The organism is Proteiniclasticum sp., from assembly GCF_032054185.1.
GTDB lineage: Bacteria > Bacillota > Clostridia > Clostridiales > Clostridiaceae > Proteiniclasticum.
In genome coordinates this window covers 1-115,343 of sequence record NZ_DAMBTF010000001.1, presented here as the reverse complement: position 1 = coordinate 115,343, position 115,343 = coordinate 1, and the positions used below count along the sequence as shown (strand labels likewise).

The 115,343-nt window shown below is 43.5% G+C and carries 98 protein-coding genes and 3 tRNA genes (1 of these 101 running past the window's edge); 79 read left to right on the top strand and 22 right to left on the bottom strand.

What is annotated here, in order from left to right; all coding sequences use genetic code 11:
• Window positions 1-523, top strand: partial view of a methyl-accepting chemotaxis protein gene (locus RTX25_RS00505; protein ID WP_312649333.1) — the 3' end only. 1,481 nt of this gene lie to the left of the window's left edge; only the last 523 of its 2,004 coding nucleotides appear in the window; its start codon lies off the left edge, out of view; it ends in the stop codon at window positions 521-523.
• A gap of 305 nt (window positions 524-828) precedes the next feature.
• On the opposite strand, the gene RTX25_RS00500 is transcribed toward RTX25_RS00505, so the two are convergent.
• Both RTX25_RS00500 and RTX25_RS00495 read right to left on the bottom strand, forming a co-directional pair.
• Window positions 829-2,085 (bottom strand): lactate/malate family dehydrogenase, encoded by a 1,257-nt coding sequence (locus RTX25_RS00500; RefSeq protein WP_312649331.1) that lies wholly within the window; start codon window positions 2,083-2,085, stop codon window positions 829-831.
• 11 nt (window positions 2,086-2,096) lie between these two features.
• Complete coding sequence (locus tag RTX25_RS00495) at window positions 2,097-6,935, bottom strand: cytidyltransferase (protein ID WP_312649329.1); 4,839 nt, start codon at window positions 6,933-6,935, stop codon at window positions 2,097-2,099.
• 526 nt (window positions 6,936-7,461) lie between these two features.
• On the opposite strand from RTX25_RS00495, the gene RTX25_RS00490 reads away from it, so the two are divergent.
• From RTX25_RS00490 to RTX25_RS00470, 5 genes are all read left to right on the top strand, one after another.
• Window positions 7,462-7,755: a hypothetical protein gene (locus RTX25_RS00490; protein ID WP_312649328.1), complete on the top strand. Its 294-nt coding sequence runs from the start codon at window positions 7,462-7,464 to the stop codon at window positions 7,753-7,755.
• Window positions 7,756-7,925: 170 nt separating this feature from the next.
• On the top strand, window positions 7,926-8,276 hold the full coding sequence (locus tag RTX25_RS00485; RefSeq protein ID WP_312649326.1) for a hypothetical protein: 351 nt from the start codon (window positions 7,926-7,928) through the stop codon (window positions 8,274-8,276).
• Between the two features lie 25 nt (window positions 8,277-8,301).
• Entirely contained in the window at window positions 8,302-9,249 is a 948-nt protein-coding gene (locus RTX25_RS00480) for a DUF4097 family beta strand repeat-containing protein (protein ID WP_312649325.1), read from the top strand.
• Window positions 9,250-9,339: 90 nt separating this feature from the next.
• Entirely contained in the window at window positions 9,340-9,528 is a 189-nt protein-coding gene (locus RTX25_RS00475) for a ferredoxin (RefSeq protein WP_312649324.1), read from the top strand.
• 90 nt (window positions 9,529-9,618) lie between these two features.
• Window positions 9,619-10,830 (top strand): O-antigen ligase family protein, encoded by a 1,212-nt coding sequence (locus RTX25_RS00470; protein WP_312649323.1) that lies wholly within the window; start codon window positions 9,619-9,621, stop codon window positions 10,828-10,830.
• Window positions 10,831-10,962: 132 nt separating this feature from the next.
• Here the strand turns inward: RTX25_RS00470 and RTX25_RS00465 are convergent, their stop codons facing one another.
• Window positions 10,963-11,289, bottom strand: coding sequence for a PTS sugar transporter subunit IIB (locus tag RTX25_RS00465; protein WP_312649322.1), 327 nt, complete (start codon window positions 11,287-11,289; stop codon window positions 10,963-10,965).
• A 225-nt stretch (window positions 11,290-11,514) separates the two neighbouring features.
• Between RTX25_RS00465 and RTX25_RS00460 the strand changes: the two genes are divergently transcribed.
• Both RTX25_RS00460 and RTX25_RS00455 read left to right on the top strand, forming a co-directional pair.
• Window positions 11,515-12,174 carry a DsbA family oxidoreductase gene (locus tag RTX25_RS00460; protein ID WP_312649321.1) on the top strand — a complete coding sequence of 220 codons (660 nt, stop codon included), beginning with the start codon at window positions 11,515-11,517 and terminating at the stop codon, window positions 12,172-12,174.
• Window positions 12,175-12,191: 17 nt separating this feature from the next.
• Window positions 12,192-12,794, top strand: a complete 603-nt coding sequence (locus RTX25_RS00455) for a nitroreductase family protein (protein WP_312649319.1) — start codon at window positions 12,192-12,194, stop codon at window positions 12,792-12,794.
• 79 nt (window positions 12,795-12,873) lie between these two features.
• On the opposite strand, the gene ybaK is transcribed toward RTX25_RS00455, so the two are convergent.
• Window positions 12,874-13,371: a Cys-tRNA(Pro) deacylase gene (gene ybaK, locus RTX25_RS00450; RefSeq protein ID WP_312649317.1), complete on the bottom strand. Its 498-nt coding sequence runs from the start codon at window positions 13,369-13,371 to the stop codon at window positions 12,874-12,876.
• Window positions 13,372-13,725: 354 nt separating this feature from the next.
• On the opposite strand from ybaK, the gene RTX25_RS00445 reads away from it, so the two are divergent.
• The 8 genes from RTX25_RS00445 to RTX25_RS00410 all read left to right on the top strand — a co-directional run bounded on the left by RTX25_RS00445 (window position 13,726) and on the right by RTX25_RS00410 (window position 21,765).
• Window positions 13,726-14,265: a cupin domain-containing protein gene (locus RTX25_RS00445; RefSeq protein ID WP_312649316.1), complete on the top strand. Its 540-nt coding sequence runs from the start codon at window positions 13,726-13,728 to the stop codon at window positions 14,263-14,265.
• A gap of 17 nt (window positions 14,266-14,282) precedes the next feature.
• Entirely contained in the window at window positions 14,283-15,332 is a 1,050-nt protein-coding gene (potA, locus tag RTX25_RS00440; protein WP_312649314.1) for a spermidine/putrescine ABC transporter ATP-binding protein, read from the top strand.
• 2 nt (window positions 15,333-15,334) lie between these two features.
• Window positions 15,335-16,171, top strand: a complete 837-nt coding sequence (locus RTX25_RS00435) for an ABC transporter permease (RefSeq protein ID WP_312649496.1) — start codon at window positions 15,335-15,337, stop codon at window positions 16,169-16,171.
• The gene (locus RTX25_RS00430; RefSeq protein WP_312649312.1) at window positions 16,165-16,953 is read left to right on the top strand and encodes an ABC transporter permease; all 789 of its coding nucleotides are present in this window, start codon (window positions 16,165-16,167) and stop codon (window positions 16,951-16,953) included. The genes RTX25_RS00435 and RTX25_RS00430 overlap by 7 nt, the downstream gene beginning before the upstream one ends.
• Window positions 16,954-17,015: 62 nt before the next feature.
• Window positions 17,016-18,059: an ABC transporter substrate-binding protein gene (locus RTX25_RS00425; protein WP_312649310.1), complete on the top strand. Its 1,044-nt coding sequence runs from the start codon at window positions 17,016-17,018 to the stop codon at window positions 18,057-18,059.
• Window positions 18,060-18,274: 215 nt separating this feature from the next.
• On the top strand, window positions 18,275-20,719 hold the full coding sequence (locus RTX25_RS00420; protein WP_312649308.1) for an ABC transporter permease subunit: 2,445 nt from the start codon (window positions 18,275-18,277) through the stop codon (window positions 20,717-20,719).
• Between the two features lie 152 nt (window positions 20,720-20,871).
• Complete coding sequence (locus RTX25_RS00415) at window positions 20,872-21,243, top strand: hypothetical protein (RefSeq protein WP_312649306.1); 372 nt, start codon at window positions 20,872-20,874, stop codon at window positions 21,241-21,243.
• A gap of 87 nt (window positions 21,244-21,330) precedes the next feature.
• Window positions 21,331-21,765, top strand: a complete 435-nt coding sequence (locus RTX25_RS00410; RefSeq protein ID WP_312649304.1) for a hypothetical protein — start codon at window positions 21,331-21,333, stop codon at window positions 21,763-21,765.
• Between the two features lie 149 nt (window positions 21,766-21,914).
• Here RTX25_RS00410 and RTX25_RS00405 read toward each other — a convergent pair whose 3' ends face one another.
• Window positions 21,915-22,751, bottom strand: coding sequence for a hypothetical protein (locus RTX25_RS00405; RefSeq protein WP_312649303.1), 837 nt, complete (start codon window positions 22,749-22,751; stop codon window positions 21,915-21,917).
• 227 nt (window positions 22,752-22,978) lie between these two features.
• On the opposite strand from RTX25_RS00405, the gene RTX25_RS00400 reads away from it, so the two are divergent.
• The 18 genes from RTX25_RS00400 (at window position 22,979) to RTX25_RS00315 (ending at window position 47,116) form a co-directional block, all read left to right on the top strand.
• Window positions 22,979-25,123, top strand: coding sequence for a TIM-barrel domain-containing protein (locus RTX25_RS00400; RefSeq protein ID WP_312649301.1), 2,145 nt, complete (start codon window positions 22,979-22,981; stop codon window positions 25,121-25,123).
• Window positions 25,124-25,154: 31 nt separating this feature from the next.
• On the top strand, window positions 25,155-26,633 hold the full coding sequence (gene malQ, locus RTX25_RS00395) for a 4-alpha-glucanotransferase (protein ID WP_312649299.1): 1,479 nt from the start codon (window positions 25,155-25,157) through the stop codon (window positions 26,631-26,633).
• A gap of 9 nt (window positions 26,634-26,642) precedes the next feature.
• A complete protein-coding gene (locus RTX25_RS00390; protein ID WP_312649494.1) occupies window positions 26,643-29,033 on the top strand; it encodes a glycogen/starch/alpha-glucan phosphorylase in 2,391 nt (796 codons plus the stop codon).
• Between the two features lie 347 nt (window positions 29,034-29,380).
• A complete protein-coding gene (locus tag RTX25_RS00385) occupies window positions 29,381-30,730 on the top strand; it encodes an ABC transporter substrate-binding protein (protein WP_312649297.1) in 1,350 nt (449 codons plus the stop codon).
• Between the two features lie 161 nt (window positions 30,731-30,891).
• Window positions 30,892-31,350 (top strand): hypothetical protein, encoded by a 459-nt coding sequence (locus RTX25_RS00380; protein WP_312649295.1) that lies wholly within the window; start codon window positions 30,892-30,894, stop codon window positions 31,348-31,350.
• Between the two features lie 14 nt (window positions 31,351-31,364).
• Window positions 31,365-33,449, top strand: a complete 2,085-nt coding sequence (locus RTX25_RS00375) for an ABC transporter permease subunit (RefSeq protein ID WP_312649294.1) — start codon at window positions 31,365-31,367, stop codon at window positions 33,447-33,449.
• On the top strand, window positions 33,449-34,354 hold the full coding sequence (locus RTX25_RS00370) for a sugar ABC transporter permease (RefSeq protein WP_312649292.1): 906 nt from the start codon (window positions 33,449-33,451) through the stop codon (window positions 34,352-34,354). Before RTX25_RS00375 ends, RTX25_RS00370 begins: the two co-directional genes overlap by 1 nt.
• A 28-nt stretch (window positions 34,355-34,382) precedes the next feature.
• Complete coding sequence (locus RTX25_RS00365; RefSeq protein ID WP_312649290.1) at window positions 34,383-35,468, top strand: sn-glycerol-3-phosphate ABC transporter ATP-binding protein UgpC; 1,086 nt, start codon at window positions 34,383-34,385, stop codon at window positions 35,466-35,468.
• A 32-nt stretch (window positions 35,469-35,500) separates the two neighbouring features.
• Complete coding sequence (locus RTX25_RS00360; protein ID WP_312649288.1) at window positions 35,501-36,532, top strand: LacI family DNA-binding transcriptional regulator; 1,032 nt, start codon at window positions 35,501-35,503, stop codon at window positions 36,530-36,532.
• A 97-nt stretch (window positions 36,533-36,629) separates the two neighbouring features.
• Window positions 36,630-38,384 (top strand): alpha amylase N-terminal ig-like domain-containing protein, encoded by a 1,755-nt coding sequence (locus RTX25_RS00355; RefSeq protein WP_312649286.1) that lies wholly within the window; start codon window positions 36,630-36,632, stop codon window positions 38,382-38,384.
• A 10-nt stretch (window positions 38,385-38,394) separates the two neighbouring features.
• A complete protein-coding gene (locus RTX25_RS00350) occupies window positions 38,395-40,170 on the top strand; it encodes an alpha-amylase family glycosyl hydrolase (RefSeq protein WP_312649284.1) in 1,776 nt (591 codons plus the stop codon).
• Between the two features lie 198 nt (window positions 40,171-40,368).
• The gene (locus tag RTX25_RS00345; RefSeq protein WP_312649283.1) at window positions 40,369-40,707 is read left to right on the top strand and encodes a hypothetical protein; all 339 of its coding nucleotides are present in this window, start codon (window positions 40,369-40,371) and stop codon (window positions 40,705-40,707) included.
• A 329-nt stretch (window positions 40,708-41,036) separates the two neighbouring features.
• Window positions 41,037-43,136, top strand: a complete 2,100-nt coding sequence (locus tag RTX25_RS00340; protein ID WP_312649281.1) for a BglG family transcription antiterminator — start codon at window positions 41,037-41,039, stop codon at window positions 43,134-43,136.
• Between the two features lie 24 nt (window positions 43,137-43,160).
• The gene (locus tag RTX25_RS00335) at window positions 43,161-44,006 is read left to right on the top strand and encodes a transketolase (protein ID WP_312649279.1); all 846 of its coding nucleotides are present in this window, start codon (window positions 43,161-43,163) and stop codon (window positions 44,004-44,006) included.
• Complete coding sequence (locus tag RTX25_RS00330) at window positions 43,997-44,929, top strand: transketolase C-terminal domain-containing protein (protein ID WP_312649277.1); 933 nt, start codon at window positions 43,997-43,999, stop codon at window positions 44,927-44,929. The genes RTX25_RS00335 and RTX25_RS00330 overlap by 10 nt, the downstream gene beginning before the upstream one ends.
• A 143-nt stretch (window positions 44,930-45,072) precedes the next feature.
• Window positions 45,073-45,537, top strand: coding sequence for a PTS sugar transporter subunit IIA (locus RTX25_RS00325; protein WP_312649276.1), 465 nt, complete (start codon window positions 45,073-45,075; stop codon window positions 45,535-45,537).
• Entirely contained in the window at window positions 45,537-45,824 is a 288-nt protein-coding gene (locus tag RTX25_RS00320) for a PTS sugar transporter subunit IIB (protein ID WP_312649274.1), read from the top strand. The genes RTX25_RS00325 and RTX25_RS00320 overlap by 1 nt, the downstream gene beginning before the upstream one ends.
• Window positions 45,825-45,856: 32 nt before the next feature.
• Entirely contained in the window at window positions 45,857-47,116 is a 1,260-nt protein-coding gene (locus RTX25_RS00315; RefSeq protein ID WP_312649272.1) for a PTS ascorbate transporter subunit IIC, read from the top strand.
• A 63-nt stretch (window positions 47,117-47,179) separates the two neighbouring features.
• Here RTX25_RS00315 and abc-f read toward each other — a convergent pair whose 3' ends face one another.
• Window positions 47,180-48,826, bottom strand: a complete 1,647-nt coding sequence (abc-f, locus tag RTX25_RS00310; RefSeq protein WP_312649270.1) for a ribosomal protection-like ABC-F family protein — start codon at window positions 48,824-48,826, stop codon at window positions 47,180-47,182.
• Window positions 48,827-49,105: 279 nt separating this feature from the next.
• On the opposite strand from abc-f, the gene RTX25_RS00305 reads away from it, so the two are divergent.
• Both RTX25_RS00305 and RTX25_RS00300 read left to right on the top strand, forming a co-directional pair.
• Complete coding sequence (locus RTX25_RS00305; protein ID WP_312649269.1) at window positions 49,106-50,485, top strand: SH3 domain-containing protein; 1,380 nt, start codon at window positions 49,106-49,108, stop codon at window positions 50,483-50,485.
• Window positions 50,486-50,719: 234 nt separating this feature from the next.
• Entirely contained in the window at window positions 50,720-51,346 is a 627-nt protein-coding gene (locus RTX25_RS00300; protein WP_312649267.1) for a DUF4352 domain-containing protein, read from the top strand.
• A gap of 47 nt (window positions 51,347-51,393) precedes the next feature.
• Here the strand turns inward: RTX25_RS00300 and RTX25_RS00295 are convergent, their stop codons facing one another.
• Window positions 51,394-52,221, bottom strand: coding sequence for a phosphatase PAP2 family protein (locus tag RTX25_RS00295; protein ID WP_312649265.1), 828 nt, complete (start codon window positions 52,219-52,221; stop codon window positions 51,394-51,396).
• 125 nt (window positions 52,222-52,346) lie between these two features.
• Window positions 52,347-52,433 (bottom strand) — tRNA-Leu (locus RTX25_RS00290).
• Between the two features lie 196 nt (window positions 52,434-52,629).
• On the opposite strand from RTX25_RS00290, the gene glsA reads away from it, so the two are divergent.
• From glsA to RTX25_RS00265, 5 genes are all read left to right on the top strand, one after another.
• A complete protein-coding gene (gene glsA / locus RTX25_RS00285) occupies window positions 52,630-53,547 on the top strand; it encodes a glutaminase A (RefSeq protein WP_312649263.1) in 918 nt (305 codons plus the stop codon).
• 104 nt (window positions 53,548-53,651) lie between these two features.
• Window positions 53,652-54,797 carry a chorismate synthase gene (gene aroC, locus RTX25_RS00280; protein WP_312649261.1) on the top strand — a complete coding sequence of 382 codons (1,146 nt, stop codon included), beginning with the start codon at window positions 53,652-53,654 and terminating at the stop codon, window positions 54,795-54,797.
• Window positions 54,775-57,402 carry a DNA polymerase I gene (gene polA, locus RTX25_RS00275; RefSeq protein WP_312649259.1) on the top strand — a complete coding sequence of 876 codons (2,628 nt, stop codon included), beginning with the start codon at window positions 54,775-54,777 and terminating at the stop codon, window positions 57,400-57,402. The genes aroC and polA overlap by 23 nt, the downstream gene beginning before the upstream one ends.
• Before the next feature lie 8 nt (window positions 57,403-57,410).
• Entirely contained in the window at window positions 57,411-58,037 is a 627-nt protein-coding gene (coaE, locus tag RTX25_RS00270; RefSeq protein WP_312649258.1) for a dephospho-CoA kinase, read from the top strand.
• Window positions 58,012-58,569 (top strand): lytic transglycosylase domain-containing protein, encoded by a 558-nt coding sequence (locus tag RTX25_RS00265; protein WP_312649256.1) that lies wholly within the window; start codon window positions 58,012-58,014, stop codon window positions 58,567-58,569. The genes coaE and RTX25_RS00265 overlap by 26 nt, the downstream gene beginning before the upstream one ends.
• Window positions 58,570-58,677: 108 nt before the next feature.
• On the opposite strand, the gene RTX25_RS00260 is transcribed toward RTX25_RS00265, so the two are convergent.
• The 3 genes from RTX25_RS00260 to pulA all read right to left on the bottom strand — a co-directional run bounded on the left by RTX25_RS00260 (window position 58,678) and on the right by pulA (window position 63,189).
• The gene (locus RTX25_RS00260; RefSeq protein ID WP_312649254.1) at window positions 58,678-59,922 is read right to left on the bottom strand and encodes an ABC transporter permease; all 1,245 of its coding nucleotides are present in this window, start codon (window positions 59,920-59,922) and stop codon (window positions 58,678-58,680) included.
• Window positions 59,919-60,827 carry an ATP-binding cassette domain-containing protein gene (locus RTX25_RS00255; RefSeq protein ID WP_312649252.1) on the bottom strand — a complete coding sequence of 303 codons (909 nt, stop codon included), beginning with the start codon at window positions 60,825-60,827 and terminating at the stop codon, window positions 59,919-59,921. Before RTX25_RS00255 ends, RTX25_RS00260 begins: the two co-directional genes overlap by 4 nt.
• A 319-nt stretch (window positions 60,828-61,146) precedes the next feature.
• A complete protein-coding gene (gene pulA, locus RTX25_RS00250; RefSeq protein WP_312649250.1) occupies window positions 61,147-63,189 on the bottom strand; it encodes a type I pullulanase in 2,043 nt (680 codons plus the stop codon).
• Window positions 63,190-64,187: 998 nt separating this feature from the next.
• Between pulA and RTX25_RS00245 the strand changes: the two genes are divergently transcribed.
• The 4 genes from RTX25_RS00245 (at window position 64,188) to RTX25_RS00230 (ending at window position 66,324) form a co-directional block, all read left to right on the top strand.
• A tRNA-Leu gene (locus RTX25_RS00245) sits at window positions 64,188-64,273 on the top strand.
• Window positions 64,274-64,299: 26 nt separating this feature from the next.
• Window positions 64,300-64,384: transfer RNA gene (locus RTX25_RS00240), tRNA-Leu, on the top strand.
• 245 nt (window positions 64,385-64,629) lie between these two features.
• Window positions 64,630-64,902 carry an MCP four helix bundle domain-containing protein gene (locus tag RTX25_RS00235; RefSeq protein ID WP_312649249.1) on the top strand — a complete coding sequence of 91 codons (273 nt, stop codon included), beginning with the start codon at window positions 64,630-64,632 and terminating at the stop codon, window positions 64,900-64,902.
• Window positions 64,903-64,908: 6 nt separating this feature from the next.
• Window positions 64,909-66,324 (top strand): methyl-accepting chemotaxis protein, encoded by a 1,416-nt coding sequence (locus RTX25_RS00230; RefSeq protein WP_312649247.1) that lies wholly within the window; start codon window positions 64,909-64,911, stop codon window positions 66,322-66,324.
• A gap of 123 nt (window positions 66,325-66,447) precedes the next feature.
• On the opposite strand, the gene RTX25_RS00225 is transcribed toward RTX25_RS00230, so the two are convergent.
• Together RTX25_RS00225 and RTX25_RS00220 are read right to left on the bottom strand one after the other, a co-directional pair.
• On the bottom strand, window positions 66,448-67,362 hold the full coding sequence (locus RTX25_RS00225; RefSeq protein ID WP_312649245.1) for a cation diffusion facilitator family transporter: 915 nt from the start codon (window positions 67,360-67,362) through the stop codon (window positions 66,448-66,450).
• Window positions 67,363-67,468: 106 nt separating this feature from the next.
• On the bottom strand, window positions 67,469-68,044 hold the full coding sequence (locus RTX25_RS00220) for a TetR family transcriptional regulator (protein ID WP_312649243.1): 576 nt from the start codon (window positions 68,042-68,044) through the stop codon (window positions 67,469-67,471).
• A gap of 200 nt (window positions 68,045-68,244) precedes the next feature.
• Here RTX25_RS00220 and RTX25_RS00215 point away from each other — a divergent pair, with 200 nt between their 5' ends.
• The 6 genes from RTX25_RS00215 (at window position 68,245) to RTX25_RS00190 (ending at window position 75,514) form a co-directional block, all read left to right on the top strand.
• Window positions 68,245-68,814 carry a DUF937 domain-containing protein gene (locus tag RTX25_RS00215; protein WP_312649241.1) on the top strand — a complete coding sequence of 190 codons (570 nt, stop codon included), beginning with the start codon at window positions 68,245-68,247 and terminating at the stop codon, window positions 68,812-68,814.
• A gap of 137 nt (window positions 68,815-68,951) precedes the next feature.
• Window positions 68,952-69,653: a DUF2161 family putative PD-(D/E)XK-type phosphodiesterase gene (locus RTX25_RS00210; protein ID WP_312649240.1), complete on the top strand. Its 702-nt coding sequence runs from the start codon at window positions 68,952-68,954 to the stop codon at window positions 69,651-69,653.
• 541 nt (window positions 69,654-70,194) lie between these two features.
• Window positions 70,195-71,937, top strand: coding sequence for an ABC transporter ATP-binding protein (locus tag RTX25_RS00205; protein WP_312649238.1), 1,743 nt, complete (start codon window positions 70,195-70,197; stop codon window positions 71,935-71,937).
• A 30-nt stretch (window positions 71,938-71,967) separates the two neighbouring features.
• The gene (locus RTX25_RS00200; protein WP_312649236.1) at window positions 71,968-73,776 is read left to right on the top strand and encodes an ABC transporter ATP-binding protein; all 1,809 of its coding nucleotides are present in this window, start codon (window positions 71,968-71,970) and stop codon (window positions 73,774-73,776) included.
• A 228-nt stretch (window positions 73,777-74,004) separates the two neighbouring features.
• On the top strand, window positions 74,005-74,826 hold the full coding sequence (locus tag RTX25_RS00195; RefSeq protein WP_312649234.1) for an MBL fold metallo-hydrolase: 822 nt from the start codon (window positions 74,005-74,007) through the stop codon (window positions 74,824-74,826).
• Window positions 74,827-74,953: 127 nt separating this feature from the next.
• Window positions 74,954-75,514, top strand: a complete 561-nt coding sequence (locus tag RTX25_RS00190; RefSeq protein ID WP_312649232.1) for a hypothetical protein — start codon at window positions 74,954-74,956, stop codon at window positions 75,512-75,514.
• A 99-nt stretch (window positions 75,515-75,613) separates the two neighbouring features.
• Here RTX25_RS00190 and RTX25_RS00185 read toward each other — a convergent pair whose 3' ends face one another.
• Window positions 75,614-76,273, bottom strand: a complete 660-nt coding sequence (locus RTX25_RS00185) for a DNA-3-methyladenine glycosylase 2 family protein (RefSeq protein WP_312649230.1) — start codon at window positions 76,271-76,273, stop codon at window positions 75,614-75,616.
• Window positions 76,274-76,343: 70 nt separating this feature from the next.
• Window positions 76,344-76,844, bottom strand: coding sequence for a GNAT family N-acetyltransferase (locus tag RTX25_RS00180; protein ID WP_312649228.1), 501 nt, complete (start codon window positions 76,842-76,844; stop codon window positions 76,344-76,346).
• Between the two features lie 291 nt (window positions 76,845-77,135).
• Between RTX25_RS00180 and RTX25_RS00175 the strand changes: the two genes are divergently transcribed.
• The 6 genes from RTX25_RS00175 to RTX25_RS00150 all read left to right on the top strand — a co-directional run bounded on the left by RTX25_RS00175 (window position 77,136) and on the right by RTX25_RS00150 (window position 81,470).
• Window positions 77,136-77,858, top strand: a complete 723-nt coding sequence (locus RTX25_RS00175; RefSeq protein WP_312649227.1) for a CPBP family intramembrane glutamic endopeptidase — start codon at window positions 77,136-77,138, stop codon at window positions 77,856-77,858.
• A 15-nt stretch (window positions 77,859-77,873) separates the two neighbouring features.
• Window positions 77,874-78,518: a DNA alkylation repair protein gene (locus tag RTX25_RS00170; protein ID WP_312649225.1), complete on the top strand. Its 645-nt coding sequence runs from the start codon at window positions 77,874-77,876 to the stop codon at window positions 78,516-78,518.
• Window positions 78,519-78,599: 81 nt separating this feature from the next.
• A complete protein-coding gene (locus RTX25_RS00165) occupies window positions 78,600-78,965 on the top strand; it encodes a hypothetical protein (RefSeq protein ID WP_312649223.1) in 366 nt (121 codons plus the stop codon).
• Window positions 78,928-79,389: a peptide-methionine (R)-S-oxide reductase MsrB gene (gene msrB / locus RTX25_RS00160; protein WP_312649221.1), complete on the top strand. Its 462-nt coding sequence runs from the start codon at window positions 78,928-78,930 to the stop codon at window positions 79,387-79,389. Before RTX25_RS00165 ends, msrB begins: the two co-directional genes overlap by 38 nt.
• 44 nt (window positions 79,390-79,433) lie before the next feature.
• Window positions 79,434-80,105 (top strand): response regulator transcription factor, encoded by a 672-nt coding sequence (locus RTX25_RS00155; RefSeq protein ID WP_312649219.1) that lies wholly within the window; start codon window positions 79,434-79,436, stop codon window positions 80,103-80,105.
• Between the two features lie 9 nt (window positions 80,106-80,114).
• On the top strand, window positions 80,115-81,470 hold the full coding sequence (locus RTX25_RS00150) for an ATP-binding protein (RefSeq protein WP_312649217.1): 1,356 nt from the start codon (window positions 80,115-80,117) through the stop codon (window positions 81,468-81,470).
• A 112-nt stretch (window positions 81,471-81,582) separates the two neighbouring features.
• Here RTX25_RS00150 and RTX25_RS00145 read toward each other — a convergent pair whose 3' ends face one another.
• Together RTX25_RS00145 and RTX25_RS00140 are read right to left on the bottom strand one after the other, a co-directional pair.
• Window positions 81,583-82,077 (bottom strand): hypothetical protein, encoded by a 495-nt coding sequence (locus RTX25_RS00145; RefSeq protein WP_312649216.1) that lies wholly within the window; start codon window positions 82,075-82,077, stop codon window positions 81,583-81,585.
• A gap of 295 nt (window positions 82,078-82,372) precedes the next feature.
• Window positions 82,373-82,576 (bottom strand): DUF6954 family protein, encoded by a 204-nt coding sequence (locus RTX25_RS00140; protein ID WP_312649214.1) that lies wholly within the window; start codon window positions 82,574-82,576, stop codon window positions 82,373-82,375.
• A 198-nt stretch (window positions 82,577-82,774) separates the two neighbouring features.
• On the opposite strand from RTX25_RS00140, the gene RTX25_RS00135 reads away from it, so the two are divergent.
• The 4 genes from RTX25_RS00135 to RTX25_RS00120 all read left to right on the top strand — a co-directional run bounded on the left by RTX25_RS00135 (window position 82,775) and on the right by RTX25_RS00120 (window position 91,689).
• The gene (locus RTX25_RS00135; protein ID WP_312649212.1) at window positions 82,775-83,590 is read left to right on the top strand and encodes a hypothetical protein; all 816 of its coding nucleotides are present in this window, start codon (window positions 82,775-82,777) and stop codon (window positions 83,588-83,590) included.
• A 492-nt stretch (window positions 83,591-84,082) separates the two neighbouring features.
• Window positions 84,083-86,470 carry a VIT and VWA domain-containing protein gene (locus RTX25_RS00130; RefSeq protein ID WP_312649210.1) on the top strand — a complete coding sequence of 796 codons (2,388 nt, stop codon included), beginning with the start codon at window positions 84,083-84,085 and terminating at the stop codon, window positions 86,468-86,470.
• Window positions 86,471-87,139: 669 nt separating this feature from the next.
• Window positions 87,140-91,210: a Cna B-type domain-containing protein gene (locus tag RTX25_RS00125; protein ID WP_312649208.1), complete on the top strand. Its 4,071-nt coding sequence runs from the start codon at window positions 87,140-87,142 to the stop codon at window positions 91,208-91,210.
• Window positions 91,211-91,404: 194 nt separating this feature from the next.
• A complete protein-coding gene (locus RTX25_RS00120) occupies window positions 91,405-91,689 on the top strand; it encodes an ATP cone domain-containing protein (protein ID WP_312649206.1) in 285 nt (94 codons plus the stop codon).
• A gap of 81 nt (window positions 91,690-91,770) precedes the next feature.
• Here RTX25_RS00120 and RTX25_RS00115 read toward each other — a convergent pair whose 3' ends face one another.
• Window positions 91,771-92,346 carry a biotin transporter BioY gene (locus tag RTX25_RS00115; RefSeq protein WP_312649204.1) on the bottom strand — a complete coding sequence of 192 codons (576 nt, stop codon included), beginning with the start codon at window positions 92,344-92,346 and terminating at the stop codon, window positions 91,771-91,773.
• Complete coding sequence (locus RTX25_RS00110) at window positions 92,346-93,320, bottom strand: biotin--[acetyl-CoA-carboxylase] ligase (protein ID WP_312649202.1); 975 nt, start codon at window positions 93,318-93,320, stop codon at window positions 92,346-92,348. Before RTX25_RS00110 ends, RTX25_RS00115 begins: the two co-directional genes overlap by 1 nt.
• A gap of 184 nt (window positions 93,321-93,504) precedes the next feature.
• Between RTX25_RS00110 and RTX25_RS00105 the strand changes: the two genes are divergently transcribed.
• The 7 genes from RTX25_RS00105 (at window position 93,505) to RTX25_RS00075 (ending at window position 99,989) form a co-directional block, all read left to right on the top strand.
• Window positions 93,505-93,738, top strand: coding sequence for a glutaredoxin domain-containing protein (locus tag RTX25_RS00105; protein ID WP_312649200.1), 234 nt, complete (start codon window positions 93,505-93,507; stop codon window positions 93,736-93,738).
• Between the two features lie 955 nt (window positions 93,739-94,693).
• Window positions 94,694-95,512 carry an ABC transporter substrate-binding protein gene (locus tag RTX25_RS00100; RefSeq protein ID WP_312649198.1) on the top strand — a complete coding sequence of 273 codons (819 nt, stop codon included), beginning with the start codon at window positions 94,694-94,696 and terminating at the stop codon, window positions 95,510-95,512.
• A gap of 25 nt (window positions 95,513-95,537) precedes the next feature.
• A complete protein-coding gene (locus RTX25_RS00095; protein ID WP_312649196.1) occupies window positions 95,538-96,197 on the top strand; it encodes an amino acid ABC transporter permease in 660 nt (219 codons plus the stop codon).
• Window positions 96,198-96,209: 12 nt separating this feature from the next.
• Window positions 96,210-96,965 carry an amino acid ABC transporter ATP-binding protein gene (locus RTX25_RS00090; RefSeq protein ID WP_312649195.1) on the top strand — a complete coding sequence of 252 codons (756 nt, stop codon included), beginning with the start codon at window positions 96,210-96,212 and terminating at the stop codon, window positions 96,963-96,965.
• A 371-nt stretch (window positions 96,966-97,336) separates the two neighbouring features.
• Entirely contained in the window at window positions 97,337-98,134 is a 798-nt protein-coding gene (locus RTX25_RS00085) for an ABC transporter substrate-binding protein (RefSeq protein WP_312649193.1), read from the top strand.
• Between the two features lie 240 nt (window positions 98,135-98,374).
• The gene (locus RTX25_RS00080; RefSeq protein ID WP_312649191.1) at window positions 98,375-99,103 is read left to right on the top strand and encodes an MBL fold metallo-hydrolase; all 729 of its coding nucleotides are present in this window, start codon (window positions 98,375-98,377) and stop codon (window positions 99,101-99,103) included.
• 76 nt (window positions 99,104-99,179) lie between these two features.
• Window positions 99,180-99,989, top strand: coding sequence for a MerR family transcriptional regulator (locus RTX25_RS00075; protein ID WP_312649189.1), 810 nt, complete (start codon window positions 99,180-99,182; stop codon window positions 99,987-99,989).
• Window positions 99,990-100,100: 111 nt separating this feature from the next.
• Here the strand turns inward: RTX25_RS00075 and RTX25_RS00070 are convergent, their stop codons facing one another.
• On the bottom strand, window positions 100,101-101,054 hold the full coding sequence (locus tag RTX25_RS00070) for a tetratricopeptide repeat protein (protein WP_312649187.1): 954 nt from the start codon (window positions 101,052-101,054) through the stop codon (window positions 100,101-100,103).
• Window positions 101,055-101,230: 176 nt separating this feature from the next.
• Here RTX25_RS00070 and ppaX point away from each other — a divergent pair, with 176 nt between their 5' ends.
• On the top strand, window positions 101,231-101,878 hold the full coding sequence (ppaX, locus tag RTX25_RS00065) for a pyrophosphatase PpaX (protein ID WP_312649185.1): 648 nt from the start codon (window positions 101,231-101,233) through the stop codon (window positions 101,876-101,878).
• Between the two features lie 75 nt (window positions 101,879-101,953).
• Here ppaX and RTX25_RS00060 read toward each other — a convergent pair whose 3' ends face one another.
• The gene (locus RTX25_RS00060) at window positions 101,954-103,756 is read right to left on the bottom strand and encodes a family 10 glycosylhydrolase (protein WP_312649183.1); all 1,803 of its coding nucleotides are present in this window, start codon (window positions 103,754-103,756) and stop codon (window positions 101,954-101,956) included.
• Window positions 103,757-103,931: 175 nt separating this feature from the next.
• Window positions 103,932-105,248, bottom strand: a complete 1,317-nt coding sequence (locus RTX25_RS00055; protein WP_312649182.1) for a D-alanyl-D-alanine carboxypeptidase — start codon at window positions 105,246-105,248, stop codon at window positions 103,932-103,934.
• Between the two features lie 184 nt (window positions 105,249-105,432).
• Here RTX25_RS00055 and RTX25_RS00050 point away from each other — a divergent pair, with 184 nt between their 5' ends.
• From RTX25_RS00050 to RTX25_RS00005, 10 genes are all read left to right on the top strand, one after another.
• Window positions 105,433-106,050 carry a CoA pyrophosphatase gene (locus tag RTX25_RS00050; RefSeq protein WP_312649180.1) on the top strand — a complete coding sequence of 206 codons (618 nt, stop codon included), beginning with the start codon at window positions 105,433-105,435 and terminating at the stop codon, window positions 106,048-106,050.
• Complete coding sequence (locus RTX25_RS00045) at window positions 106,037-107,197, top strand: iron-containing alcohol dehydrogenase (RefSeq protein WP_312649178.1); 1,161 nt, start codon at window positions 106,037-106,039, stop codon at window positions 107,195-107,197. Before RTX25_RS00050 ends, RTX25_RS00045 begins: the two co-directional genes overlap by 14 nt.
• Before the next feature lie 319 nt (window positions 107,198-107,516).
• Window positions 107,517-108,167 carry a deoxynucleoside kinase gene (locus RTX25_RS00040; RefSeq protein WP_312649177.1) on the top strand — a complete coding sequence of 217 codons (651 nt, stop codon included), beginning with the start codon at window positions 107,517-107,519 and terminating at the stop codon, window positions 108,165-108,167.
• Between the two features lie 460 nt (window positions 108,168-108,627).
• On the top strand, window positions 108,628-110,181 hold the full coding sequence (gene pckA, locus RTX25_RS00035; RefSeq protein WP_312649175.1) for a phosphoenolpyruvate carboxykinase (ATP): 1,554 nt from the start codon (window positions 108,628-108,630) through the stop codon (window positions 110,179-110,181).
• Between the two features lie 229 nt (window positions 110,182-110,410).
• Window positions 110,411-111,244 carry an undecaprenyl-diphosphate phosphatase gene (locus tag RTX25_RS00030; RefSeq protein ID WP_312649492.1) on the top strand — a complete coding sequence of 278 codons (834 nt, stop codon included), beginning with the start codon at window positions 110,411-110,413 and terminating at the stop codon, window positions 111,242-111,244.
• A gap of 61 nt (window positions 111,245-111,305) precedes the next feature.
• Window positions 111,306-112,064, top strand: coding sequence for a serine hydrolase (locus RTX25_RS00025; protein ID WP_312649173.1), 759 nt, complete (start codon window positions 111,306-111,308; stop codon window positions 112,062-112,064).
• A 159-nt stretch (window positions 112,065-112,223) separates the two neighbouring features.
• Window positions 112,224-112,838 (top strand): PASTA domain-containing protein, encoded by a 615-nt coding sequence (locus RTX25_RS00020; RefSeq protein WP_312649171.1) that lies wholly within the window; start codon window positions 112,224-112,226, stop codon window positions 112,836-112,838.
• 120 nt (window positions 112,839-112,958) lie between these two features.
• The gene (locus RTX25_RS00015) at window positions 112,959-113,906 is read left to right on the top strand and encodes a PASTA domain-containing protein (protein ID WP_312649169.1); all 948 of its coding nucleotides are present in this window, start codon (window positions 112,959-112,961) and stop codon (window positions 113,904-113,906) included.
• A gap of 203 nt (window positions 113,907-114,109) precedes the next feature.
• Window positions 114,110-114,637, top strand: coding sequence for a hypothetical protein (locus RTX25_RS00010; protein WP_312649167.1), 528 nt, complete (start codon window positions 114,110-114,112; stop codon window positions 114,635-114,637).
• A 253-nt stretch (window positions 114,638-114,890) separates the two neighbouring features.
• Window positions 114,891-115,268, top strand: coding sequence for a RidA family protein (locus RTX25_RS00005; protein WP_312649165.1), 378 nt, complete (start codon window positions 114,891-114,893; stop codon window positions 115,266-115,268).
• Window positions 115,269-115,343: the final 75 nt, after the last annotated feature.

Here is a 115,343-nt window from a genome sequence, read left to right as displayed (position 1 = left end):
CGACCAGACCAATCTGCTGGCATTAAATGCGTCCATTGAAGCGGCAAGAGCCGGTGAAGCCGGACGAGGATTTTCAGTGGTCGCTGATGAAATCAGAAAACTTGCAGAGCAGTCTGCGTTGTCGGCAGAAGAAATCAGCATCATCATCAAGAACATCGTCTCGGTAGTTTCTGTGACAACAAAGACGGTATCAGAAACGCAGCAGTCCGTAGATTCTGCAGATGGAAGCCTTCAGGAGACCGTAAAGGTCTTTGATGAGGTGGATCAGAAGGTCCATGCGCTGGAATCCATCCTGACAACCTTTATCGATGAGACAAGGACCATTGATACTTTGAAAAATGAACTCATCATTTCCCTGGAATCCATGGCGGCAGTCAGCGAGGAAGCTGCAGCCTCCACAGAGGAGATCAGTGCGTCATCTGAGGAGCAGTATGCCAGCATCAATGAGATCGGTCAGGAAATGGATGAACTGAACCGCGAAATCGCGAAGATTCAGGAAGAGCTCGCTAGACTCAAGGCGTAGAGAAAATGATATGGGATGGGCGATCATACCCCATCCTCAAAAGGCTTAGAATTACCGGAATCCTAATATCTTCAGGGATTTAGCTGGTTTCGGGAAATGAAGGGCAATAAAAGAAGCCTCCATAAGGAGAATAAGAATCGGTACAAAGAGAATGCGGTATCATGCCAGATTGATCAGACACAGAGTTAAAGCTGAAAACTTACAATGATTCACTCGGCCTGAAATCAATTCCTTAAAAGAGACCTGAAGTCACTTCTAATCATTGTGACTTCAGGTCTCTTATCTTTGAACTGGTTATCAGTCAGCTATTTCTTCTCTCTTCCTTCATAGAGTCTCATTAAAAGGTCCTCAGTGCCCGTAAGAAGAGTTCTCAGCTGAGGAAGGTCTACTTTATCAGGTAGAGTGAAACTCTCTATGAGCGTGTTCCTTGCGCCCATAAAGACCCTTCCGTTATAGAAGGTGCTTAAGTGCTCTTCTTCGTTGAGCGCTTTAAGAATCGAGATGGAACCGGAAGAAAGGGCTGGTGCGATATAGGGCTTGAATCCGGTCTCTCTTACTCTGAAGTTTTCCCGTTCAGTAAGTGCTGTCAGGTCTTCTGAAATTTCTACATCATAGTTTTTCAGTGAGTTTATGACAATAAGGCCTTTCCCGTGCGGGCCGAAGGTCCTCAGGTCTTCATGGAAGATGCCCCTCTCTTTTGCGATGAACCTCGCTCTGGCTTCCATGACGCCAAGCCCGAATCCTCGAATTCTATGGCTTGCAATCCCGCCTTCGTCCATGAGATTCATGCAAAGAAGATCCACCGGGTCCGACACGATGAAATAGTAGCCTTTAAATCCGCTTTCTTCCGCTTTCTTTGCATAATCCAGCAGTACTCTTCTGTTTTTCTCAAACTGTACAAGCCTGACATCCGTAAGAGATGTGCCTACCGGAGGAATGAAGATGGATACCGTGAAGACCAGTACATCCGTGTCGAAGATCTCGTCTATTCCAGCTTCAACAACGGGAGGAAGATCGCTTCCATCACTGATTTCATTGATTTCGAGGTAGTAGCGTCTTCTCTTTTTCTCATCAAGATCGAAGATCCTGATTTCCTTCAGGATATCTCGTCCTAGAAGCCTCAGTCCCATGAGAAGGGTCCCGCCCACATCGCCGAGGCCAAGGATGGATAGAGTGTAGGGTTTCTTTTTCTTCATGAGCTCACTGATCCATGAGCAGTCGCTTTCGTGGATAAGATGGACGTCGAAGCCAAGAGGATTTTTGCTTGTTAATAGGAGATCGGCTCCGCTCTCTTCAAGCACTTCCTCCAGTGTACTTGCGATAAATCTGGAGGGGAAAGTCTCGTCTTCAAGAACCATAAAAACGGGACTCTTAGAATAGACGAGGCTGTCCATCTGTGAGAGGAGATCTTCCCGCTCATCGGTCGATAGAATAAGAGCATTGATCCGCTCTTTAAGTTCATCTGGAAGATCATTCAGAAAATCAGTGATCTGAAGAGTGCCTTCCGTTCTTTTTATTTCGATATAGGCGAGGATTTCATGCTTTCTTAGTATGCTTGTCATGTGCTGTCTCCTTAAAGTATCAGTTTTTCCAGTCGTTTCAGTTCTTCGAGATCTGAGCTCAGATAATAGGTCGGTGCCTTATACAGGTCATATTTCAGATCTCTTCCTTTGTCGGGCACTCTTGGCATGGTGAAGACCTGTCCCAGAGAAGACAAGGTGAGCTTTCTCTCATACACCCTGTGGAATTCCTCTTCAATCACCGTCAGAATCATCATGGCATTTTCAATGGAGATCCTGGAGAGGTCATAGACCTTTTTGGCGCCTGCATCCATGATGAAAGTGGGGGTCGTGTAGGGGAGAATAAGATTGATGGACTCGATCAGATTACGCTTGGGGAATTCTCCACGCCACAGCGCATCTCCGCCCATGAAGGGATAAAGATCCTTTTCGTTGAACCAGGCTTTCAGCCGTGGGATGTAGTATACACCATCTACCTGATATTCCTTGCCGGACATCATGTCCATTCCCTTGGCGGAAAGGATTCCTGTTATGATCTTCCTGACTTCGATGTTCTGTGTTTTAAATAGAGGACTCAGCGCATTCATGCGATAGCCCTTATGAAGTATTGTGTCTACAAGGATGACCGGTCTCTTGAAGGAGGAGAGGGTCTTCACCTGATTTTCAAGGCTCAGATAGAACGGCACTTCCTTGATGGCAAAGCCTTTCATATCGGAACTGAAATACTTCTCTGTGTGAAGGGACTTTGTTACGGTGTTCGGAACCACCGAGCGGTCCAGAACGTCTCCGTAAGGCACGCACATATATTTACCGAGAACTCTTGGCCTCTGCTCTTCCATGGATACCTCGTTCTCCAGACAGACAAGGCTTATGATGCCCTGCTGCAGCATGAGCGGTTCAAAGGGAAGAATGAGATTGCCGGGATAAAGCTCCCCGATGGCTTTCATCAGGTTTTCTCTTGTGCTCTGGATGACACTTCTCACCCTCTGGTGATTTCTGAACGGATCCTTGAGAATATTCTCCATATCAAGGTTCAGAGCAATCGGTGTGCTCATATCCGTATAGTATATGGATTCATGATAGTCCAGGGTTTTGAAGTTATACAGACCAAGGAGCGAGATGAATTTCTCGTCTTTCAGGGTCTTGTTTCTGGGGATGAAGAGGGCACATTCGTAGTCCCTTGAAACCCCGAAGGACAGCGTTTCCGTCAGTAGTATCTGATGATAGTTTCTCAGACGATCCGGTGACGATACATAGAGTCCATCAAGAACCATGATTCTTCCAAGGTTGAGCTCACGCACCTTATCCGCAAAGAGCGAGGATTTCACTTCATGCAGAAGGTTTTCGCTTCTTGCCCAGTGGAAGATGCTCATGCCTATGGGCTTTCCGCTTGTCCTGTCTACCAGTGCCAGTACTCTTCCAGATGGCTTCTGGAAGGTATCTCTCACAAATCGTGTGATGACGCTTCTGTTTGTAGGGAAGAGCGTATCAATCACCTGAATGAGCATAGGGTCAAGTTCTCTATAGATATGCTTCTCTAAAAATGTCAGGCTGACCTGGGATTTGTCTACTGGAACCTTCTGATAGAATCCGTTGAGATAGATGTAATTCTGAGCCATGGGATCGATGAGGGTGGAGATGTCTCTGTTTTCATCGATATTGGTTCTGATCTTCGTTGAACTGACTTCTTTGAGGTCTTTAGGCAGATCCATGAAGACCACATGGCTCAAGGTGCTCTCGATGGTCTTTCTGGCACTCTTTATTCGCGTACGGTCAAAAACCAGATGATTGATCTGATGGATGGAATGCTCTGTAGGGCTCTGCTTATAGCTTGAAGCGTTCAGGATCACATCGCTTCCGCAGACCATGAAGACAAGTTCATTGAAGATGTTCTTCAGTTTCAGAAGATCGTTCTCGTTTGAGATGTTTACAGGGATATCTTCAGGGAATAGGTAGAGTCCAAGCTCCCCGGCAGTGCTCATCTCAAGGATTCTTCTCCTGACGTTGTTCGGCAGTGTTTTCTTTGACCAGGAGAACTCGTCTATGGACAGGTAGACTTCGTAGCCTTTGTCCCGGATGAGCTTTGCTATGGCCAGGTGTGACAGGGTAAACGGATCGAAGGTGCCGGGGAAGAATGCGTACTTCTCGGCACTTCTATGGGTAAACACTTCATTTTCATGAAGGTAGTCGCTCATAAAACGGTAGATGTTGTTTAAGCCGACGCTCTGACAGAGGAAAAGAAGATTTCCGGTTTCGTTGGTCAGAAGCGTGATGAGCTTTTTGTTGATATAGAGGAAGATGTTGTTCTTGCGCTCGAGGGTCAGAACATCCGAGGCGAAAATCACTTTTCCGATGGTTGTGAATGCTGCTCTGACCGTCAGATTTTCATAGTCGGCCAGCCCGAACAGAAGGACACTGAGCATGCTCTTGATCCTCTCTGTCTTCTCCTCTTCCTTAAGTTCTGTGCCCCTCATACCGAACTGGATAAAGGACTCAAGGGTTGTGCCCAGAGTCTTGATGACCAGAGTCTTTACTGAGGGATTGGCTGTTTTCACCTTGATGAGCAGATCGTCGATGATTTCGTCGAACTCTTTGAGTTCAAGATGAAGGAGAACCTTACCTAAAGGCTTCGGAATATACTCCGTAAATCGGTGACCTTCAATTTCCAGTGCGCGCAGGAGCTCGACGGCAACCTCATTCTTTTCATAGGAAGAAAGCATCCTCATCAGTGTAAGAAGGGCGTTGCCTGCTGTTCTTCTTACGGATTCGATGGCAGACACCTTAAGCAGATTACACAGGTGAAGGGCGGTATTAATAGGAGAAATGAGTTCACCATCTAGAGTGTAGAACACCAGAAGCCTGATGCTGTTTCTCTTCACGATCCAGTGAGTGGCTGTCTTCAGGTTGTTCAGAAACACTTCTTCCATTTCTTCTTTTCTGGTTTTCAGATTTTCTTCAAGGGCTTCTCTCCTCTGGTCCATACCGAACTGTCCGCACATCTTCATATAGAGGAAGACTTCTGTGATGTCGGTCTTTTTGGATACCTTTTTGATACGCTCTTTGAGGTAAAGGACAAAATCGTCTGTAAAATGGCTTTCGCTGTAGCTTGTGGTGATGAGTTCAAGCACCGCAATTCTCTGTACAAGGCTGCCTTCAAAGATGGTCCTGTAGAATTTCTCTTTAAGGGTTCTTTCGAAGGGAATATATTTTATGGCTTCAGTGAGAAAGATATTCGTCTCCTGTCTCTTGGGGCTGATGTCCACATAGTATTTTTCAAGAATATCTGTGTACTCTCCCTTTCTTGCTTCGGGAAGCTTCTCAAAGAGCGACTTCACCATAGTGGCGAAGGAATACCCGAGATGGGTCTTATGGCTGTCGATGACCTTATGACCTGGATAGAGAATCTTCTTTACGGTTTCCTCGAGAAGCCTCATCCCGGAAATATTGGATGACGGTGCCACTTCCTCAAGGGGAAGCTCCTTTCTGTAATCCTCATCGAAGATTCCTATGATTGCGCCGAGCATTTCTGCGCTATGATACCTTATATCATCTTCTGGATGGATCAGGCATTCCATAAGAAAGCCGATTACCTGAAGTTTCTGCCCCTGGGTGAGATAGGTGGAGTATTCTTCGAAAATACGGATATATTCTCTGAGGTCTCTCCAGTCCCTTAAGGATCGAGCTTCTTCAAGCAATGTGTCCATGCTGTATTCGTTTCTCAGAAGGTTCATGACCTTGATGTTGTGATCGATGGCATGATACTTAAGACGACTGATGATTTCATCGCCGAAGCAGATGGCAGGTTTTTTGAGGCTTCGGATGTTTTTACGGGTATCAATGATTTTCCTGTTCTCTTCTTTAGTGGAGACGCGAACTTCTACACCGAGGCTTGAAAGATAGTCTTCAAAGTCTCTCAGTTTCGCATAGACCCTCTCATATCGTCTTTTCTTTGATTCATCCACATTATCGAGCTTTTCCAGGATGACATCGAAGGACTCATCTAAAGGATAGATGAACATCTCATCCTTACCGTCCACAAGCCTGTTTTTTACCCTGAAATCGGAGTAGATGAGAACAAGCGCTTCAAGAGAAAGATTTTCAAGTTCAAGATCCCAGGTGCTGTGATTGACCGCGATGTTACGGATATAGTCGATTCCATGTTTTTTGAACCAGATATCCGAGTAATAGTAATGAAGATAAGGGACTCTTCTCATTTCTGAGAGCTTTACGCCATATTTTCCGATATCATGACCGGCAAGCGCTCCTGAGACTCGTCCAAGGTCAATGGGCAGTCCAAGATTTTTGAGCTGTCTTGCGATGAACATGCCCACATGATGCACACCCGCTACATGGTCAAGAGTATTGAAGCCCTTAAGATCTCGGGACATCTTGAAAAGGGCATAGATATGATCCTCTCTGAAGGCTTTCATGAAACGCCTGTATTCATCATCCTCCAGTTCTTCCAGTTCCTTTTTCGTGAGAAACTGAAAGCTGTGGGTGACGTAGAACTCGTCGCTTCCCGACACTTCCTCATTCCTCAGCATCACTTCATAGATATTGATGAAGATGTCCATGAAATCCAGCTCATCCTTGGTGAACTTCCGATCTCTTGCATCCTCATCCACCTTCATGATGAGATAGTCATAAATCATGTCAAGATCCACACGAGCAAAATCACCAAGGGGTGAGAATGAATCTTTTACAAGAGAAAACAGACTCTGTGCGCTGTAATCTCTTTTTTCCAGCAGCTTTCCTATAGAAAGAGAAAAGTGTTTTTCTCCTGCAATGCCCAGAATATCTTTTTTCGAGAATCTGATTTTCTTCAGAAAACCAGAAAGGGCAAGCGATTTTCTGATGCTTGTCATTACACTTAGTCCTAAAACCTGTGACAAAATAATCCCCCCAATCTTAATCTAACTAAATTATATTATGTTTATGGGGAATACTCTACTAAAGATTGGTACCGTTTATATTCGAGATCAGCAGGTTGATGTCCGAACTGTTTCAGAATGAATAGAAAGGGTGCCTGTAAAGCTGTCACCATAACACAGTAGGGTAAGTTCAATTTAAAATAAAAATCTTTCGGTGTTCACAGATTGTTTTAAAACAATTTGTTTGAATGCGTGATATAATGACTTATGTAATAATCATTATCCATTGAAAATGACAGATAATGAGATTTAAATGTAATTATGAGGTGTTGACTTCAACCTCAAACAGATACTTTACATTGCAAAATATTAACAATACTCGATAATAATAGGGGCTATTCGGAGTTCATGGAATGATGAGTGAAGAGAAGCTGATGCCTAAGGAGGAATTTATCTGAAAAAAAGTAGGATACTCGCAGGATTTTGTGGAATCATGGGTGCTTTTTTCTCGCTGTACTTTCTTTTTACTGCTCCAGCTGGGGTAAATTTGTGGTATCATTCGTTAACTACTCAGCTGCTCGTCAGTGGCGGAACAGTGCTCCTCATCTCAGAAAAAATGAGACCGACCTATTATGCCGCTGGAGCGTTTCTCATTTCCCTTATTCTCATCGTACTGCAGACCAACAGTCGTCTGAAGTATAATGTCGGTTCTTATGATCGAAGCAGTAACTTTATTTTTCTTATGTTCATCGGTGTGGGCTTTATCGCTTTTATTTTCAGCTTCATCAGTATTATGGAGGAAAAATACAAGAATGAAAACCTGTATAAGCGGATTGATTGAATTCATATCCGGGATGATCTGACATTTCATAAAGTGACCTTCCGCCTTTTTAAAAGGCGGTTTTTATTTTGCTTCAAAACAGAGTTTTCAAATTATTGACTTTAGCTCTGATTTTAATACCGTTTTAATTCTGGACGGTTATAGTTTAGAAAAAAGGAAGGAGGGACACCATGGGACCATATAGAAATGGAAAAGGTTCGAATCAGACAGCAAAAATCATAGCGCTTATACTTTTTACTGTGTTTTTAGGACCAGTCGTCATAAGTATACTGGGTTCTCTGGTCGTCGGGCTGTTCGCGGCTGCACTGCTGCTTCTCGTAATAGCCCTTGTTCTTCTTTCATCTCCAATCCTGATTATGGCATTCCCGGCATCTGCGGGATTCAATATCCCCATGCTTGCACTGTTCTTTTTCGGGATTGCGGTTCTTGCCATATTTGTACTGGTTACTGCTGTAGTCGTGCGAATCGTGAAAAGAATCATCATCGGACTCTGGAAGGGACTTAGAAGAATACTCGAATAATTAAATCATCCGGGAGGAAAATAAAATGAGCGGTTTTAGAAAAGTGGTCATCACGACTCTTGTGATTGCATCCGTTGCAGTGGGCATCGGGGCATACATCATTTATGAGTCAGGATTAGGTGCCGGAGAAATTGCAGACAATTTCAGAAGGCTGTTTAATGAAAACAACATAAACATCAATCTCGGTACGGGGGTGGATGTATCAGAAGAAAGTACCTATCAGCTCGAGGGTAAAAAGAACATCAGTCTAGAGACTCCAGTCGGGGATCTTACTGTAACAGGCTATGACGGGGACGAAATCATGTTTACTCTTGAAGGAAAAGTGCCTGAAAAGTATCTTGACAGATATCTCACAATCGAGGAGTCAGGCGATGAACTGGCCATATACCTTTATAAGGACATCAATGGACTGAAATTCTCCATGGGTGGAGATTACGATCTTGATATGGAACTCATGATCCCTACGGAATATCTTGGGGATGTGGAGTTCGAGAATGTATCAGGAGAAATCACGATCGATGGCATCAATGCCAAAGAAGTGGATGTGGACAATATATCAGGCGACATCATTCTGGAAAACGGGAAGCATGAGAAGATCGAGTTTGCGACCATCTCCGGACAGTTCCTCAGCTACAGTGAAGTGAATCATCTTGAAGGAGACAGCATCTCCGGAAAGATCACGGCAACAGGAGTAAAAGACAGCTTTGCACTTGAGTCTGTTTCCGGCAGCATAGACATCACCGCACTTGCACTGAAAGCTGATTCGGAAATCGAGACCATCTCTGGTGCGGTTTCTGTAGAGTTTGAAGAGACACAGGAACCTCAGTATAATCTCTCCAGTGTCAGCGGAAGCATTTCTGTTGAGGATGAAGACGGAGTCAATCAATCTTCACAATCCATGAAGAAAAGCGGAGGCAATGGCCCAAACCTAGAAGTATCAACGGTTTCAGGACGAATCAGCATCAAATATTAGCAAGTTGTACAAAAAGTTTACAATTTGTTCATAGACTTTGTGATAATCTTAATTATAATAAGGGTATAAAGTATAAAAGGGGTGTTGTATATGAAGCCAGTAGTTGATCAGGATCTTTGCATCGGATGCGGAGTTTGTCCAAGCGTTGCACCATCAATATTCGATATGAATGATGATGGAAAGGCATATCCAATGGTGGACGAAGTTCCAGCAGGAGACGAAGACGTTGCTGAGGAAGCTGTAGAAAGCTGCCCAGTAGCTGCAATCACATTAGAATAAAAATGTGTATTTAAAGAGACCTTAGGGTCTCTTTTATTCTGCCTCGAAATAGTGTATATTTGTTATATATTTCGCTTCATGGAGGAAATCATGGAATTATTCGGCAGAAATCAGCTGTTCAAGCTTATGCTTATATCCATTGTACTGTACCCTCTGGTTCCAGGAAAATATACCCCTTATGTGGGGATATTCATGGGCCTTTATTTTGTTGTGCATCTATATGTAGACAAGGATGCCTATCAGAAGCTAAGAAGAGGCAGAAGGCATAATAAGCTGGCGTATGGCCTGTCCACTTTTCTGTTCCTTATTCTTCAGGTCGTAACCATCACCTATTCCATAAACCCCCTGTCCACACTCAAGGGTATCATGATCTACGGGTCGGCGTTTATTCTGTTTTTTATACTGAAATATGAACTGAACAGACCGAACTTCATCATTCCGCTAGTCAGGGCTTATTTTCTTTCAGGTCTTCTTGTAGGCCTGTATCATGTGGGACAGGTGGTATATGATGAAATCATAAGGGGCATTCCTTTTGATCCGCTGACCAATGTATCCTTCATGGAAAACGCACCGCTCCTTGCCTACTTCATGCTGATTCCGCTGTTTCCGGCTCTCGGGCTTTATATCTATAAGGATGAAAATCATGAGTCCAGGTTTTACCTTTTTGTGCTGAGCGTTGCACTCATTTCAGTATTCATGACAGGATCAAGGATTGCAGTCATCTGCGTGTTCCTGGGCCTTGGTATGCTGTCTTTCCTGTATTCTTTGAAGTTCCTCATCGCACTGATACCAACTGGCCTTTTCATAGTGCTCATTCCGGTCTTCTCGAAAAGACATGGCCAGTTTTTTGCGCTGAGCGGTGAAATGAGCAGACTGTCCTTCTACATTCAGGTGGTGAAGGAGAATCTAAGCACAATCTTTTTCGGCAAGGGCTTCAACACCTTCGATGAAACCTTTGGACGGTTTATGATCGGAAGATCGGAGCTTCTCAATCTGGAACTGGTGAATAAGCCCTACAATGCAGTGATTCAGGTGGTCATGGAAATGGGCATCATCGGTCTTGTACTCGGAGCACTCATCATCATCTTCAAGATGAGAGGGATTCTTCAGTATTCGAAATCGGTGAAAGTTCAGCCGGTACTGAAGGTCATGTATGTAGGTGTACTCGTATCCATGACTGTTCTGATTCTTGTGGGGATCATGGACAGCTATCTTGTGGATGCCAAAATTGTCTATTCCATAACCATCCTCATGGGTATTCTCCATGGTGATGCCAAGTGGAAGGGTATAACGAAAATATAGCATTCGCCTAAGCCGAGCATGTAATTTTATCAGTTAAAAAAGAACACAAATCAAAAAGAGCGTTTCTTCAATATGCTGAAGGAACGCTCTCATCTATTTCGGCTGGCTTTTCAGCCGATGCTTAAACCTTAACTATTCTTTGGATTCTTTGTGCAGACTGAAAAGTCTTAAGGCCTGGCTCAGTACTTTCTCACCGTCCATATACCCGTAATCTCTGGTGGAGATGACCTCCAGCGGCACATTGTGGCGATCACATTCTTCCTTGATTTCATTAAGGGCGTGTTTCACCTGAGGGCCGATAAGGACTACATCTGCGTCTTTGATGTATTTCTTCATGAGCGATTCAGGATAGGACTGGACATTGATTTCGATGTCTTTTCCTTCTGCCGCATTTTCCATTTTTCTGATGAGCAGGTTGGTGGATAAACCTGTGGAACAGAAAAGAACAATTTTAATCATTATGAATGACCTCCTCACTGATTGTACGATATCTTGACCTGATTCCATTTTACCATAGACATGAGGGACAAACATGGAACAAGGCAGGAAATGCAGATAAAATTATCAGTTTCTTCACGGTTATTGGATTTCATCAAATAAAATTGTATAAAATATAATTTAATGATATAATGAATCTAAGTGGATGTTCTCCACGTAAATGCATAAAGAAAGTGAGTGAATATATTGAAGGTAGAAATATGGTCCGACATTGTCTGTCCTTTCTGCTATATCGGAAAGCACACTTTTTCAGAGTTTCTGAAAGAACTTCCTGAAGGAGAAGACATAGAAGTCATCAATAGAAGTTATGAACTTAATCCTATGGCAAGCAGAACAGAATCCGAGAACTCCGTCAGATCACTGGCAGACAAATACGGGTTCAGTCTTGAAGAGGCAAAACAGAGAATGGAAGGCGTTCAGATGATGGCGGAGAGAAATGGTCTGGAAATGAACATTTTCGAAACCAGAGGTGCGAACACCCATGACCTGCACAGACTGATCCATCTGGCCAGAGAAAAAGGCAGAGAAGAAGAAATGATCGAAGCTTTGTTTAAAGCTCATTTTGTGAAGGGACTCAGTCTGAATGACAGAGATTCAATCACATCGGCAGCCGTGGAAGCCGGGATTGATGAAAAGGAGACTGCAGAACTTCTTGATTCGGAACAGCACCATGACAGCGTGGTTTCAGACCGTAAAAAAGCGGAAGCTTTAGGAATCCGTGGTGTACCGCACTTCCTTTTTGACGGGAAATATGCGGTCAGCGGTGCACAGCCCAAGGAAGCGTTCCAGAATATCTACAGCAAGGCAAGACAGAAACAGCAAAGAACAGAAAGAAAGACAGAATAGGAGAATAGATAGAAAACATGAGTGCAAATATATTTTTAGAAGCAGTAGCAAAGAGAAGGTCCTACTATGGACTGGATAAGACGGAAATCGTAAGCCGTGAACGCATAGAAGAAATCGTAGGCACATCAACTCTTCATGCACCATCAGCCATGAATGCGCAGAGTGCAAGAGTTGTGGTTCTTTTTGGAGAGCAGCATGACAAACTTTGGGATATCGTACGCGATACTTTGAAGAAGGTTGTTCCGACAGAGGATTTTGCAAGAACAGAGGAAAAGCTTTCCTCCTTCAAGGCAGGTTATGGAACTGTGCTTTTCTATGAAGATACAAAAGTGATCAGAAAGCTTGAAGAGGATTTTGCTCTATACAAGGAGAACTTCGTTCCCTGGGCATATCAGGGAAACGGCATCCTTCAGTTTATTGTATGGACTGCCCTCGAAAATGAAGGTCTTGGTGCATCACTTCAGCATTACAATCCGCTCATTGATGATGAGGTGGCTGAAACATTCGGAATCAGCAAGGATTATAAGCTCATCGGACAGCTGGTATTCGGTAATCCGATAGGTGAAGCGAGCGAAAAGAAGAATATTCCACTATCCAAAAGACTGAAAGTGATCGGATAGGCATCCAGTCATATTCATAGAAGAAGGAAAGAACCCTTAAGACGATTGTGTCCTACGGGTTCTTTCCTTTCTTTCGGGATTATTTGAAGATGCTTCTGGTTTCCATAAGAAGATCAGCGGTTTCTCCCTTTGTAACGGAGAGAAGATCCTTTGATGGAACCTCCACCTGATAACCTCTTTTGCCGGCTGAAACGATGATCTTTTCAAAGCTCAGGGCTTTCTGGTCAAAGAAGGTACGGTAGAGTTTCTTCATGCCTACTGGGCTGCATCCGCCTTTTTCATATCCTGCGATTTTCATAAGGTCATTCTGATCAATGAGGGAAATGCTCTTTTCATCTGCCGCTTTCGCCGCCTTCTTCAAATCCAGTTCTTCAATGATCTGCAGACAGAAAATATAGTGATTTCCGCTGTTGCCTACGGTCACGATGGTTTTGAAGATTCTTTCCACTTCCTTACCGGTCTCCTTGGCAATGAATTCCGGTGTGATCGGATTCTGTTTCAGATTGAAGGAAAGAAGTTCATAGCTTATGGCCGCTTCATCCAGAAGCCTCATGGCGTTGGTTTTGACTTTTTTCATATCTACCTCCATAAACGGTGTTTAGATGCATTTTATCACTCTGTGGATTAATTGACAATTTATAATTTTATTCAGTCAGATCAGTTTAGTGGAAGTAAACTTCATGTTTGCATTTTATTTGTATTTCAAAATAAACGGGTAGTCAGAATCAGAATAGATGGATCGGCTCTAGCGATGTAAACGTGTGATATCAACGATCACCGCATCTCGTTTTCTGTGATTTCAATTTCTTGGGAATTTCGTGCAAATTGGATTGATTTTGAAATTTCTTTTCTATATAATGATTGAAGTAGTTTAATTAAGGTAAACAAAAAGTTTAGCGTTTATAAAAAATAGAAAAAACGGGAGGTCGTTATGCAGATCGGTGAGAAAATCAAAAACCTGAGAATAAAGAATGCACTGACGCAGGAAGAACTGGCTAATCGCTGTGAACTGACTAAAGGGTTCATTTCGCAGCTTGAGAGAGATCTGACTTCGCCGTCCATTGCCACCCTTGTGGATATTCTTGAGGGCCTTGGTACCAACTTGAAGGACTTCTTTAATGAGACCACTGATGAAAAGATTGTATTCAGTAAGGAGGATGCTTTCGAAAAAGAGAATGATGAGCACAAGAACATCATAAACTGGATAATACCCAATGCGCAGAAAAACGCAATGGAACCTATTCATGTGGAGATCGCTCCCGGTGGAAGAACCAAAGAGATGCCTCCCCATGAAGGTGAGGAATTCGGATATGTGTTGAGCGGAAGCATCATACTTCATCTGGGCATAGAAAAGCATAAAGTCAGAAAGGGTGAAAGCTTTTACCTGAAGCCGGGTATGGGTCACTACCTTTCCAATGAAGGAAAAATTTCAGCAAGCGTGATCTGGGTGAGCACGCCACCCATATTCTAGAAAGGGGACAAAACAGCATGACAAGCAACATCATGATCGACCTTAAAAACATATCAAAAAGCTTCGGTAAGACATCCGTTCTGGAGAATATGAATCTCTATATCAGAGAGAATGAATTTCTTACCCTTCTTGGACCTTCAGGATGCGGAAAAACCACAACCCTCAGAATCATCGCAGGATTTGAGACACCTACGGAAGGGAATGTCATTTTTGCAGGAAAGGACATCACAGATGTCCCTCCTTATGAAAGGCAGGTCAATACCGTTTTTCAGAAATATGCGCTTTTTCCCCATCTGGATGTGTATGAAAATATCGCTTTCGGACTGAAGATCAAGAAGATGGACAAAGCAGAGATCAAAGCAAAAGTGACTGATGTACTGAAGCTGGTCAATCTTTCGGGTTTTGAAAAAAGAGGAGTGGAATCACTTTCAGGCGGCCAGCAGCAGAGAATCGCGATAGCCAGAGCTCTGGTCAATGAACCGAAGGTGCTGCTTCTGGATGAACCCCTTGGAGCTCTTGATCTTAAACTGAGAAAGGAAATGCAGATCGAGCTGAAAAATATCCAGAAAAGAGTAGGCATTACATTCATCTATGTTACCCATGATCAGGAAGAAGCGCTCACCATGAGTGATACCATCGTGGTCATGAATGAAGGCCTTATTCAGCAGATCGGAACACCTGTTGATATCTATAATGAACCCAAGAATGCCTTTGTGGCAAAGTTCATCGGAGAATCGAATATTCTTCCGGGAATCATGCATGAGGATTACCTTGTGGAGTTCCAGGGGGTTCAGTTTCCCTGCGTCGACAAGGGGTTCACTCATGATGAACCTGTAGAAGTGGTCATCAGACCCGAAGACATCATCATGACCGATGCGAAAGAGGCTCAGCTCAGAGGGCTCGTTGAGGAAGTGACCTTCAAAGGTGTGCATTATGAGATGGTCGTGGATGTAAAGGGCTTCAAGTATCTCATTCAGAGTACAGCAATGGCTCCCCAGGGAGAAACAATCGGGATGAAGATTCTTCCTGATTCGATTCACATCATGAAAAGAGGTGAGGCGTCTTGAAAATGAAGAAGGTCGCCTATCCATATGTTCTGTGGATGGTCATCTTTATCCTTGTACCGCTCTTCCTTGTGGTCTATTTTGCATTTACCACAGGGGACAGCAGGAACTATGATACCTTCAGATTCAGCCTGGACAATTTCAGACGGTTTCTCTCACCCATCTATCTTGAGGTGATGACAAGATCGCTTCTTTTGTCCGTGATTTCAACACTCATCTGCTTTCTGCTTGGCTATCCCATTGCCTATATCATTGCAAGCAAGAGAAGCGCGAAGACAAGGAACAATATGATTCTTCTTTTCGTTATTCCCATGTGGATGAATTTTCTCCTGAGGACGTATGCCTGGCTTACGATCCTTGGTAAAAACGGAATCATCAATTCATTTTTGAACTTTCTTGGATTTGAATCCCTGGAACTTCTCTACAACAACGGTTCGGTTATTCTTGGCATGGTCTATAATTTTCTGCCTTTTATGGTCCTGCCCATCTATTCTGTTCTGGTCAAAATGGACGGTAAGCTCATTGAAGCGGCAGAGGACCTGGGTGCCAGCAAAGGGACGATTTTCAGAAGAGTGATCTTTCCCTTAAGTCTTCCTGGCGTGATGACCGGATTCACCATGGTGTTTACACCTGCGGTTTCCACATTCATCATCTCAAACCTTCTTGGTGGAAATAAAACAACGCTCATCGGTAATGTCATCGAGCAGCAGTTCATCTACACGGGGGACTGGCATTTCGGTTCAACCATGTCCATCATTCTCATGGGCATCATTCTGCTTGTCATGGCGATCTCCAATAAGAGCGGTGGAGATCTGGAAGGAGGAAGAGGCGCATTATGGTAAAAAAGAGCTTTAAAAACATCTATACCGTACTGATTTTTCTTTTCCTTTATGCACCGATCATTATCCTCATTATCTATTCTTTTAATGAGTCCAAATCAAGAGGTGCATTTACCGGATTTACCCTGAAGTGGTATCAGGATCTGTTCTCCAATCGTGAAGTCCTGAAAGCGCTTTCCAATACCATGATCATTGCAGCGGTCACGACTGTTGTGGCGACGACTCTTGGCACACTTGCAGCAATCGGTATCCATTTTTCTAGAAAGGGTCCGTTCAAGCAGTTGGCACTAAATCTCAACTATCTGCCGATTCTTAATCCGGATGTCGTCATCGCTGTATCGCTTATTGCGCTTTACCGGTTCATGGGACTGGATTTCGGTCTTGCCACAGTCCTTCTTTCACACATCACTTTCTGCACACCTTATGTGGTACTTGCGGTTCTTCCAAAACTTAAGCAGATGAATGTACATCTTGCTGAAGCAGCCATGGATCTTGGTGCAAAGCCTCTGTATGCCTTATGGAAAGTGATCATCCCGGAAATCATGCCGGGTATCGTGACAGGTGCGCTTCTGGCATTCACCTTGTCTGTGGATGATTTTGCCATCAGCTTCTTCACCACAGGGCATGGCGTACAGAACCTTTCCATCCTCATCTTTTCTATGGCAAGACGAGGCATCAATCCGGTGATCAACGCGCTGTCCACATTCATGCTTATCGGTTTCTTCATCCTGCTTCTTGTGATCAATAAAATCGGAAGAAAGGACGAGGAAGAATTCAGCGGATAGAAATCAGTTCAATAAAACAGTATAGACCCGGTAAAAAAACGGGTCAGACAGGGAGGAATACCATGAAGAATATGAAGAAAATCATCTCGGCATCACTGATCGGTGCATCACTATTTGCACTTAGCGCCTGCGGAGAAAAGAAAGAGACAATCAATGTCTATAATTTCGGAGACTACATCAATTTCGATGTCCTGGAACAGTTTACGGAAGAGACAGGAATTGAAGTCAACTATGACACCTATGCAAACAACGAAGATATCTACACCAAACTGAAGCAGGGTGGAAGCTCCTACGATGTGGCCTTCTTATCCGACTACACCATCGAAAGAGCAATCAATGAAGACCTCATCGTTCCGCTTGACTGGAACAACATCCCTAACAAGGAAAAGATCGACCCAAGCTTCCAGGATCTGGTCTTCGATCCTGAAAATGCCTACTCAGCACCATACATGTGGGGTACCTTCGGTATTCTCTACAACAAGACTATGGTAAATGAGCCTGTGACTTCATGGGACATTCTCTGGGATGAAAAGTACAAGGACGAAATCCTTATGCTGAACAGCCAGAGAGACACTATCGGTGTATCCCTCCTAAGACTCGGCTACTCCATGAACACAAGGGACATCGGTGAACTGGAAGAAGCGAGAGATGAGCTGATCAAGCAGAAACCTATCGTCTATGCGTATCTTGGTGATGACATCAAGGATGCCCTGATTGCCGAAGAAGCGGCACTGGGCCTTGTCTGGTCAGGAGATGCCATGTATATGATCGAAGAGAATCCGAATCTTGACTATGCCATCCCTGAAGAAGGCACAAACATCTGGTTCGACTCCATGGTCATTCCAAAGAGCGTTTCCAACAAGACGGGTGCAGAAAAGTTCATCAACTTCATGTTAAGACCTGACATCGCCATTCAGAACGTCGACTATATCGGTTATTCTACGCCGATTACTGAAGCGGTGGAAATGCTTCCGGAGGAAATCAGAAACAGTCCGATCGCTTATCCTTCTGATGAAGTGCTGGAGAACACAGAGATCTTCAGAGATCCTTCTGATGTCCTGAGTGTCTACGACAGAATCTGGACCGAAATCACATCATCCAACTAAAAAGAATCAAAGGACCGGAGGGAAACCTCCGGTTTTATTTTGTCCGTAATAATATTATTCTATGTGATCATATGAATCAGGAAAAAGAAAATGCTTCAGAATCGGAACAAAATTCAGATAATCTTTGAGTACGTGCAGGAATTGGGTTATACTATTAAAAAGGAATCTTAAGATATTCAGACAATATTATTTTTCTCGATCTGTTTGGAGGATTTATGAAGAAAATCAATTATCCGCTTCTTATCGGCGGAATCATATTCGTATTTTTCATGACAATGGCTATGTTCCCTGAACTTTTCACCAGTAAGGATCCCATGTTCGAAGATACTCACCGTAATATGGAGGTCATGGTGGATGGTGAAATGAAAGAAGTCTTTACGATGCATCCCATCTGGCCAAGTAAATATAACCTCATGGGATCAGATGTAGCAGGACGTGATATCCATGCAAGGCTTGTGTATGGAACGAGAACCACCTTGAAACTCGGATTCTATATTGCACTTTTCAGGCTTATCCTTGCGCTGCCCGTGGGTATCCTTGCAGGGATCGGGAAGAAATTCTTCAGAATGATGATCCTTTTTTTCAATACCTGGTTCAGTGCAGTGCCGATACTCATCATCTCTTTCATGATCTTTCGAATCAATTTTTTCAGAAGCCTGCAGGTTGAACGATCCATTCTCGTCTATGCACTGATTCTGGCTGTTTTGGGGTGGTCAAGAGCGGCAGGGGTCATCGAGGATACAGTCAGAATGATCATGGATGAAGATTTCATCGAAGGCCAGGTCGCCATCGGAAAAAGCTGGCCGCAGATTGTCAGGCAGAACATCATTCCCCATGTCATTCCCGCAGCACTCTCGACCTTCTTCAAAGAGGCAGGCCAGGGGCTTTTTCTTGTTGCTCAGCTTGCGGTTCTTGGCATATTTGTAGGCTCAACCAGAGAAGTGAGAACCCTTGCGTTTCGTGCAAGCTATGAAATGAGCATCGAACCCGAGTGGGGGTCAATGCTCATGAAGCTTACGACGCAGATGGAGCGCTTTACCGACAACTGGTGGCTGGTGGTCTTCCCGGTTATGACTTTTGCTCTTGCGGTACTGGGCCTTAATCTTCTTGGAGAAGGTCTTCGTATCGAGTTTGCCAAAAGAAACTCACGGTTTGTCAGCAATGTGAGAAAAGCATATTATATTCTGTCCCCAAAAGTCATCTACCTTGAGATCCGGCATTTCAGAAAATACTGGAAGAATATCCTCCTAAGAGCAGGGGCTTTGGCCGTTCTCATTCTCATCGTGTTTGTGCCCCGATATCAGCCGGTCGGAAATTTCAGCCTGGAGAACGCGAAAAATCACCTCATTACCCTCAGCGGTGAAGAATATGATGGACGAGTTTCCGGTTCTGCCGGCGGATATCTGGCAGGTCAGTACATCATCGATACCATGGAAAGCCTGGGATTCATCACCCAGGAGTTTCCCATACAGTATGCCTTTGAAAATCAGATTGAAGGCGATGAAAGAGAGTTCGTCCTGCAGTACGGTACCCCCCTCATCATGAAAGAAGGGAAGATCACCCTGAAGGATGAAAAAGGCAACGTGTTCACGTATCAGCTGCATGAGGACTTTTCCATACTTGAGGTGCCTATGGAAAAGGATTCTCCTGGGACAGAAATCATCAGAACAGGAAAATCGGTGAAACCGGAAGAAGGGGAAGGGGCAAGCGAGAGTAAAGGCCAGATTCCAGTTTTTTACAGCGGAATCAATGAAATTGTTTCAGGCAGCTTTTCCTATCCCGATTTTCCAGGTGATACGGATCATGCAGAATTTCTGATTATTGACGGTCATGAGTCAAGAAGCAATCCCCATTCTTCTTACAGACTGAGCATCCTGCCCTTTGATGAGCTTCGGGATAAACTGGAGGAAGAGTCCTTTGAGGTGACCATAGAATATACTGTACCGGATTATCCCGTAGAGGAAGGAAGATTAATCGAAGCGTGGCTTCTTCCGGAGGGAAAGACAATGAAAGAGCCCGGACAGACGCTCATCATTTCTGTTCCCTATGATGGAACATGGCTGCCTGGGGGCAGAAGCTCCGTGGAGGGGACGACGCCTCTGGCCACGGCACTGGAAACGGCAAGAGCAATTACCGAAGATGGAATGAAATATGAGAAATCGATTCTTTTCCTTTTCCATGACCGTGAATCCGATCTTCTTTCTGGCGGCTTCAGCGACTACTATATGCGACATGCTGAGATTTCAGCGGACGGCGGATATATGTATCTTGAACTGATGGGTTCGGGATTGAAGGGGGATAAGGATGTAGACCTTGTCACGTATTTCGGACAGATGGATAAAGAGCAGTCTTTCAGGAGTCTTCTGAAGATGGAAGGAATTCTCAAGGAGATGAAGGTGCCCTACACAAGATATCAGGGACTCCTGCCAACTGAGGAGACCCTTAAGAGCACACCCGTCTTTAAGATCGCATCCAGACAGCTTCTGAATTTCAGAGCCAATGCCCATCTTGCTGTGGGAATCGGAAAAATCTACCATAATCGCAAAGGAACGAAAGCCGATACCCTGGAAAATCTGAATGAAAAGAAGATGGAAAGTATCGGTCAGATGCTGGTGGATATCATCATAACAAAAGAAAACTTCGGACTGGGAGAGAAATAATTTAGTGACTCTCCTGCAGGAGATTTCATGATTATTATCTTCGAAAGAAATACATGAATCCTATATCCTAAGGTAGGATAAGGAGTATAATATATACCATAAGTTCAATTAGCTTTAAATTTCTCCATTTTTCCTGATAGGAGGATTTTTAGATGAAAAAGACAGCGATAACTCTGGTACTTATGATGACTCTGTCCATGCTCCTCATGGGATGCAAAGCAGGTGATGTTCAGACGGGTACTTATGAGCTGAAAACAGCTGAAGATAGGGTCAGGCCTTTTGTCAGGCTAAGAGATAACGGGGAATTTCTCTTTGTTCACAGCTTTCTCAGCAGCTATCTGAACATAGGTGAATATGAAGTGAAAGGCGGGAAACTCATCCTTGAGACCTCGGATGGGAACTATACCTACAGCTTCAGAATCAGAAAGAATACACTGATCTTCCTGGCAGATGAATCTTCAGAACTTAAGCTCACAGAGGGTGTCGGTGACGGATCTGTTTTTGTGCTGAAACCTGAAATGTGATCGGAGATATTTATCCGCTGACCATGGTGAACTTGTGAGGTGTGGAAATGCTGCAATGTTTATGAACGAATGACAGATGGAGGATATATGGAAGAGATGGAGACAAAAAAGGGATTCAAAATCTACAGCTGGGAGCTTCTGCTTCTTGCTCTGATGCAGTCCGGAGGAATCATATATGGACTCTTTCATTATGACGGATTTCATCAGGTCATTATCCTTATTGCGATTATATACAATACCATAAACTGCTACAAGAATGCCCTGACCAGAGAAGGCTTTGAAGAACAACAGAGGCTATCAGAGATTCAGAAGGCAAGTGCACATGCAAGACTTGGAAAGTTCGCCTTCATGGATGGCAGGTCGCCAATTGTTCTTATCGGTCTCGGCTATCTGACTGCCCTCATTCTTCCGGAGAAACTGAAGTGGATGGCTGTAGCCTTTCTTGTTGCAGCGATTGCTGTGATGATCAGAAGTATCGGAGACAACATCCAGAAGATGGACGAGGAAACGAGACTCGAGTAAGAGAAGAAGGCAGGAAAGAAAACAGAAGAGACTATGCTTGACTGATGCATTGCACTGAACAGAGTAGAATAGTAAGTACATTAAAACACGCTGATGAGAAACTGATCTCTTCAGCGTGTTTTGATTTTTTTATGAGTAACATTTTCGTCTTAGGATTTCTTGACCTCGGTCAGGGCTTCAATTCTTCTCTCCACATTTTCAAGCCACAGATCGATTCCTGAGCGTGTCCAGTCCGTAGGGAAGATCAGCTCTTCGTCTACAAGAGGATGAAGATCAACAATATCCTTATGCTCTGCGCCCTTAACCAGGCAGTTTCCGCAGAGATATTCATTATCCGCGACTTCATAGGAATACTTGATGTGTGGAGTATTGAACCGGTGAAGGACACATCGTTTACCGAACGTGAGCTTCACTTTGCTTCCGTCCTTTATGATGATTTCCATACCTTCCACCCAGCTGTTTTCCAGGGCTTTCTTTTCCGCATCGAAGCTGCACTCCCCAAGGAGTTCCAGTTCACGAAGCTCTTCCAGGAGCTCGGAAATCTTAGGCAGCTCGGTAGTGTTTCCCGAGTCGGCGATGATCTTGGCGAATTTCCAGGGGTAGGTGTTATGGGTAAAGAACTCCGCATCAGAGAGCGGCCATTCCTGTGGGAACATGATGTTTTCTCTGATCTCGTCATATTTCCTGCAGGTTCTGTGACAGGTCAGGCACTGATATCTGTTTTCTCCCACTCTATAGGCATAGGACGTCTGCTTCTCCAGATAGGAATGTCCTGCGCAGATGATGTCCTTTACGAGCTGCACTTCAGTGCCGTCTTCAATTTTCACGGTCACACCTTCGACGAAAGCCTTCTCTATGGCCAGAAGTTCTTCACTGTCATATTCACCTTCGGTGACTTTCTTGTTCACTTTTTTATGGATCGACTTCAGTGATGGCAGTGAGTCGATACTTCTTGATCTTTGTATGATTTCCAGAAACTTATACATGGCTTGGCTCCTTTACGGTTCATAGAACTATTCAGATGAATTTGAACCTCTTATTTTTTCCATTATAACATTTTTATGGGGGAACCCTTCAGGTTATTTTTACAGAAAACAAGTCTGTCAATGCGAGACTCATAAAAATGAATATTCAGCTTTACAATCGTTAATTTTGTAATATAATGGACTTAAGAATTAGTGCAAGCGATTGCACAAATCCTCCGGAGGTAAAAATGAAAGCATTTAAGCTTACTGAAAACGTTAAGGGTTATCAGTTCGGAAATCCAGTGGATACAGGGATTATTCAGCTGGAAAAGGAATTTGGAGAGTATGTCCTTCCTTTTGAAGTGAAGAAAAAGGATGGTCACAGCTTTATAGCGTTTCCCCTTACAGATGCGGACCGGGTTTTCGGACTGGGTCCGAATTTAGGCGGAATCAACAAAAGAGGAAGGCAGTATGAATCATACTGCACAGATGATCCGATTCATCATGAAGATAAGACAACACTTTATGGCGCCCATAACTTCTTCATTCTCGAAGATGATGATGTAGCCACAGGATTTTTCATCGATTTCCCCTCAAGAATCAGATATGATGTGGGATTTACGGATCTCGATTCTTTTTCCATCGACATCTTCGGAGAAGATTTCGGACTTTATATCATCGAAGGGGAATCCATGAAGGAAATCGTGGTGAATTTTCATGAGATCATAGGGAAACCCTATATGCCGCCGAAATGGGGCCTCGGATTCTTCCAGTCCAGATGGGGATATGAAACGGAAAATGACATCATGAAAGTCTACAGGACATTCAGAGAAAAGGACATTCCACTCGATGGAATCTATCTGGATCTGGATTACATGGAAAACTTCAAGGATTTCAGCGTATCCGATGACAGATTTCCCAATTTCAGGGAGTTTGCCGAGACACTCAAAGAGGATGGCGTAAGACTCATTCCGATCATCGATGCCGGTGTCAAGATTGAGGAAGGCTATGATGTCTACGATGAAGGAATTGAAGGTGGACATTTTGTTCTGGATGAAACTGGAAAACCTTATGTAGCAGCAGTCTGGCCAGGAAAAGTTCATTTTCCGGATTTTCTTCAGGAAAAGACGAGAAAATGGTTCGGAGACAAATACAAGTTCCTTACGGATCTTGGCATAGAAGGGGTATGGAACGATATGAACGAGCCTGCCATCTTCTATGATAAAATTTCCCTTCAGGAAGGCATCGATGCGGCCATTGCGGCCAAAGGAGAAAACCTGGGCGTACTTCCATTCTTTGCCCTAAGAGACAAGTTCCAGAATATCGGTAACAAAAATGAGTACTATCAGAGGTTCTATCATGAGATAGAGGGAAGAAAATTCACCAATGAAGAAGTGCACAATCTCTATGGCTACAACATGACCGTATCCGCATCGGAAGGTCTGAAAAAACATCTGGGGAAGAGACATGTGCTCATCTCAAGAGCTTCTTCCATCGGTATGCACAGGTACAGCGGGATATGGACCGGAGACAACAGTTCATGGTGGAGCCATCTGGAGCTTAATGTGAAAATGCTGCCGTCTCTCAATATGTCGGGCTTCTACTATGTAGGCGCGGATACAGGGGGCTTCGGAGGAAATGCCAGCGGAGAGCTTCTTACAAGATGGATGCAGCTGTCCATATTTACACCTCTTCTTCGAAATCACTCAGCCATAGGATGTGCATTCCAGGAGCCGTATTCCTTCGGGGACAAGGTCACAGGATATAACCGTGAGCTCATCAAAGCGAGATATATGATTCTTCCTTATCTGTATTCAGAAATGCTGAAGACCCATGAGGACGGAGGCATGATGTTCATACCGCTGAGCTTCGAGTTCTTCGGAAATGAAGCGCTGATTGCAGAAGATCAGATTCTTTTCGGTGAGGAGCTCATGCTTGCCCCTGTTGTCAGATCGAACGCTAAAGGTAGACATGTCTATCTGCCTGAGGAAATGGCTCTCATAGACTTCAGCCGGGAAAAGGTCATGATGAAGATCATGAAAGACGGAGTACAGTATCTCCCATACGAGCTGGACGATCTTAAATTCTTCCTGAGAAGAAACAGAATCATGCCTTATGTCATGCCTTCTGCCAGTGTAAAGGATCTGGATATGACCGAGATCCATATCATAGGTTTTGTGGATACGGAAGCCAGCTACACACTTTATGATGACGATGGTGAAAGCTACGATTACGAGGAAGGCGGAATCAACAGAACAAAATTCAGCGTAAGAGTCCTTGAAGACGGAGATCTGGATGTCAGGGTCGAAAGCGGCCATCCTGTGATCCGCAGAGTATTCTTTACCATTATAAGCGGTAATGAGGAAATATTAATGAAGGAGGTGGAGGTGTAGAATCAGAGTGCTGATTCTATCCCGATAACACATGAAGAAAAGATCAAGTGGAATACTCATGCACATCTCAAGTCTTCCCGGGCCTTACGGCATCGGCGACTTCGGTAGAGGTGCATACGACTTTGTGGATTTTCTGGATCGTGCAAAACAGAAAGAATGGCAGATCCTGCCTCTTGGCATCACCGGATACGGTGATTCTCCCTATCAGAACTTTTCCGCTTTTGCCGGGAACCCCTACTTCATCGACCTTAACGAGTTTCTTGAACAGGGATATCTTGAAAAAGAAGAGCTTGTCATCCTTCCTCTTGGAGACGACCCGCTAAAAGTCGATTACGGCATTTTATACAAGAATAAAATGGAGCTTTTAAGAAGAGCGCATAAAAGAGCCATGAGAACCATCGGACCGGAGCTTAGAACCTTCTATGAAAAAGAGAAGAACTGGCTGAGAGACTACGCGCTTTTTATGGCGCTGAAAGCAGAGCACAAGGGAATATCCTGGCTGAAATGGCCGGATGAGTACAAGGACATCAATTCAGACAAAGTCCGCGAGTTTGAAAAAAATCATGAAAAGGAAATGTTCTTCCATGTTTTCATCCAGTACTACTTCTTCAAGCAGTGGAGAAAACTGAAGAACTATGCCAATGACAAGAACATCAGAATCATCGGAGATATTCCGATCTATGTCGCAGAGGACAGTTCGGACATATGGGGCAACCGTGAGATCTTCAAAGTGGACAGAAACTTCGTGCCGATAACCGTTGCAGGATGTCCGCCTGATGCGTTCTCGCTTACCGGTCAGCTGTGGGGAAACCCCATCTATAACTGGGAAGCCATGGAAAAAGACGGATACAAGTGGTGGATCAAGAGAATCAGAGCCAGCTTTGAAATCTATGACGTGGTGAGAATCGATCATTTCAGAGGCTTTGAAGCTTTCTGGGAGATCAAGAACGGATCTGAGAACGCTGTAATCGGCAAATGGACTAAAGGGCCCAACATGAAGCTTTTTGATAAAGTGAAAGAGGAGCTTGGAGAACTTGACATCATCGCCGAGGATCTTGGCTTCCTCACTGAAGAAGTTCATGAGCTGATCGAGAATACCGGATATCCGGGAATGAAAGTCCTTCAGTTCGCATTCGACCCAAGAGAAGAATCGGACTATCTGCCACACACCTATCACAGAAACTGTGTGGTGTACACAGGAACCCATGATAATGAAACCATTATGGGCTGGGTGAAGAATGTCAATGCAGAGGATCTCATCTTTGCAGGAAAATACCTGAAGCTCAGCTTTGAAGAAGGTCTGAACTGGGGATTCATCCGTGGCGCTTTCAGCTCGGTGGCCGATCTTTGCATCATTCCGATGCAGGACTTTCTTGGACTTGGCGAAGAGGCGAGAATGAATACACCCTCCACCCTTGGAAACAACTGGATCTGGAGAATGAGAGAAGATGCACTGACCGACGTATTGGCAGCGAAAATCGCTAAACTGACGAAAATGTACGGGAGATAATTTTACATGATGAACAAAGAAATGATGACATTAAGAATGAACGGCTATGCTATGACAACTTACGGAAGGAATTTCACCAGTCTTAACGAAAAGGAAAAATATACCGTTTTCGCGAAAGCGCTTATGGAAGATATCCTGCCTAAGTGGCAGACTTCTGAAGAAAAGTTTGAAGGAAAGAAGAAAGCGTATTACCTTTCAGCTGAGTTTCTTATGGGACGCGCACTTTCCAACAATCTGATCAACCTTGGCAATTTGAAGGAAATGAAGGAAATGTTGTCCTCCATGGGTATCGACTACAATGCCATCGAAGAGGCGGAGAGCGATGCAGGTCTTGGAAACGGCGGTCTTGGAAGACTTGCTGCATGCTTCCTTGATTCAGCAGCTACGCTGAACTATTCACTGACCGGATACGGAATCCGGTACAACTACGGAATCTTCGAGCAGAAGTTCGCCAACGGCTATCAGGTGGAGGTAGGCGACAACTGGCTTGAACATGGCGATTCATGGTCCATCAGAAGACAGGACGAGAAGGTCAAGGTGGACTTCAAAGATCAGAGTGTCTACGCTGTGCCTTACGACACACCGATCATCGGATTTGGCGGAGAGACCATAAATACATTAAGACTCTGGCAGTCAGAAGCGATCAACGACTTCAACTTCTCCGCCTTCAACGATCAGAAGTATGACAGGTCCGTGAAGGAGAAGAACGACGCAAGCAATATTTCAAAGGTTCTTTATCCCAACGATTCTCTTGAGAAGGGAAAGATTTTAAGACTCAAGCAGCAGTATTTCTTCGTATCCGCATCACTTCAGGATATGGTGAGAGAATACAAGAAGACCCATAAGGACTTCAAGATGTTTTCGAAGCTTCATGCAGTGCAGCTTAACGATACCCATCCAGCAGTAGCCATACCTGAGCTCATCAGACTTCTGGACAAGGAAGGCGTTTCCTTCAAGAAGGCACTGCAGATCGCAATCGACACATTTGCCTATACAAACCACACCATTCTCAAGGAAGCTCTTGAGCAGTGGTCGGTAAAGCTTTATAAGAAGATTCTTCCAGATGTCTACAAGATCATCGTGAAGATCGATAATCTGCTCCGCAAGGAACTTGTGGCCAAGGGGCTGCCAACAGACGAAATCAGCGAATTCGAGATCATCCATGAAGGAAACATCAAGATGGCATGGCTTTCCATATATGGAACACATTCCACAAACGGTGTCGCAAGGCTTCATACAGACATCCTGAAGGATACGGAGCTTTCTGACTGGTATCAGCTCTTCCCGGAAAGATTCAACAACAAGACAAACGGAATCACTCAGAGAAGATGGCTTCTAGAGTCCAATCCGAAGCTTTCAGCATTCATTACAGAGCTTCTGGGCAGCGACAGCTGGATTACAAACCTTAATGATCTTTCCAAGCTCAAAAAATATGCTCAGGATGATGAGATCATCAGAAGATTCATGGACATCAAGATGGAGAAGAAGCTTGAACTTAAGGCATACATCAAGAACAAGGAAGGCATCGAGATCGATGAGCATTCCATTTTTGATATCCAGATAAAGAGGCTTCATGAGTACAAGAGACAGCTTCTCAATGCTTTCCATATTCTTTACCTCTACAACAGACTGAAAGAGGATAAGGATTTCCAGATGGAGCCAAGGACTTTCATCTTCGGTGCAAAGGCTGCGCCAGGATATGTCAGAGCCAAGGGTATCATCAAGTTCATCAACGAAATCGGAAACATGGTCAACAATGACGAATCCATAAACGGAAAGATCAAGGTCGTCTTTGTTGAAAACTACGGCGTATCCTATGCGCAGAAACTCTTCCCTGCTGCAGATATCTCAGAGCAGATTTCCACTGCAGGTAAGGAAGCTTCAGGCACAGGAAACATGAAGTTCATGCTGAACGGTGCACCGACCATCGGTACCTTTGATGGTGCAAATGTTGAGATCGTGGAAGAGGCGGGACTTGAAAACAACTATATCTTCGGTCTGACCGTAGAAGAAATCGAAGAACTTAAGGCTGACTACAATCCGAAAAAGGAACTGGAGAGTAACCCAAGGCTTAAGAAGGTGGTCGACTCCCTTATCGACGGAACCTTTGACATCGATACAAGAGAGATGTTCACAGAGCTTCATGATTCAATCTTGAAGGGTGCCTCATGGCATGCTCCGGACAACTACTTCATCATCAGAGATTTCGATGGATATCGAGAAGCACAGGAAAGAGTCAGCGATGATTTCAGTAATCAGCTTGAGTTCTACAGAAAAGGATTCATCAACATGGCCTCATCAGGTAAGTTCTCATCGGATCGTACCATTGTTGAGTATGCAACCGAAATCTGGGATATCCCAAGCATCACAGAAGGTAATGAAAAGGAGATGGCCGTTTAGGATCATTTCAGGCTAAAGAGGTGGGCTGTCATTTCAGGCAGACCCTTTGGTAATCAAGGGATATGGCGAAAATGCATTTATGCAATGCAAACGCTAGCATTAAATTTTCGCCATATTTACACCTTTTTAACTTTTTTAACTAGCTTTTTAGCTAAATAAGCTGTATAATTAAATAGTAAAGCGTTTTCATTTGAGTTTTTGTGCAAGCGTATGCACCGTATCTGAACTGCTCTGTCCATTCTGGCAGGCCGGGTTACGGGAACTACATATCACTTAAGCCTGAAAGTAAACGGTTACGATTTAATTCAATACATAGAAAACAATAAAATGTATTAGGAGGATAAAAAATGAAGAAAATCACTAGTCTTGTACTTGCTCTGATGATGACACTTACAGTTGCTGCTTGTGGGTCCAAGGACGAAACACCAGAAACACCAGGAGAAACTCCTGTAGAAACACCAGGTGAAACACCTGCAGAACCAGAAGGTGGACTTACAGGCGAAATCACAGTTCAGGTTGAAGAAGGATGGAAGCCATACTATGATGCCGCTGTTGAAAGATTTGTTGAAGCGAACCCAGACGCAGCTGTTGAGCTGATTGTTACAGGATCATTCGATATGCTGGATATTCTTGACAGCACAGACCCATCAAATGAAGATATTGCAGACGTATTCTCAATCCCAGCGGATAGAATATACGGACTTAATGATAATGAAGCCCTAGCTCCAATCGATGCTATGGCTATCGCAGATAAGGTTGGAGGGTTTGACAACTATGACGCAGGTCTAGGTGGAAACTTCAACATCGACGGAGATTACCTTGCGTTCCCTATGAACATCGAAACACTGATCGCCTATGCAAACACAGCTAACGCTGAAGCTGCAGGAATCGATCTGACAAAGACAGTTGAACTGAATGACGCTGGTCTTGATGTTCTTATCCCTATGTTTGACGCTTGGTTCGGTGTAGCAGTACTTAACTCTGCAGACATCGATCTACTTGCAAAAGCTGATGACGGAACACTTTCATCAGACTTCACAGCTGAATGGGCAGACCTTCCAGCTGAAAAGAAGGCTGCTGTAGAAGCTGTATTCAACTACTGGAAGACAACACAGGATGCAGGCGTACCAATGTGGGATGCTGAAGCAGCCTTTGGTCATATGGACACAGAATTCACAACTGGCGGATCCGCTGCACTTAGAATTTCCGGACCATGGGATGCAGGCGCATTCTCAAAGCAGGCTGGAGAAGGTGCTGACCTTGAAATCATGCCACTGGGAACAATCACAGTTGCAGGACAGCCACTTAAGCACTGGAAGGGTGGATGGGGAATTGCCATCAACTCAAGAAACGAAGGCGACGATGAAAAGATGGCTCTTGCAGAAGCATTTATCGCAGAGCTTATGAACACAGAACACGCTGTAGAATTCTTCAAGAATACTGGAAAGATCATGGAAAACGTACCAGCTGATGTATACATGAGCTCAGATCTTACAGATGAAGAGAAAGCGATCATCGAAAACGTACTTGCTTCTTATGCAGATGCTCCAGCTAGACCACTGTTCACAGAATGGGGTTCAGTATGGGATACATGGAAGAACTCAGTACTATCTTGGTCATCAGTAAAGCCAGCTGATGCTGAGGCAGCTTACAAGGAAATCAAAGCAGCATTCGATGCGATGATGCTTAATTACTAGAATAAACAATAGTTATACTTATAGAGAGGCTACGGCCTCTCTTTTGTATCACTATAGATGTTTTTCCGTTATAATAATATATAAAGACAAAGAATTGATCTTAAAACAAAAGATAAAAGTCAGAATAACGAAATCAGAATGAAACACTGAAAGGATAATCCATGAACAGCTATACAAAATTTCCTAAAAGGCAGCTCTACATCATACTCATAGCCGTAGCATTTATCATTTTCATCAGCTCCATAGATGTCCTTATGCGCGTCAAAGACAGCCAGCTGTTTGAAATCTGGAAGGCAGAGATCATGAAATCGGGAAACTTTTCTCAGGATTTCAATCCGACTTTTGATGACTATGCCGGTGCGGAAATGTTCCGTTATCTGTTTAAGATTGCCATACCCATGGGATTTGGCTTATTGACATATTTTACCTATGTCAAGCTCAGGCTGAACCGTATATTTGTTTTCATCTGGAGCGTGCTGCTTGTGGGCGGAATGGCTTATACATTCTTTGAACTGAATTTTGGATCGATATTCTACTATCTTGTGATGGCAGGATATCTGGTCTTGATTATTACTGTCCTTTCTCTTAATGGAGAAATAGGCAGTAATAAAAATGTGTAAAGGTGGGAGAGATCGTGGCGAAATACAGCAAAGTCCTTTATGACTATATCGGACGACAATATGAAAGAAAGAATCTGTATCTCAAGGAAGTTGCCTTATTGCAAGATAAGATTGGACATGCTTCTCCAAAAGAGAAGGAGACCTTGAAAAATCAGCTGAAAGAATTGATAAGCAGTAAAGACAAACATCCCTATCTTCTTGAACTCAAGGAGTATGAGGTGAACGAAAAGAGATTCCTGGATGATCTGAAGACGAAATCGAGAACTTTTGAAGAGTCGCTGGATAAATCACTTTCAGGTGATGTGAAGAAACTGGAGAAGAGGCTTTTTGAAAGCAAGCTAAAGGAAGATTTCTACAAGGATTACGTGGAACTTACCTATGATGCCGAGTACCATTTCAAGGAAGCCGTAATCGACATGAAGCTTCTGCCCAGCATCGTCTACAACATCGGACGTCTGGAACAGGAACTACAAAGTGCCCTAAACCTGAGACCTGAAGGGGACAAGGCACTGATCAGTCAGGAAATCTCAAGGTTCAAAGCGGAGAAGAAAGCCGTTCTTGACAAGAGATCGGATGAACTGAAGGCGAAGAGAAAAGACGGTCTCATTTCGGAAAAGGCCATGAAAAACGGTCTGAAGGAAATCAGAAAGAACTATCAGTATGCCGTCAGGGTCAAGGAATATGATGATCCGGACAAGATGAAGAAAGAACTGATCAAGAGCAAAAGATACGAACTGAAAGATTATATCAGAGTCAATAAAAGAGTTGCAAATGCCGATATCGCAGATGCAAGACGAAACACTCCGATTGAAGTCATGAAGACAAAGCCCGTGAATACGATGATCGGACTTCTGTTCCCGGGTGTTGGCCAGCTTCTGAACAAGCAGCCTGTGAAGGCGGCGCTCTTCTTTATCGGGCTGATCTTCATCTATGCTATAGCAGTGCCTTATGCGCTCGGATACGGAAACTATCAGGGTGAAGGAATCGCGGGACTCATCAGTCTGGCAGAAGATGGAAGAAGAATCGACAAATCCCTCATCTTCATGATTGAAGGTGTTGTGGCGATGATTCTCCTCATCTTTTCAGCGGGCATCTACATTGCGAACTACAAGGACGTCAGGAATGTCGAAATGGGCGAGATCAGAGGAACACGAGGCAAGAACTGGTTTGAAACCGCTCAGACCATCGAAGAGGATGGATTCCCGTATCTCGTTTCCATACCGGCACTCATTGTCATCTCCTTCATCGTACTTGTACCGATCTTTACAGCAATACTTCTGTCCTTTACCGGGATGGATCCGAGAAATCAGTCGAAATTCCCTTGGGTGGGTATACAGAACTATAAACTTATTGCATTGGGACAGGGACTTGCAGGGTCCGTATTCTGGCAGATTCTTGCGTGGACAGTCATCTGGACACTCACTGCAACAACCCTTGCAATCGTCATCGGATTCGGGCTGGCACTTCTGGCAAACAATCCGAGAATCAAGGGTAAGGGGTTCTTCAGAATGGTCTACCTTCTCCCTTGGGCAGTACCGGCATTCATCACCATCATGTTCTTCAGTATCATGTTCAGTAATACTGGAGCACTGACGCAGATCATCGATAATGTATTCGGCGTCGTCATCGACTTCAAGAACGATACATTCTGGAGCAGATTCATCCTTGTCATGATGCAGGGATGGCTCGGAAGTTCCTATGTATTCCTTCTTTCAACAGGTGTACTTCAGGCGATTCCTGATGATCTGTATGAGGCAGCGGATATCGATGGAGCCAACAGCTGGCAGAAGATCAGAAAGATCACCCTGCCTATGGTACTATTCCAGACAGCTCCGCTTCTGGTCAATCAGTACACCTTCAACTTCAACAACTTCTCCATCATCTATCTGTTCAACGGTGGTGGACCCTTTAATCCGACAAAATACGGAAACCTCGCAGGTTCCACGGATATCCTGATTTCCTATATCTATAAGCTCACCATGGACAATCAGTATCAGGCGATCGGAGCCGCAATCTCCATCGTGATCTCAATGGGACTCATGATTTTCGCATTCATCGGCTACAAGAATTCAAAGGCATTCAAGGAGGAGAGATTATAATGAAATTCTTCAGAAAAAAACAGGAACTGTATCTTTCCGACAGACAGCCTCTGACCCTTGTGGGTACAATCATGCTGGGTATAAGTTATCTGATCCTAGCCGCATGGGCATTCATCATCATATGGCCGCTGACCCAGATGGTCATTTCCGCCTTCAACGGCACTCAGGATAAATACATCAGAATGAACAGAATCAGCGATCCGAGTTACACTTTCTCCTTTAAGCATTTCCAGTTCCTTTTTGAGGACACGCTGTATCTGACCTGGGTAAAGAATACCATCGTCATCGCTCTGGCAACAGCGGCTCTTACGATAGTCATTGTATCCTTTACGGGATATGCCTACTCCAGATTCAGATTCAAAGGCAGAAAGGCAAGCCTTATGACCATCATGCTGATTCAGACGATACCGACTTTTGCGGGAATCACAGCATTCTATACTCTGCATTCCATCGTCTCGTCTGTAGCACCTTTCTTCACCAGACAGATGATGCTCATCCTCATCTATGCAGGCGGAGGCATCGCGGCCAATACCTTTATCCTTAAAGGATATATGGATTCCATCTCCACGGAGCTGGATGATGCGGCAAAGATCGACGGATGCTCTAACATGCAGGTCTACAGGCTCATCATCATGCCGATTGTGAGACCGATGCTGTCAATCATCGCCCTCTGGTCCTTCATCGGACCTTTCATGGACTATCTGCTTCCTAGGGTTCTACTGACAAACCCTAGCCAGTACACGCTGGCACAGGGTCTGTATACACTCATGAATAACAGGGAAACACTGAACCAGCCAGCTTTCGCAGCTGGGGGTCTGCTGACTGCAGTACCGATCGTCATCCTGTTTGCGGCACTGCAGAAACAGCTGATTTCAGGACTCGCCCAGGGCTCAGTCAAGGGTTAAAGAAAAACTAAAGTGGAGGTAGAATGAAATGAAAGTTACATTAAAGAATATCGGGAAAAAATATGAAGGTCGAGAAGAGTTCACCATAAGAAACATCGACCTGGAAATAGAAGAGAAAGACTTCTGCGTCATCCTCGGGCCATCAGGCTGCGGGAAGACTACACTTCTTAGAATGATCGCAGGACTAAATTCCATCACAGAGGGCGATCTTCTCTTCAACGACAAGAGAATGAACAAAGTGCCATCCAAGGACAGAGACATCGCCATGGTGTTCCAGAGCTATGCTCTTTATCCTCATATGACCGTCTACGACAATATGGCCTTCTCTCTTGCCATGAGAAAAGAAAGAAAGAGCGTCATCGATCAGAATGTGAGAGAAGCGGCTGAGCTTCTTCAGATCACAAACTATCTGCACTCGAAGCCTTCGGATATTTCAGGCGGACAGAGACAGAGAGTTGCGCTTGGACGAGCCATGGTGAGAAAGCCAAGGGTATTCCTTATGGATGAGCCTTTATCAAATCTTGATGCAAAGCTGAGAGAACATATGAGAGTGGAGCTTGTGAGGCTTCATAAGTCACTTGGTACCACTTCCATCTATGTCACCCATGATCAGACGGAAGCCATGACCATGGCTACAAAGATCGTTCTCATGAATGAAGGGAAAATTCAGCAGGCGGGTATGCCTGAGGAATTCTACAATAAACCTGCCAATCTTTTTGTGGCAAGATTCATCGGATCACCTACCATGAATGTCTTCGAAGGAAGCATCAAGGACGGATCATTTGTATCCCATGACGGACTCATCAAAGCCTCTCCTGCTGAAGCGGATCGTAAGGCTGTGGAAGAATTTGAAGGAAAAGATGTATCTGTTGGTATCCGTTCAGAAAGATTCCTCACAGAAGCTTCAGATGAGAATGTGGAAGTGGACATCGATGTCATCGAAATGCTGGGTAAGGAAAAGATTCTTTATACCAAGCTTTCCTCAGGAAAAGAGGTGATCATCTCCGTACCGGGACATTTAAGCTTTGAAGAGAACACAAGACAGAAATTCGGACTCGATCAGGGATCACTGCATTTCTTCGATACAGAAACAGGTATGAGAATCAACAGCTAAAGGACAGACATAAATGGAAGGAGGAAGAATCCTTGATAAAATCAGGACAGACAACAGTAAAAGATGTAGCCTTAAAGGCAAATGTATCGCCCTCGACGGTATCAAGAGTGATTTCCAATCACCCGAAGATCAGCGAAGAGACAAGAGTCAGAGTATTGAAGGTGATGGAAGAGATGGGGTACTACCCCAATGCCATTGCCAGGTCTCTAGCTTCAAGAAAAACAGGTACTGTAGGTGTGATTCTGCCGAACAGGTCGCAGGACTTGCTGCTTAATCCTTTCTTCCCGGAAGCCTTAAGAGGAATTCTGAAAGGAGCAGCTGCTGCTTCATATGATGTGCTTCTCTCGAGCAGTACCGAAAATAAAAGTGAACTGGAAATTGTCAAAACCTTTATCCGGAGTTCAAAAGTGGATGGTATCATCCTCATGAGTTCCAAAGTGGATGACGAAACCCAGGAATATCTGTCCGGTATCGATTTTCCTTTCTCCCTTATAGGATCTCCCTATAACAACAAGGAGAAGGTCAATCATGTGGACAATGACAACTACATGGCAGCCTATGAACTGACCACTTATCTCAGCATGATCGGTAGGAAAAGAATTGCCCTCATCGCCGGTGAAGTGGGACAGATGGTGACCATGAAAAGAATAGAAGGGTACAAGAAAGCCCTTATGGAGAGCAATCTGCCTTATGACGAGAAGCTTCTCTTCACCGGCAAGTTTGATGAGGAAACAGGCTATACCTATGGTGTGGCGATTCTCAATCTTGACCCGATGCCCGATGCCATCATCATCACAGATGATCTTATCGCATTCGGCGCAACTAAGGTGTTCAAGGGAGCAGGGATTGCCATTCCGAAGGACATGGCCATTGCAAGCTTCAACAACAGTATTCTTTCCCGTTATTCGGATATTCCTCTGACCAGTGTTGAGATCAATTCCTTCGATCTCGGCTACTGCTCGGTGGATCTCCTGGTCAAGGCGATCAATGAAGGCGTCAAGGGAAGAAAACTGATTATTCCCTATGACATCATCAAGAGGCAGTCAACCGACGGAGAGCTTTAAGACATGAAACCATAAGGTGCTGTAGTTTATCTATGGCGCCTTTTTACTTCAGAAGACAGACGCATATATACGGTTCCTTAAGAAGGAGGAAAATATTATGATCAATATCCATGCACTTCATCATCAGACAACCATACCCTATGCCTACGCAAAGGACATCAATACCCTCTATGTAAGAGTTCGTACGGCAAGGCATGACGTCAGTGAAATCAGAGTATTTTATAGAGACCGGTATCTTCGAAAGAAAATCTACAAAATCAGGACACTCAAGAATTCCTACCGCGACAATCTCTATGATTACTATGATGGACTGCTGGATCTTAAGAGAAACAGATATGAATACTTTTTTGTGCTGAGAGACCATGACGGTAAAATCTGGTATATGGATGAAAGAGGAGCCTGGAGAAACAGGCACAAAGGTCTCCATCCCTATGTCTATCCTTATATCGCGGCGGATGATGTCTACGAGGGAGAAAACTGGCTCAAGGAGTCCATCTGCTATCAGGTCTTTCCAGACCGTTTCCATCGGGCGGAGAATGCTGAAGTCGTCATCGATGACCGATGTGAGCTTTCGCCTTGGGGGCAGACACCGAAACATAAAAGCTTTTTCGGCGGGAACATCAAGGGCATAACTGAGAAAATTCCATATCTTAAAGAGCTAGGCATCAATCTTCTCTATTTCACGCCGCTTTTTGAATCTTCTTCCAATCACAAATACAATACGAAGGACTACTATAAGATCGATCCTAGTTTCGGAAGCCTTGAAGAGACGAAAGAGCTTGTCAGGCTCTGTCATGAATCAGGTATCAGAGTTGTTTTCGATGCGGTATTCAATCATACCGGAAATGACTTCTTTGCCTTTGAGGACATCTATATCCATCAGGAAGATTCCAGATTCAGGGACTGGTACCATATCGATTCTTTTCCTGTTTCAAAGGAAAGAATCAACTACTACACCTTCTCAAACTCACTGGCTTATATGCCGAAGCTGAACCTCAAAAACAGGGAAGCCAGAATGTATTTTCTGGAGGTTGCAAGGTACTGGATCAGGGAAGTGGACATAGACGGCTATCGTCTTGATGTATGCGACGAGCTGAGTCATGACTTTCTCAGGGAGCTGAGAAGGGTGGTCAAGGAGACAAAGGATGAGGCGGTCGTCATCGGGGAAATCATGCATGAGGCTGAAGATTTTCTGGAAGGTAAGGAACTGGATTCCATCATGAACTATCCGTTCAGGCATGCCATGATCGATACCTTCGCAAAAGATGAACTGGACATTGATGACTTTTTCCAGGTGCTCGTGCATAACCAGACCATCTACAGAGAAGAAATCACGCACCAGATGCTGAATCTTCTGGGCAGCCATGACACGCCAAGATTCATTACCGCTTCAGGGGGATCTAAGGAAAAACTGAAACTCGCTACTGCATTTCAGTTTCTCTACAAAGGTGTGCCCTACATCTATTACGGTGATGAGGTGGGTATAACCGGTGGAGATGATCCGCTCTGCAGAAAGACCATGATCTGGAATGAGGAAAAGAGAGATAATGATCTGCTTGAATTCTTTAAGAAGTTGATCAGGATCAGGAAAGAATATCCTGAACTTGTCTATGGAGACTTTAAAATCGAGCTCATCAGAGGACGTGTCTTCGGCTTCAGCAGAAGCTTTGAAGGCAAAAAGCTCATTGCATTTTTCAATCTCCATGAACGACTGAGAGAAGTTACTGTGAGAAGAGCCATCACAGGCAGGGACATCTATACAGGTGAGAAAGTGGTTATCGACAGAAAGCTGACCATGGAACCGCAGTCTTTCAGAATCATAGAGGTGGAAATTGAAGGAGAAAAAAAATAGGAGGCACTTCATGAAGAATAAATTAAGGCTCATCATTTCGAGCCTTCTCATCCTCTCCCTCGCCGCTTCATGCGGCACTAAGGAGAAAGAATATATGACCAGTACCGAAGGAGTATTCTCCTATGAAAATGCCACAGTCTATTTTGCCATGACAGACCGATTTCTTGACGGAGACGAGAAGAACAATACTTCCTATGGAAGAAAGTCTGCAGATGATCTGGGCAATAAGATCGGGACTTTCAACGGCGGAGACATCAAAGGGATGACCGACAAGCTTGAAGAAGGATATTTTACAGATCTTGGGATAAATGCCATCTGGATCACTGCTCCCTACGAGCAGATCCATGGATATATCGGTGGAGGAAGAGAGGGCGATTTTGCCCACTATGGCTTCCACGGCTACTACGCACTGGACTGGACCATGATGGACAGAAACATCGGTACTGTTGAAGAATTCAGGAAGTTTGTGGACACCGCCCATGAAAAAGGCATCCGAATCATCATGGATGTCGTCATGAACCATGTGGGGTATCCGAACCTTCAGGACATGCTGGACTACGGCTATGGAGGCAGCGAGCTTCCTTCTGAATTAACTGTGGAAGAAGGGGAGGATTTCTTCTCCTATACAGATTATGTAGACTATGAAGATCCTGCTGCATGGGAGAACTACTGGGGGGATTGGGTAAGAACAGATCTTCCTGGGTATGAGAAGCCTGGAGATACGGAAATCGACTTTTCCCTTTCAGGACTCCCTGATGTCCGAACGGACGTCACAGAAGATATCGGCCTGCCGCCTATTCTTGAGCGGAAGTGGTCATCGGAAGATGAAAGCTCTGATCCGTGGATACTTCCCGCTGCGAAGGAGCTGAGGAAGGACCTTGGCCTTGCACCCTACGCGTACATCGTAAAATGGCTCAGCGCATGGGTGGAAGAATTCGGCATCGACGGATTCCGGATCGATACCGCAAAGCATGTGGAAATCGAAAGATGGGCGGAGCTTGAAAAATCGGCGACAGAAGCTCTAGAGAAATATAGAGCGAAAAATCCCGACAAGGCTTCTGCACAGTTTCAAGATGATTTCTTCATGATGGGTGAGGTATGGGGGCATGGTGTTCTGAAAAACCACTACTTCGATAACGGATTTGATGCGCTCATCAATTTCACCTTTCAGGGACTCAAGAAGGACGGACCGGCTTTTCGAACCGGAAAAAAGGACAGTGTCTTCAGTAATTACGCAGAGGCGCTCAATAACGATGAATCCTTCAATGTGCTCAGCTATATCTCTCAGCATGACACTGTGCTCTATCCTAGGCAGAAACTGGAAGAGGGTGGTACATATCTTCTTCTCCTTCCTGGAGCTGTAAAGATCTTCTATGGAGATGAAACGGCAAGGGCAATAGGAGATGGCGGATCTGATGCCACACAGGGAACAAGATCAGCTATGAACTGGGAAGAGGTGGATGAGGAGCTTCTGCTGCACTTCAGAAAACTTGGCCGCTTCAGAAACCGGAATCTTGCAGTTGGTGCTGGTGAGCATATAATGCTCAGTGAAGATCCGTACATTTATATGAGAAACTATGACCGGGACGGACTAAAGAATACGGTCATAATCTATGAAGGCGAACCTGGTGAGGTGGAAATAGCCGTCAGCGAAGCATATACTGACGGAAGCCTTGTCAGAGATGCCTACACGGATGAAATCTATACCGTAAAGGAAGGAAAAATCCTTCTGAAGGTGCATGAAAAGGGGCTTGCGCTCCTGGAAGAGGTCACAGAAAAAGAATAAGGTAAAATGAGATCAGGTATTCATAACAAGGGTTATGTCATCCTGATCTTATTTTTTATGCGAAACTGTAGACACATCCCAAGACCAGTTTAAATTTTCTGATAATTCTCACTGCGTACATGGTGCGATGTGCTTCTAAGGTTTATAATAGAGATAAGAGATAACCCTGCCGATATTGATTTTTGGGGAGGTGGAAAAATGAAACTCACGCTGTATCCCAGGACAAAATCAGTTGTATTTTCCATCAGTTTCATGATTATGGCCGTAATTCTGGTTGTCATTGTCGCTTATCTGGGACGGGATATCGAAGTCAGTGAGGAAACAGGTTTTTTTGATCACATGAATCTGGCAGTTATGACCATAGCAGCATTTGCCTTTTCCATTGTTTCACTGATCACCGGCGCTCTTGCAGTTCTTAGAGATGATGAAAAATCAATACTCTGTTATGGTGCTCTCGTGCTTTCGGCAGTTGCAGTGTATTTTGGGGTATCTGAGTTCATCGGTGAAATGAATCTGCTCAATACACAGACAAAATAGAAGAAATCGGATCTTAGTGGCTCCTATCGAAGGGTGATTTAAAATTTGGACTTAAAGAAGATGGATATCCTAAAGGGCATGATGCCATTTAGGATATCCGTTTTTATCTGCTCTTATTTTTCAGTTCGTTAAGATTCCAGCCAGTGAGAAATATTCAGGTTGTTATTTGAATACGCTATGATCGGAATATACAGATCATCCTTGTGTTTCTCATATTAATGACACTTCAAATGGTTCAGTTTTTCCAATTCAAAAAGAAGAAAAAAGGGCTATAATGAAAACAAAGAAAATATATTAAGGATTATAATGAATCTAGATGGGGTGATACTATGGAACTTAATAACGACTGCATTCTGATTCTCAGTTATATCTCTGAATACGATGATGAATATGTTAAATTATCAGAATTAAGTGATCATTTCAACGTAACGGAGAAGACAATCAGAAACCGGTTGAACCAGATGGAAGATTTTCTGCGTACAAAGGGCTTTGACTCTATTGACCGTAAGTATGGTCAAGGAATCAGACTGAAGAATTCACATGAGCTGAAAGCTTATCTTAAGAAGTTCACAACGACCTTCACACCCTATCAGTATGTTTTTTCTCCCGAAGAAAGAAAACGATTTATTCAGTCTGAACTGCTTCAGAGTCAGGAGCCAATCAATATATCCTATTTCATGTCAATCATGGATATTTCAAAGAATACAGTGATAAAAGTTCTGAACGAGATTGAAGACTTCTTTGGGGAATATGCACTTAAGCTCGTCAGAAAGCCAAGAGTAGGAGTATTTGTTGTCGGAGAGGAAAATAACAAGAGAATTGCTCTCTCCAGGGTGAATTCAGAAATCATGAGTGTTTCCGATATATTGAATTATATTTCCACGGGTAAAGGGAATTCAAAGAGCAACATTCTACAGTTTGAAACACTTTTTTCTGAGATCGATATTGATTTTCTTGACAGACTTGTCCGGGAAGTTGAAGAAGCTGGAAGCCTTGAGTTCAGTGACGCAGCATACGGAAGCATGATTACCCATCTGGTGATCATGATCAAACGGATACAGATGGACAAGCATATTCTTGTCATAGATGCGGCCATAGATGAGAAGAGTTATGCGCATGAAATCAGGATCGCTCAAATGATGGTGGACAAAATTGAGGCTCATTACGGAATTAATATCCCTGAATCGGAGGTCAACTACATTGTACTTCATCTCATCGGAGCAAAACTCAATAAGGGTCCTGGCTATGGTGATTATGAAAAAGATGGACTGAGACAGACCGTTCTTAAAATGATCAGAGCATTTGAAAGCCTCTATAATATTACATTCAGACAGCCTGATGCTCTTCTGGATGGACTGCTCCTCCATCTCAGACCGGCAGTCAATCGAATACGATTCAACCTGAGCATTGAGAATCCTTTGTATGATGACATCCTGATCCAGTACCGTGAACTCTTTGAAAATACCCGGAAAATCTGTGTTGTACTGGAAGAGTATCTGGGGAAAAATATCAGCCTGCATGAAATATCATATATTATGCTGCATTTTGGTGCTGCAATTCAGAATTCCATCGAGGAAGATCAGCCGCATAGAGTGGTTCTTGTCTGTGGAACAGGCATTGGTACAGCCAATATGCTGAAATCGCAGCTTAACGAAGTCTATCATATTGATGTTGTGGATACCATCAGTGCAAGAATTGCACCTGAATATCCAGCCAGCAAGTATGATTTTGTGATATCGACCATTTCAATTCCAGGAATGGAACAGAGCGAATACATTCGAATCAATCCGCTGCTCATGAAGAGCGATTTTGAAAAACTGGACAGAAAGCTTTCGAAGAAGAAAAATATCCTGCATCGTAATCAGCCTGTATCAATAGACGGCATCATGAATATCATCGAGAAGTACGCGGATATCAAAAACTATGATCAGCTGCAGCTGGAAATCATGATGATTCTGGCAGATAAGATCACAGAAGGCAGAACTGAAGGCGGAAATCTGCGGGACTATCTGAAAGAGAGCAATATCAGAGTTTCTGTACCTGTAAAAAACTGGGAGGACACGGTTGAAGAAGGATGCAGAATTCTCGAACAAAGAGGTTCCGTACTTCCGAGGTATGCTGATTCGATCAGAGAAAAGCTGAATTCGTTAGGACCATATATGGTCATTGCACCAGGTATCGTTCTTCTACATACAGACATCAAAGAAGGGGTACAGCATACAGATTTTTCCCTTATGACACTTCGGCAGGGTATCCGCTTCGGAAAACAGGATTTTGATCCCGTGAGACTTGTGATCACCTTCTCCACATCAGATGGTGTAAATCATATACAGGCCTTAAGAGACCTGGCTATCCTTTTATCTGATCAGGAAAAGATTCTACGAATCATGAATGCCGAAAGCAAGAAAGAAATCCAGAAATTATTATAGAATACAAAAATCAGGAGGTACAAAATGGAAAACAATCACTTTGATATTCTCACGCAGAAAGCAAAAGAGGTTCGCATGATGATACTGGAAGAAATCGCGGTTCCAGGACAAGGTCATGTGGGTGGTAGCTTCTCCGCTGTTGAGTCCCTGGTCGCACTCTATAACGGTCTGATGAACATCGATCCTGATAATCCTCAAATGAAGAAAAGGGACCGTTTCATTCTTTCAAAAGGACATGCCGGTCCTGGACTTTATGCTGTTCTTGCGGAAAGAGGATATTTCGACAGGAAGATGCTGCTTACATTGAACCAGCCCAATACCAATCTTCCCAGTCATTCCGATATGAACCGAACACCAGGAATAGATATGACTACGGGTTCTCTAGGTCAGGGAATCTCCTGTGCAGTCGGAATGGCCTATGCTTCCAGGCTTATGAAGGATGATAATTTTGTCTACTGTATGGTCGGAGATGGTGAAGCTCAGGAGGGACAGGTATGGGAGGCAGCTCTGGCTGGAGCCAACTTCAATCTTGACAACCTGATTCTTTTTATGGACTACAATAAACTTCAGCTCGATGGAAAACTTTCGGATATCGTGGACATGGGTGATATGGAGATGAAGTGGAAGGCTTTCGGATATGAAACCTACAGCATCGACGGGCATAGCTTTAAGGAGATTTTTGATACCGTTGCTGCTGCCAAAGAGGTTAAAGGGAAACCCAAGATGATTATTCTGAATACCATAAAGGGGAAGGGTGTGAATTCGATTGAAAAACTCGGATTCAAGAATCATAGTATGCCTGTAACGCAGGCGCTGATTGATGAAGCGAATATGGAACTTTTCGGAAGGAGTGAAATGAAATGGCTTTAACAGGAATGAGAGAGGTACTTGCACAATCCCTGCAGGAACTCATGGAACAAGATGAAAGAATCATTGTGATGGATGCGGATCTTGCTACGGCTAACGGTACCTTCGGTCTAAGAAAAATCTTTCCGGATCGTGCGATCGACGTTGGGATAAGTGAAGCCAATATGGCGAGTATGGCTGCTGGAATGTCTGCATACGGAATGAAGCCCTTTATCGTCACCTTCACAGCTTTCGCATCGAGAAGAATATGCGATCAGCTGGCCATCTCCTGCTCGTATGCTAAGCAGAATGTCAAAATTATTGCAACGGATGCTGGCGTAACCGCTCAGACCAATGGAGGAACACATATGTCCCTGGAAGACATCGGCATAGTAAGAAGTATACCCGGTACTGTCGTTCTGGATATGGTCGATGGCATTCAGCTTAAGAAAGCCCTACCTGTAATCCATGAGTACAAGGGCGTTGTATATGTCAGGATGGTCCGTAAGGAAACACCGGATGTATTCGATGAATCTTATGAATTCAACCTTTTTAAAGGCACCAAGGTTAAATCCGGAAAAGATCTGACCATAATTGCTTCAGGCATAATGGTTCATGAGGCAATTATGGCTGAGGCGGAACTGAAGGAAGCAGGAATTGATGCTGAAATCATTGCGATTCACTGTATCAAACCGATAGACCAGGATATTATTCTTGAAAGTGCCAGAAAAACCGGTAAGGTGATCACGCTCGACAATCACAATATCCATGGAGGGCTTTACAGCGCAGTGACAGAAGTTCTTTCTGAAAAGTATCCGGTACACGTAAAAGGAATTGGAATAAAAAATCATTTCGGCGAAGTGGGCAGTACAAGATTTCTGATGGAAAAATATGGTATTGCTAAGGAAGATATTGTAAGAGAAGCGAAGATTCTCTGTGGGAACTAGAGAATAGTGGTTGATTGGTTCAATTGTTCCAATTTAAACGGAAACGATATGAGCCAATCGAATATATTTTTTCTTAAAATCTTCGTATATGATTAAGTCAGATGTAAACCTTTAAATATTAGGGAAATGGTAGGTAATATAAAATGATTAAGAACATATTGACAAAAGACTTTGTCTTGACCAAAGTGAAATGCAGTGATTGGAAGTCGGCGATTCATGCGGGGTCTGCGCCATTGTTAGAACAGGGGTACATCGAAGAGCAGTATGTGGAAGCAATTCTGAAAAATTTTGAAGACATGGGTACTTACATGGTCATTGCACCTGGGGTGGTACTTTCCCATGCCAGACCTGAAAACGGTGTAAAAAAAATGGGCATGAGCATCATCAATCTGGATGAAGGAATCAACTTCGGACACCAGACTAATGATCCTGTATATTTAGTGATCACACTTGCAGCAAGTGACAATACCTCACATCTTGATCTGCTCAAAGAACTTATGGGCATTCTGATGGATGAAACAAAGCTTGAGACGCTGAAGTTTGAAAAAGAGCAGGATAAACTTCTAGCGTTATTTAATAGCAATAAAACAGGAAAGGAGGAAATGTAATGAAAATACTCGTATGTTGCGGAAGCGGACTTGGATCCAGTTTTATGATAGAGATGAACGTGGAAGCTGCACTAAAAGCTATTGGTGCTCCTTCTCATATTTCGGTTGATCACTCTGATCTTGGATCTGCCAAGGGCTATTTCGCCGATCTTTATATCGGAACAAGAGATATCGCACCAGAACTGGAAACAATCGGAAAACCGGTCATCTCCCTTGATAATATGCTTGACAAAAAAGAACTGGAAACAAAGCTTGAAGCCAAGCTGAAAGAAATGAATGTAATTTAACATTAAATATATTTTAAGGAGGATTCAATCTCATGCTTCAATTTATTCTTGACATTCTAAGTACCCCTGCAATTCTTGTTGGTCTTGTAGCCATGGTCGGACTTCTGGCATTGAAAAAACCGACGTCAGAAGTCATCAAAGGAACCATAAAAACCATTATGGGATTCCTGGTTCTTGGAGGGGGAGCGGACATTGTAGTCGGAGCCCTGAACCAGTTCGGTATTATGTTCCAGGAGGGCTTCGGTATTGTAGGTATCGTTCCGAACAATGAAGCAATCGTTGCTCAGGCGCTGCAGGAATATGGAACTCAGACAGCACTCATCATGGCTTTCGGTATGGTAGCGAATATCATTATCGCAAGATTTACACCGCTTAAGTACATTTTCCTCACAGGTCACCACACACTTTATATGGCATGTATGATCGCAGCTATCCTTGCTGCAGGTGGTGTTGAAGGCACAGCTCTTGTCGTTATCGGATCAATAATTCTGGGATTCATCATGGTTCTTTCGCCAGCTCTGGTTCAGCCGACGATGAGAAAGATCACCGGAACAGACGAGATCGCATTCGGGCATTTCAGTGCTGCAGGTTACTGGTTATCTGCACAGGTCGGTAAATTAGTCGGTAAGGGATCCAAATCCACTGAAGAGATGAACTTCCCTAAATGGCTTCTCTTCATGAGAGATACGTCTGTTGCGATTTCTCTTACAATGGGAATTCTGTATCTGATCGTTGCTGTTGCAGCAGGTCCTGAATTTGTTCAGAGCGAGCTTAGCGGTGGACAGAACTTCATCATTTTCGCACTCATTAAGGCAATAACCTTTGCAGGTGGAGTATATGTCATTCTTTCAGGTGTAAGACTGATCTTAGGCGAAATCGTTCCTGCTTTCAAGGGAATCGCAACGAAGATCGTTCCAAACGCCAAGCCGGCTCTTGACTGTCCAGTAGTATTCCCTTATGCACCTAATGCGGTAATTATCGGATTCCTGTCCAGTTTCGTCGGTGGTATCATCGGTATGGGTATTCTCATAGCCATCGGTGCTCCAGTAATTCTGCCAGGTGTTGTTCCTCACTTCTTCACAGGTGCAACAGCAGGTGTATTCGGTAATGCAACGGGTGGTAGAAGAGGTGCCGTATTGGGTTCTATCGCAAACGGTCTCCTCATCACATTCCTTCCGGTATTGCTTATGCCGGTACTTGGAAACCTCGGATTTGCCAATACCACATTCAGTGATGCTGACTTCGGTATCGTAGGAATTTTACTCGGTAATATTCTAAGACTGTTCAACTAATCAGGATGATGAGATGAAGAAGGATATCCGAAAGGGCATGATGCCATTTCGGATATCCGTTTTTTATCTGCTCTTATTTTTCAGTTCGTTAAGCTTTCCTGCCAGTGCGAAATATTCACGTTCAAGCTCAGGCAGGTTCACTTTTGCTGCAAGGGTCATTTTATGGGCAAGCTCTGCAAGATTCATCTCGAGAATCAGAATATCCTCATGGGAATCGACCTTAGGTTTCTGCTTGTCCAGAAAGTATTCATAGTCTCCTTCGAAGGTCTTCAGTCTTTTCTCCTCCAGAAGCCAGATTTCTTCGGCTACAGCTTTAATGAAGTAGCGGTCATGGGAAATGAGAAGAATCGCCCCTTCATATCCCGATAGAGCTTCCTCTATGATCTCTTTCGTTTCGATATCGAGAAAGTTTGTGGGCTCATCGAGTATGAGCAGGTTGCATTCTTTAAGAATGAGTTTGCACAGCTCAACCCTCAGTTTCTCCCCATAACTCAGTGAACCGATTTTCTGGAAGACCATATCCTTAGTGATCCGCATGGAACCTAAAAGGTTCCTGATTTCTGATGGATCATCAGAGTATCTGCCAAGGTCCTCGAGAGGAGTCTTGTCTTTTTCCAGATGGTAAAGCTCTTGGGAAAGATAGCCAATCTTTGCTGATGGCGGAATGTGGATTCTTCCATCATAGCTTATCTGTCCAAGGATGATTTTCATAAGCGTCGTCTTTCCGGCTCCGTTTTCTCCAAGAAGAGCGATCTTGCTTTTGTTTCGGATATGGAAGTTCACATGCTCAAAAAGACTGAAATCAAAAGATTTTGCGATATTTTCTCCACGAACGAGAACAGGCGATGCCTTTTCTTCGGATATGTTGAAGGCGAGATTGACCTCTTTTTCATAGTGGGGTCTTTCCATGACCTCCATTTTCTCGATACGCTTTCGCATGGATTTCGCTTTCTTCTGGAGCTGTTTATTTCTTGATCTCAGATAGTCGTTTTTGGATAAGCCTTCCAGCTTGTTTGCTTTATCCGATATTCCTTTGGCTGCAGCTTCAAGTTCTTTTCTTTTTTTTGTGTATTTAATATACTCTATATTCTGTCTTCTGATTTCTTCTTCTCTTTTCTTTCGGAAGAAGGTATAGTTTCCGGAATACTTCTTAAGAGTACCCTGATCCAGATGGTGGATCTCGTTCACCGTGTGGTCGAGGAAGTCACGGTCATGGGAGATGAGAAGGACTGCTCCTCTGTATGATGCCAGATATTCCTCAATGACTTCTATACTTCTCGTATCCAGAAAGTTTGTGGGCTCATCCAGAATAAGCAGTGGTGGATGGTCTTTCACAGCATTCAGAAACAGCAGCTTCGTTTTTTCTCCTCCGCTCAGTCTGCTGATTTCTCTATTCATCATTTTCCTGATGGAGAGATCTTCCATGAGCTTAAAGAGATCTTTATCATAATTCCCTTTGAGAATGTCTTTCAGGGTTTCATCTGTTACTGAGCTGCTTTGGGGAAGGTATCCATATGGACACCCAAGGTGAACTGTTCCTCCGGTCGGGTCGATGCTGCCTAGAATGATGCTGATGAGTGTCGTTTTTCCTGACCCGTTACGGCCGAGGATCCCAATACGGTCATTGTCATGAATCTCGAGAGATACATGTTCAAAGAGATCCTTACTTGGGAATTTCATGTACAGGTCTTTAATGATTAATTTCTGCAAGTCTACCACCTCGTAGTTCTTGCCAGTACTTCTTCATTTCTGAATCTTAGAGGCAAGATATTTATTTCTCATGATGCATTTTTTTAATCTTCACGTTTCTTTACCTCCTGTTTTTTCTGCTTACAGTATAGTGGATGAACAGGTAGAAATCAAACAAATACTGCAAATATAGAACAAGTGAAATTTAATGGTGTATCTACCGAGGGTGTAAATATAAAGGTATAATAAGGATATCGTTATAATAATGAGACATAAGTACGGTAGATGAAAGGGGAAATTATGATCAGCAGAAAACTGAAAATACTCGTAGCCAAGATTACACTTCTATCCATGATTGCAGCGGGGACATCTGCAATTCTTCCACTCCATTCTGATTTAAAGTGGGCTGACAATGCAATGACCGTCATGGCGGCAGAAACCGGAAAAGTGACTGTCACATGCAGCTCGCTCTGGACTTATTCAAGAGCGGCATGGGCAGCCAAAATCGCTGTGGTTTCAAAAGGAACCTCCTTCAACGTTGTCGATAAGTTGGTTGTTGACGGAAGAGAAATGTATAGACTGGATAACGGCAGATACATCACTGCAAATCCTGCGTATGTTTCGTTCCAGGGATCAGCAGCAGTAGCTGCTCCTGCACCTGCACCGACACCTGCTCCGGCTCCTCAAGCAGGTAGCGAGATGGCGACAACAGCAAATCTCTATATGAGAACTGGCCCGGACTCAGGGTACAAGAGCATCAGAATCATTCCAAACGGAAGCAGAGTTACGGCCCTTGAAAGCCAGAATGGCTGGTATAAGGTCAGCTTCTCGGGTTCAACTGGATGGTCTTCAGGGAAGTATCTTAAAGCGGCAGCGGTTTCAGTACCGGCACCACCGGTAAGTGCGGCAGCGACCTATGTCAGAACAAATGCAAATCTCAACCTCAGAAAAGGAATCGGAACTTCCTTTGGCATACTTTCTACAATTCCATCGGGAACACCTTTTAAGGTCCTCGCAGCATCCGGCGGCTGGTATCAGGTCAGCTATAATGGACAGATAGGATGGGCCTCAGGAAGCTATATGACAAAGATCAGCAGTTATTCTGAAAAGGTGATCAGCATCCCCTATGTCAATCAGTATGCACCGGTATATGCACCAATGGGCTGTGAGGGAGCAAGTCTTCTGATGGCACTTCAGTTCAAGGGAAGCACCAGTGAAGGTCTTAAGTCGTTCCTCGAAAAGATGCCTATGACGGAAAGAAATCCGTATACAGGATTTGCAAGCACTCCATTTGCAGTTGTCCAGGGCACACCTGAGATCTTTCAGTCCATCTTCCCGGAAGCGCTTACAGCTTACGGAAGAAACTACAGTGCGAATGTGACGGATATATCCGGTTCTACGACAGAACAGCTGAAGGCTGAAATCGACAAAGGAAATCCTGTGGTTGTCTATGTGACGACAAGAAACTACGAAACACCAAAATGGAAAGTCTATGATATGGGCGAAGCCGGTATGGTGAATATCGTCGACAACATGCATGTGATGGTGCTGACAGGATATAACTCAGACGGCAGTTATCATGTGACTGACCCTGCAAGCAGCAGGAAAACCTACTGGGTAACCAGGGAGAAATTTGAAGCTTCCTACAATGCTTTGAAATGGGCAGTTGTTGTAAAGTGATTAATCATATAGATATTTAATAATGAAAGCTCTTGGATTGCGGAAGTCTATGCAATCCAAGAGCTTTTCAGATTTTATTACATAGTAATACATATTAAATATAGATATAATTATGATGATGATTATAATAAATAGTAAATATCTGAAGTAAACATAAATTGCGTAAAATTGACTATTGTTATAATTAATTATATCTGATAATATGTCCTTATAAAACCAAAGGGGGGTAAATTAATGAGAAATGGTAAGTTCAAAAAACCTTTTTACAAAAAGTGGTGGGTGTGGGTGTTAGCTGTTATTGTAATTGGTGCTGCTTTAAGTGGTGGCGGGGATGGAGATCCTAATGATGGGGTAGTAGATAACGAAAAGCCTGTGGCAGAAGAAGCTAGTGAACAACCAGAAGAGAGTGCCACCCCTATCGTAGAGGAAGAAATTGTTGAAGTTGGTATTGGAACACCAGCAACAATTGCAGGTGTTTCATTTACGGTCAATACAGTTGAAGAAACAAAAAAAATATCCTCCGGTAATGAATTTATTGAGGATGTGGAAACTGAGGGTAAATTCTTAATTCTAGATATAACAATTAAAAATGATAAGAAAGAACCAATAACAATTGACTCAAGCTTCTTTAAATTAATCACATCGAATAAAGTTGAATATGACCCCAATACAGATGGTGCAGTAATAATGGCTATGATGAATGAAGCAGACTTTTTCTTGCAACAAGTTAATCCAGGACTAAGCAAAACGGGAAAAGTAATATTTGAAGTTGGAGCTGATATAGATTTGAACAGTTTAATTTTAAGAGGTCAAACTGGTTTTTGGGGAACTGAGACGGTTGAAATAAGCTTAAAACAATAGAAAAAGAAGAGGAAGGATTCCAAATGGATTTCCTTCCTCTTCTTTTTCTATAATCTGATTTTCTTGAATATCCAAGGATAGAGACCGATCGCCACAAAAGTGATCATGAAGTAGCGGATGAAATCAAAGATGAGTGTATCAAGAAATATCTTTTCCAGTCCGACTTTGATGAACAGTATGAGGATGACGCCAAGAAGCACTCTCAGAACTTTTCTTAAAAGGGTACCTTCAGTGCTGAAGTTTACGAGCTTTTTCTCCATGTATATACCCAGCACGAAGCCTATATAGGAAGCCAGGGCTTTAATGAAGTCTCCTGAATCTGCAAAAAATAGTGCAGGAATAAACAGGACAAGTACTATAAGGTACAGCTTCATCGGCTCAAACTTTCGGATGAGTTTTGAAACTGCATACGCTACAAGAAGACCAAGAAGAATCCCGACGATCGCATCTTTTGGATAGTGTACACCAAGATACAGCCTTGAAAGTCCGATGAGGACCATAAGGGTCATGGCGATGATGGTCACCGCTCTGTTTTTCATGTTGATGGCAAAAGCACCTGCTGTTGCCCCGGCGTTCTGGCTGTGACCGCTGGGGAATGATTTCCCGGTTGCTGTTTCCGGCCTTATTGTCCGGATACCTTCCTGTCCGATGGGTCTTTCCAGAAAGAAGAGATCCTTAAGCGAGTTGTTGAAAAGAAGACTTGTGAAGAGTGTGAATGCCAGCACTTCACCGAATTTCTTATCAAGAGTCCAGAAGATGACTGCAAGAAGCGGCACGATGAAGATTTCTTCGCCCAGCATGGTGATGCCTTCAAAGAAAGCGTCGAGAAAGGGTGTATGTATGCTTTGAATTGCTCTTAATATCTCCAGTTCCATAATTACCTCCGTTGATTATATTTTTGTAGTATATCATATTATCTTTTGTCAGAAACTGAAGAAGATGTGAATTTTTTCTAAAACAAAGCGCCCAGTTCCTACATCGAGGAGCTGGACGCATATGATGGTGCCGGTGGCCGGTCTCGAACCGGCACGGTATCACTACCACGGGATTTTGAGTCCCGCACGTCTGCCAATTCCATCACACCGGCATACTTTTAACTTACTTTACGATGATACCACATCTTAAGAACAGAAATCAATAGCCAGAATGGAGTTAGGCCTCAGTAAATACAGGCTTTCTGAGCTGCACTTGACCCGGCACTTTTCATAAAACAGGTTGAAGCGGAAGCAAACTGTGGTATCATATCAGTGATAGAAGATTTTATTGGGGAGGACAGAAGATCCATGGACAATATTTTAAATGAGGCTTTAGTTGAAGGTATAAAGGTATCCAATGGGGGGAGCGTGGCAACCTATATTCCGGAGCTTGCCAAGGGCGATCCAAAGGATGTTGGGTTTGCAATGATGGACCTTGAGGGGAACCTCTTTACCAGAGGAGAATATCTTAAGCGGTTTACCCTCCAGAGCATAACGAAGGTGATTTCGCTGCTTCTTGCGCTTGAAGACAACGGGATGGAGGAAGTGTTCAGATATGTGCATATGGAGCCTACAGGTGACCCGTTCAACTCCATCATGTCCTTTGAAGTGAAGAATCCCGAGAAGCCTTTCAACCCCATGATCAATGCTGGCGCAATGGTTGTCACATCACTCATCAAAGGGGAAGGGAAGAAGGAGAAGATTTCCCGGATTCTTGAATTTACAAGTCTTCTCACAGGAAACGAGAAGACCGTATATGATGAAAAGGTCTATCTTTCGGAAAAAGAGACAGGAGACAGAAACCGCTCCCTTGCCTATTTCATGAAGAGCACGGGCATCATGAAGGGCAATCCTGAGGAGACACTCGATCTTTACTTCATGCAGTGCTCCATTCTCGGAAACTGTCTGGATATTGCGACAATCGGAGCAGTTCTTGCCGGTAACGGTATTCATCCGGTTACCGGAGAGAGAGTCCTCAAAAAAGAGAATGCAAGAATTGTAAAGACCATAATGACCACCTGCGGCATGTATGACGCATCGGGAGAGTTTGCTGTATCCTGCGGAATTCCTGCAAAGTCAGGCGTGGGCGGAGGCATCCTTGGGGCGGTTCCGGGAAGATACGGCATAGGGACGTTCGGACCCACTTTAGATCGTAAAGGGAACTCCACGGCAGGAATCAGAATCATGGAATACCTCTCGAAAAAGCTGGACCTTTCCATTTTCTAAAGAACTTATGAAGAAATACACAGGAATCTTAATGAAAGGTTCCTGTTTTTTTCACCTTGTAATCGTCTATAATGGTAGTAAGTAAAAACTTAAGAGGTGATGTCATGTTAAGGTTTATCGATGCAGGAGAATCCCATGGACAGGGACTATGTGCCGTTATTGAGGGACTGCCTGCAAATTTCACCATCCGAAAGGAACTGATCGACAAAGAGCTGAAGAGAAGACAGACAGGTTACGGTCGTGGAGAAAGAATGAAGCTTGAAAAAGATCAGGTGGAAATCATCTCCGGACTTAGCGATAACAAGACTACAGGGGGACCTGTGACCATACTTATCCAGAACAGAGACTACGAGAACTGGAAGAACAGAAAGAGCGAGGAGACCTTTGTGTCTGTTCCAAGGCCAGGTCACGCCGATCTTACCGGAGAATTCAAATACGGTACAGGAAACCTTCGAAACTCCATAGAAAGAAGCTCTGCACGAGAAACAGCCATAAGAAGCGCAGTAGGCGCTTTATGCAGGCAGATTCTTTCAGAACTAGGCATTTCCATACGCTCCAAGGTTCAGACCCTCTATGGATTAAATGACACCTTCTGCGATCTTTTCGATGACAGTCTCTATGAAATGATCGAAGAGAGTCCCATGAGGGTGCTGAAAAACGAGGAGTCCTTTATCGCCCTCATGGACAGTGCAAGAGACAAGGGAGACACTTTAGGCGGATGGGTCTATGCATCCTGCGAAGGGGTCATGAGAGGTCTCGGCTCTTTCATGCACTATGACAGAAGGATGGACGGGATCATATCCGGAGCCGTCATGGGCATACAGGGCGTAAAGCAGGTATCTATAGGAAATCCTTTCCTGAACTTCACAGGATATACATATCATGACGGTATAATCTACGAAGACGGAAAGCTTACAAGGCTTACGAACCACGCTGGTGGCATCGAGGGCGGGATCACAAACGGTGAAAATATCGATGTGTACTGCTATATGAAGCCCATACCGAGCATTCTACTTAAGATTCCTTCTGTGGATCTTAAGGAAAAGAAGAACACGGAATCAAGATACGAGAGAAGCGATGTATCGGCAGTTGTTCCACTATCCATCGTCCTTGAAAATGTTCTGGCTTTCGAGATTCTCAAGGAGATTCTCAATACCTTCTCAAGAGACAACAAGGAAGAGCTTCTGGCAGCCATAAAATACAGAGAAAAACGTTTAGGAGAGTTAGATGAGCAGATTATTAATTATTGACGGACACAGTATCATGAACAGGGCCTTTTATGCCAATCCTGATTTCATCACATCGAAAGGACAGCATACAGGGGCGGTTTACGGTTTCATCAATATGATGATGAAGATCAAACAGGATCTCAGCCCGGATTATATCGTCTGTGCCTTCGACAGAAAAGCACCGACCTTCAGACATCTGGAATATGTGGATTACAAGGCCGGAAGAAAGAGAATGCCGGAGGAGCTTGCAACGCAGTTTCCTGTAATGAGGGAAGTTCTCAAGCATATGGCAGTGGACATTCTTGAGATCGACGGATTTGAGGCGGATGATGTCATCGGAACGCTGTCTCTTAAAGCCGAGCATGAGGGAGATGAAGTCTATGTCCTCTCCGGAGACAAGGATACTCTGCAGCTGGCTTCAGACAGAACCAAGGTCGTCATCACCAAGAAAGGTGTCAGTGTCGTGGATATCTACGACAGAGATAAATTTGTTGAAGAGTTCGGTATTACACCGACCCAGTTCATTGATGTTAAGGGACTTATGGGCGATCCATCCGACAACATCAAGGGGGTTCCCGGTATCGGAGAAAAGACCGCTTTCAAACTGGTCCAGGAGTACGGTTCCATCGAGAACATTCTTCTGAATACCGAAAACATCACCATGAAGAAGGTCAGGGAAAATCTCATCACTTATGCGGAAGATGCCATATTCTCCAAGAGACTGGCAACAATCATCCGTGATGTTGATGTGGAGATGGACATGGACAAGCTAAGGAGCGCGGATGAATATAATGTCAACGAGCTGAGAAGACTGTTCTCGGAGCTCGAGTTCAAAAGCCTCCTCACAAAGCTTGATGCGGAAAACAAAGTAGCGGAAGTGCCAAGAATCGCCGAAAAAGTGGAATATGTCTATGTGGATGAGCCGAAGGATCTGGGCGGAGCGCTGGGTTTCATTATGGAAGCTGCCGTGAAAGGTGAACCCGTATCACTTTTCTTCGATGTGCATCATGCACCGAAGCTTTCAGAAAGAGAAATGAAATGGATGGTCCTCTCAACGGAAAAGGACAGTATCTTCATCGAAACGGAAAGGATTTTTGAGGATGAGATGGCCGTGAAGATTCTGAAAGGCATTCTCGAAGATCCTCAGCTGCCTAAAATCTCCTATGACATCAAGGATGGACTGACCATATTTAAGCGCATGGGCATCGAAATGAGAAATGTCACCTTTGATGTGAATCTTGCGGCCTATCTTCTTGAACCTTCAGACGGAAAGCTCTCGCTGAGAGATCTGACCCTGAAGAACATCGGCGATGCCGTCGTTCCTGAAGGAAAAGACGGAGAAGTGTACCTTGCAAGAAAACTCTTTGTCCTTTATGAGAAGTTCAACGACGATATGAAAAACACTGAGCTGTTCCCCCTCTACTATGATGTGGAGCTGCCGCTTACTCTGATTCTTTCCGATATGGAAATCGAAGGATTCAATGTGAATGAAAAACTGCTGGATGAAATGACCGTTACCTTCAAGAAGGATATCGATCAGCTGGAAAAAGAGATCTACGAACTTGCGGGAGAACCTTTCAACATCAATTCTCCGAAGCAGCTGGGCACAATTCTCTTCGATAAGCTCTTCCTTCCTGTCATCAAGAAGACAAAGACCGGATATTCCACAAATGTGGAGGTTCTTGAGGCGCTGAAGGACAAGCATCCCATCATCGGAAAGATCATGCAGTACAGAACCGTCACGAAGATCTACAGCACCTATATCATAGGTCTTAAAGCGGCCATCGACAAAGATGGAAGAATTCATTCCACATTCAATCAGACCCTTGCCACTACGGGCAGACTCTCGAGTACGGATCCGAATCTGCAGAACATCCCCATCAAGCATGAAATGGGCAGGGCTATAAGAAAGGTGTTCATTCCTCATGATGAGGACTCTGTACTTCTATCCTGTGACTACTCGCAGATTGAGCTTCGGGTCCTTGCGCACATCTCAGGTGATGAGAAGATGATCGAGGCCTACAACGGCGACATCGACATTCATACAAAGACCGCTTCGGAAGTGTTCGGAGTACCGATTGATGAGGTCACCTACCAGCACAGAAGCAGCGCAAAGGCCGTAAACTTCGGCATCATCTATGGCATGTCCGATTTCAGTCTGTCCAATGATCTGGGCATATCGAGAAAGGAAGCCAAGGAATATATGGAGATCTATTTCTCCAGATATCCCAAGGTTAAAGAATACCTGGACAACATCGTTCTTGAAGCCAAGGAAATGGGCTATGTCAGGACCATCATGAACAGAAGAAGATACATTCCGGAAATCAATCAGAAAAACAAGATCGTACAGGCGGCAGGCATACGCCTTGCCATGAACAGTCCGATTCAGGGAAGCGCTGCAGACATCATGAAGATGGCTATGGTCAAGGTATATAATGCCCTGAAGAAGAACGGTCTTTCTTCGACACTCATTCTGCAGGTGCATGATGAACTGATCCTGAATACAAAGAAGGATGAGATTGAAACTGTGAAGAAACTGGTTCGCGAAGAAATGGAAAATGCCGTCCAGCTGAAAGTGAAGCTTCAGGCAGAAGAGTCTGTCGGCGATACCTGGTTCGAGGCTTAGGCGGATCTATGGTGAAGATTGGACTGACTGGCGGCATCGCCACAGGAAAAACCACCATATCCAGGCATCTTTCGTCTCTAGGTATAAAGGTCATCGATGCGGATGAGATTGCAAGAGAAGTGCTGGATCTTTATCCGGAGATTCTCCGGTATCTCAGAAGCACCTACGGAGACCGGGTATTTAAAGACGGAAAGCTTGACCGGAAAGCCCTTGGCAGAATCATATTTCAGAGCGATGAGGACAGAAAAAACTATCACGATGTCATCATGCCGAGGATAAGAGAAGAGATAGGGAGAAGACTGAAAGAAGAAAACGGAGCGTTTGTCGTACTTGATGCACCACTACTTTTTGAAGAGAACTTTCATAAGGATGTGGACGTGACCATAACTGTTTATGCTGATGAAAATGTTCAGCTTAGAAGGCTTATGGCACGGGACGGATTTACAGAAGATGAGGCGAGGAGAAGAGTCCGGACCCAGATGAACCTTGAGGAGAAAATGAGACTTTCCACCTATGTTGTAAACAACAGTGGAAAACTTCAAGATTCACTGGAAGATCTGGAGAAGATCCTTGAAAGATTAGGGTTTTATGATGAGAAGGAAGAAGAGATTGAAGAAGAAAAGAAAGACATTTAGAAATATTGTGCTGCTTATGCTTGCCCTTATGATCGGAACTTGTGCATATGTTGTGTACGGCAGACTCTTTCCGCTGGAACATGAAGAGATTGTGGAGAAGTATGCCAGCGAGTATGGAGTGGACCCGTATCTTGTCTACGCGGTAATCCATACAGAGTCAAGGTTCAGAGAAAGCGTTGTTTCACCGGCTGGCGCCATGGGTCTCATGCAAGTGACGGAAGAGACAGGCGAATTTATTGCAAAGCGCCTGGAAATCGATGGGTACGCTAAAGAGATGCTCTTTACGCCTGAGACGAATATCCGCATGGGCGTATATTATCTCAGCTACCTTGAAGAGAGCTTCCCCATCAAGGAGACCCAGCTTGCAGCCTACAATGCGGGACCGAACAGAATCCGTGAATGGCTTCTTGATGATGAGATCTCCAGCGGCGATGTCCTCACGGATATTCCTTTTGAGGAGACGAAGGATTATGTGGAAAGAGTGAGCCTGAGGGAGAAAATCTACAGGACGCTCTATTTCTTCAGAAACTGACATTCATAAATCTGTATACAGTGAGAGATGAAAAAATATCGCAAAAAAGAATCACCGTGTCCGAGAAAAGCATCAGCTTTTCTCGGACACGGTGATTTATTTAGATTTCTATCTGTCGCTGTCTTCCTTCAGCGCCTTCTTGACAAGCTTTATGACATTGCTGTTGTTTCCGTAGTTGAGTGTACCGAAACGGTAGATCTTGACGGAAGCAAGGGCTATGAGTACTGCAGTCACAAGAAGAATTCCATAGGAAATCACAAGTTCCATAATGGTGACGCTTGAAACCGCATAGCGGACAAACATGACCATAAAGGAGGTGAAGGGAACAAAGGATGTGATCTTCAGAAGCAGGCTTTCTGGCAGGTTAAGACTGAACATGGAGATGAAATAGGCAACCATGACAAACATGGTCACAAGTGTTGTTGCCGAGGGTACATCCTCAACCTTGGACATGAGTGCTCCAATCCCTGCATAGATGAAGAGAAGGAGGAAATATCCTGTAAGGGCAAAGAGGATATAGACCGCAAGCAGATCAGGGTCGATGCGAAGGTTTAAGAACTGAAGTATCTCTTCACTGTAGCTTCCGGAGTTCAGTCGGTAGCCAAGGAAAAGGGTGACGCCCATGGCGGCAGCCTGCAGTATTCCTGCGGTACCTGATGCAAGCACTTTACCGATGATGAGACTGTTGGTGTCTGAGCTTGTAATGAGAATTTCCATGGTACGGTCGCTTTTTTCTCTGGCCACATAGGTAGCCACGTTGTTGCCGTAGAACATGATGATCATAAAGGTCACCATGATGAGCATATAGACAATCCAGTACTGGTTCTGGGAATCTTTACCGAGCACTTCGGTTTCTCCTGTGATGGCTATGCTGCCCATGATGTTTCTTATTCCATCCACATCATATCCCTCTTCAAGGAGTGCCTTGTCCTCAGCATATGCGCGCAGCGCGGTGTCCATCATGACGTCACCGCCGGAATACATGCCCACATTGTTGACCACGACGGTGTATTCTGTTTCAGACTTCAGAATATAGCCTGTGGATACCGTTTCTTCTATTACGGCATCTTTGAGTTCCTCGCTGGTATCAAAATAGGTCAGTTTTATGCCCGCCAGTTTTTCTTCCAGAAGAGCCTGATCGATGTCGTCTGTTTCCAGGAACATTCCGAAGTTACCGGAAACCGCTCCCGGTTCTTCTGCTGCCACTTCTTCGCCGTTTATCATCTTAAGGATAGTCGGAAGGGTGGTGGCGATGATGATGATTGCGCAGATGACAACGGTTGTTACGATATACGCTTTCTTTTTAAGAAGACCTTTCAGTTCAAACTGATATACAGTACTTAAATTCTTCATAGCTGATCACCTGCCGTTTCCACAAAAATATCTGTCAGTGACGGACGATAAGGAGAGAAGCTTCTCATTTCCATACCCCGGTCAAGAATTGTCTTCATGATGAGTGAAGGATTGTCCACGTCCGGTACATGGATGATGTAGGAAGTCTTGTCCTTCTTCACTTCCACTTCTCCAAAAGGTGAGAGTACACTTTTAAGAACGCCCTCGTCGGCTCTTTCAGCCTGAATGCGGAACCTGTTTCTGCCTCTTGAAGTTCTGATCCCGTCAAGATTTCCGGTAAGGACGATTTCTCCCTTATTGATGAGGGTGATCTCATCACAGAATTCTTCAACATAGGACATCTGGTGGCTGGAGAAAATGACCAGCTTGTTCGCTCTGATCAGCTCGATGATGATGTCTTTAAGTACCATGGAGTTGACCGGATCAAGTCCGCTGAAGGGTTCGTCAAGGATGACGATATCAGGGTTGTTGACAAGCGCTTCTACAATCTGGATTTTCTGCTGGTTTCCTTTTGACAGGGTGTCCAGTCTTTTCTTCTTGTACTCGGACAGACCGACTCTTTCGAGCCAGTAGTCGATGTTCTTCTGCATCTCTTTCTTTTCGCCACCTCTCAGCATACCGAAATACTGCAGCTGGTGGGCGATCTCTTCCTTGGGATACATGCCTCTTTCCTCAGGAAGGTAACCTACTTTATAGTCCTCCGGTCTGAAGATTTTTCCGTCCAGAACAAATTCACCTTTGTCCTGTCTGAAGACACCCATGAGGGCACGAAGTGTTGTGGTCTTGCCCGCACCGTTACGTCCGAGAAAGCCCATGGCTCTGCCGCTTTCCACTTCGAAGGAAATATCTTTGAGGATTTCGACATCGGAAAAGCTCTTGTATATATTTCTGACTTCCAGTTTCATTATTTTCTCCTCTCACTCTGTTTGAATCAATTTCTCATTGATACATTGTTAACAATATATACCAAAGATATTATTATGTCAAATATCTGGGCAAGGTAAATCTGATGTCTATATAGAAGCAGGGCATGACCTTTAAAGGAGAAAATCCTTCTTTTTACAATCGCCGCAGCGCTCTGTGATGAAGTGGAAGAGATGAAAAGGTGTATTCATATCGATTCTTCCTAAAGTCTTTATCGACAAGATATATTTTCAGCAGAATACAAAAATCCCCCTGAATAATGACTTACGTCTGATTCAGGGGGGATGATTCATAAACGGATTAGAGGTCTAGGGTATCTTCAGTGACCATGACCAGAGCCGAATGGGCTTTGAGGGTAATGTTCTCCTCCATGGTGCTCCAAAGAGGAAGGATTCCTGCGTGGTATTTGTCCACAAGAACATCCCAGCTGGCTTTAGGTAGGGTGATATCCTGATTTTCAAAACCGCCGTTGAAGGCAACGAGGAATGTTCTGCCGTTCACCGGATCCTTAAGAAGGTAGGTGACGATATTTTCCTTATTGAGCTTCAGTGGTGCCTGCTTGAACCTTGTGTAGAAGATGAGGTTTTTCTTAATCTCTTCTTCCGTATGCATTCTAAATGCGGGGAATTCTTTTCTGAGGGCGATGAGTCCTTTGTAATAGTTGAAAACATCGATGTTTCTTGACTTCATGTTCCAGTTGAGCGCATTGATGGAGTCAGGAGATCTGTAGGAATTATGATCGCCGAACTTCGTTCTCAGGAATTCTGATCCTGCATGGATGAAGGGCACACCCTGGCTGGTGAGGACAATGGCATCTGCAAGCTTTGATATGTTCTTTATGGTCTCTTCGCTCTCTCCATGATTTGAAGCAAGCAGCTTATCATAAAGAGTGAGGTTGTCATGGGCAGCCACATAGTTGATGCTCTGTCCAGGTCTTACTGCCCAGGGGAAGTCAGTATACATGATGTCGCTGTAGTTTATTTCAGGATGATAGACAGAACCGGCTATACCGAATTTCACGGATTCAGTAAGACCACCTCCGCTGACAAAGCCACCGCGTTCATTGAAGAACACATGACCCTTGATGCCGTCTCTGAAATCATCATTGAATGCACCGATTCCTGGCGCTTCTCCTATGTTTCTCTTCATGAGTCTTTTCTCTTCGGCAAGTGCACTGTCGCCGCCCGTCCAGCCTTCTCCGTAGAGAATGATGTCGGGTTTGATTTTTCTTAAAGCTTTCTCGATGAGCAGCATGGTTTCAGTATCGTGTATACCCATGAGATCGAATCTGAATCCGTCGATCTTATACTCTTTCACCCAGTGTATGAGCGACTCGATCATGAACTTTCTCATCATCGGTCTCTCGGATGCGGTTTCATTTCCGCAGGCTGATGCATCGGTAAATACGCCGTCCCTGCTTCTATGATAGTAAAGGGGGACGGATTTATGGAAATTCGAGCAGAGATTGTCTGATGTATGGTTATATACCACATCCATGATTACGCCCATTCCATTCTTGTGGATGCCCATAATCAGCTTCTTAAGCTCAGTGATTCTCTTTCTTGGGTTTCTTGGATCCGTTGAATAGGACCCTTCAGGAACATTGTAGTTTAATGGGTCATAGCCCCAGTTATAGGATTCATTTTCTTTGGATTCATCCAGACAGTTATAGTCGAATATGGGCAGAAGCTGAACATGGGTAACCCCAAGTTCCTTCAGATGACTCAATCCTGTGGTATGTCCTTTATGATTCCTTGTATCTTCCTCAGCAAATCCGAGATATTTTCCTTTATGCTCTGCACCTGATGCCTCATGAATGGTCATGTCTCTCACATGGACTTCATAGATGATGGCGTCTACAGGGTCCTTAAGTTCTGGTGCACTGTGTTCTCTGAAACCGTCGGGATCTGTAGTTTTTAGATCCAGAAGGTATCCTTTGTCTCCGTTTATCCCTGCAGATGTGACATAAGGTCCTGGAGTATAGGTCAGCTCACCTTCATGATCGACTTCCAGAAGGTAGAAGAGTCCGTCTGCAAGAGCAGGCACATTGAAGAAATAAGTGCCGCTTACATCCTTCTTCATGGGATAGACAAATACAGGCTTCTGGTCCTCAGCATTCTGATAGAGCAGAAGATTCACCGATTGTGCAAGAGGTGCCCAGAATCTGATTCTGATTCCTTCAATGCCGTAGGTTACACCAAGATCGTCTCCGTCGTAGATCAGATGAGTGTTAAAGTATTCTGAATCATAAAACTCAGTGGTTTTCTGGAAATCCGGCAGAATTTGTGGTATCGCGATTTCTTCCTGAAGACGTTCGAGCTGCTTCAGTGTAATATCTTCCATCTATATAATCGTTCCTTTATCATTCATTGAATCCGGAAAGTTCCTTTAAAATAGGGGTATTAAACAATTGCTAATAATTCTCAATCCAGATTCTAGGTCTATGATAACTTATTAAGTTTCTGTATACAAGTGAAAAAACAAAAAGTTTGGCAATATGATAAAATCAGCAAAACCCTTGGATTCTGCTGATAATTATTGATGATTTATGCAGTTTTAAGGATTAATATTGCGATACAAATTGTTCATAATCACGTACTGTGATGAAATAATTCACTTTATTGGTGCTTGCTTTTTTATTACACGACCACATAAATGATAAAGGAGAGGATAAAAGAAAGGATTAAAGATATAAATAGACCGATAATTGCTTTGCCACTGCACTGACAGGTTGATATGACAGCATTGATCTCTTCTTCCGGGCAAATCTCAGTGTCGTAGGTGATGTACATGCTGTGGTAGTTTTTGTTTTTGTGGCATTTTATGACACCAGGAAGGCAACTGACCTTTCTTCTCAGTTTCCAGTATTCTTTAGGGGTCATATCTTTTTTTAGGGTAAAGCTGGATTCTGTAATGTTCATAATTTGCGTCTTCTTTCTTTTTTAAATTTAGTGTTGTATACAACGTATTTACATTTTTTATTATAGCAGAGAAATGACGGAATATATGTGAAATCTTGAACAAAATGGAAACTTTGTGAATTTATCAATTGGTCATACCCGAACAGCCTCTGGATGTATTAAAGATTGAAAAATGATATCACTATCACAAAAATGACCGATCAGACGAGGCTGGTGATCTCTTATGAGTTTTTTCATCATTTTATGATGTTAATCATGAGAAGCATTGAGGGTCATAAAAATGTATGTGTATTGAAGCTGGAGACCTGTTCAGGATGAGAAAGCGGGACAGACAGCCGCTGAAATTTTCATGTTTTCGTGAATATTTCCCTTGACTATTACAGGGGATGAAGATAGAATAATACATGTGATAAAAAACAGGCAGATGTGGCGGAATGGCAGACGCACTATCTTGAGGGGGTAGCGGGCAACAGCTCGTATGGGTTCAAGTCCCATCATCTGCACCATTTTTATATCACAGCAAACTGAATATGCAGATGTGGCGAAATTGGCAGACGCACTAGACTTAGGATCTAGCGCCGAGAGGCATGGGGGTTCGACTCCCTTCATCTGCACCAGTAAATGAAAACTCATGCAAGAAGCATGGGTCTTTTTTTATGTCAAAACATGAAAGCAAACTTCACAATTTGTGATATTAAGGAATAATAGGGTATACCGATATCTTAAAGGTCAGACCAATTAGTAAATAAGTGTCTGCAACTGATTTCTCGGGGAAAGAAATTAAACCTTAAGTGAGGTGATGGGAAAGTTAGACGTTGTGGTTGTGTTAATAAATATTTCAAGATTATTTTAGGGGGAAACAATGACAGTAGGAAAAAAAATATTAGCAGGTTTTAGCGTTATGGTTATTTTACTGACAATTATGGGAGGCTACTCAGTTATAGAACTGGGCAACGTAAATGGTCAGCTTAATGAGCTTTATGATCTTCATTTAAAGGGAGTAGAGTACATTAAAGAAGCTCAGGTGCAGCTTATCGCGGTGGGAAGAGCGCGAAGTAATATGCTTCTAGCCGCTACAAGTTCTGAAAGGACACAGCATATTGCGAATATGGAAAACCGGTTTTCTCTTTTCTAAGAGAGTATGAATGCCTTCTCGGGAGTCACTGTACTTGCAGAAGGGAAGCAGAGAAACAACGAAATACTAAGACTTTGGGAAACCGTAAAGGTGAAGGAAAGTGAAATCATAGGTCTTGTGGAAGACAATAACATGGATCAGGCAATGGTTACAGCTTCAGAAAGCAGGCAGATAGTCGATCAGATTGAAGCAGAAATCAGTAATCAGGTGAGGCTAAAAAATGAACTGGCACTTAATTCATATAATGCCAGCGATCGTGCTTTTGCCCGTACAAGTTTTATTCTCATGGGAATGATTGTGTTTAGTATCGCCTTGGCTGTTGCGACGACTTTTTACATGATCAGAATCATATCAAAGCCAATTGTCAGAATGGCAGCAGCAGCTGCGAATATTGCACAAGGGGATCTCACTGTTGAATCTATTAATATAAAAAATAAGGATGAGATTGGTGCACTGGCAGCTTCTTTTAACACGATGGCTGATGGGTTACGAACCCTCATCACGAGCATATCTGCTAGCGCTTCAGTCATCGCTTCATCTTCCGAAGAACTCTCAGCGTCTGCACAGGAATCTGCCCTGACTTCAGAAGAAGTGGCCAGAGCGATTTCGGAGATTGCAAGAGGTTCAGGTGAACAGGCGACAGATACAGAAAAAGCGACAGGAAGCGTAATCGATATCGGAAATCTTCTCATGCAGAACAGCAGATATATTTCCGATGTTTCAGATTCAGCACAGGAGATCACACTGAGAAAGGAAGAAGGCTTCCTCATTCTCAGACAGCTGGTTGAAAAAACCAGGCAGAACGACACAGCTGTCCAGACCGTCCATGACATCATCATGAGCAATAACGAGAGTGCTGTGAAAATTGAAAAGGCAAGTGTAATGATTCAGAGTATTGCTGATCAGACCAATCTGCTTGCTTTAAATGCGGCGATCGAGTCTGCTCGAGCAGGGGAAGCCGGTAGAGGATTCGCTGTAGTCGCTGAAGAAATCAGAAAGCTTGCAGAGCAGTCCAATATGTTTACAAAGGAAATCAAGGAAATCATCACGGAGCTTAAACTGAGATCACAGAGTGCTGTGGATACGACCCTTCAGGTTAAGGAAATCGTCAAGGAACAGGGTGACAGTGTTGCCAAGACCGATGAAAAGTTTAAGGCGATTGCTGTTGCCATTGAAAAAACCAAAACAATCACTGAAAATCTGATCAGATCTTCTGAAGCGCTGACAGCGAATAAAGATCAGATCCATGAGATTATGGAAAATCTCTCCGCAATCGCAGAAGAAAATGCTGCAGGAACAGAAGAGGCATCTGCTTCTATTGAAGAGCAGACTGCATCAGTTGAAGAAATTGCAAACTCCAGTGAGAACCTTGCGAAAGTATCCATGGAGCTCATGGGGCTTGTGGAGAAATTCATCGTATAATCACTTGCAGTTAATCGAGACAGTCAGACTGCATGATATAGACATGAGTGCAAAAAAAAGATACCCTGAAAGCTGAGTCAATCAGCATTCAGGGTATCTTTCTATCTATCTTATGCTGCTTTTCTAAACAGCCCATTTTCTATTTGATGTGAAGGCTACGGTAATCCATTTGTCCGTTTTGATGGGTTTCATGATGCTGTCCAGTTCTTCACGGACACGGTCCTGCTGTTTGATGGTCTGGACCAGAGAGTTTTCGTCCACGATGAAGTCGATCTCCACTCGGAGCTGCTTTCTTCTTTTTGTCACCCTCAGGAAAGATTCCTTCAGCTGGTACTTCTCTTCGATATCCTTTATCATTTCTTTAAGCGTTATGGCCAGTTCTCCTTCAGGAGAGACGCCAAGCACATCCTTAAGGGAACTTCTTATGGAAGAGATGGGATGTTTTGCAAAGCCTGCGGACATGACGATCACAATAATCGGATCGATATACACAAGGTATTGTGTAAAGAGCCTATAACGGTCAAGAAGAACCACAATACCGAAGGTGATGAGCACACCTATACTGGCATAGGTGTCAAAGAGCCATTGGGAGGACTCAGCGGTAAGCAGATAGGAATTGTATTTCTTCGATTTTCTTTTTAGATGCAGGTACATGAAGACACATGCAAAGGTGGAAAAAAGAGAATACGTCATGGCGGTGTCCGTATCCACTCTGCTGCCGCCAGTCGCGATGGAGTAGACTGCACTGACTACGGAGAAGGCGAGGACAACGAGAATGGCGGAATACTTTACAATCATCACAAGAGGCTCCACAATGGATTTTCCAAAGGGAAACTTCTTCCACTCGCTTTTCCCCATGAACCTTGCCGTTGCAAGAGACAGGAAGGACAGCATGACACTGATGAAGGAATAGAGTCCATCCAGGAGAATCATCTGAGACTGGGTATAAAGCCCGGCTGTGATTCCGATCACAGAAAAGATGATGGATAGGATAACAGAGTGTATGAGCAGTTTTTTTTCGATTTTTATTGTCGACATGATACTTTTTGCAGTTTCCAAACTGATTTTTTCGAGGTTCCGCACCCCTTGGAAAACCGCGGTCAGCACTCCTTTCATGATGTAATGTGAACTGATCTTTCTGATACTATTTCGTTGAAGCGATGGCTTCATAGATAAACATTTTCAGCTGTTCTTTGGAGCCTGTTCCATCGAAGCCTTTGGTTTCCATGAGGTAAACCTGCTCCGCGCCGTGCTCAAGAAGCCCGATGATGAAGTTCGAGAGGTAATTGAGGTCATAGGCTTCCTTCAGTCTGTCCTTTTCCCTATAAAGCGAAAGCTTCTCTTTGACCCAGTCATAATAGGGGATATAGAGATTCTCCCATTCCCTGAAGGAAGAGTAATAAGCCGTTCCTGAATAGATGAACCCGATGAGCTTTCGGTGCTTAAGGGTCTGATGATACATGAGATCTGTAAGCTGTGAGATAAACTCCTTCAGAGGGGTATCCGCCGAGAGGGGAAGACTCATGGCTTCTTTCAGAATATCTTCTATGATATGAGCGGCTATGCCTAAGACCAGCTCACTTTTAGACTGGAAATAGAGATAAAAAGTGCCTTGGGCAACACCTGCGTTCTTTACAATCTGTGAAACAGAGGTTTTCTCAAAGCCCTGCTCACCCATAAGGTCTACTGCAGCCCAGAGTATGGCTTCTTTTTTATTCATTATCATATGACCCCCTTGTTCAGAAAATAAAATGAATGACTGTCAGTCATTTTTATACAGAATAACATGAATAATGAATACGGTCAAATTTGAGTGATATATCAGTTGTGAACTGCCTCTAACATTTCTATAAAGTATTTGCATATCCATAGTTTTAGGTATTTATAATTGCTATACTTGTGCAAAAGGAGCGTGTTAATATGGATTTATCAAATCTTTTGAACTCTGTTCTTGGAGATGAGAGAATACTTCAGGAAATGAGCAGAAAAGTGGATGCTCAGCCGGAAGATGTGAGAAAAGCTGCAACCCTAGGTGTACCTACCCTTGTTGAAGCCCTCGACAGAAATGCGAGAGCAGACGGCAAAAGAGATGGACTGGCAAGAGCTCTGGAAGACCATCAGAATGATGATGTGGAGAACCTTGAAGGGTTCATCAATCATGTTGATGTTGAGGAAGGAGACAGGATGGTCGGTCATATCCTGGGCGAGCGTAAAATGAATGTGGAAAACAACATTGCGAAAAACACAAGCCTTGGTATCGGTCAGGTTTCAGGACTGATGTCCATGCTGGCTCCGATTCTTATCGGTATGCTGGCCAACAAGAAGAAAGAGCAGAATGTATCAAGGGACAGCATTCCTGATCTTACGGGGTCACTCGGCGGGCTTCTCGGTGGAAGCGGCGGCGGAGGCATCATGGACATCGCCAAGAAAATGCTGGATAAGGATGGAGACGGAAGTGTAATGGATGATCTATTAGGCAAGTTCTTCTAAACCATCTGTAATAAGGAACTTAATGAGGTATGCACGAACTGCATACCTCATTTATCATTCTAGTCTGTACTTTCAAAAATTCGGGAGAAATTTACTGCATTTCTGTTTATAATAGGATTGTAGCGGAGGGTAGATAAATGAAAGAGACAGATATGTATGAAGCACTGAAAGAACATTTCGAAGAACTGGGCTTTAAAGTCAGAAGTGAAGTGAGGGATATCGATATGGTTGCCCTCAAGGAGGATCTTCTTGTAGGCATTGAAATGAAAAGAGGACTTACGATTGAACTAATGGTGCAGGCGGCACTTCGTCAGAAAACCTGTGACCTAGTGTACCTTGCTGTACCTCGGCCAAGGAGGATTGTAAAGGACAAAGCCATGAACAATATGCTCTATCTTCTGAAAAGAATGGAGCTAGGGCTTCTTTATGTCGATGTGGAAAAGAATTCAGTGATTGAGGTATGTCCACCGGCTTTCTACGATCTTGATAAGGGCAGGCGGGCAAAGATGAAGGAAAAGCTGAGGATTCTTAAGGAAGTCTCCAGAAGATCTGTGGACGGTAATAAAGGAGGCTCCCGTGGAAAGAAGCTCCTTACAGCCTACCGTGAAGATTCCCTTCGCGCTGTGGCACTCATCAAGGTGAGAGGAGTCATTTCACCCAAGGAACTGAAGGCATTAGGCATTAAAGAAACACTTCTTTTCAAAAACTACTACAACTGGTTCGTCAAGGTCGAACACGGGAAGTATACACTTAATGGTTTGGAACCGTCCCATGAAGAGTACGGTATGCTCATCGAACAGTTCAGAAATGAATATATCTCCATGGATATACTTAAATAAATGAATAGCTCAGTCATTGTATATGGATATTTAAGGATAGATGACTTAATAATCTGAGAAAAAAATATGAATATTGTGGAAAAACTTAGAAAATTCTTTTTTGGGGGTTGTCAAGCCTAAAAGATTAGTTTATTATTGAAGAGGTTACAAGGCGAATCGTTTTGTAGTCACATTTTACAAAGGAGGTTACAAGCAGATGATGAAGAGCAATACAGTTATTTCAAGAATAAGTGCACTTTATGATTTCGACGCTATTTCTGCGCCTAGTTTTAAAGATATGATAATAGAAGAAGATTGTAACCTGGATAAGGTACTCACCGTATAACCTTTGTAATAAAAGCGTATGGATTTTGAGAAACCACAGGTTGCGACCTGTGGTTTTGTTGTATGATTATTTGTTTGAATTTTCATACATTTCACATAGTGAGATTATTGGGCAAGCGGATCCCTTGTTCATGAGCAAAACACGCAGGTACTGCGTGTTTTTTGATTGCGCGAAGAAGGAAAAGTATACAGACAGAATTGAAAGGTCGTGACACACATGAAAAAAGTACTGAGTTATCTTAAAGGCTACGGGGGTGCGTTCTCCCTGGCGATTATCGCAATTATACTGGCCACAGTCATGCAGCTGGCAGTGCCGATTCTTATTAAATATGCCATCGACTCTGTTGTAGGAGATGTCCCCGCCGGAAACCTGCAGTTCCTTATGGATGCATTCGGCAAGAGTCTTGGCGGAGTCGTACTCATCATCGTCATCATGAGTCTCTTAAGAGGAATTTTCATGTTTCTTAAAGGTTATCTCTCAAGCTATGCTGCAGAGAACATCGCCAAGAACATCAGAGAAAAGCTCTACAGACAGATTCAGTTCATGACTTTTGAACGGCATACAAGAAAAGAAACCGGAGACATGATCCAGAGATGCACATCCGATGTGGAAACCATCAGAAGGTTTTTAGGGGTGCAGGTTGTGGACCTTGGCAGAATCCTGTTTATGATCATTTTTACACTGATCATCATGGGAACCATGAATCTTCAGCTGACACTCTATTCCATGATCATGATCCCTGTACTCTTCGTCTTCAGCTGGGTATTCTTCACGAAGATCCAGAAGACCTTCAAAAAGTCGGATGAAGCGGAAGGGACACTGACAACCGTGCTTCAGGAAAATCTTTCCGGAGTCCGAGTCGTCAGAGCGTTCGGAAGAGAAGATTATGAAATAAAGCGGTTTGAGGAGGTGAACCGCACACACAAGGAAATCACCTATAAACTCATCGAAATCCTTGCAGTTTTCTGGTCTCTGTCAGACTTTCTGACATTGATCCAGAACGGAATCGTCCTAGTCGTCGGTGCAGGTATGGTCATACGAGGTGAACTCACCATCGGTACACTTGCAGCCTTCATCACTTACGTGTCCATGCTGCTCTGGCCTGTAAAACAGCTGGGCAGACTCCTCAGTGAGTTCGGTAAGACGACAGTTGCCATCGACCGTATCGAAGAGATTCTCCATGAGGAAATCGAGGTGGATACACCTGATGAAATCGAGCCTGAGATTTATGGAAGCATCGTTTTTGACAATGTTTCCTTCGGATACGACGAGCATCAGAAGGTGCTGAAGAATGTAAGTTTTGAGCTGCCTCTTGGCAGTACTCTGGGTATCCTCGGCTCCACCGGTTCGGGAAAATCGACCCTTGTGCATCTTCTGCAGAGACTATACGACTATGAAGGCAGCATAAAGGTTGACGGACATGAGCTGAAGAACATCAGACGGTCCTGGATCAGAAAAAAGATCGGACTGGTACTCCAGGAACCGCATCTCTACGCCAAGACCGTTAAGGAAAATATCGGAATCACCAAACGTGGATATAAGGAAAAAGAAATCTTCGATGCAGCTAAAGCGGCATCCATACACAGTAATATTCTGACCTTCAAGGAAGGTTATGACACGATCATCGGAGAAAAGGGTGTATCTCTTTCCGGTGGACAGAAGCAGCGTATCGCCATAGCGAGAACCATCATCGATGAAGAAAAGAAAATTCTGATCTTTGATGACTCCTTAAGCGCTGTGGATACCGAAACCGATATGCGAATCAGAAATGCACTCAAAGACAGAAGTAAAGACATCACGACACTGATCATCAGCCATAGAATTGCAACCCTTGCCGAAGCGGATAACATCATCGTTCTTGATGAGGGACGCATCGTACAGATGGGAACTCATGAGGAGCTGATCCGTGAGGAAGGACTCTATAAGAGAATCTGGGATCTGCAGCAGATGGTTGTCTAGTGATCAGGTGTCACCAGGAGGGATTTAACAATGGAAGAACAAAAGGAAATGAAACTTAAAGTAGACAAACGGATATGGAAGGAAATGTTCCGATATTTCAGCGTCTTCAAAAAAGACTTTCTCATCCTGTGCGGGTTTATGATCGCCCTTGCGGCGACAGATATCGCCTTTCCGCTGATCACAAGATATGCCATCGACAATTATGTGGCAGAAGGAGATTATAACGGACTTGTGGGTGTGGGCATCCTCTATGGAATCCTTGCACTTGCACTGGGGCTTGTTGTATTTCTTTTCATCCGGCATGCCGGTAAGATTGAAATGGGCATACAGTACAAAATGAGAAAAGACAGCTTCGAGAAGCTGCAGAAACTGTCCTTCAGCTACTATGATAAGAATGCTGTTGGATGGATGATCGCAAGAACCACATCAGATGCGCAGAAAATCGCGGAAACCGTCGCGTGGGGCGTGGTGGACATGGTGTGGGGCGCAGCGATGATGCTTGGCGTATCCGTCGTCATGCTCATCATCAACTGGCAGCTGGCGCTTGTCACACTCCTCACCGTGCCTGTACTTGGAATCATCAGTGTATTCTTTGAAAAGAAGATGCTGGTATCCTACAGAAATGTGAGAAAGATCAATTCAAAGATTACAGGGCTCTTCAATGACGGTATCGTCGGAGCAAAGACAACGAAGACTCTCGTAAGAGAAGAACTGAACATAGAAGAGTTTGGTGAAACCACACACGATATGAAAAGAACTTCAATCAGAGCGGCAACACTTTCAGCAGGATATCTGCCGCTGACACTGTTTATCTCAGCAGTAGGTACAGTGCTGACACTATTTTACGGTAGCAATATGCTGATGGACAATTTCCTGACCTACGGTACACTTGTGCTCTTCATCACCTACGCAAGGCAGTTCTTTGATCCGGTTCTTGAACTGGCGAGGATCTATACTGAAATGATCAGTGCCCAGGCGGCGTGTGAAAGAGTCATGGGACTCCTCAACGAAAAAGAGGAAATCGTAGACGATCAGGTTGAGGAAAAAGAGGATTACGGCAGAATCAGAGGTGACGTCACCTTTGAAAACGTCAGCTTCTATTATAAGGAAGGCGAATATATTCTCAAAGATTTCAATCTTAAGGTCAAAGCCGGAGAAACCATCGCACTGGTGGGAGAAACCGGATCAGGTAAGAGTACCATCGTGAATCTCGCCTGCAGGTTCTATGAGCCTTCAGCAGGAAGGATCCTCATCGATGGCATCGATTATCAGAAAAAGCCTCAGAAGTGGCTTCACTCCAATATCGGATATGTCCTCCAGTCACCCCATCTTTTCAGTGGAACGATTAGGGAGAATATCCGTTACGGCAAGCTTGATGCAACAGACGAGGAAATTATTGAAGCAGCCAAGGTCGTTCGTGCTCATGACTTTATCATGAGACTGGAACAGGGCTATGATACAGAAGTCGGTGAAGGCGGCGGAATGCTCTCCACAGGAGAAAAGCAGCTGGTATCTTTTGCCAGAGCAATCATCGGAAAGCCGAGCCTGTTTTTCCTTGATGAGGCGACATCGTCCATCGATACGGAATCAGAGGCGAAGATCCAGAGAGCCATCGAAGAAGTCCTTCACCACAGAACGAGCTTTATCGTTGCACATAGACTCTCAACCATAAGAAGCGCAGACAGAATCCTTGTCATCGATAAGGGGGAAATCCTCGAACAGGGAACCCATGATGAACTTCTGAGGAAGAAAGGACATTACTACGAGCTCTATACCAATCAGTTCATTGATGAAGTGGGTATGGATGTGCTAAAAGGTAAGGCAAAACAAGTCGGTTAATCTATTAGTGAACCCAGAAGGAAAGAGCGGGTAACTGCCCACCTTCGTGCCAGTAAGTAAAAATCAGCCATAAGACTTAAACATCCTGAAGGAGATTCGGGAGAACAATATTCATACCCCAGTTTCATCCTAGGCTGAAACTGGGGTATACTTACGTTATCATATAGGTGATGAGCATAAAGCGAGCATGAATATAATGCTCAAAATGGAAGTGAAAGGATGAGCGAGATGAAAATAACAGTTCTGATCGAGAATGATCTTCTGAACCAGAAGTTTACTGCTGCCCATGGATTATGCCTGTACATCGAAACAGGGAGTCACAGAATTCTTTTTGATTTCGGACCTGATGATGGCTATCTTCGAAATGCGGAAAAGCTTGAAGTTTCTGTAGAAGATGTGAATATCGCATTTCTTTCCCATGGACATAAGGATCATGGAGGAGGAATTCCATCATTTCTTGAGGTGAATGAAAAAGCCAAGATCTACGTTCATCCCGGCGCAATCGGCACTTTCTATTCGAGGCAGGAGGATGGGGTAATGAAAGACATCGGTATTCCCGAAGAAATAAAGTCCAGCCAGAGAATCGTGACCATTGAAGGAATCACGGAAATCGACGATCATCTTACAGTGATCTCGGATATTACCGGGAATGAACTTGTACCTCCCGGTAATGAAACCATGTACAGGAATAAAGACGGGGTGGAAGTACCTGATGATTTCGCACATGAACAGAGCCTTCTGATTGAGGAAGAGGGGAAGCTTTATCTCTTCAGCGGGTGCGGACATAGGGGTATCGTGAACATCGTGGAAAAGGTCAGGGAGATTAAAGGGAAGTATCCCGATCATGTCATCGGCGGCTTTCACATCAAAAAACCGTCAAAGATCAGCTTTGATGAAACCTACGTTTATCGTCTCGGAGAAAGACTGATGGAAAGCGGTTCAACTTACCATACCTGTCACTGTACAGGACAGAAGATGTTCAGAAAGCTTAATAAAGTGATGGATGATAAGGTTCACTATATCGTAACAGGTACTGAGCTTGAAATCTGATTCATGAAGGTATCGTTTATAAATTTTATGCGTAGGATGTCATGAAAATGTCACAAAAACCTCACCCTTATCGGTCAGAATAAGAACCAGGAAGAGAAAACGCAATATGATGAAAGGGAGGGTGGAAATGAAGAAATTGCTTGTAACTTTGTTCTCTGCGTGCCTGATCTTTGCAGCAGGCTGCAGTGCAGCTAAAATGCAGTCAGAAAATCGGACAGATACTCTGAAGATAGATGAGGGGTTTATTGAACCTGAACCCTCAGAATGGACAGTCTATCATGAGGTCCTTACCGAGTATTTCCACTATCGTACCCAGTCGGTCATAAAACGCGACATTGATGTTCTCCATGATCGGTATCCGTCTCTTTCAGAGAATATCAGTATTGAAGAAGGAATCAACATCGAAGAAAATGAACTGAATAGCTACAGTGAAGGGATTATTCTGATTGATGCAAACTACAAGATTGAACAGTATGACCGGCTTAAGGTCAGAGAGATAAGCAGTGATGAGGTCGTTCTTCTGGTTCACGGTTCAAATCTTTATGTCACTGAGGGTTTTGGGGAGTCAGGAGGTGAATTTCTCATGGAATTATACCTTACGAAAGATAAGGGCAAATGGGAAATCACTATAACAGATGAGTATACCATTTCCGAGTATCACGCCTGGCTGGATGGGCAGAAGAAATAACTGACTGAATCAGCTAACTGAGAAGAGAAAAAGCAAATTTAAAAGCTTTGAACAGTAAGGAAAATATCCTGTCTGTTCAAAGCTTTTTGTGATTTTTATCTAGATCTCTTCCTTTTCTCCAGTTTTCTTTGGAGACTGGATCGGACTCAGATCATAAAGACCAGAAGAGATTTCCCAGAGATAAAGCGATGCGAGAGTTCCATAAGGAGAGAAGCGCCTTCTGTACTTTTCAAAAATCTCTCTTGAAATTTCCTTATGTCCATAGAGGAGCGTAAGACCTCTCTTTATGGCGAGATCACCGAAGCTCATGATGTCTTTTCTGCCCATGGTGAAGATCATGATCATCTCTGCGGTCCAGGGACCGATGCCGTCTAAAGTCACAAGGATTTCTGCCACTTCTTTATCTGTCATTGTCCACAGGGCTTCTAGATTAAGGAATCCATTATGGACTTTCTCTGCTGTCTTATGGATATAGACCGCTTTTCGCATGCTGATGCCAAGGCTCTGTATTTCTCCAAGGGGTGCGGCATATATCTTTTCGGGAGAAATCTCACCGAAATGATCAAGGAACCTCTTCCAGACGGTATCGAATGCTTTCATGGAAATCTGCTGACCTACTATGTTACTGATCAGGCTTCTGAAGATATCCGGATCGATTTCTCTCTCATACATAGGCAGGATGTCCATTGCTCTTGCGAGCTTCCTGTCTTTTCTTCTTAGACCCTGATATTCATCGTCTGTAAACTTAAGATAAGGCATGAGTTTCTCCTTTCTACTGTATACTGAAGCGGATATTCGGCACTTTAATCTTACTTTAATCTGCAAGTCGTTAAATGTCATACTCAAAATAACTCTGGTCTTCAATTTTTTCTTTGTGCCCGGAATCTTCATGAAATAGACGACCGCCCATTCTCGTATAGAATTTTATGGCTTCCTTGTTATGTGTATTGCACGAATTATAGAAACTTTTGAAGTTTCTTTCTGTACAATACTGTCTGATAAACGATATAACCGTTCTGCCTATACCCATTCTCTGATATCTGGAAAGAACATACAGAGAGTTCAGGTGTAATTCGTATCTGTTCTCATCCGGAGTATGTGATTCACTGAAAGTGAAATACCCTGCTTTCTCGCCCCTCACTTCGATGATATACACATAATGATCAGGATGATTAATCTCCTTGGCAACCTTATCGGTATGGAAGTCAAAATCGAACTGATCAATCAGATCGTCAGGATATACACCTCTATAAGTCTCATCCCAGACTGTTCTTCTCAATAAAGCTAAGATGCGTGCATCGGCCAAAACCGCGGGTCTGAAAATGTTCATCTCATCCTCCAATGCGCAATATTACAGTAAACATTTACGGCAATAAAAGTAAAAAGTTTAAGCTCGATTATGAAGAACCATCATAAACGGTTGTGTTTTAATTATAGCAAAATTCGGCAAATGCATCATCATCAGTTCTGTAATAGAAACCTAAATATATAAGATATTCATAATAATCACTTATATATTTACAAAAATAAAGGGTTTTATCCGTCTATAGAGAATAAAGAATATAGAGTATTATGGTCCATTATTGACATGATGAGACATATCGAGAAGTGAGGTAGACAGGTGAGAGAGATTTTTATAGCCAGGGAGACGAGAAAGCACAAGGGGATTCATTTAGCCCTCATAGCAATTGGATGTATACTGACTTATTATATGGATGCACAGCATCATTTCAGTTATGGAGAACGGTCAGGCATCAAAATTCTGCTATTTTTCGTTCTACCGGTGTTTTACGCACTCTTTGTACCAAGGTTTGATCTATTTTCGATTTTCAGAAGAACCAAGGGTGATGACAGTCTGAAAAAATCGCTGATTTTGGGAATTGTGGTCTATGTATCCCTCATTCTTCTCTATATCCTCATCAGAGACTACATTGACCTTTCAACCATAGAAAGCACAATGGCGGCGAATATGATGATCACGAAAGAGAATTTTATCGTAATCGCCATATACATATCATTCATCAATTCTCTTCTTGAAGAATTTTTCTTCAGGGGATTCGCGTTTCTTAAGCTGAAGAAAAGAATAGGAAGGGTTTATGCCTATGGAGTGAGCTCCTTCGCTTTTGCCGTTTATCATTTTTCTATTATCGACGGCTGGGTGAACCCTCTTCTGACATTCCTCGGACTTCTGGGTCTTTTCCTGGCCGGAATGTTCTTCAACTTTCTTAACGAAAGAAACGACAACATCTACAACAGCTACATGGTCCATATGTTTGCAAACTTTGCCATCAACACCATCGGGCTTCAGATGTTCGGCATCATCAATCTTCCGTTTCTTAGCTGATGAGGAGGTCTTATCATGACCATCGATGAACTTAAAAAGATACTTCGCGATAACAGAAATGAGGAAAACCGTTTTTTCATGGAAAAATATATGAGAAATCAGTTTCCATTTTTGGGCATAAAGACACCGGAAAGAAGAGAAATCATGAAAGATTTCTATAAATCCTATAGCGCTTTCTCACTGGATGATGTCAGAAGTCTGTACGAGGAAAAAGAACGTGAAATGCGATACTGTGCACTGAGTCTTCTGGAAAAATTTGTGGACGATCTCTCCTATGACGATCTTCCGGTACTGCTTGAGCTTGCGCTCACCGATCCCTGGTGGGATACCATAGACAGCTTTGCGCCGAGCATCTTCGGACCTATGGCTTTAAAGGACATAAGGGTGAAAGAGAGCATGAGAAAGCTGATTGATGAAGAAAGTATATGGCAGAAAAGGATATCCATCCTTTTTCAGCTGAAATACAAAGAGAAGATGGATGAAGCACATCTTACTGAAGCCATTACGAACAATGCACATACCAGAGAGTTTTTTGTGGATAAAGCCATAGGATGGGTACTCAGAGAATATTCCAAGACAAAACCGGAGTTTGTACGCCAGTTTCTGAAAGAACATGAACTTTCAACACTATCTGTCAGAGAATGCAGTAAATATCTATAATATGGTAAAATAGAATTAACGGTAAAACATCAGAACATAATGAATATTAAAAAATCAGGGTTATTGACATGGAGGAAGATTATGGCAGTTGTTAAGGAAAAAGAGATCACCGTAGATGTGGAAATCAGCAAGGCGTTTGCACTTATTGAAAATGATTTCAGAAAGAAAAATGAAACCGTCATGGAAAATCGGGAACTGACTGAGGAAGAAGGTATCTTCAGGATATTCTTTAAAAAGAGTATGGTCTCAAATGGAGAATATATGGACATCAGGCTGGAGAAGCTTGAAGAGGGAAAAACAAAAATTTCCATGGTCTCGGCATCGAAGGTTGAAAAAACCGTGCATGACTGGGGAAAAAACAATAAAAATATACGGCTCATCCTTGAGCTGATGGGAGTTGTACCGAAAGATGAAAAGAAGGGAGTATATTACCCGGGACGAAGATGATGTAAAAAAGGAACTTACAGATCTTCAGATTAAAGTGACCAAGGAAAATGCAACGGAGATGCCACATCGAAATGAATATGATCAGAATTTCAATCCTGGCATTTATGTGGATCTTTATACAGGGGAGCCTCTGTTTTCAAGTCTTGATAAGTATGATGCGGGGTGCGGATGGCCGAGTTTTACAAAGCCCATAGAAAAACGCATCGTCAAAGAAAAGGCGGACTTTGATTTCGGCATGCACAGAATAGAAGTGAGGAGCAAGACATCCGATTCTCATCTAGGTCATGTGTTTACCGATGGTCCTAAGGACAAGGGCGGCCTTCGCTACTGCATCAATTCAGCGGCAATGCATTTCATACCGAAAGATAAACTTATAGAGGAAGGTTATGAGGAGTATCTCAGCCTTTTCGATGACGAGGAATAGATAGAGCAAGCCAAGGAAGATCGACATATAGTGAGGTGGAAAAGGTGAAGAACATACTCATCGTTGAAGATGAAAGAAGACTGGCCAGGTTTATGGAGCTGGAACTGAGTCATGAGGGCTATCAGGTGGACATCGTTTCAGATGGACAAAGTGCGCTCATGAATCTCATGAACAAGAAATATGATGTCATGCTGCTGGACCTTATGATTCCCATCGTAGATGGGGTTGAAGTGACCAGGCGTGCAAGGACATTTACGGATATTCCGATCATTATGATTACAGCAAGAGACGGACTGGAAGACAAGGTGAAGGGCTTTGATATCGGAGCGGATGAGTATATGACCAAACCGTTTGAAATGGAAGAGCTCCTTGCACGACTACGTGCGCTGTTCAGAAAGAATGAACCTAAGGAAGAAGAGACAAAGCTTCTTCAGTTCAAGGAGCTTACCCTCAATCGTGACACCTATGAGGTCTATCGTGACGGAGAGAAGAAGGAACTGACCAAGAAAGAGTTTGATCTTCTGGCTTATCTTCTTGAAAACCAGGGCATTGTCCTGACAAGAGAAAAGATTCTCAATAATGTCTGGGGGTTTGATTTTGAAGGGGAGACCAACGTGGTGGATGTCTATATCCGATTTTTACGAAGCAAGCTTGATGACGGATACGAGGACAAGCTGATCCACACCGTAAGAGGAGCAGGATATATCATCAGGTAGGAGAGAGATATGAAAAGACTGAAATTATCCACGAAGATCACCTGGAATTATGCGCTGATCTTCACGAGCATCCTTCTCATCATCAATCTCGCTGTCTTTCTGAGTACACAGTTCTACAACAGACTGAGTGCGAAAAATGAAGTGGAAGTGCTTCTTGAGACACTGGAAGAAGAGATTCTGAGCGGAACTGTATTTACAGGGGAGAGTCTACAACGCTATGGCGCAGTTTCTCCCTTTTTTGTGCGCCTTGAAATCGGAGATGCCATCATTTCTTCCATCGATAACTATTCCATTAAGGAAAATGGCGATGATCTGACGCTTCTAAAGTCTTTTGAAACGGGCATCGAAGAGTCGGACAAGGTGATCGTATCACGGAAGAAAGTGGCTGGAGCAGAAGGTGTGGTTGATCTTCTGGTTCTTAAGGATCTGTCCGTATTCACCTTCATGAATACCGTGACACTTGTCACGCTGATCATTGCATCTCTTCTTGGGATATTTGTGAGCTATGTGGTGGGTTATATCATCTCCAGACAGAGTTTTGCGCCCATCATCAGTATGACAAAATCTGCTGCAGCCATCGGGCCCGGCAATATCCATGCAAGACTTGAAGAGCCTGAAGTTCAGGATGAGCTCAAGGAGCTGTCCCAGACATTCAACGGGCTTCTTGATCGTCTGGATGACGCCTACTCGAAGCAGGCGAAATTTGTCTCTGACGCGTCCCATGAACTGAGAACACCGCTTACAGTAATCAAAGGATACAATGATCTCCTAATGAGATGGGGAAAAGACGATAAAGAAATTCTGGATGAAGCGATTGATGCCATCCGAGCTGAAACAGACAACATGAGCATGCTGGTTGAAAATCTTCTCTTCATCGCTAAAGGCGAGAACAGAAAGATGAAGCTTGATATGAGCACCTTCAGTGTTCGTGAGCTTCTTGAAGAAACCGCAAAGGATTCCGAGCTCAGTGTTTCGGGCCGGGATTTTCTCGTCATCGCAGATGACTTCAGCGTGACGCAGGATCGCAGAATGATCAAGCAGCTGCTCAGAATTTTCATAGAGAACAGCGTGAAGTTCACAAAAAAAGATGCACGGATTACCCTCAAGGCGGAAAAAGAAGACGGGTCCTATTCTCTTTTTGTCATCGATGACGGAGAAGGGATCGCAGAAGAGGATCTCGCCAGGATTTTTGAGAGGTTTTATGTTGCGGACAAAGCAAGAACCAAGAACAAGGCTGGCTCAGGGCTTGGTCTATCCATTGCCAAGTGGATCGCTGAAACTCATGGAGGAACGCTTGAGGCAAAGAGCACACTGGGGATGGGCACAACCATGATCGCAAAATTCCCTCTTTCTTCTGAAAGCTGACCGAGAACCTACTAGGCACTCTGTTATTAGGTGATGGTCCGTTAAAATACAAGCAGATTAAAAGAGCCTCTATCACTCCTGTGATAGGGCTCTTTGACTTAACTTATCAAGATCACTTTTTAGCAGGCACCTTCTTGATGCTCTGTTTTTTCGAAGAATGTCTGACAGTGATCATGTAGATGAGCTTCTTCATGCTCGACTTGATGACTCGCCACATGACCTGAAGGACAAATCCTGCAATGATGGAGAAGAGAATTCTCATGTAGAAATCATAGTATGGATCCACTTCAGTCGTTCCGTAGATGTAGTTTTCCCATCTCTGTAGGAAGAAGAGAACCTGTGATGCAAGGATTCCTACGGTCATGACACGTGCGATGATCGGGAGATTCATGAAGAACAGAATCACAATGATCAGTCCCAGTGCAGTGTACAGGAAGAGATAGGAATCAAAGAGAGCGGGTATTTTTTTAAAATCCAGAAGTTGAAGGGGGTCCCAGTTATATACGTATACTTCCCCGATGGCATGTGCAATCATGAACAAGATCATTGGAATGAGTCTTGTGGCCAATGCCTGGATGAACCATATTGTTTTCCAAACGTATTTCATTTTTTATCCTCCAAATAATATGTCTATATTCCATTATATCATGTGTTTATCGCTCTTAAAAGCGGATAACCATGATATGAATCCTCATTTATCCTGAAGTCTTGATACAAACAGGTTTCGGATTTTTACATTCTAGAAAAGTATAGCCCATTCTTCTTAGTTTTTCCATGTTTATTCTTGAAAATCTCCTTAAGATTGCCTGTAAGGAGCGGGAGAAAACGCAGTTCTTTCTTTTGATGCAGAATCCTCTAATGAAGAATGACGGATCCAACATTGACCCGTCACCGGAAGACTGTTATACGCTAAGAGTTCTGCTTTTTCTTCTCCAGAGCATGAAGAGATAAAACCATACTGCATAGATGAGAAGTACAACAAGAAGAGTGAGCATTCTCTCTTTGTCTGAACCGTCTGCGAGAAGCACAGGTCCGATTCCAAAGAATGTAATCAGAAGAAATACTGCAGTAAAAAGGAGATTAACAAGGAATTTCGTGCTTTTCATAAGTTCATCATCCTTTCAAAGGTCTTTTATTTGATTATAATAGATGTTGAGGGAAAAAACATTTTTATGCTTAAACGTAAAGAAAAACATAAGAATATGATAAAATAGACTAGGTATTAAGGGGAATTTAAAACTGCTCGACTATATTAGTACTATTGAAAGAAAAAATAATACAGCTAATCGAAGGGAATGGATTAAATGAGGTTTTTAGACAGACTGGACAGATTTGTCGCTAAGTTTGCGATAAAGGACTTAATGAAATATATCATGCTGGGGTCATTCGGCGTGTTCATCATGGATATGGTATCAAGCAATCTGATGTCACGACTTCTTCAGTTCAACAGAGAACTGATCATGCAAGGGCAGATCTGGAGGGTCATCACCTTCATTTTTATTCCTGGATCGGGAAGTTTTCTTGTCATCATCAGTCTGTTTTTCTACTACTACATAGGAAGAACACTGGAAATGGCATGGGGTACGACAAGATTCAACACCTACTATTTCATGGGGCTGTTCTTTACGATCCTCGTGGGATTCTTTGTGGGATATACGACAACCACCTATCTTAATATGACGCTGTTTCTAGCTTACGCCACAACTTTCCCGGAAAGTCAGGTCAATATCTACTTTGTCCTGCCTGTGAAGGTCAAGTATCTTGGCTTCCTCTATGCGGCAACTGTGGCATTTCAGTTCATTACAGCTGGCTGGCTTGTCAGAATCATCATCCTCGTCTCACTGCTTAACTTCCTGATTTTCTTCGGACCTTCGTTCATGAAGAACAGAAAGAGAAAAACGAAGACTCAGCAGATGAGAAGAAACATTGAATCTGCAAAAATCGCTTCAAAGATCAGTACAATTCATAAATGTACAACCTGCGGCATTACCGAGAGAGATGATCCGAACATGGAATTCAGATACTGCACAAAATGCGAAGGCAATTATGAGTATTGTGAAAAGCACATCAGAAATCATGAACACAAAACAAAGGTCATCAATATAGAGGACAGAAGATAGAATTAGTATTGTCATGAAACACACTGAAAATGAGTATTATTTAGATTAATGCGATTTATTAAGGATTTGTTATTTTTGTGATTAGTCGTTGATTTTGACTTTGGATTTTAATATACTGAGTACGTGGTGCTTAAGGGCATCCGTGAGATGAAGAGGGATGGCAAGTTTTACGAACGTATAACTTATGTGAAACCCCATTGCCGAAGTAGTCTCAAAGTTATGCGCCTGGCGTTACTGCCGGGCCATAGAATAAGTGCTGCTGCACTTATTTTTTTCGGAAATGAGAGGATAAGAGACTACCTGCCACAGGTGGTCTCTTATCTGTTCTCAAGGAGGTTTTTCTCGGGAACTAAAGTAAGGAGTTTAGGGAGGCGGGCAGTGAGGGTAAAGTTTACGCGAATGTCATGAATAAAGTGCAGTTTCCCCTTTAAACCTTATACCTCCATAGCTTATAATAGAAATAATAGATTGCCTTTCAAGGAGGTTCAATAAATGTTGAAGAAATACGGCCTTTCCACAATAGACAACAAGCAGGTGAAACTAAACCGTCTTGAAGTCACCGGGAATATCTGTGGAGAGTATATAGAATACACCATATCCCAGGACTACAAAAACAATACTGAAGATAATATAGAGGGTGTATACAGTTTCCCGATTCCTACCACATCTCTGATCACGGGAATTGAAGTGAATTTAGGGGGAAGAAACCTTAAAGCCATGATCGAAGATCGCGGGTCGGTTCTGACTACCCTTAAGGAAAGCAGAGAAGAGGGAATCAACACACTTTCACTTGAGCAGAAAGACGATGAGTATTTTACCATAACAATCGGTAATATCCTGCCTAATGAAAAGGTCAATCTTCGGATCACCTATATGGATCAGCTGACGTACGAGGATGATACGTTATCTCTGTATATCCCGTCGGTTGTCGATCCTGTGTATTATAATGAAGACGATGAAGAGGAAACCGCAGAGGAAGTGGATTTCTATCTGTCCCTTCTTGTGGAGTCCTATTCCCGAATGGAATTTAAATCACCCAGTCATAAGATCAGTGTGGAAAGGGAGGATGACACCTTATCTAAGGTTACCGTTTCAAAATCCCAGACGCTGGATCACGACTTTATACTGACCATGAGAGAAGTATCCCCGCAGATTGCAGCGGGCATGGGTTACAGCTATTATGAAGACGAGATGGAAAAATCCATCCTTATGTTAAAGCTTGCTCCGATCTTACCGGATATTCCTGTGGAATATACAACAAACTATTCCTTCATTCTCGATATTTCGGTGTCCATGGGCGGGTTCAAGCTTGAAGAAGCGAAGAATGCGGTGCTCATCGCACTGAGAAGTCTCGAGGAAGGCGACAAGTTCAATCTTGTGGCTTATAACGAGGAAGTATATAAGTTCTCCAGCGGCGGCAAGGTGAAGTTTACAAAGGAAAATCTTGCGGCAGCAACAGAGTGGATCGAAAGTCTTGAAACCAGAGAAGGGGACATGACCTTTGATGCACTTAAGGATGCCATAAGAGAAGCCGAATCAGAAGATGAGGAAAGCACAATCTTCCTGTTCACCGACGATTATGTGGAGAACGAGGACGAGATTCTTGAGTATGTCCGAACCAATGTGGGCAACAACAGAATATTCCCCATCGGTATCGATACAGAGGTAAACAGCTTCTTCATCAACAAGCTTGCAGAGGTGGGCAATGGAAGACCTGAGTTCATCGATGAAGGTGAAAGAATAGATGATATCATCCTAAGGCAGTTCAACAGAATCCATAATCCTCAGCTGGATGTCACAGAGATCGACTTCGGCGATATGATTGTCGAGAAGACCTATCCGGGTACCATAACCTACCTTTATGACCGTGAACCGTTCACGATCTTTGCTCAGGTGGAAGGCAGCATAAGTGGAAGCATCAATATTAAAGGTGTTGTGGATGAAGTGGATTATACCATGCACATCGATCTGGACAAACTGGAAATCGAAGAGAACTCCAAACTGATTCAGAAGGTGTGGGCGAGAAAAAGAATCGAGTCCCTGGTGGAAAAAGAAAGATCATCAAGAGGGGTGGAACAGGAACAAATCAAGGAAGAAATTCTTGATCTCTCTAAGGCGAATTCCATCATATCTTCAGAAACAAGCTTCATGATGCTTGAAACCATCGAAGATCCTGTCATGGGTATCGGACTGAACCGGATCGTCCCTATGGATATGTCCGAAACCACCATGAAGAATCTTGCAAGAGGATACTTCCTGGATGAAGCGGCATACAGCTTTGATGTCAATATCCGAGAGAAGATGGCTGCAACCGGTCTTACCCATAAGGAAGCGAAGATGGCCATTAAATATGACAGAGATAATCTCTTAAGAGTACTTGCAAAGAATCAGCAGGCTGACGGTTCGTTCCTGGATCTTGGAGAAGAAACGACAGAAAGAATACTGGAAACGACACTGAGAAGTCTTCTGGCATTCCTCGTCGGTTCAGAAACTACAGCCATCTACCTGAACAACGTATCCAAGTCTCTAAGATATGTCATGAATATATTAAGAGAAGATGAAAAGCTTATTACAGAGAGAAATTATATGCTGCTGAGGGTCGCTTATGATCTTGCGGAGAAGAAGAATCTCATCAAGGGAAGAACGAGAGACATCAATATTGAACTGGTGAGCAAGATATCGGATCTTAAATATCGTGAATCTCTGGAAGAGGTAGGAGACCTTGTTACAAAGGCATCTCCTGTTCAGAAGAAGTTCATTACAGCAGGAACCCTGAACATTTCCAAATCCTATGTAGAGAACGCTCATGAGATTTTCGAAATGGATATCCGCTCAAACATTACCAATATTGCAAATATCGCCATAGCCAAAGCACTCTAAAAGAACAGATTATAGACACCGGATCTTCGGATTCCGGTGTCTTTTTTATGGGTCAAAACAGATTCATTGCCTGTTTACGGAATTATCAAAATATAAAGGGGTATTTCTTACAATCCGTAAATAAATAAAGTGCAACAAAATAAATCACCCGTCCTGCAAATCAATGAACCTTGGAAACGGTTGCAGTTCTAATGGTTTAGTGAATTATACAATTGATATCACTCAGTTCATCGATGGTCAGATTATTTGTGTTTGAAAAAAATTAACGTCTTGACATAGTTTCAACCGCGAGTATGCATAAATCTTCAAAATATGACGCATTGTGATTTTTTAGCGATCTGAAGAAATTATATTTGCTCTTTTATTATATACGATTAAACATTGTGGATTATGTTTAAAGAATATTTATAGAAAAGATGTTGAGTTTTCGCAAACTGTATCGAATTATGAGATTATTAATATCAAATAGTTGACTTATATTTAATCTGTTGATATAAAATGTCGAATGAAATAGAATGATGTTGTGAGCGTAGCGTTCGTTAACGCAGTAGTAGTGTTAAGAGATGTCTGGCGAATCAGAAGTAAGATTAATCGTTTATCGCAATTTGTTTGATTTCAGTTGCTGTATCGCTAATTTCTATGAAAAAGCATTGGAGGGTGAGTAAAAAAATGAAAGGAAAAAGAAAAATAAGACTGGTTCTAGGACTTCTTCTGACGATATTGATGGTGATGCCAGGGGGCATGATCAAAGCGGAAGAAGTTGAAGGAGCAGCACCGCCAGCAGAGGAAAATGTTGTAGCACCAGAAGTAGTGGCACCTGCACCTGACCCTGAAGCGGTTGAACCTGTTGTGGAAGAACCGGTACCTGCTGAAGATCCTAAGGAACCGGAAGTGGCTCCGGTTGTGGAACCTGCAGTAGAAGAAGAGAAAGTTGAAGTGCCTGCAGTTGAAGATCCGCCTGTTGTAGAGCTGGAAACTGCAGAACCTCAGAATGAACCACCTCTCGAAGCACCGATGAAATCAGCAGCTGTAGCTCCTGCAGATGAAAAAGCGGAAGTGAATAGCTTCGAAGATTTAGAAGGAGACTACAAGTGGGGAGAAAATGTACCTGCAGAAGGAACTGAACATGATGCGGAACTGGGATGGGTTACCGATGCTCTTGGTGGAGCAGAAGCGGCCAGGGGAGGTTTCCCGCACTTCAAGTTCGGCGTTATCGAAATCAGCAAAGTATGGATGGCTGACAGAAAAGAAATTCCTAAAGCAGTGGCATTCAAGCTTTATGCTGATGGAAAACTGGTTGGTGTTTTACCGATCCTGTCATCCAAAGACTGGAAAACGAAACTGGTTGTTCCAGTAAAAATCGGGGATCACGTCATCTCCTACAGCATTCAGGAAATGCCTATTAAAGGATTCAGAAGTACTGTAAAAGGTCTGACGATCACAAATCAGCAGATGAGATATCTGTCGGTCAAGAAAGTCTGGATCGGAGATGAAAAGCCTGAAGAAAAATATGACTTCAGACCGGAATCAGTCACCTACCGTCTTAAAGCTAACGGAAGGTTCTTTGGAGAAGAAAGAACTTTAACCGAAGCTAAGGGATGGAAAGAATTTATAGAAGTGCCTGCATATGATTCAAGGGGCAAAATCAGATATGACGTAGTCGAGCAGAAACTTGAAGGATATAAAACAAAAGTCGAGTTCTGCAAGATTGATAAGATGTATAAAGAAGAAAAACATGAACATGATGAAAAATGTGCGGATTTTATCATCATGAACATCTTTACCAATAAGAAAGACCTCACCCTGACTAAGGTCTGGGATGATAACAACAATCCTGAAAGACCATCTAAGGTCATGTTCGAGCTTTACCAGAATGACAAGTTCCGTAAAACGGTCAACATTTCTGCTAAAGACGGCTGGAAAGCAGTGGTATCAGACTTTATTTATGACAGAGACTGGAATGAATATGTCTATACAGTTGGTGAAGAAAATGTTCCTGAAGGATACCGAGCTCGTGTTGACGGACTGACCATAACAAACAAACTCATAGAAATGGTCGAAGTCAAGGGTGAGAAGTTCTGGTGGGACAACGGCAGGTTCAGACCTGAATCCGTAATGGTCAAACTGATGGCTAACGGCGAATTCGTCAAAGAGCTTGAGGTTCTGCCTGATGAATCAGGCAGATGGCTGTATGATTTCGGGAAATATCCGAAATACGACGAAGAAGACAAACCGATCGCATATGAACTGGTAGAAGAGGAAGTCAGATTCTACACCACAAAGGTTGAAGGATTCAACATCTACAACCAGCAGTGGAGATGGCTGAGTGTCAAGAAGATCTGGGAACATGACTGGGCTGCTGAAAAGTATCACAACATGAGACCGGATATGGTGAAGTACCAGCTGATGCTGGATGGAAAACCGTTCGGGGAAGAAAGAACGCTCACCGAAAAGAAGAATTGGACAGACATGGTATGGGTACCTGGATTCGATGCAGATGGGCTCATAGAATATGAAGTTCATGAACTGCACGTTGAAGGATACACCACAAGATACGAATATCTAAGCGACAAGCTTGAGGCTGCCTCAAGAGTGGAGAAGAATTACGGATGGCGTCCAGAAATCACCATCATCAATACCTTCACAAACAAGAAGCACATCGAACTGAAGAAGATCTGGGACGACAACAACAACGAAGCCAGACCAGAGGAAGTGACCTTCACTCTTTATGGAAATGGAAAATTCGTGAAGGATGTCGTGCTGACAGAAGAAGGCGAATGGAGTGAGCATCTTGAAGTGTTCATCTTCGGTTGGGACTGGAAACCGATCAAGTACACAGTCGAAGAAAAAGTTGTACCTGAAGGCTATAAAGCAACTGTTGACGGACTGACCATAACAAACAGACTCATAGAAATGGTCGAAGTCAAAGGCGAGAAGTTCTGGTGGGACAACGGCAAGTTCAGACCTGAATCGGTTATGGTCAAACTGATGGCTAACGGCGAATTCGTCAAAGAGCTTGAGGTTATGCCTGATGAATCAGGCAGATGGCTGTATGACTTCGGAAAATATCCGAAATACGACGAAGAAGACAAACCGATCGCATATGAACTGGTAGAAGAGGAAGTCAGATTCTACACCACAAAGGTTGAAGGATTCAACATCTACAACCAGCAGTGGAGATGGCTGAGTGTCAAGAAGATCTGGGAACATGACTGGGCTGCTGAAAAGTATCACAACATGAGACCGGATATGGTGAAGTACCAGCTGATGCTGGATGGAAAACCGTTCGGGGAAGAAAGAACGCTCACCGAAAAGAAGAATTGGACAGACATGGTATGGGTACCTGGATTCGATGCAGATGGGCTCATAGAATATGAAGTTCATGAACTGCACGTTGAAGGATACACCACAAGATACGAATATCTAAGCGACAAGCTTGAGGCTGCCTCAAGAGTGGAGAAGAATTACGGATGGCGTCCAGAAATCACCATCATCAATACCTTCACAAACAAGAAGCACATCGAACTGAAGAAGATCTGGGACGACAACAACAACGAAGCCAGACCAGAGGAAGTGACCTTCACTCTTTATGGAAATGGAAAATTCGTGAAGGATGTCGTGCTGACAGAAGAAGGCGAATGGAGTGAGCATCTTGAAGTGTTCATCTTCGGTTGGGACTGGAAACCGATCAAGTACACAGTCGAAGAAAAAGATATACCTGAAGGTTATGAAGCAACTGTTGATGGACTAACCATAACAAACAAACTCATCAAACTACCTGAAATGGAAGAAATCAAGGGTGAAAAAACCTGGCTGGATGACGGAACTGGAAGACCTCTACACATCATGGTCAAACTTATGGCTAATGGTGAGCTGAAGGAAACAAAGAAGGTTATGCCGGTCGATGGAAAATGGTTCTATGATTTCGGTAAAATGCCTAAATATGACGATGAGGACAAGCTGATCGTCTATACCATCATGGAAGAACCTGTTGAAGGTTATGAGATGATCAAGAAAGACGGTTATGACATCGCAAACAGAAGAGTCGAGATCATGATGATCTCAGGTGAAAAGACATGGGATGACCTAATGAACAGACCATCCGAAATTACCGTTCACCTGCACAGAAATGGAGAACTCTTCAAGGAAATGGTTGTAAAACCGAATGAAGCAGGTAAATGGCTGTATGAATTCAAAGAACTGGCTAAATTCGACGAAATGGGCAAGCCTTATGTCTATACCATTTCCGAGAAAGAAATCCTGTTCTATGATGCTCATGTAACAGGATATAACATCCATAATTACCAGCAGAGAGCAACACTTAAGATTCTTAAAGTGAACAAGAGTGATGTAGTGCTACCTGGTGCGGTTTTCGAGATCTACGATGTTATGGGTAAACTTCTAAAGACTGCTACAACCGGAGTAGATGGAACCATTACAATGGTGCTTCCGCTTGGTGCATACAGGATCAAGGAACTTTCCCCACCGACTGGATACAAGAAACTGGAAACAACCACCATGGCAATGCTGCTCAAAGACGGCGAAGTGGTCACAGTTGAAATCGAAAACGAATTCCTGGAATTCGATGATGTTTCACCAAAGCCGCTGCCGGAAACACCTGTAACACCAACGAGACCTACACTGCCTTCGACAGGATCAGCAGGCGGAAATGCCTTCTATCTGTTCGGTATGGCATCTGTCGCTTTCGGACTGTTCAATCTGAAGAGAAAGAAAGTATAGAAGCGTATAGGCTTGGCGCAGGCTGAGCGTAGGATAAGTTAAGGGAGACCGGTTCGGATGAAGTTCATCCGGGCTGGTCTTTCAGCGTGTGAGGAGTGGTGGATCCCGTGATATCTGGTTTACAATTCACACAATATGTTGTACTATGGATATAGAACAAGCACAATATATAGTGCGTTGGAGATGAAGTTGAAATGCAGATGGCTAAAGTAATCGTGATAAAAGAAGACAAGACAATGGAGGCGTTTGACAGGGATATCCTCACCTCTTCAATAGAAGACAGCTTCAAGGTCTCCGAAACCGGTTTTTCCGCATCACTCCTTGGTATGCTCACGGATGAAGTGATTACAAAGCTGATCACCATCGGTACGGAGCTCTATGGTGAAGATATTTATCATGCGGTTCTGGATACTCTTGAGGAAAACGGCTACGATGAAGTGGCGAAGATCTATCAGCTGAGACACAGAAAAGAGGGCTGATCAGGAAGTTTAACGATATGAATAAGATTACCCCTGGGAAAGCCTGCCGGCTTTCTCAGGGGTGTTTTATTTATGAGTTATTCAGTTCTTTCTTGAAAAGTAGGGGTGTTTCAGGAGTCTCTGTGAAAGAAGAGCGCCTAAAGCACACCAGATGCTGTCCATGGGCAGGAAGATCAGTGCGCCGAAGCGGATTGCCTGGTTAAGACCAAGTGGAGAACCGGATAAAATCAGGTTCTTCAGCAGGTACAGATAGATGACACCTGATGTGTAGATGATGAGAAGACCGATAAATGAGATGACGAGCAGTTTAAGAAGACTTACGGACCTTAGTCTGTCCTTCAGAATTCCCATGGAAAGTGCTGCAAGGATAAACCCTATGAGGTACCCGAAGGTTGGTGTAAGGATATATCCTATACCACCACCACCTGTGAATATGGGCAAGCCAAGAAGACCCAGGAGTACATAGATAAGCTGAGCGTATGCGGCTTTCCTGCCAAGGAGAAGCGCAGAGATGACGACAAAGACGGTCTGCAGTGTGACGGGTACAATCCCTATGGGAATCCTTATGAATGCACCGACAGCGGTCAGTACGGAAAAAATGGGAATGACTGCAAGGTCTCGTGTGGATATTTTTTTCTTTCGGGCTTCCATGATCATTATTTTACTCTCTTTCTGATGCTGATCTCTCCGGAGTTCAGTGTCATGATTTCATTATTTCTCATTAGGATCAGATGTCCCTGTTCATTAAGATCTTTAATGTAGGCGGAGAACTCTTCGTTTCCTCTTTTTACGGTAATCTCTTCACCGAGATAAAGCATCTTTTCCTTATATAGAGCGATCAGTCTAGTGCGGTCTTTCTTTGTCATGAGAAGATATTTATCCAGTGCGCTGATGACTTTTGCGATGATCTCATTTCGCACGAACTTTTTCCCTGCTGCTTGATAAAGGGATGAGGCGATATCACTGATTTCTTCAGGGAATGCTTCTGTGTTGACGTTGATACCGATTCCGATGACAAGAGCGCTTAATGCGCCTGTCTCAAACTCAAGGGTACCCTCGGTAAGGATTCCGGAAAGCTTATACCCGTTATGATAAATGTCGTTGACCCATTTGATTCGTGTAGACTCATTCAGTTCTTCGTCAAGAACTTCGGAAACAGCAAGCGCTGCCGCGAGGGTTGCGAGGCTGGTATCATATTCTGAAAGGTCCTCTGTTTTCAGAAGGGACATGTAGAGTCCACCCTGATCTAGGGAATGAAAGGATTTTCCGAGTCTTCCACGACCCTTTGTCTGGGTCTTTGCAAGAACAAGGGTGTTGTTTTCCAGAGCTTTATGTTCCTTGATGTAGCTGTTTGTGGAAGGGGTTTCGTTTAAGATGATGATCTTAAGATCTTTTTTCATATTCTCATTCAGATTCATACGGATTTCACTGTCTGACAGTGCATCGCTCCAAACAGAGAGAAGATAGCCTTTGTTCTTTATCGATTGGATGTCATATCCTTCTTCCTTCAGTGCATGTACGGCTTTCCAGACGGCGTTTCTTGAAATACTGAGACGATCCGCCAGAACGTTGCCGGATATGATGCTGCCTTTATTCTCTTCCAGTATCTTCAGTAAAAGTTCTCTGCTCAAAAGTCATTGCTCCTTCCTTGACGAGTGTGATATGCTCCGCCTTTATCAGTATAGTAACCTTTCTCTTTTGAGTCAACCCAAAATTGAAAACAGGGTGACAGAGATTGACAAGCAGCAGGGTTTCTGATAATATACCCTATAGGGGTATGAAACCCGGAAAAAATTATAGAAGGTGAACTTAAAAATGAATCAGATAACCCTATACACTACGCCATCCTGCATATGGTGTCACAGAGCAAAATCCTATTTTGATCAGAACAGAATTTCCTATGTGGAAAAGGATGTTTCAAGAGATAGAGAAGCTGCCGATGAAATGATCGCAAAATCCAGACAGATGGGTGTACCTGTGATCGATATCAACGGGAGTGTCATCATCGGATTCGATCAGTCGCGCATAAACAGCCTTCTGGATCTATAAAACCGATACCTGAACCCTGAGACCTCTAAGAAGGTCTCTTTTTCATGTGGCCAAAATGATACACATATTGTCCAGTTAGTTGTACGGACAGTGTAAATCTCATAATTTTTTTAAAAATAAGGAATTTGTATCCTGAATAACCTTGACTCGACTGGGAGTGTGATGTAACATAGACCTTGGATAAAATTTTAACAATAAGGTGTGAACCCTGTGATATCAGTTTAGGCAGAATGTATGACAAAAGCAGGATGATCCTAATCTCATGGTAAACATCATTTGTGTATTCATGAAGAGTCATGAGTCAGTAGCACCGGTATTGTTAAAGCTTTATGTTGTTTCTACAGACATCTTTCTCGGATTGTGGTGTCTCATGGTCTGAGCTTTTCTTTCTTGAATCACCATAAAAATAATACACCTTCGCGGTATCTGGAAACAGCAGACTGCGGCAGGTGTATTATTTTTGGCTTGATTTTAACTGATTCGTTGTCTACTTCACCGTCTCTGTAGTCTGATTGATTATCTGCTTATTTCTGATTATTGAACTCTATCCATTTAAGTCTATCCATTTAAGTCTATCCATTTAAGGCTATCGAATGATGTCTATCTGCTTCTGAGCATCATACTGCCTGAATGAGAAGCGGTATGAGGGAAGAACCGTTATAAAAAGCAACTCATGCATTAATTGTGCATAAAATCTTGTATATACAAAATAACGGTGTGATTAAAATACCGGCTGAAAGCGTAATACTATCAAATATTGCATTATATTGTGAATATATCAGGTGTAAACGCTTGTAATTTTCAAATTTAAAGTGAATTCCGTTGAATTGTTTCATTTGAAATAAAATTCACCGATATGTATATTTATTTAAACGACTATGCTATAATCGTACATGTTCTTTAAAGAGGACACTTTATCAATGAGAATTACACGGAGAAAAGAGGAGAGTTTAAAATGAATAAAATTAAAATGACCGCACTTATGATATCCCTGCTGCTGGTTATGAGTATTTTTGCGGGATGTGCGGATAATGGTCCACAAACTGGAGAGTCAGGAAAGACGATACTGAAAGTAGGTACCGATCCGACTTATCCGCCTTTTGAATATACTAATGATGCCAATGAGATTGTCGGATTTGATATCGATCTTGCCAAAGCACTTGCAGAGAAGATGGATATGGAAGTGGAGTTTGTTCCAACATCCTTTGACGGTATCTTCAATGGTATGAATGCCGGCTCCTATGATGTCATCATAGCGGCCATAAGCATGACACCAAGCAGAATGGAGACCATGCTATTCAGTAAGCCATATCTTTCCAACGGTCAGGTCATTCTGACAAGAAAAGATGCGGAAAAGATTTCCACACAGGAAGAACTGAAGGGAATGAAAGTCGGTGTTCAGCTGGGTACAACCGCGGATACTGCTGCTGAAAAATATGCTGATGAATATGGTTTTGAAGTGACCAAGTTCGATGAGATCATTCAGACCTTCTCCGCAATGAAGGCAGGTCATGTGGATGCTATTGCAGTGGATTATGCCGTAGCCATCGAATATGTCCAGAGAGAACCTGAAAGCTATCAGATATCTGATGTCATGCTGACCAATGAGCCCATCGCTGTAGCAATCAAGAAAGAGAACACAGAGCTTCATGAAAAGATCGATGCCGCTCTTCTTGAGATCAGAGAAGATGGAACGCTTAAAAAGATATCCGAAGAATGGCTCGGTGGAGACTACACTTCAGATATCGACGAAGAACTGGACGTTGTCGAATAATAAACACTCGGAAGGAGATAGGTAAGTGATCACACAGGAACAACTAATGGCAATTATTGAAGGTACCCAGAGAACGCTCCTCATAGCAGGAGTAGCCATCATCTTCGGAATCCTTCTTGGGGTGCTTATAGCATTTTTCAAAATTTCAAGAAGCAAGGTGCTCAATGGGCTGTCCTGGTTTTATGTATGGGTATTCAGAGGAACGCCTATGCTTATGCAGCTGTTTGTATTCTATTACGCGATGCCGCTGTTTACATCAGATGTCTTTGGTATAACACTCAGGATACCGGCACTTACGGCAGCATTCATCGCGTTTTCCCTGAACTCCGCTGCCTATCTTTCAGAGATTTTCAGAGGCGCGATCCAGAGTATCGACAAGGGACAGATGGAAGCGGCTAAAGCGCTTGGTATGAGCTATTATCAGGCCATGTTCAAGATCATCATCCCCCAGAGCTATAGAAGACTGATTCCGCCGCTGGGTAATGAACTGATCACTCTGGTCAAGGATACATCCCTGGTTGCTTCCATATCACTTTTTGATCTTCTGCGTACAGTACAGGTCATGAACAATTCTTCAGGTGAATGGGTCTACTTCATCTATGCCGGTGCCATTTATCTGCTCTTCACTTCCATCATCCAGCTGGCCTTTGACCGCCTGGAGAAGAAGTATTCAGTTTACGAATAAGGAGAATTTGAGATGATTAAATTAGAAAACGTACATAAATCCTTTGGTGAGCTGGAAGTTCTTAAGGGTATTGACCTTGAAGTCAGTGAAGGGGAAGTCGTCTGCGTCATCGGACCTTCAGGCTCAGGAAAGAGCACCATGCTCAGATGCATGAATCAGCTGGAAACCATCACTTCAGGAAAGATCTACATCAACAGCAATCTGGTCAGTCATATTGAAGATGGAGCCGATCAGCTCAATCTTCCTGAAAAGGATGCTTCGAAGCTGAGAACGACTTTAGGTATGGTGTTCCAGCGCTTCAATCTGTTTCCTCACCTTACGGTGCTTGAGAACCTCACCATCGCACCCAAGATGGTCAAGGGAGAAAAGGGGGCCGGAATGAATGAAAAGGCCATCGGTCTTCTTAAGAGCGTGGGACTTTTTGAGAAGAAGGATGAATATCCTTCCAAGCTCTCCGGAGGTCAGCAGCAGAGAGTGGCCATCGCAAGAGCCCTTGCCATGAACCCATCCATCATGCTCTTTGATGAACCTACCTCCGCACTTGATCCTGAACTTGTGGGTGAAGTGCTGGAAGTCATGAAGAAACTTGCGGAAGATGGAATGACGATGGTTGTGGTCACCCACGAAATGGGCTTTGCCCGCGAAGTGGGTACAAGGGTCATCTTCATGGATGAAGGTCAGATTGTCGAGCAGGGTACACCTGAAGAAATCTTCGAGCATCCTAAGATGGACCGTACAAAACTGTTCCTTAATAAAATCTTCAAATAGAAGATGCATCGGAAACTTATTGGTCAGATGGAAACAACTGGCCATTCCCATATCCTTCAGAAGGTATGATAAACCGGAAGATTTTGTTGGTTCTAAGCATAAATATGCATTAATATTCGAAAAAATCTGACAAATGAGCATCGAAGAGCAGTCATTTTCCTGCTTTGTGATTCATTGAAGAATAGGGTCATACAAAGGATATTTAAGAAAATAACAATGAAAACGGTTATAAAATCCGACTTTGGTATTTCGGAAAAACGATTAATAAATATACATAATTTTATATAAATATACTTTTCAAAATCGGGATTTATGTTATAATGAGCAAAGTCAGGTCAAAGAAAATTAAGGAACAAAAAGGAGAGTAATAAATGAAAAAAATACTGGGAACTTTTACTTCTATACTGGTTGCAGGTGCACTGTTATCCGGCTGCGCTGCAGAAGAGTCAGACGGGTCTGTTCTTAAAATCGGAACAGATGATACTTATCCGCCGTTTGAATTCAGAGATGAGGCCAATAAACTTGTCGGATTCGAAGTGGACCTGGCCAGAGAAATCGGCGAAGAGCTGGGTATGGAAGTGGAATTTGTGTCCACCAGCTGGGCGGGTATCTTCAACGGACTGAACTCAAAAAGCTATGATGTCATCATGTCCGCAACAAGCATAACGCCAAGCAGACTGGAATCCTATATTTTTACTGATCCGCATATGACCAATGGTCAGGTTATTGTTACTCGTAAAGGGGAAGCATCCCTTACCTCTCCTGAGGAGCTGAAAGGCCTCCAGGTTGGAGTTCAGCTCGAAACTACAGCAGATATCGCTGCAACAAAGTACAACGAAACAACCGATTTTGAAATCCTTCGTTTTGATGAAGTCATCCAGACCTTCTCTGCAATGAAGGCAGGGCATGTGGATGTCATCGTTGCGGATTATGCTGTAGCCATCGACTATGTGAATAAGGATCCTGAATCCTATCAGCTTACTGAAGTCATGCTGACAAATGAACCCATTGCCATCACCATCCGTAAGGAGGATACTGCTCTTCGCGATAAGCTGAATGGCGCACTCGACAGCTTAAGAGAGGATGGTACTCTTAGTGACCTTTCGGTAAAATGGCTGGGTGATGATTATACGACGGACATCGATACAGAGCTCAATGTAGCTGAATAAGATCTTCCCACCGTTTAAGGCTGTATCGCTTTAAAAGGTGCTAAGGAGATTCAAGATAATAGGAAAACGAAAACCTGAGGACTGATTTCGATCATATCTTCAGGTTTTCATTTATACTTTTTTCCCGGAATGTTTTTTTGCCTTCCTTGACGAATAAGTCTATCATAAACTTAATGAAGTACTTTAAAGCTAAGAATGACCACTATATCGGAAATTCATAATGAAAGGAGGATGAATCATATGAAACTGACCATACTGGGAAACAACAGCACCACGGCAAGTGCAGGAGGAGCGTGTTCATCGTATCTTGTGGAAGCTTCGGGGAAGAAAATTCTCATGGATATGGGTAGCGGAAGCATTTTCAATCTCAAGAAGATTACAGGGGTAGATGACATCGATGCGATCATCATCACTCATCATCATTTTGATCATTTTGTGGACATTATGCTCATGCGCTACGAAAAAGAAGGAAGAATATATATGGGGGAAGAGGTAAAACCCATCCCGCTTTATACACCGAAAATGCCTGACTGGCTTTTTGAGTCGCTGAATAAGAATCATCTCTTTGATTTCCACTTTATCGAAAAAGATGAGACGGTTAATATCGGAGAACTGTCCATAGATTTCGTGCCGGTCCTTCATCTGTTGGAGACCTATGCAGTGCGCATTAAAGACGGGGAGAAGGTGCTTACCTATTCTGCGGATACCGGTCTATGTCAGGGGATACTCACTGCATCCGAGGACGCCGATCTTTTTCTCTGTGAGGCGAGCTACGGCTCCTATGATCCTTATGTCATCAGTCATCATCTGACCGGAAAAGAAGCGGGAGAAATTGCGAAGATGAGCACGGTCAGGAAGCTCCTTCTCACTCATCTTCCGGAACATGGTAAGGAGAATGTACTTAAGGATGCCCAGGAAGTGTTCAGAAATACAGAGCTTTCGGAGATCATGAAAAGTTATGAGATTTAATTTCTGTTTTCTATCTTGACTCTCCCCTTAGGTCAGAAGGTAATCTCTGATTATAGAGAGGAAATGAGGTGTGATGATGTTTCAGATCGGACTGTTTTCGAAAATTGCAAAAACCACTGTGAAGACTCTGAGATACTATGAGAAGATTGGTCTCCTAAAACCCTGTTATATCGACATGGAGACAGGTTACCGGTATTACTCAACGAAAGAGCTTATAAAGCTTCATCGGATACAGAGCTATAAACAGATGGGGATGTCTCTTCTTGAAATCGAAAAGCTTCTGAGAGGAGAAGATCCGGAGCTTCTTCTTGAAAGAAAGAAGGTAGAGCTTAAAAGAGAGATGGAGCTCCTTGAAGATCAGATCACACGCATCGGAACCTTTCTTATGAAACAGAAGGAGGAAAAACTGATGAACTATGAGGCTTTAATCATTGATATCCCTGAGGTGATTGTCTACAGCAAGAAGGTGCGTGTACCGGATTATGATGCGATGTTTACGGTCATACCCGCCATCGGACAGGAGGTCATGGCGCTCAATCCGGACCTTTCCTGCAGAAAACCGGAATACTGCTTCAATATCTATCTTGACGGAGAATATAAAGAGAAGGATATCCGATTTGAACTGAATGAAGCGGTGGATGATTTCGGTGTCGAAGGTAACGGCATCACGTTCAGGAAGATGCCGGAGACGACAGTAGCTTCTGTCATGCACAAGGGTCCCTACGACACGCTTGGTGAGGCATATGCCTATATCTATCAGTGGATAGAAGATAACGGATATGAAGCTTCTGATAATCCAAGAGAGAGCTTCATCGACGGCATCTGGAACAAGGAGTCAAGCAAGGACTGGCTTACTGAGGTGCAGGTGCCGGTGAAGAAGAAGTAGGTTCACGCTAAAATCATGAGCTTTCATACCTTAAAAACAGAAATGACTGAGGAGCAGCGCACGCTGCCTCTCAGTCATTTGTCTATCTTTACATTTAAAGATAGATGTTGATCAGTCTACCTTATACTCATTCTTCTTGTCGTCGATGAGCTCTTCTTTCTTTTCCTTCTCAAGTCGCTCTTCTTCTTCCTTTTCTTCATCAAGTCTCTTTCTGTCTTCCTTAAGGGTTTCGACATCGAGATGTTTCGCTGCCATTTCTTCTTTAAGGGCTTCAAACTTCGACAGGATCATTTCCTTATCGACGATGGAAAGGAAAGAGTTCTTCAGCCTGGTTGCATTTTCCAGAGCTTCATAGGCACTAAGATAGTCACCTTTTTTCCACAGGATGATTCCATAGTAGTAATGGGCTTCAGGGAACTTTACATAGTCGATGATGCCTTCATAGAGGGCTTCAGCTTCGTCGTATTTTCCCAGGAAGTAATAGGACTGTGCCAGATTGTCGGTGATGACATTATCGTCCTTATTGTATTCGAAGGCTTCCTTGTTCACTTCCAGAGCTTTTTCATAGTCGCCTTTAGCGATATAGAGGTAACCCAGGATCTCATACATAATGGAGTTCTTATACTCCTCTTTGATGTCAAGAACAGTCTCAAGGGCTTTGTCCACGTCACCCTTCTTCCAGGCGAGAATCGCAAGGTTCAGGATATTGTTGTACTTGAAGCGCTCATCTCTTGTTTTCATGTTTGCCGCTTCCTTAAGGTAGGGCTCCGCTTCTTCAAGTCTTCCTTCACGAAGAAGGACATAACCGTAGCTGGATTTGATGTAGGGCTTTGCAAATCTGTGATTGACCGCCTTTTCAAAATACTGCATAGCCACTTCAGTGTTGCCGGCATTATAGGCACGGCTTCCTTTTGTCGCCTGCAGAGTAGGGTAATTGCGGTATACCGTAAAAATAAGGTAGCCACCGATCAGAAGATTTGCTACTGTGGAAAAACCGCTGTAGATCAGGATGAATATTCCTGCTATGACGATGAGATCAATGACCGGTAAATTTTTAAGCTTCATCTTAATTTCCTCAACTTCCAATGCTTTTTTCTTCTCAAATCATATCATGAAACGAGAAAGATTTGAATAAGATTGATTTATTGTCTATGATATATATTAGCTGTATTTTCTTAAGAATAGATTACATGAGTCTAAAGAGAGGAAGATACTGATGAAGAAATTGATGAGGTGAGGATATGATCGAAGCAGTATTATTTGACCTGGACGGCACAGTAGCCAATACCAACGAACTGATTTATGAGTCTTTCAGAAGACTCTTTTACGATAAGATGAAGCTTGAAGTGGGGGATGAGGAAATCTACAGTCTCTTTGGAGAACCTCTTCAGAACAGTCTTCTTAAATATGCGGAAGACACAAGGGAGCTGATCTCCTATTTCAGATCCTTCAATGAATCAAACCATGACGAGATGATCAGGCCATTTGAAGGAGTGGAAGAAGCGCTCAGGATGCTGAAGGACCGTGGGCTGAAACTGGGGATAGTCACTTCCAAAAGAGAACGGATGGCAAAGAGAAGCCTTATGATGCTGGGCCTTCTTGATTATTTCGATGTGATCATCACCCCTGAGGCAACAGAGCTTCATAAGCCTCAGCCTGAGCCTCTATATAAGGCCTGTGAGCTCCTTGGCGGGATCGATCCGAAGAACACCCTAATGGTTGGCGATTCTTCCTACGACATCCTCTGCGGCAACAGAGCAGGAGCCGTTTCTGTCGCGGTTTCCTATACTCTGATCCAGCCTGAGACCATTAAGGTGGCAGAACCGCACTATACAGTGGATGATCTTCGTGAACTTGTAGGAATCATTGAAGAACTGGACGGAAAATAGAAGAACATGAAAAAAGCAGGAAAGCGATTAAAATTGCCTTTCCTGCTTTTTTACTTCTCGGATCATTATATCTGGCTACTTCACTTCTGGAAGAGCGATTTCACTCTCGGTATGCAATCTGTTGAATGCGGATACCCCATAGGTGTAGTTTTGTGTATCCAGATGATTCAGCTTATATCGCCCGATAGACCGGTCAAAAACGATCTTTTTATGGATGTAGCTGCTGTTCTCAGAATCGGGATCGTTTTTCGGGAACTGATAGATGATGAAATATCTTGTCTTCTCGCTTTCATCGAATCCTTCATATCCATCGGTAAAGCTTAAGATATTATTTTCAAGGGTCACATGCTTCGGCGCAGAAGGTTTTGCCTCAGGAAGATTTCTGTTTTCGGGGATGATCGAGATACGCTCGAACACTTCTTTTATGGCTTCATTGTTCTTCATGAGAGAGGTCCTGCCCTCGCCTGAAAACTCCTTATGATTTGGGGTCAGATGTCTGAAGCTGAAGAAAGCGCTGCCTCGGATATTCTTAAGTGTATGATTGAAGGCGATCTGATCGCGGATAAGGGTATCCCCCTGCCAGAGCGGGTTTTCATACTGCTCGTAGACTTTGTAGTTTGCGTGCCCGATATATAGATCAACCTTGGTGCCTTCTACAACATTGTCCCACCATTTTGCAAGAACCGGGTAAGGTGCTGCGCTCTCACCGAAATTCCAGTAGATCTGAGGGAGAATATAGTCGATGATCTCATCCTCGACCCACTTCTTTGTATCGATGAAGACGCTGTGATTGTAGGTCTCGGAGCTTGATACAGGTGTATCGGAACCCTCGCCGTCTGTCTCTTCAGCGTGTCCCCAAATACCGAATGGGCTTATTCCGAGCTTCACATAGGGTTTGAGATCATGAATGCTCATGCTGAGATTTTTCACAAAACTGTAGGTGTTGTTTCGTCGCCAGTCTTTAATATCGGTGTAGCTTCCCTTATGCTTTTCGAAGGTCAATTTGTCTTCTTCATCATCTCCGAAGAAGTAGGGAATATTCTCGCCGTTCTCACCCTGTCTTGTGGACCGGTAAGGGTAGAAGTAGTCATCCAGATGCACCGCATCGATGTCGTATTTTCTGACCACTTCCATGATGGAGTTGATCACAAATTCATGGACATCCGGGTCACCGGGATCAAGGAAAAGCCTGTCGTCGAACCTTAAGACCTTATCCGGATTCTTTCTTGCGTAACTGTCCTCATGAAGCGTCGTGAGGATTGCCTCAGTAATGTCTTCGCTTTTTTCTACGGTTATCCTGAAAGGATTGAACCAGGCATGGAATTCCATACCTCTTCTGTGGGTTTCAGCTACCGCATACTCAAGAAGATCAAAGGGAAGGGGAAGACTTAAGTCTCCAGTGACGTATACTGAAGGCGGATTGAGTGCAGAGATGTACAGTGCATCTCCTGCAGGTCTTACCTGCATGATCACTGCGTTCAGATGATACAGCTCATAGACATCGAGAATCTTTCGAAAGGAATCCTTCAGCGCCTGGGTATCCATACCCGGCTTTTCAGGATACTCGAGGTTTCTGACAGAAGGGAGCCATGCTGCCCTGAACTCATACTTGCCCATAGACAGGTCTTTCTTCGGTGCAAGATATACAGTATCCTCATCTTCTTCCTCCACCTCACCCTGAGGCGTCTCCACACCAGTTTCCACTGGGGTTTCTGGAGTTTCGCTCTCTTCAAGCATCATGTTGCATGCCCAGAGGATGAACATGCTTAAAATCAGAAGAAGAAGGGAACCGAATATGGCGCCTTTCTTTCTTTTGGGGATCTTTACGTTCTGGGGATAGACGAGAATCTTTTCCTTCTCGTCTTTCTTGCTGTCCAAATTCACTCACCTCACCTTCTGATTAAGTATCCGGTTCTATAATTTTCTCATTCCATGCATTCAGGTTAATTTTTCTATGTCTAATCATTATGTCATGTCTTTTTCACTGAAGAGTTACAATAATATTAAGGAAAAGGGACCGATTATGCTCAGTCCCATGGTTTCAGGCGTATTTCTATCTGAAGCGGTTGCTTCTGTGATCGTCCACAAATTTCTTTGAACGTCTTGCAGATTCGATTCTTCTTCTTCTTGCCGCTTTTTTTCTTTTGTTGTTGACCGTTACCACCACGAAGGTGACGATGATGGTCAGGGTGATGAGAACAATGAGGATATAGCTTAAGAGATGAGTTTTAAGGATCTTCTTCTGTACATCCACTGTGGAGACAAGATTTACGGATTTCGTGATCTGTCTTTCCTTGACTGTAGCTTTACCCACAACAGTCTCTTCTTTGATTTCATCCGCTGAAAGATCCTGATACTGAAGATCAAGACTTGTTTCACTCAGGTTGATGTCATTTCCGTAGTAGGAGATGGTATCCACGGATTTTACAGGAACATCGATTTCCCTGGTGGGTCCGATGAACTTGTAAGGCTTGTAGGATACTGTGATGACACCGACTTCTTCCGCCTTGGACAGTTTGATGATCTTCTCTTCTTCGAAAGCGCTGTCGATCATCTTCAGGGTGTCTTCAAAAACCTTGACGTTAGCATTATCCGTCTTATCTGAATTGAGGATGACGTTACCGATGACCTTTCCGTCTCTTTCATAGACTCCAGCAAAGCATCGGCCGGCTTCTCCTGTATATCCGGTCTTACCCATGACGTTCCCAAAGAGTCCGATATGCTTGTTCTTGTTTTCGATTGTGCCCAGTGTCTGATTCTTGCTTTTCAGTTCATAGGTCTGCTTCTTCGAAACCTCCATGATCCACGGATCATTATAGGCAGCCTTAAGCAGGAAGCTGAGATCATAGGCTGTTGTATAGTGGTCTTCATGATGGATTCCTGTTGTTGTCACGAAATTTGAGTTCATCATGCCGATTTCCTTGGCTTTTGCATTCATAAGATCGGTAAAACCCTTTATGCTTCCTGCTACATTCATGGCGATCACGACAGCCGAATCGTTTGCGGATCCGAGAAGAAGTGCGTGCATGATATTGTCAGCTGAGATCTCTGTCCCCACCGGAATATTCTTGAGGTTTGTGTAGATGGAGTAGGCGACTTCCAGTTTACCCTCCTGAGGATAAACCATATATTCCGTTTTCTTCGAGGAGTAATGGTCTGAGAAGACCAGCGCCGTCAGAAGCTTTGTAATGGATGCCGGATACATCTTCTTGTCGATGTCCTTGGTATAGATCAGTTCCCCAGTTTCCAGATCGAAGGATAGGGCTGATGAACCGTTGATCTCAGGCATATCCGCTTTGACGGAAATGGCGGGAAACATAAAAATAATCAGCAGTATAATTACAGGTATTCTTTGCAGTGTCTTTCTCATGGGTTCCTCCTCTTATTTAAATGAGCGTAAATATCTCATCAATATGCTTAATGACAGTAAATATGTCTATATTTGAACATCCAGTTAATATTATAACCTAAAATAGAACAGATTTTTCATCAAAAAAGCAACATTATATCTGTTATAATGAACTTATGAAAAATTTAAGGAATAGGTGAGGAAATTGAAGTCCATAGATCTGTTTAAAAGTCGAAGACCAAACATCATCGGCAAGAGAAGAGAGTACTCTGTGATGCTTCTCATCGCCGAAATAGAGGGTGAGGACCATCTCATTCTGGAAAAAAGAGCAAGAACGCTGAACAGTCAGCCTGGAGACATCTGTCTTCCGGGAGGTTCCATCGATCAGGGAGAATCGCCTCTTGAAGCTGCAGTTCGTGAAACCATGGAGGAGCTTGGAATCGACAAAGAGGACGTGGAGATGATCGGTCCGATGGATTATTTCATCAGTCCCTACGGCCAGACGATGTATCCATTTGTTGCGCGTGCGCGAAGCAGCAGTTTTCGTCCGAATCCGGATGAGGTGGATAAGCTGATCTATATTCCGCTCTCATTTTTTGAAGATCACAGTCCACTGATCTACGAGATCGATCTCACGGCGAAGATGGGAGAAGATTTTCCCTATCATCTCATCGAGAACGGCAAGAACTATCCTTTCAGGCGGGCAACAAACAAACAGTATTTCTACAAGTATGGAGACCATGTGGTCTGGGGCTTTACAGCCCAGATCGTAAAGAGCTTCATCGATATATTAAAGGAGGAAGAAAGCAGTGAAGAATTTTGACTATCATAACCCCACAAGACTTGTTTTCGGTAAGGACACAATAAAGGACATCGGTAAGTTTGTCTCTGAGTATGGGGACAAGAAGGTACTTCTTCTTTATGGAAAAGGATCCATTTTCAAGAACGGCGTGTACGACGAGGTTGTTCAGTCTCTGGACAAGTACGGTATTGATTATGTGGAGATGAGCGGCGTTCAGCCGAATCCTGTTCTCTCTAAAGTGAGAGAGACAGTTGATTTCATGAAGAAGGAAAATGTGGATGCCATCGTTGCTGTCGGAGGAGGCTCAGTACTTGACACCTCGAAGATCGCAGCGGCCAGCTTCTACTATGATGGCGATCCATGGGATTTCTACGAGAAGAAAGTTTTCCCTGAAAAGGCTCTTCCCATCTATGGCGTACTGACCATATCCGCTACGGGTTCTGAGATGAATTCCGGTGGAGTCATCACCAATGAAGAGGAAAAGAAGAAATGGGGATGGGGATCAAAGTATACCTATCCAAGACTATCCATTGTGGATCCTTCCATTCAGAAGACTCTGCCTGTGAACCAGACCGTAAACGGTGCAGTGGATACACTGACCCATGTTTTTGAAGAGTATTTCGACGGAACGAAGGATACCTTAATGGCGGATGAATTTGCTGAAGGAATCATAAGAACCACCATGGAGACCGTAAAAGTCCTCATCAAGGATCCCAATGATTATGAAGCGAGGGCAAACCTTGCCTGGGCCGCCACACTTGCGCTGAACGGACTGAATGGTCTTGGCAGAAGAGGAGACTGGGCTTCCCATGGCATAGAGCATTCCATATCCGCCTATTATGACATCGCACATGCTGAAGGGCTTGCTATGGTTATGCCTGCATGGATGAAGTTTGTCTACAAGGAAGATGTGGATAAGTTCGCAAGATTCGGTGAGAAGATTTTCGGCATCACAGGTGAAGATAAGGAAGAGGTGGCACTGAAAGCCATAGAAGCCTACAAGAGCTTCCTGAAAGAGATCGGAGCTCCGGTAGCCCTTTCAGAGAGAAACATCGGTGAGGATAAAATCGATGTCATGGCGAAGAATGCACTCCTTCGTGGCCCATTAGGCGGTCTGAAGAAGCTGGAAGAAGAGGACGTGTATAAGATCCTCATGCTGGCAAGATAGCAGAACCTGAGAAGAAAATAGAGATGTATAAAACCCTCCTATCTGGAGGATAATGGAATTGGATCTTTAAGCAGCACGCTCTGCGGAAAAGATCCAATTTCTTCGCATAATGCCTGCTACTGACTGATAAAGCTGAAGAGAAAAATGCAGTGCGCAAGTGGCATTAATGATATCATAAGAAAAATCTGAACATAATAGAATGTATGTTCTTTTTGTGATATAATGTTCCCACAGACAGACAAATAGAATCATAGCGCTCATAACGGACCGATCAATATGAAAAGGAATGTGATGCCTTATGTACAAGGAGTTTTTCAAAATGATTAAAAAGAACAGACAGAATGAAATGATCATCGTGGATGGGGTAGTCGGCTCAGGAAAAACAACGCTCATGAATATCCTTAGAGAAGAGCTGAAACTTGACGGTTTTGAAGAGCCGGTAACGGATAACCCGATTCTAGGAAAGTTCTATCACGACCGACAGAGGTATGCTTTTCCTCTGCAGATTTTCTTTCTGAACCGAAGGTTCAGGGTTCTGAAGGAAGCCCAGGAAAAAAATGAAGCATGCATCATGGATCGGAGCATCTATGGTGATGTCATCTTTGCGAAGCTTCTTCATGACGGAGGAGATATGGACAAGGATGAATTCAGTCTATATCAGGATCTTCTTGCCAATATGCTTGATCATATCGAAGCGCCGAGACTCATGATCTATCTGCACTGCGACGTGGATACGGCTATCGAGCGGATCAGGAAAAGAGGCCGGGACTATGAGCAGATCGTGGAGAGAGACTACTGGGAAAGACTGAACAGCGAGTATGAGGAGTATTTCAAGGCTTACGATCTTTCACCGATACTCATCATCGAAGCGAAGGATTACGATCTTGAAAGAGATGAGGATAGGGATAAGGTTGTGGAGATGATTCGAAGCGCAATATATCATAAGGATAAAGTCATCAGCAATATGTAAGAAGAGTAATGATAAACCGGATAAGCCAGATAGATGAATCTATGGCATATCCGGTTTTCTTCCTGTCAATTTTCTCTTTTTTCATCCATCATGGATAGTTGATTTCCCTTGAAGGACAATAGGATACAATATGAGTTGTGAAAAATTTATTGATGAATTAATCTGCTATTCAAACCCTAGCTTAATCTTAAAATCGTTTACAGCTTACGGGTTTTTCTGGATTAAAATTAGTAAATTTTCGATTTATTGAAGAAATCATATAAAACTTCGGAAAAGAAATATCGGCATTTTAATATGTTATAATTTTGCCGAGAAGTACAAGAATCTGTTAATTTTGCACTTTAAGTGTACTTCCGGACCAGAGGGTCTAGGCTTCTCATCCGCGATGGATTAGAGTAATCATAGACGAATTTTAGTGAGAAATTAAAAATCAATGAAAGATGATCAAGGAGGAAGTTCAATGTCTACAATGGATTTACTGGGACTGAAGGAAGAGCAGTTAAAAGCGGGTCACTCCGTATGCCAGCTCATAGATGAAGCTGTCAGAAGAGGTGAGGGAAGGCTTACAAAAGAAGGCGCGCTCTTGATTGAAACAGGCCAGTATACTGGGCGTTCGCCTAAGGACCGCTTTATCGTAAAAGATGGGGTGACTGAAAACACCATCGCTTACGGCAGGACGAATCTGCCTATGGAAGAGGCTGTCTATCAGAATCTTCTTTACAAGGTAAAAGACTACATGAAGGACAAGGACCTGTATCTCATAAAGGCGAAGGCAGGATCATCAGACAAGTATTCCCTGAAGATCAACGTCATCTGTGAAGATGCTGCTCAGGCTGTTTTTTCAAGCCAGATCTTCATCAAGGATACTGAGCGTGAAGGTTCAGATGCAGATTTCACAGTGGTTGCTCTGCCGAATCTCAAGGCAAAGGGCAAGGAAGACGGCATCCACTCCGAAGCTTTCGTCATCCTTAATTTCAGGGATAGAGTCGTACTCATCGGGGGAACGAAGTACTCCGGAGAAATCAAGAAGTCCATTTTCTCCGTCATGAACTATCTTCTTCCGGATGAAAATGTACTTCCCATGCACTGCTCGGCAAATATGGGACACGACGGCAGGACAGCTCTTTTCTTCGGACTTTCCGGCACAGGTAAGACCACGCTTTCAGCAGATCCCAAGAGATTCCTGATCGGTGATGACGAACACGGCTGGTCAGATGAAGGTATCTTCAACATCGAGGGCGGCTGCTATGCCAAGTGCATCAACCTTGAAAGGGAGAAAGAACAGGAAATCTATGATGCCATAAGATTCGGAGCGGTTCTTGAAAATGTCGTGGTAAGCGATCAGGGCGTTGCGGATTACTGTGACGGTTCCTTGACTGAGAATACAAGATGCACCTATCCTCTGGAATATATCGATAACCGGGTAGATGACAAGAAAGGCGGACATCCAAGTACCATACTGTTTCTGACGGCAGATGCGTTTGGGGTCATCCCGCCGATCTCAAAGCTCACGAAGGAAAGCGCCATGTATCACTTCATGTCAGGCTACACCTCGAAGCTTGCAGGAACGGAAAGAGGGATTGTGAATCCTGAAACCACCTTCTCGGCACTATTTGGTGAACCATTCATGCCAAGACAGATAGAAGAGTATGCTGATCTTCTCGGCAGAATGATCGATGAGCACGATACTTCTGTCTACCTCATCAATACCGGATGGAGTGGTGGCGTCTACGGCGTCGGAAGGAGAACACCGCTCAAGTACACAAGACTTATGGTGGATGCCGCTTTAAACAATGAACTGAAAGATGTGGAGTTTGTCCATGACCCGATCTTCAATCTGGATATTCCGGTGAAGATCAAGGATGTTCCTGATGAGATTCTCATTCCGGAGAATCTGTGGGCGGACAAGACGCAGTACAGAAAGGTCGCAGCTGAACTCTCAGAAAAGTTCAAGGAGAACTTCAAAAGATTTAAGGATGTATCTGAAAAGATCGTCTCTGCAGGACCTTACTAAAATTCTGGTACCCTCGGCTAAAGGAAAGCTGGACTTAAGCTCCAGATATTCCTTTAGCCTTTTAATATGAAGACATAAGATACTTATGGCGTTCTGGTGAAGAAGCATGGAGCTTAGAAAATTCGCATTATATAAGTTTTAAGAGGAAATTCAGGTAAAGGCAGCGAAATTTGTGTAAAATGGATAGGGAATGATTAAGTAGGAGATTTGGAGGTAGTTTATTTTGGATATCTATTTTATTTTTAAGGCAATTGTCATTGCCATTGTAGAAGGTGTTACGGAGTTTATTCCTGTATCATCCACCGGTCACATGATTCTTGCAGGCGACATCATCGGATTTCCCGAGAATGAGTTCACAAGAATGTTCAATGTGGTCATCCAGCTGGGTGCGATTCTTGCGATTGTTGTCCTCTACTGGAACAAGCTTTTCACCATGGCAAAGTCTTTCTTCAAAGGAGAAAAGAAGGGACTCAATTTCGGAATCGCTTTGATTATCGGAGTTCTTCCCGCAGCTGTGCTCGGATTCCTTTTTGAAGACTTCATCGATGCTTATCTCTTCAAGCCGCTGCCGGTTATCGTCGGTCTTTTTGTAGGCGCACTTCTTCTTATTTTCGTAGAAGGAAAATACAGAGGAAAGTCTAGTGTTCATGAAGTGGAGAACATCACAAAGATGCAGGCACTTAAGATCGGATTTTTCCAGTGCCTCGCCATGTGGCCAGGTATGTCCAGATCATCCTCAACCATAATGGGTGGATGGGTGAATGGGCTGGACTCTAAAGTCGCTTCAGAGTACTCCTTCTTCCTGGCTATACCGGTCATGATCGGAGCTTCTCTCATCAAGATGATCAAGTTTCAGTCTGATGTGGGATTCTCAAGCCTCGGCAGTACCGAGTGGGTATCCTTCGGCCTTGGATTTGTTGTCGCATTCCTTGTTGCACTCGTATGCGTAAAGGGATTCATCGGATACATCCAGAGAAAGCCCATGAAGGTATTCGCCTATTACAGAATCGCCATTTCAGCGATATTTGCAGTACTTCTAATCACAAATATCATCAGCATCTAAAGTTTTCCTTTATGAGCGGTTTGTGATAAAATTAGCTTAGTAAAATATTGGAGTGATTGATATGAAGGAAGTAAGAAGATATCTTGAAGACAGGCTTGGAAAGTACAGTTTTTATTTTGAAGACCTTAAGTCCGGTTTTATCTATGGATACAACGAACATGTTAAAATGACCTCTGCAGGATGTATGAAGCTGCCTGTCGCTTTAGCGGTGATCAGAGAGGTTGAGGAAGGCAAGATATCTCTTAATGATCCTGTGCTTCTGGAAAGCAGAGACCGTGTGGAAGGATCAGGTATCCTCAAACACCTCAACTCAAGAGAGTACACCGTGAATGAGCTCGTCATCGTCATGCTGGTTGAAAGTGACAACACAGCCACCCAGAAGCTGGTCAGCCTCATTGGGTTTGATGAGCTGAAGGCGAAATTCCTTGAGATGGGACTTGAGGACACGACGATGAATGATATGCCGGGTTCACCCATAAATCTCACGACAAGCTATGATCTGTCTTTATGTTGGAAACTTCTGAAAGGTGGAGAATTTCTTTCAAGAGAACATTCAAGATACATCATCGAACTTCTGAAGAGCGAAAACAAAAAGAAGAAGACCGGTTTCTATCTGGATGAATCCCTTAAGGAAAAGATTGCCAGCAAGGCAGGCGACATGCCGGGCGTGGAAAATGATACCACCCTCATCGAGCTTCAGAAAGGCGACTTTGTCTTCACCATCATGAGCTCAGATCTGCCAAACAGCGTTTACGGACTTGTCTCTTTAGCCAAATCCGGAAAGATGATCTGGGATGGAATCACTTACAACTGGAAATAAACGTGAAAATCGGAACCGGCTTCATGCAAGCCGGTTTTTTGCATAAAATGGATGTATGAATTGAGCATAAATATGATATACTCATATATGACAGTAAGCCATGAAGGCAGAAGGATAGATGATTAGGGTCTGTCAATTAACAGTTTTGGGAGTGAAGTCATGAGATATAAAGGGTTGACCATAGTCCTGTTTGCAGTGGTGACAATCGGATTTGTTTTCGGATTTTTAGATTATCATAAAAAACTCGACGCCATGCTGGGTAAAGAAATCGTTCAGGCAGATACAGGAGATTTCATTGTGCCACCATCTAATCCGGATGAAGAAGTAGAAACTCCTTCCGTGAGTCCGAATGACACGGAAGTCATCGTACCTTCTCTGACAGGCCTCAGTGAGGAAGAAGCGGTATCTGAGCTTAAGACGCTTATGCTTGTCCCTCAACCGGAAGATGAATACAGCTCCGAGTATGAAAAGGGTGAAACATTCGGCCAGTCTCCTTCCGAAGGCATCAAAGTCAAAGAAGGGACAAAGGTAAGCTTCAGTGTGAGCCTTGGGAAAAATGAAGATCAGGAGGATCTCATCATCGTGCCGAACCTGATCGGTATGGCAAAAGCCGATGCGGAAAACAAGCTTAAAGCTGCCGGGTTCAACGTGGGATATGAATATAATCCTTCCGAGCATTACGATGAAGGCTTTGTCTATAGTCAGAACTACAAGGTGGACGCTAAGGTTTCAAAGGGTACTCAGGTCACCATAAGAATCAGTACAGGACAATAAGAGAAAAGTGAATAAAAGTGATATGACGCGGGTGATGGATACCGGCGTCATTTTCTTAGGACTTTGGCATATCCTATGATATAATACAGATAAAAATGAGGATTGTCAGGGGGCGTTATCATGGTCAGAAAAGGGATTGCCATATTGCTTTTTCTTCTTGTCGGTGCGGGTTTTCTTTATGGATTCATCACGTACAACAGAAGACTCAGTAATATGATGAATCAGGAGATAAAGCAGGCTGAGGCTTCTGAGGAACCTGATATTCCTGCCGAGACACCAGGGTCTAAGAATGAAGATAGGGAGCCTGATGAGAAGCCCGATGACACCGATAAACTCATCACCATTCCCGGCATCGTGGGTCTTAGCGAAGCGGATGCAGTGAAAGCGCTTGAAGAGGTAGGCCTTGTAGCTGAGATCCATCAGGAATACATCGATGACGTGGATAAAGGTACAGTTTTCTATCAGAGACCACCGAAAAACAACGAAGTGCCTGAAGGAACAGTCATCAGTTTCAGTGTGAGCCGCGGACCTTACGGAAGTTCAGAGGACAAAGCTTCAGTGAAAGTACCGGATCTTATAGGGAAGACAGAAGCACAGGCTAAAGCGCTTCTAGATACGCTGAAACTTAAAATGAAATCCGTAAATGTATATTCGGAAACGGTAAAAAACGGACTGATCATCAGCCAGGACGTTGCTGCCGGCAAGGAAGCTGATGAAGAGAGTACAATAACTGTAAAAGTAAGCAGAGGCAGAGAACTCATCGATGTACCGGATGTTCTTAACCGGAGTGAAGCCGAAGCGAAAGCCTCACTGGAGTCAATAGGACTTAAGGTTTTTCTTAAAAGAGAATACAGCGACAAAGCCTTAGGGCTCGTCATCAGTCAGAGTCCAGGGGCAGGAAGAGCAGCTAAGGGCTCAACCATCAGTCTGACGGTAAGCAGCGGTCAAGAACCGATCTCACCTGTTCCGGATCCAGTAGAGCCTGAACCAGAAGACACGGAAGACCCGGATGCCGAAGAAGAGCCTATCCCTCCAGTTAACGAGCCTGAAGAAACCCCAATCGGATAGCCGCTCCATATGGGTATAAGGAGGGCAGAGTGAACAGATACTCTTTCCTATTCCACTATGATCACTAACCTGAGCACTGCTATAGTCCTTGAGACAGTTAAGATGTGAAACAATTAGAAATGGTTTACAATTTAATGACAAAAAAGTATAATTAGTATGGATCGGACTTATTGAAGTAAAAGTATGCGTGTGTGGGGTTGAAAATGGCTAGTATTGAACTGAACTCGAATCTCGTCATCAGGAGACCAAATCCTGATGATTTTTTGGGAATCAAAGAATTTGTGTCGAAAATAACTGAAAATACCAGAAATACCTACGGTGAACATGACTGGAAGGATACTCCGCTTGATGATGCTTCTTATGATGATCTTATCGACACTTTTGGCGCCGGTAATATCCTTCTCGGAATCATCGATGGCATTTTATCGGGTATCGTCGTACTGACCCAGAAAAATGCTGAAAAATTCAAGCATGTGGGAAACCTGACACTCAGCCTTCTCTCAGACGATCTCATGGATCCTCTGGGCAAGGAAATGATCTCAAGAATGATTCTTGCCTGTAAGGGAAAAGGCGTCATCAGAAAGGTCAACCTGAGAGTAAGGGAGGATCTTTTCAAGATCCAGGAAATCTATAAATCTTTAGGGTTTTATGAGGAAGGCAGCCTTGCAAGAGATGTCTGTCTCAACGGTATGTTCTACTCGACACTTCTTTACGGAAGAAGTATTGACTGATCGAGTCTATGTATTTTAACGTTAATACCCATCAGACAATCAGGGGCCAGAAATGGCTCTTTTTTTATTGGAAGTTTCTTCGAATGCCGATTTAATTCTTCATGAATGAGGTGGATGCAGTCATGAGGCGCAATGATTCTGCCGTTTCTGCAAGGTGAAATTTTTTCGGTCTTCGGTTTTTGCTCCTTGTGATTTTGGGGCAATGAAACTATAATAGTATCTGTAAACATTTTCAGATAAGGAGGGTTATTTTTTGAAAAAAGTAGTAGCAACAGACAAAGCACCAGGTGCCATTGGGCCTTACTCACAGGGCGTTATCGCAGGAAACCTCATATTCACTTCAGGACAGCTTCCTATGGATGCAGAAACAGGTGAAATGCTGGAAAACGACATCACACTTCAGACAAGAAAGTCGCTGGAAAATGTCAGAGCGATTCTTGAGGAAGCAGGCTCAGGTATGGAGAAAATCGTAAAGACGACGGTTTATCTGAGTGATATGGCAAACTTTGCAAAGATGAATGAAGTATACAAAGAATTCTTCAGTGGAGATTTCCCTGCAAGATCCGCATTCCAGGTGGCAAGACTGCCTAAAGATGCACTTGTTGAAATCGAAGCGGTGGCAATCCTTTAGCATCAGATATTAAGGTTCAGATGGCCGATTGTATAATTAATTGCAACAAACAAAAAAAGATTGAACCATAAGATG

Bases quoted from the DNA above. Each gene is read 5' to 3' on its own strand.
- RTX25_RS00500 (WP_312649331.1), bottom strand. From the start codon at position 2,085: ATGACAAGCATACTAAGAAAGCATGAAATCCTCGCCTATATCGAAATA.
- RTX25_RS00485 (WP_312649326.1), top strand. From the start codon at position 7,926: ATGGGACCATATAGAAATGGAAAAGGTTCGAATCAGACAGCAAAAATC.
- RTX25_RS00480 (WP_312649325.1), top strand. From the start codon at position 8,302: ATGAGCGGTTTTAGAAAAGTGGTCATCACGACTCTTGTGATTGCATCC.
- RTX25_RS00475 (WP_312649324.1), top strand. From the start codon at position 9,340: ATGAAGCCAGTAGTTGATCAGGATCTTTGCATCGGATGCGGAGTTTGT.
- RTX25_RS00470 (WP_312649323.1), top strand. From the start codon at position 9,619: ATGGAATTATTCGGCAGAAATCAGCTGTTCAAGCTTATGCTTATATCC.
- RTX25_RS00465 (WP_312649322.1), bottom strand. From the start codon at position 11,289: ATGATTAAAATTGTTCTTTTCTGTTCCACAGGTTTATCCACCAACCTG.
- RTX25_RS00455 (WP_312649319.1), top strand. From the start codon at position 12,192: ATGAGTGCAAATATATTTTTAGAAGCAGTAGCAAAGAGAAGGTCCTAC.
- ybaK (WP_312649317.1), bottom strand. From the start codon at position 13,371: ATGAAAAAAGTCAAAACCAACGCCATGAGGCTTCTGGATGAAGCGGCC.
- RTX25_RS00445 (WP_312649316.1), top strand. From the start codon at position 13,726: ATGCAGATCGGTGAGAAAATCAAAAACCTGAGAATAAAGAATGCACTG.
- potA (WP_312649314.1), top strand. From the start codon at position 14,283: ATGACAAGCAACATCATGATCGACCTTAAAAACATATCAAAAAGCTTC.
- RTX25_RS00435 (WP_312649496.1), top strand. From the start codon at position 15,335: ATGAAGAAGGTCGCCTATCCATATGTTCTGTGGATGGTCATCTTTATC.
- RTX25_RS00430 (WP_312649312.1), top strand. From the start codon at position 16,165: ATGGTAAAAAAGAGCTTTAAAAACATCTATACCGTACTGATTTTTCTT.
- RTX25_RS00425 (WP_312649310.1), top strand. From the start codon at position 17,016: ATGAAGAATATGAAGAAAATCATCTCGGCATCACTGATCGGTGCATCA.
- RTX25_RS00420 (WP_312649308.1), top strand. From the start codon at position 18,275: ATGAAGAAAATCAATTATCCGCTTCTTATCGGCGGAATCATATTCGTA.
- RTX25_RS00415 (WP_312649306.1), top strand. From the start codon at position 20,872: ATGAAAAAGACAGCGATAACTCTGGTACTTATGATGACTCTGTCCATG.
- RTX25_RS00410 (WP_312649304.1), top strand. From the start codon at position 21,331: ATGGAAGAGATGGAGACAAAAAAGGGATTCAAAATCTACAGCTGGGAG.
- RTX25_RS00405 (WP_312649303.1), bottom strand. From the start codon at position 22,751: ATGTATAAGTTTCTGGAAATCATACAAAGATCAAGAAGTATCGACTCA.
- RTX25_RS00400 (WP_312649301.1), top strand. From the start codon at position 22,979: ATGAAAGCATTTAAGCTTACTGAAAACGTTAAGGGTTATCAGTTCGGA.
- malQ (WP_312649299.1), top strand. From the start codon at position 25,155: ATGAAGAAAAGATCAAGTGGAATACTCATGCACATCTCAAGTCTTCCC.
- RTX25_RS00390 (WP_312649494.1), top strand. From the start codon at position 26,643: ATGAACAAAGAAATGATGACATTAAGAATGAACGGCTATGCTATGACA.
- RTX25_RS00385 (WP_312649297.1), top strand. From the start codon at position 29,381: ATGAAGAAAATCACTAGTCTTGTACTTGCTCTGATGATGACACTTACA.
- RTX25_RS00380 (WP_312649295.1), top strand. From the start codon at position 30,892: ATGAACAGCTATACAAAATTTCCTAAAAGGCAGCTCTACATCATACTC.
- RTX25_RS00370 (WP_312649292.1), top strand. From the start codon at position 33,449: ATGAAATTCTTCAGAAAAAAACAGGAACTGTATCTTTCCGACAGACAG.
- RTX25_RS00365 (WP_312649290.1), top strand. From the start codon at position 34,383: ATGAAAGTTACATTAAAGAATATCGGGAAAAAATATGAAGGTCGAGAA.
- RTX25_RS00355 (WP_312649286.1), top strand. From the start codon at position 36,630: ATGATCAATATCCATGCACTTCATCATCAGACAACCATACCCTATGCC.
- RTX25_RS00350 (WP_312649284.1), top strand. From the start codon at position 38,395: ATGAAGAATAAATTAAGGCTCATCATTTCGAGCCTTCTCATCCTCTCC.
- RTX25_RS00345 (WP_312649283.1), top strand. From the start codon at position 40,369: ATGAAACTCACGCTGTATCCCAGGACAAAATCAGTTGTATTTTCCATC.
- RTX25_RS00340 (WP_312649281.1), top strand. From the start codon at position 41,037: ATGGAACTTAATAACGACTGCATTCTGATTCTCAGTTATATCTCTGAA.
- RTX25_RS00335 (WP_312649279.1), top strand. From the start codon at position 43,161: ATGGAAAACAATCACTTTGATATTCTCACGCAGAAAGCAAAAGAGGTT.
- RTX25_RS00330 (WP_312649277.1), top strand. From the start codon at position 43,997: ATGGCTTTAACAGGAATGAGAGAGGTACTTGCACAATCCCTGCAGGAA.
- RTX25_RS00325 (WP_312649276.1), top strand. From the start codon at position 45,073: ATGATTAAGAACATATTGACAAAAGACTTTGTCTTGACCAAAGTGAAA.
- RTX25_RS00320 (WP_312649274.1), top strand. From the start codon at position 45,537: ATGAAAATACTCGTATGTTGCGGAAGCGGACTTGGATCCAGTTTTATG.
- RTX25_RS00315 (WP_312649272.1), top strand. From the start codon at position 45,857: ATGCTTCAATTTATTCTTGACATTCTAAGTACCCCTGCAATTCTTGTT.
- RTX25_RS00305 (WP_312649269.1), top strand. From the start codon at position 49,106: ATGATCAGCAGAAAACTGAAAATACTCGTAGCCAAGATTACACTTCTA.
- RTX25_RS00300 (WP_312649267.1), top strand. From the start codon at position 50,720: ATGAGAAATGGTAAGTTCAAAAAACCTTTTTACAAAAAGTGGTGGGTG.
- RTX25_RS00295 (WP_312649265.1), bottom strand. From the start codon at position 52,221: ATGGAACTGGAGATATTAAGAGCAATTCAAAGCATACATACACCCTTT.
- glsA (WP_312649263.1), top strand. From the start codon at position 52,630: ATGGACAATATTTTAAATGAGGCTTTAGTTGAAGGTATAAAGGTATCC.
- aroC (WP_312649261.1), top strand. From the start codon at position 53,652: ATGTTAAGGTTTATCGATGCAGGAGAATCCCATGGACAGGGACTATGT.
- polA (WP_312649259.1), top strand. From the start codon at position 54,775: ATGAGCAGATTATTAATTATTGACGGACACAGTATCATGAACAGGGCC.
- coaE (WP_312649258.1), top strand. From the start codon at position 57,411: ATGGTGAAGATTGGACTGACTGGCGGCATCGCCACAGGAAAAACCACC.
- RTX25_RS00260 (WP_312649254.1), bottom strand. From the start codon at position 59,922: ATGAAGAATTTAAGTACTGTATATCAGTTTGAACTGAAAGGTCTTCTT.
- RTX25_RS00255 (WP_312649252.1), bottom strand. From the start codon at position 60,827: ATGAAACTGGAAGTCAGAAATATATACAAGAGCTTTTCCGATGTCGAA.
- pulA (WP_312649250.1), bottom strand. From the start codon at position 63,189: ATGGAAGATATTACACTGAAGCAGCTCGAACGTCTTCAGGAAGAAATC.
- RTX25_RS00235 (WP_312649249.1), top strand. From the start codon at position 64,630: ATGACAGTAGGAAAAAAAATATTAGCAGGTTTTAGCGTTATGGTTATT.
- RTX25_RS00230 (WP_312649247.1), top strand. From the start codon at position 64,909: ATGAATGCCTTCTCGGGAGTCACTGTACTTGCAGAAGGGAAGCAGAGA.
- RTX25_RS00225 (WP_312649245.1), bottom strand. From the start codon at position 67,362: ATGTCGACAATAAAAATCGAAAAAAAACTGCTCATACACTCTGTTATC.
- RTX25_RS00220 (WP_312649243.1), bottom strand. From the start codon at position 68,044: ATGAATAAAAAAGAAGCCATACTCTGGGCTGCAGTAGACCTTATGGGT.
- RTX25_RS00215 (WP_312649241.1), top strand. From the start codon at position 68,245: ATGGATTTATCAAATCTTTTGAACTCTGTTCTTGGAGATGAGAGAATA.
- RTX25_RS00210 (WP_312649240.1), top strand. From the start codon at position 68,952: ATGAAAGAGACAGATATGTATGAAGCACTGAAAGAACATTTCGAAGAA.
- RTX25_RS00205 (WP_312649238.1), top strand. From the start codon at position 70,195: ATGAAAAAAGTACTGAGTTATCTTAAAGGCTACGGGGGTGCGTTCTCC.
- RTX25_RS00200 (WP_312649236.1), top strand. From the start codon at position 71,968: ATGGAAGAACAAAAGGAAATGAAACTTAAAGTAGACAAACGGATATGG.
- RTX25_RS00195 (WP_312649234.1), top strand. From the start codon at position 74,005: ATGAAAATAACAGTTCTGATCGAGAATGATCTTCTGAACCAGAAGTTT.
- RTX25_RS00190 (WP_312649232.1), top strand. From the start codon at position 74,954: ATGAAGAAATTGCTTGTAACTTTGTTCTCTGCGTGCCTGATCTTTGCA.
- RTX25_RS00185 (WP_312649230.1), bottom strand. From the start codon at position 76,273: ATGCCTTATCTTAAGTTTACAGACGATGAATATCAGGGTCTAAGAAGA.
- RTX25_RS00180 (WP_312649228.1), bottom strand. From the start codon at position 76,844: ATGAACATTTTCAGACCCGCGGTTTTGGCCGATGCACGCATCTTAGCT.
- RTX25_RS00170 (WP_312649225.1), top strand. From the start codon at position 77,874: ATGACCATCGATGAACTTAAAAAGATACTTCGCGATAACAGAAATGAG.
- RTX25_RS00165 (WP_312649223.1), top strand. From the start codon at position 78,600: ATGGCAGTTGTTAAGGAAAAAGAGATCACCGTAGATGTGGAAATCAGC.
- msrB (WP_312649221.1), top strand. From the start codon at position 78,928: ATGAAAAGAAGGGAGTATATTACCCGGGACGAAGATGATGTAAAAAAG.
- RTX25_RS00150 (WP_312649217.1), top strand. From the start codon at position 80,115: ATGAAAAGACTGAAATTATCCACGAAGATCACCTGGAATTATGCGCTG.
- RTX25_RS00145 (WP_312649216.1), bottom strand. From the start codon at position 82,077: ATGAAATACGTTTGGAAAACAATATGGTTCATCCAGGCATTGGCCACA.
- RTX25_RS00140 (WP_312649214.1), bottom strand. From the start codon at position 82,576: ATGAAAAGCACGAAATTCCTTGTTAATCTCCTTTTTACTGCAGTATTT.
- RTX25_RS00135 (WP_312649212.1), top strand. From the start codon at position 82,775: ATGAGGTTTTTAGACAGACTGGACAGATTTGTCGCTAAGTTTGCGATA.
- RTX25_RS00130 (WP_312649210.1), top strand. From the start codon at position 84,083: ATGTTGAAGAAATACGGCCTTTCCACAATAGACAACAAGCAGGTGAAA.
- RTX25_RS00125 (WP_312649208.1), top strand. From the start codon at position 87,140: ATGAAAGGAAAAAGAAAAATAAGACTGGTTCTAGGACTTCTTCTGACG.
- RTX25_RS00120 (WP_312649206.1), top strand. From the start codon at position 91,405: ATGCAGATGGCTAAAGTAATCGTGATAAAAGAAGACAAGACAATGGAG.
- RTX25_RS00115 (WP_312649204.1), bottom strand. From the start codon at position 92,346: ATGATCATGGAAGCCCGAAAGAAAAAAATATCCACACGAGACCTTGCA.
- RTX25_RS00105 (WP_312649200.1), top strand. From the start codon at position 93,505: ATGAATCAGATAACCCTATACACTACGCCATCCTGCATATGGTGTCAC.
- RTX25_RS00100 (WP_312649198.1), top strand. From the start codon at position 94,694: ATGAATAAAATTAAAATGACCGCACTTATGATATCCCTGCTGCTGGTT.
- RTX25_RS00090 (WP_312649195.1), top strand. From the start codon at position 96,210: ATGATTAAATTAGAAAACGTACATAAATCCTTTGGTGAGCTGGAAGTT.
- RTX25_RS00085 (WP_312649193.1), top strand. From the start codon at position 97,337: ATGAAAAAAATACTGGGAACTTTTACTTCTATACTGGTTGCAGGTGCA.
- RTX25_RS00080 (WP_312649191.1), top strand. From the start codon at position 98,375: ATGAAACTGACCATACTGGGAAACAACAGCACCACGGCAAGTGCAGGA.
- RTX25_RS00075 (WP_312649189.1), top strand. From the start codon at position 99,180: ATGTTTCAGATCGGACTGTTTTCGAAAATTGCAAAAACCACTGTGAAG.
- RTX25_RS00070 (WP_312649187.1), bottom strand. From the start codon at position 101,054: ATGAAGCTTAAAAATTTACCGGTCATTGATCTCATCGTCATAGCAGGA.
- ppaX (WP_312649185.1), top strand. From the start codon at position 101,231: ATGATCGAAGCAGTATTATTTGACCTGGACGGCACAGTAGCCAATACC.
- RTX25_RS00055 (WP_312649182.1), bottom strand. From the start codon at position 105,248: ATGAGAAAGACACTGCAAAGAATACCTGTAATTATACTGCTGATTATT.
- RTX25_RS00040 (WP_312649177.1), top strand. From the start codon at position 107,517: ATGATTAAAAAGAACAGACAGAATGAAATGATCATCGTGGATGGGGTA.
- pckA (WP_312649175.1), top strand. From the start codon at position 108,628: ATGTCTACAATGGATTTACTGGGACTGAAGGAAGAGCAGTTAAAAGCG.
- RTX25_RS00025 (WP_312649173.1), top strand. From the start codon at position 111,306: ATGAAGGAAGTAAGAAGATATCTTGAAGACAGGCTTGGAAAGTACAGT.
- RTX25_RS00020 (WP_312649171.1), top strand. From the start codon at position 112,224: ATGAGATATAAAGGGTTGACCATAGTCCTGTTTGCAGTGGTGACAATC.
- RTX25_RS00015 (WP_312649169.1), top strand. From the start codon at position 112,959: ATGGTCAGAAAAGGGATTGCCATATTGCTTTTTCTTCTTGTCGGTGCG.
- RTX25_RS00010 (WP_312649167.1), top strand. From the start codon at position 114,110: ATGGCTAGTATTGAACTGAACTCGAATCTCGTCATCAGGAGACCAAAT.